This is a genomic window from Ideonella margarita (assembly GCF_038066635.1).
Classification (GTDB): Bacteria; Pseudomonadota; Gammaproteobacteria; order Burkholderiales; family Burkholderiaceae_C; genus Ideonella; species Ideonella margarita.
In genome coordinates this window covers 224,760-339,416 of sequence record NZ_JBBUTI010000004.1, presented here as the reverse complement: position 1 = coordinate 339,416, position 114,657 = coordinate 224,760, and the positions used below count along the sequence as shown (strand labels likewise).

Here is a 114,657-nt window from a genome sequence, read left to right as displayed (position 1 = left end):
CAGACAAAGCACAGCGTGCAGCTGAAGATGAAGCCGATCGTGGTGATCAAGGCCGCATTGGCCAGAATGCCCACGGAGACCCAGACAAAGCCAGGCCAGTCGGCGCTCTCCGCGCCTGACGGCTCTTCCATGTTGCGATAGCCGCCGGTGCGGGCCTCCCACAACAGGCCAGCGCCGCACACCAGCAGTGCAGCACCCACCACCAGGGGCAGAAAGTTGGGGCCGACACCGGCATAGCCGGCGTCTGACGACAACTGCAACGCCCCCGCGAGGATCAGGCCACCGACACCCAGGGTGCCGGCGCCCAGCAAAGTCTGAGGACTGCGCATCAGATCATCCCGGACTTGACCATGATGGCGCGCAGGCTGGCGAATTCGGAATCGACGAACGATTCGAATTCAGCGCCGGTCTGCAGGGCTGGGGTCCAGCCATTGCGCTCCAGGGCTTCGGCCCAGGCCTTCGACTTGGTGGCCTTGACGATCATGTCGATCAGGGCCTTGCGCTGCTCAGGCGTGATGCCGGCGGCAGCGTACACACCGCGCCAGTTGCCGATCACGACATTGATGCCCTGCTCCTTCAGCGTCGGCACGTTGATGCCCTTCAGGCGGGCGTCGGAGGTGACCCCGATCGCGCGCATCTTGCCGGACTCGATGTAGGCCTGGAACTCGCTGTAGCCGCTGCCGCCGATGGTGACATTGCCACCCAGGATGGCGGCAGTGGCCTCACCACCCCCACGGAAGGGCACGTAGTTGATCTTCGAGGCATCGACGCCGGCTTCACGGGCGATCATGGCTGCCGCGATGTGCTCGGTGGAGCCGCGCGAGCCGCCACCCCACTTGACGCTGCCCGGGTCCTTCTTGAGCTGGTCGACCACGTCCTTCATGGTTTTCAGGGGCGATTCGGCGGGCAGCACGAACACGTTGTACTCGCTGGTCAGGCGCGCCAGCGGCGTGGCCTGCGACAGGCTGACCGGCGGCTTGCCGGTGATGATGCCGCCCAGCATGACGGCGCCCATCACCATCAGCGCATTGCCGTCGCCCTTGTTGGCATTGACGAACTGCGCCAGGCCCAGTGCACCAGCGGCACCGCCCTTGTTGTCGTAGCTGACCGAAGACGCCACGCCCGCGTCTTGCAGGGCCTTGCCCAGCGCGCGGCCGGTCGTGTCCCAACCGCCACCGGGGTTGGCAGGGATCATCATCTTCAGGTTGGCGGCCGCCTGGGCCGACAGGGGCAAGGCACCGCCAGCGGCCAGTGCGGCCATGGCTTTGAGGAAGGTGTCACGACGCATGGGGTCTCCTGATGTTAGGAATGGGACTGAGCGATGCTCGCTGTCGAGCCTGTCAGGTGCCTGTCGAAGACATGAGGGAAATCCCCTGCCCCGCCATGCGCTATGGTGACGGGGTGATGAAGGTATTGCTGATTGAAGACGACCCGGCGATGCAGGCCACCCTGCAGCGCACGCTGGAGCGCCGTGGCATGCAGGTGGTGTGCTGCGGGGATGGTGGCCGCGCGCTTGATCGCTGGCAGGCCACCCTGCCCGACATCGTGCTGCTCGACCTCAGCCTGCCCGGCCGCGACGGACTGCAGGTGCTGGAGGACGCGCGTGCCGCCGGGCTGGTCACGCCGGTGATGATCCTCACCGCACGCGGCACGATCGGCGACCGCATCATCGGCCTGAACACCGGCGCCGACGACTACCTGCCCAAGCCGTTTGATCTCGACGAGCTGGAAGCACGGATCCGCGCGATGAGCCGCCGCCTGCCCGCCGCCGCCCTGCGCGAAACCAACCCGCTGCAGACCCGCACACCCAGCTTCTGCGGCCTGCAGGTCGACCCCGAAAGTGGCGCCGTGTACCTGCGTCAGGAGGCAATGGAGCTGGCCCCGCGGGAGGCAGCGATGCTGCGCGCCCTGCTCCAGCGGCCGGGCCATGCAGTGACGAAGGAGCGCCTGTTCGACGCGATCTTTCCGGGCCAGACGGAAGTGCAGCTGGAGGCCGTGGAAGTAGTGGCCTACCGCCTTCGCAAACGCATGACCGGCACGGGCGTGGCCCTGGTCACCTTGCGCGGCCTGGGCTACCTGCTGCGTGCGGACCCGGGTAATCAGGGCAACGGCACAGGCAACGGCGCAGGCAGCGGCAATGACACGCCCGCCGGACCGACCACCGGACGCAGCGCTTGAACATGTGGCGCTGGTCCCGATCGTTTTCGCTGCGCGGCCGGCTGCTGCGGGGCTTGCTGCTGCCGGTCATCGCCGTGGTGGCGCTGAATTCGGCCGTGCTCTACCGTCAGGCCTTGCGAGCCGCCGACACCGCCTACGACCGCACCCTGCTGGCCACGGCCAAGTCGATCGGCGACCTGCTTGAAGTGACCGAGCTGGACGGCAAGACCCGGGTCAAGTCGACGATGTTGTACTCGGCCCTGGAGCCCTTCGAGGCCGACAACCGCAGCCGGCTGTACTACAAGGTCACCGGCTTCGACGGGGAAATGGTGTCGGGCTTCTCGGCGCTGCCGGCCTGGAAGGGCAAGCTGCCTTTGCGCGGCCCCTACGCTGCGCTGGTTGATTTCTACGACGCCGAGTACCAGGGCCAGCCCATCCGCATGGCCGTGCTGCTTCAGCCCGTCACCTGGAGCACGGGCCAGGGCATGGCCGTGGTGCAGGTGGCCGAAACCCTGGAGCTGCGCGAAACGCTCGCCCGCAGCCTGCTGATCGACACCATCTGGCGCCAAGCCGGGCTGGTGCTGATCATCGCCGCGGTGGTGGCCTTCGTGGTTCACCGGGCCACCCAACCCGTGCGGCGCATCAGCCACCAGCTGCGCTCACGCGCCGGAGGCGATCTCACCCCGATCGAGGCCGACGACGCGCCGCGCGAATTGCAGCAACTGGTGGCGGCCACCAACGACCTGATGCAGCGCCTGCGGGACCTGCTGGAGCACCAGAAGCGTTTCGTGCGCGACGCCTCGCACCAGCTGCGGACGCCGCTGGCGGTGCTGAAGGTGCAGGTGCAGTCGGCCCGCCGAGGTGATCTTGATGCGCCGTCCGCGCTGGCCGAGATCGATGAAACCGTGACCCGCGCTGCCACGCTGGCCAACCAGATGCTGGCGCTCGCCAAGGTCGACCAGATGCGCCAGCAAGACGACGCGCCGGTGCAGGACTGGGCCGAAGTTGCCCGCGCGATTGCGCTGGATGTGTCGCCGCTGATTGCCGATGCCGGCATCGATTTCGGCATCGACACCACCCCCGCTCCGGTGCGCAGCCACGACTGGGCGCTGCGGGAGCTGACCCGCAACCTGCTGCACAACGCGATCAAGCATTGCCCGCCCGGCAGCCGGCTGGATGTGCAGCTGGTGAACGATGGCCGATGGGCCGCGCTGACCATCAGCGACAGCGGACCGGGCATCGGCCAGGACCAGCGCGCCCGGCTGTTCCAGCCCTTCGCCGCCGGCGATTTGCGCAGCGGCTCGGGGCTGGGCCTGGCCATCTGCCACGACATCGTGATCCTGCTCGGCGGCCAGATCGAGCTGAACAACCGCGTGCAACAGGGCCGGATCGAGGGCCTGGACGCCGTGGTGCGCCTGCCGTTGACGGACAATCAGGCGCTGTGAACGAACCGAAACTCTGCGCCCACCCGGTCCGCCTGGACAAATGGCTCTGGGCCGCCCGATTTTTCAAGACCCGCGCCCTGGCGGTGGATGCCATCGGCAAGAACCGGGTGGAAGTGAACGGCCAGCCCGCCAAGCCGTCGAAAGACGTGCGCCTGGGCGACGAGCTCACGCTGCGTGAGCCCGGCATGCCGCCGCGCATCATCGAGGTGCTGGGCTTGAGCGAACTGCGTGGCCCGGCGCCGATCGCCCAGCAGCTCTACACCGACACCGCCGCCAGCCTGGCTGCCCGCGAACAAGCCAGAGAAGCACGGCGCCAGGGCGTTGAGCCCGCCCAGGCCATCGAGCACGGCCGCCCGACCAAGCGAGACCGGCGCCAGCTGGCCGATTGGCAGCGCTGGAGCGCCAGCGCCGACGAGTGATCGCGGCCGTTCGGCCAAATGCAGCTCTGCCCGCAACCCGGCCTGCGCCAAAAATTTTTCAAAAGGCCCTCTTGAATGTACGGGAACGATCCCCAGTTCCCGTGCATGCCGGCGTTTTGATCGCCTGACAAACACACCTGATTCACATGAGCCAGAACGACCCCACCCTCGACACCACGCCCGCCACCGACGCCGAAGGCCAGGCTGCGCCGGCTGCCGTTGCTGCTGAACCGACCCTGGAAGCCCGCGTGGCGGAGCTGGAAGCGAAGCTGGCTGAAGCCGGTGATGCCTTCCTGCGCGCCAAGGCCGAAGGCGAGAACATCCGCCGCCGCGCCGAAGACGAAATCAGCAAGGCCCGCAAGTTCGCGGTTGAATCTTTCGCCGACAGCATGCTGCCGGTGAAGGACAGCCTCGAAGCCGCCATCGCGATGCCCGACGCGCCGCTGGACAAGGTGCTGGAAGGCGTGCATGCCACGCTGCGCCAGCTGGCCCAGGCGCTGGAGCGCAACAAGGTGCTCGACATCAACCCGCCGGTGGGCACCAAGTTCGACCCGCATCAACACCAGGCCATCAGCATGGTGCCGGCTGACCAGGACGCCAACACCGTCGTGGCCGTGCTGCAAAAGGGTTACCTGATCGCCGACCGCGTGCTGCGTCCGGCCCTGGTGACGGTGGCCGCCCCGAAATAAGACCTGTGCATCAAGGGCTCTGGCCCTTGAAACACCCTCAAACATCCACATTTTCCGATCAACGGAACTTCCCTTCAGGAGAAAAGAACATGGGCAAGATCATTGGTATTGACCTGGGCACCACGAACTCGTGCGTGGCCATCATGGAAGGCAACTCGACCAAGGTGATCGAGAACGCCGAGGGCGCCCGCACGACCCCGTCGATCATCGCTTACCAGGAAGACGGCGAAGTGCTGGTCGGCGCCTCGGCCAAGCGGCAGGCCGTGACCAACCCGCGCAACACGCTGTACGCGGTGAAGCGCCTGATCGGCCGCAAGCTCACCGAGAAGGAAGTGCAGAAGGACATCAACCTGATGCCCTACACCATTGCCGCCGCTGACAACGGCGACGCCTGGGTGGAAGTGCGCGGCAAGAAGCTGGCGCCCCCGCAGGTCTCGGCTGAAGTGCTGCGCAAGATGAAGAAGACCGCCGAGGACTACCTCGGTGAAGAAGTGACCGAAGCCGTGATCACGGTGCCGGCCTACTTCAATGACGCCCAGCGTCAGGCCACCAAGGACGCCGGCCGCATCGCAGGCCTGGACGTCAAGCGCATCATCAACGAGCCGACCGCTGCAGCCCTGGCCTTCGGCCTGGACAAGCACGGCAAGGGTGATCGCAAGATCGCCGTGTATGACCTGGGCGGCGGCACGTTCGACGTCTCGATCATCGAAATCGCCGACGTGGACGGCGAGATGCAGTTCGAAGTGCTGTCGACCAACGGTGACACCTTCCTGGGCGGCGAAGACTTCGACCAGCGCATCATCGACTACATCATTGCCGAGTTCAAGAAGGAACAAGGCGTTGATCTGACCAAGGACGTGCTGGCTCTGCAGCGTCTGAAGGAAGCCGCTGAAAAGGCCAAGATCGAGCTGTCGTCCTCGTCGGCCACCGACGTGAACCTGCCCTACATCACGGCAGATGCCACCGGCCCGAAGCACCTGAACATCAAGCTGTCGCGCGCCAAGCTGGAAGCCCTGGTGGAAGAGCTGATCGAGCGCACCATCGCTCCTTGCGCCACCGCCATCAAGGATGCTGGCGTGAAGGTGTCGGACATTGACGACGTGATCCTGGTCGGCGGCATGTCGCGCATGCCCAAGGTGCAGGACAAGGTCAAGGAGTTCTTCGGCAAGGAGCCGCGCAAGGACGTCAACCCTGACGAAGCCGTCGCCGTGGGCGCCGCCATTCAAGGCCAGGTGCTGGGCGGCGACCGCAAGGACGTGCTGCTGCTGGACGTCACCCCGCTGAGCCTGGGCATCGAGACCCTGGGCGGCGTGATGACCAAGATGATCAAGAAGAACACCACCATCCCGACCAAGTTCGCACAGGTGTTCTCGACGGCCGACGACAACCAGCCGGCCGTGACCATCAAGGTGTACCAGGGCGAGCGTGAGCTGGCCGCGGGCAACAAGAGCCTGGGTGAGTTCAACCTGGAAGGCATTGCCCCCGCACCGCGTGGCCTGCCGCAGATCGAGGTGAGCTTCGACATCGACGCCAACGGCATCCTGCACGTCGGCGCCAAGGACAAGGCCACCGGCAAGGAAAACAAGATCACCATCAAGGCCAACTCGGGTCTGTCGGAAGACGAGATCCAGAAGATGGTGAAGGACGCCGAGCTGAACGCTGCGGAAGACGCCAAGAAGCTGGAGCTGGTGCAGGCCCGCAACCAGGCTGACGGCATGATCCACTCGGTCAAGAAGAGCCTGGCTGAGCATGGTGACAAGCTCGAAGCCAGCGAGAAGGAAGCCATCGAAGCCGCCCTGAAGGACGCTGAGGAAGCGCTGAAGGGCGAGGACAAGGCGGCCATCGACGCCAAGACCGAAGCCCTGATGACCGCCAGCCAGAAGCTGGGCGAGAAGGTCTATGCCGAACAGCAGGCTGCACAAGCCGCTGCCGGCGCGTCGGCAGGTGCTGAAGCCGGTGCCGGTGCAGAATCGGCCAAGCCGGCTGACGACAACGTGGTTGACGCCGAGTTCAAGGAAGTCAAGAAGTGATCTGCCGATATCCCGGCGTGCGCTCCGGCGCCGCCGCGATATCTCGCCGCGTTCGAGGTGCCAGGCCTGCCCTGACCCTCCACGCGGCGGTTTTGTTTCACGAGTTCGAGACCTGCAATGGCAAAGCGTGACTTTTACGAGATCCTGGGTGTGGCCAAGACCGCAACCGAGGAAGAGATCAAGAAGGCCTATCGCAAGCTGGCCATGAAGTTCCACCCTGACCGCAATCAGGGTGAGGGCGCCAAGGAAGCCGAAGAGAAGTTCAAGGAGGCCAAGGAGGCCTACGAGATGCTCTCGGACGGCCAGAAACGTGCCGCCTACGACCAGTATGGCCATGCCGGCGTTGACCCGAACATGGGTGGCGGACGCGGCGGCCCGGGCGGCGAAGGCTTCGGCGGCGGCTTTGCCGAGGCCTTCGGCGACATCTTCGGCGACATCTTCGGTGGCCAGGGTGGCGGCGGACGTCGTGGTGGTGGCCAGCAGGTGTACCGCGGCAACGACCTCAGCTATGCGATGGAAATCACGCTGGAGGAAGCGGCCTTCGGCAAAGACAGCCAGATCCGCATCCCGAGCTGGGACAACTGCGATACCTGTGGCGGCACGGGTGCCAAGCCCGGCACCAAAGCCAAGACCTGCGGCACCTGCAATGGCGCCGGCACGGTGCACATGCGCCAGGGCTTCTTCAGCGTGCAGCAGACCTGCCCGCACTGCCAGGGCACCGGCAAGATCATTCCAGAGCCCTGCACCAGCTGCAACGGCGCCGGCAAGATCAAGCGCCAGAAGACCCTGGAGGTGAAGATCCCGGCCGGCATCAACGAAGGCATGCGCATTCGTTCAGCCGGCAATGGCGAGCCCGGCACGAATGGCGGCCCGGCGGGTGACCTCTACATCGAGATCCGGATCAAGCAGCACGACATCTTCGAGCGTGACGGCGACGACCTGCACTGCACCGTGCCGATCGGCTTGACCACGGCTGCGCTCGGTGGCGCCATCGAGGTGCCGACGCTGAACAGCAAGGTCGAGATCGAGCTGCCCGACGGCACCCAGCACGGCAAGACCTTCCGCCTGCGCGGCAAGGGCATCAAGGGCATCCGCTCGTCCTACCCGGGCGATCTGTACTGCCACGTGACGGTGGAAACGCCGGTCAAGCTCACCGAACACCAGCGCAAGCTGATGAAGGAGCTGGATGAATCCTTCCGCAAGGGCGGCGAAAAGCATTCACCGAATGCCAAGAGCTGGACCGACCGGGTGAAGGATTTGTTCAAGTAATTCAGCCCCCCAGGCTGACAGGGCCCGCGCGGACACCGTCCTCGCGGGCCCTTTTCATTGCTGGGCACAGGCCGTGTGCTCAAGTCTGGTGCGCTGTGGACGAAAACCCGACATGTACTCTCACTGCCGGACGTTGACTATCACTAGCCAGCCCTGCTGAAACCGCCATGGCCACCTTGCCCAATTTTGCGACGCTGACCGCGCTGATCATCGATGACATGTCGGTGCAGCAAACCACGCTGCGCGGGCAATTGAGCTCGCTCGGCATCGGCAAGGTGGATGCGTCGACCACCGCTGAGGACGCGATCCGGATGATCCGCAGCAGGCCCTACAACCTGATCCTCTGCGACTACAACCTGAACGCCCGCACGGACGGCCAGCAGCTGCTGGAGCACCTGCGCGACCAGAACCTGCTGGCGGCCGACGCCCTGTTCTTCATGGTCACGGCCGAAGGCGCCTATGCCTCGGTGGCCGCCGCCAACGAGCACAAGCCCGACGCCTACCTGCTCAAGCCGATCACCGCCACCGACATCGGTGAGCGCCTGCGCAGCCAGCTGGAGCGCCGCCAGGCCCTGCTGCCGATCCTCGCCAAGCTGCAGAAGAAGGACTGGGCCGGTGCCGTGGCCTGCTGCGACGAGCTCATCGCCCGGCGCGACCGCTGGCTGATGCAGGCCCTGCAGTACAAGGGCCAGACCCTGCTGCAGATGGGCCGCCATGAAGATGCCAAGACCTGCTTCTACGCGGCCCTGGACGAGCGCCCCGATCTGGTGTGGGCGCGCCTGGGCCTGGCGCGGGCCCACAAGGCCGCCGGCAAATTTGCCGACGCCCGCCAGATCGCGACGGAACTGATCGAATCGCCGGAAGGTGACAAGCTCGTGGCCGCCTATGACGTGATCGCTGAATCCATGGAGGCCGAAGGCGACGCTCACGGCGCCATGTGGGTGCTGCGCGATGCCGCCACGGTGGTGCCATCGGCTCGACGCCACCGCCTGCTGGGCGAAAGCGCCTACCGCAATGGCGATCTGGAAACGGCCAAGGACAGCTTCCAGAAGGTCACCAAGCTGACCAAGTCGTCGATCACGGCGCAGACCCAGGACATGCTGTGGCTGGGCCAGACGCTGGTCGACCGGGGCGAATACAACGAAGCCGTCAATTTGATGAATGACGGCGTCAAGCTGAACCGCCAGGACCCGGCCTTCGAGGCGGTGTCACTGGCCATCAAGGCACAGGCACAACTGCGTGGCGGCCAGGAACAAGCCGCAAAGGCGACGCTGGAGCGTGCCCGCAGTGGCTTGCGCAAAGCCAAGGCCGACTTCGGCACCGTGGCGCTCGCCAAGGCCGAGTTGCTCGACGGCAATGAAGCAGCCGGCCTGGCCCTGATGGAACAAGCCATCAGCGCCGACCATGAGAACACCCGTTTGCAGCAACTGATCGGCAATGCGCTGCGGGACACCGGGCACGAAGACAAGGTGCAGTCGCTGATTGAGGCCGCGGCCGCCGGGCTGGAAACACGCGTCAAGGAAGCCAAGAGCCTGTTCCGCGACAGCAAGATCGACGAAGCCCTCTCGGCCATTGAATCAGCGGTGGCCGACTACCCTGAAAACACCGGTGTGCTGCTGCAGGCGGCCCAGATGAACTGCCTGTCGCTGCGCCTGAAGAAGCAACTGAATTCAGCGGTGGTGGAGCGCGTGCGGCTGTACCTGGCGCGTCTCGAAACCCTGATGCCCGCCAACGACCGCGTGACCCAGATGCAGCGCTATTACCGCGACACCGTGGCCACCTTGAACGCAGAGAACAAGGCTGCAGGTCTGGCCGCCTGAGCGCTGACCTGAACGCCCGGCCGCACCCCATGAACCCGACCCTCACGGCGCTGGTGCTGCATGACCTGAAGAATGCGCTGGGCAGCCTGGAAGAGCAGCTCAGCCGCCTGCGTGTGTTGCCCAATGCCGAGGATGCCGGCACGGCCCATCACCAGTGTCAGGAGTTGCGCCTGCGCTTCGTCCAATGGCTGACCGTGGAAGCGGGCGAGCTGAACGACGCCCAGGGGCTGCCGGTGTGGTGCGAGGACGAGTCGCCCGAGGAATTGCTGCAAGCCGCAGCTGACCGCGCCAAGGCGATGCGCCCGGACCTGCCAGCGCCGCTGGTGCACCACGACGCCGGTCCGATACCAGCCTGCTGGTACTTCGACCGCCGGCTGGTCAGCATGGCGCTGGATGCAGCCATTCACAACGCGCAGCGCTTCGCCCGGAAACAAGTGTGGCTGCGCAGCTGGAGCGACGCCGGCGCCCTGCACCTGGCGGTTGACGATGACGGCCCCGGTCTGCAGGAGAGCAACGGGCAGAGCACCGGCCTGGGGCTGACGCTGTGTGCCTCCGTGGCCAAGGCCCATCGCCGCGGCCAACGCACCGGCACGGCCACTGCCCAGACCAGGCCCGAAGGCGGCACACGCTTTGAATTGACGCTGCCCTGAACTGGCGCCTCAGAAGAGGCTGGCCTGCTGCGGCGCGCCCGTATCAGAGGCGGTTGCGGCCGTTCCAGCTCGCATCGGCGGCTGAAATTGCCCGAGGTCCAGCTCGACACGCTGGCGCACCAAGCCAAACCGCGCCGCGGCCTTTCTGAACCGCTGGCGAATCAGATCCGCCCAGATCCCCTGCCCGGTCATCCGGCTGCCGAATTGGGCATCGTTGTCCTTGCCGCCCCGCATGTCGCGTACCCGGGCCATCACCCGCCTTGCACGGTCGGGAAAATGCGTTTCCAGCCAGTGCTGGAACAGCGGGTTGACCTCCCAGGGCAACCGCAGCACCACGCAGAACGCCGAGGTGGCACCGGCCTGGGCAGCCGCCTCAAGGATGCGCTCCAGCTCGGGCTCGTTGATGAACGGGATGATGGGCGACACGTTCACCCCCACCGGAATGCCTGCGTCGCTCAAGGTGCGGATGGTGCGCAGCCGACGCTCTGGCGCTGCTGCGCGGGGCTCCAGGATGCGGGCCAGCGCAGGGTCCAGCGTGGTGATCGACACATAGGCTGCCGCCAGTTGCCGCGCGGCCATCGGCGCGAGCAGGTCGATGTCGCGCTCGATGCCCGACGATTTGGTGATCACGGAAAACAGATGGCTGCATTCGCTGAGCACCTCCACCACCGAGCGCGTGATGCGCAACTTGCGCTCCACCGGCTGGTAGGCATCGGTGATCGAACCCACGTTCAGCAGGGCCGGCTGATAGCCACGGCGGGAGAACGCCACACGCAGCTGTTCGGCCGCATTCACCTTGGCGACGATGCGGGTCTCGAAATCCAGCCCGGGCGACAGGTTGAGGTAGCTGTGGGTGGGCCGTGCGTAGCAATAAATGCAGCCATGCTCACAGCCGCGATACGGATTCACCGACAGATCAAAGCTGATGTCCGGTGAATCGTTGCTGCTCAGGATGCGCTTGACGCGCTCCTCGATGATCTGGGTGGGCTGCCCCGCAGGCTGCTCATCGACGGCTTGCTCGAGCGAGCCCCAGCCGTCGTCAATGGCCTCACGCTGATCAAGCGCGAAGCGCGTCGCGATCGCCCAACCGGTTCCCCTGCCTCTGAGCATGGGCGGCTGCGGCAGGGTCGCCGCGCAAGGTGGTTCAGGGTGGTCATCAACAGGCATACTGTATTTTCATACAGCACACCTGTGGAGGCAAGATCAGTATTCGCTGCCGTACGAGACGTCGGGAGCGAGGTTGTCGAACCGGGTCTGCTGCTTCAGGAACGCGAGGTGCAATGAGCCGACCGGGCCGTTACGCTGCTTGCCGATGATGATTTCCGCGGTGCCCGGCACCTTGGAATCTTCGCGGTTGTAGTAGTCGTCGCGGTAGATGAACATGATCACGTCCGCATCCTGCTCGATGGCGCCCGACTCCCGCAGGTCAGACATCATTGGCCGCTTGTCGGTACGGGTTTCAACCGACCGGTTCAACTGCGACAAGGCAATCACCGGGCAGTTCAACTCCTTGGCCAGCGCTTTCAGGCCCCGGGAAATTTCCGAAATCTCGGTCGCCCGGTTTTCGCCGCTGCTGGAATTGCTGCCGCTCATCAGCTGCAGGTAGTCGATGACGATCAGGCCGAGCTTGCCGCATTGGCGGGCCTGGCGCCGCGCCCGGGCGCGCAACTCGGCCGGGTTCAAGGCAGGGGTTTCATCGATGAAGATCGACGACTTCGACAGCTTGTCGACGGCCTCGGTCAGGCGGCCCCAGTCTTCATCGCGCAGGCGGCCGGTACGCAGGCCGGACTGGTCAATCCGCCCCAGTGAACCCACCAGACGAAGCGCCAGCTGCGCCGCGCCCATTTCCATGGAGAACACCACCACGGGCAGGCCTTCGGCCACGGCGACGTTCTCGGCAATGTTCAACGCGAAGGCGGTTTTGCCCATCGACGGCCGCGCTGCCAGGATGATGAGGTCACCGCCCTGCAAGCCGGCGGTCATGCGGTCAAGCTCGAAGAAGCCGGTGCGCACACCCGTGACGTCTTCAGCGCCGTTTTCAGCCAGCTCGGTCACCCGGTCGATCAGCTGCATCACCAGGTTGTCCATGCTCTGGAAACCCTGCTTGGTGCGCTGCCCTTCTTCGCCAATCTTGAAGATCTTGCCTTCGGCTTCGTCCAGGATCTGCGTGACCTGCTTGCCCAGCGGATTGAAGGCCTGCGTCGCGATCTCGTCGCTTGCGGCAATCAGCTTGCGCAGGATGGCGCGCTCGCGAACGATCTCGGCATAGCGGCGAAGGTTGGCCGCGCTAGGCACGCTCTGCGCCAGGCCGTTGAGGTAACCCAGACCACCGCACTCTTCGGCCTTGCCCAGCATCTGCAACTGCTCGAACACCGTGATGACGTCGGCCGGCTTGCTGGCGCTGATCAGCGCGCCAATGGCGGCGAAGATCGTCTTGTGCTCGTAGCGGTAGAAGTCGTCGTCCTTGAGCACATCGGCGGCCCGGTCCCACGCGCCGTTGTCGAGCATCAAGCCGCCCAGCACGCTTTGCTCGGCCTCGACGGAATGCGGCGGCACGCGCAGCTTCGCGATTTCGGGGTCACGCGGGGCGGACTGCGGGTCGAAGGAATCGAAGATCGTGGACATCGTCAGATGATACGTTCAGGCCTGAGGGGGCGCTGTGGACAAAGCTGTGGACAGCCTGGGGAACTTCAGTGCAGAAGTAGACGCAGCAGGTGCTGCGGAAGTTGGCCCCGGAAATGAAAAAGGGCCGGTTCGAAAACCGGCCCCTTCAAACGTGCGGTGAACCGCCGTCAGGATCACTCGACAGCAGCGATGACCTTGACGGTGATTTCAACCACCACGTCGGTGTGAGCAGCGACGCTCACCGGGTGTTCGCCAACAGCCTTCAGCGGGCCATTCGGCATGCGCACTTGCGCCTTGGCGATCTGGAAGCCAGCCTTGACCAGGCCTTCGGCCACGTCATGGTTGGTGACCGAACCGAACAGGCGGCCGTCAACGCCAGCCTTCTGGCTGACAACCACGGTCAGGCCGGTCAGCTTTTCGCCGACAGCTTGAGCAGCGGCCAGCTTCTCGGCGGCAACCTTTTCCAATTCAGCGCGGCGAGCTTCGAATTCCTTGATGGCCGCATCGGTGGCACGACGAGCGCGCTTCGACGGGATCAGGAAATTGCGAGCGTAGCCGTCCTTGACCTTGACGATATCGCCCAGGTTGCCCAGGTTTGCAACCTTGTCCAGCAGGATGATTTGCATGGTGTTGTCTCCTTAGACGCGGTGCTGGTCGCTGTACGGCAGCATGGCCAGGAAGCGCGAACGCTTGATGGCGTTGGTCAGCTGACGCTGGAAGAAAGCGCGGGTGCCGGTCAGGCGGGCCGGCGTGATCTTGCCGTTTTCGCCGATGAAGTCACGCAGCAGGTCCACGTCCTTGTAGTCGATCGACTCGACGCCAGTGACGGTGAAGCGGCAGAACTTCTTGCGACGGAACAGCAGCGATTGCTGGTTGCGCTTGGGACGACGGTCCTTGGAAAAACGGCTCTTTGGAGGGGGCATGATGGCCTCGGTAAATTTCTATCCGGATTGGGAAACAGGTTCGGGTTGGTCAGGCGACTTCAGTGACGTGAAACACGATGCCTTTGCCGTTGCGCGTGGCGGCGAGAAAACCAGCCATTTCGACTGGCACTCCCAGTGCCACGGACTGCAAACGCGAGGTGATTCCCCCGATGCCAACCGCTCTGATTTCCATGGAAACCTTGCGGGGCTGACCGTCTTCACTGACCGTGGATTCATGCATCAGTTGCAGATCCAGGGCCGGTATGCCGGCCGGGGTGTAACGCAGTGCGCTTTTTTCGATCAGCTTGGCAGCAAGAACCAGACGGTTCATGAACAACACCTCGACTGATCAGACAACCCTGTGCGAACTCAGGCGGCAGTGTCCTGCGCAGCCTTGCGAGCTTCTTCCTTTTCAACCGACTTCATCATCACGGACGGGCCGGTCACGGCGGCGTCTTGCTTGACAGTCAGGTGACGCAGCACGGCGTCGTTGAAGCGGAAGCCGGTCTCGAGTTCAGCCAGAACTTCGTTCGAGCACTCGATGTTCAGGCACAGGTAATGTGCCTTCGCGAGCTTCTGGATCATGTAGGCCAGCTGACGGCGGCCCCAGTCTTCCACTCGGGTGACCTTGCCACCACCGGTGGTGACGAGGCTCTTGTAACGCTCCAGCATGGCCGGAACCTGTTCGCTCTGATCCGGATGGATCAGCAGCACGATCTCATAGTGACGCATGAAAACTCCTTTTGGGTTCCATTGGAGGAAGTCGCCCTGCGCGTCAAGGCTGGTACGACAAGGGAAAGCCGATCATCATAGCACAAGGGGCCGGCATGTGCCGGCCCCTTGTATGCGTGAACGGCTGTGGGCCGCTTACTTCTGGCTGGCCAGACGCTTCCAGGTCTCGATCACCGAGTCCGGGTTCAGCGAGATCGACACGATGCCTTCCTGCGCCAGCCAGTCGGCGAAGTCAGGATGGTCGCTCGGGCCTTGGCCGCAGATGCCGACGTACTTGCCCGTGCCGCGGCAGGCCGCGATGGCGCGCGAGATCATCGCCTTGACGGCCGGATCACGCTCGTCGAAGTCATCCGCCAGCTGCTCCAGGCCGGAGTCACGGTCCAGGCCCAGCGTCAGCTGCGTCAGGTCATTCGAGCCGATCGACATGCCGTCGAAATGCTCCAGGAACTGCTCGGCCAGGATGGCGTTGCTCGGCACTTCGCACATCATGATCAGACGCAGGCCGTCTTGCCCGCGCTTCAAGCCACGGTCGGCCAGCAACTCGCCGACGCGCGAGGCCTGGCGAACCGTACGCACGAACGGCACCATGATCTCGACGTTGGTCAGGCCCATGTCGTTGCGCACGCGCTTGAGCGCCTCGCACTCCATGCCGAACGCATCGGTGAACTCGCCGCTGATGTAGCGCGAGGCACCGCGGAAACCCAGCATCGGATTCTCTTCGTCCGGCTCGTAGCGCGAACCACCGATCAGCTTCTTGTACTCGTTCGACTTGAAGTCGGACAGGCGCACGATCACCGGCTTGGGCCAGAAGGCCGCGGCGATGGTGGCCACACCTTCGGCCAGCTTGTCGACGTAGAAGGCACGTGGCGAAGCGTGTCCGCGCGCCACCGATTCAACCGCCTTCTTCAGGTCAGGCTCGACGTTTGGATAGTCGAGGATGGCCTTCGGGTGCACGCCGATGTTGTTGTTGATGATGAATTCCAGGCGGGCCAGGCCCACGCCGGAATTCGGCATCTGCGCGAAGTTGAACGCCAGCTGCGGGTTGCCGACGTTCATCATGATCTTGACCGGGCAGTACGGCAGCTCACCGCGGGCCACTTCGCTGACTTCGGTTTCCAGCAGGCCGTCATAGACGTAGCCGGTGTCACCTTCCGAGCACACCACGGTGACGAGCGCGCCGTCGGCCAGGGTTTCGGTGGCGTCACCGCAGCCCACGACCGCCGGAATGCCCAGCTCGCGGGCGATGATGGCCGCGTGGCAGGTACGACCGCCCCGGTTGGTGACGATGGCGCTGGCGCGCTTCATCACCGGCTCCCAGTTGGGGTCGGTCATGTCGGTGACCAGCACATCACCCGGCTGCACGCGATCCATCTCGGCGATCGAGCTGACCAGACGAACCGGGCCCGTGCCGATCTTCTGGCCGATGGCGCGGCCCTCGGCCAGCACCGTGCTCTGGCCCTTCAGCTTGTAACGGTGCTCGACCTGGCCCTCGGCCTGGCTGCGCACGGTTTCAGGCCGGGCTTGCAGGATGTAGAGCTGACCGTCAACGCCGTCCTTGCCCCACTCGATGTCCATCGGGCGGCCGTAATGCTTTTCGATGATCAGCGCGTAACGGGCCAGCTCGGTCACGTCGGCATCGTTCAGCGAATAGCGGTTGCGCAGCTCCGGCGGCGTATCCACCGTCTTGACCAGCTTGCCGGTGGCCAGGCGCTCTTCGTCGCTGCTGAATTCCATGCGGATCAGCTTCGAGCCCAGGCCGCGGCGGATCACCGCCAGCTTGCCCGCTTCGAGTGCCGGCTTGTGCACGTAGAACTCGTCAGGATTGACGGCGCCCTGCACCACCGTTTCACCCAGGCCGTAGCTGGAGGTGATGAACACCACGTCCTTGAAGCCGGATTCGGTATCGATGGTGAACATCACGCCAGCCGAGCCGACGTCAGAGCGCACCATGCGCTGCACGCCGGCCGACAAGGCCACGTCGGCATGGGCAAAGCCCTTGTGGACGCGGTAGCTGATCGCGCGGTCGTTGTAGAGAGAGGCGAACACCTCCTTCATCTTGTGCAGCACGTCTTCGATGCCGTGCACGTTCAGGAAGGTTTCCTGCTGGCCGGCGAACGAGGCGTCGGGCAGGTCTTCGGCGGTGGCCGACGAGCGCACGGCCCAGCTGGCGTCAGGCGAGCCCGCCACGACACGGTCGAACTCGGCGCGGACGGCCGCTTCGAAGTCAGCCGGAAACGGCGCGTCGATCACCCATTGGCGAATCTGGGCACCGGCTTCGGCCAGCGCGCGCACATCGTCGGTGTCGAGGGCGTCCAGGCGGGCGTTGATCTTCGCGGTCAGGTCGCCGTGGTTGAGGAACTCACGGAAAGCGTGGGCCGTGGTGGCGAAACCACCCGGCACCCGCACGCCGGTGGCGGCGAGCTGGCTGATCATTTCACCGAGGCTGGCGTTTTTACCGCCCACGACCTCGACGTCGGTCATTCTCAGCTGTTCAAACGGTACGACCAGGGCGGTCGCCATGAAGGTTGCAGACATGCGGAAGCTCCTTGATAACAAAAAACTTGTGTCGCCATCCACACGCCCATGGCAGGAGCCCGCACTGCAGTGCGTTGGAGTTCTTGGTAGGAACTGCAGGGGCTCATGACTGTCATCGGTGCCGCCGGTTACAGGCCGGGTACAGCAAAAGGATGCGAGATGACGCCATTCTACGGATGGAATGCCTATCATGGCTGAACCTAGGCTGAAACCTCTTCGTGCATTCATGCCCAACCGCACCGTGTTTTATGTGTCCGACGGCACCGGCATCACCGCCGAAACCTTCGGCAATTCCATCCTCGCTCAGTTCACCGCCAAGCCCCGGCATGTGCGACGCCCCTTCATCGACACGATGGAGAAGGCAGCCCACGTGGTGTCTGAGATCAACGCCACCGGCGAGGCCGAAGGCAAACGCCCGATCGTGTTCATCACGCTGGCCAATGACGATGTCCGGTCGATCCTGACGTCCGATCATTGCAAAGGCATGGTGATGGACATGTTCAAGGCCTTCGTCGAGCCGCTTGAACACGAGTTCGGCATGAAGTCCAACCACCGGGTCGGGCGCTTCTCTGACGCCGCGAAGAGCCAGGAATACAACGACCGCATCGAGGCGATCAATTTTTCGCTGGCGCACGATGACGGGCAATCCGCCAAGAACCTGCAGGCCGCCGACGTGATCCTGGTGGGCGTGAGCCGCAGCGGCAAGACGCCGACCTCGCTCTATCTGGCCATGCAGCACGGCATCAAGGCGGCGAACTATCCGCTGATTCCGGAAGACTTCGAGCGCGACCATCTGCCCTCCTCACTCGCACCGCACAAGCGCAAGTGTTTCGGGCTGACGATCGACCCCGATCGCCTGAGCCAGATCCGCAATGAGCGCCGCCCGGGCAGCAAGTACGCCGCGATCGAGAACTGCCGCTACGAGGTGAACGCCGCCGAGCAGATGATGAAGCGCAGCAGCATCGCGTGGCTGAGTTCGACCCACAAGTCGATCGAGGAAATCGCCACCACGATCCTGCGCGACATCCGCCCGGACCGGCTCATCTACTGAGCCAGAGGGGCGTTTCAGCCCCGGGTGGCGAAGAGGCAGATGGCGGCCGCGGCAGCCACGTTCAGTGACTCTTCTCCGCCAGGCTGGGGAATGCTGACGGTGTGGGCGCAGCGCGCCATCAGGGCCTCATCAACGCCCTGCCCCTCATGACCCAGCACCCAGGCGCAGGGCACTGGCAGTTGCGCCTCGCCCAGCACCAGGCCGGCGTGCGAGCTGGTGGCCAGCAGCGGCACGGTCAGGCCCGCCAGATCATCGGCCTGCAGCCCTTCCACCAGACGCATGGCGAAGTGCGCGCCCATGCCGGCGCGCAGCACCTTGGGTGACCAGAGCGCCGCCGTGCCCTTGATGGCCAGCACCTGCCGCACGCCAAACGCCGCTGCGCTGCGAAGAATGCTGCCGACATTGCCGGCATCCTGCAGTCGGTCGAGCACGAGGGTGGCGACGTCTGGCGCAATGGCCGGCGATTCGCCCAGGTTCATCAGCGCGCAGATGCGCGGCGGTGATTCCAGGGTGGTCAGGCCACGCATCAAAGCCTCGGGCACCTGCACCACTCGGCGTGCGTGATCGGCCCAGACGCGCCAATCCACCCGTGAGGCCCAGGCGGTGTCGGTCACCACCAGCGTGTCCAGCGCGCAGCCCCGCTGTAGTGCGGCGCTCACCAGATGATCACCCTCCAGCCACACCTGACCCGCCTTGCGATAGGCCGCGGGCTCGCCGGCCAGCTTGCGGATGCGCTGCAGCAGCGGGTTGTCCTTGGACGTGATCAATTCAGCGGTCATCAGACGCCCCCATCAACAAGGCCTGGCGAACCGGCCCGAAAGTTTGTCTGTGCACGGCAGCAGCACCGTGCGCGCGCAGGGCCGCCAGGTGCTCAGCCGTTGGATAGCCCTTGTGGGTGGCGAAGCCGTACTGCGGATGGGCCTGGTGCATGGCCTCACACAGGCGGTCGCGGTGCACCTTGGCCAGGATGGATGCAGCCGAAATGGCCTGCACCTTGGAGTCGCCCTTGACGATCGCCTCCGCCGGCACCTTCAGCACCGGCAGACGATTGCCGTCGACCAGCACCTTGGCGGGCAGCAGCCGCAAGCCTTCCACCGCCCGCTTCATGGCCAGCATCGTGGCATGCAGGATGTTGTATCGATCGATCTCTTCAACGGTGGCCTCGGCGATGCAGAAACACAGCGCCTTGGCGTGGATCTCGTCGAACAGCAGGTCGCGCTTGCGCGCGGTCAGCGTCTTTGAATCTTTCAGTCCCTGGATCGGGTGCAGGTCATCCAGGATGACGGCGGCAGCCACGACCGGGCCCGCCAGCGGGCCACGGCCGGCCTCGTCCACCCCGGCCATCAAGCCGTTCACTTCAAAGTGCAGTGGCATCTGTTCAACGGGCGAGAATTTTCGCGATGGCATCACTGGCTTTGCGCGCGGTGTCCTGGCGCAGGGTCTGGTGCAGTCGAAGGAAGGTCTGCTGCAGCGCTTCGCGGCGCGGTGCGTCGTCGAGCCAGGCCAGACCGGCCGACGCAATGGCGTCTGGCGTGGCGGCGTCCTGGATGAGCTCGGGCACGACAAAGTCGCGCAGCAGAATGTTGGGCAAGCCGTGCCAAGGCAACAGCGCCTTGCCACGCATGTAGCGGTAATTCAGCCAATGCATCGCATAAACGATGACCATGGGGCGCTTGTAAAGCGCGGCCTCCAGCGTGGCGGTGCCGCTGGCGATCAGCGTCAGGTCGCAGGCCGCCAGCACTTCGTGCGAGCGCCCGTCCACCAGCGTGACCTTCAGACCGGGCGCATGGGCAGCCAGCATCGGCTCAAGCAAGGGTCGCAAGCCCGGCACCACGGGAATGACGAAGGTCAGCTCCGGGCGACGCTGATGCATCAAGGCGGCGGCGGCCAGCAGGCGCGGCGCGATGTGGCGAATCTCGCTGCGCCGGCTGCCGGGCAGCAGCGCCACCACCGTGGCGGCCTCATCCAGATTCAGCGCCAAACGCGCGGCTGCCTGCGGCACCTCGAGCGACACACGATCGGCCACCGGGTGGCCCACGAAGGTGGCCGCCACACCGTGCTGCGCAAGCAACGCCGGCTCATGCGGGAACAAGCACAGCACGTGGTCAGCGGCCGCGGCCAGCTTCTTCACCCGGTCGGGGCGCCAGGCCCAGATCGACGGGCACACGAAGTGCACAGTCTTCACGCCGGCCGCTTTCAGGCTGGTTTCGAGGCCGAAGTTGAAATCCGGGGCATCCACGCCGATGAACAGGTCCGGCGGGTCGGCCAACAGGCGATCACGCAGGGCGCGCCGGATGGCCAGCAACTCACGCAGGTGCAGCAAGGCATCGACGTAGCCGAAGACCGACAGCTTCTCGCTCGGCCACCAGGCCTTGAAGCCCTGCGCCTGCATCTTCGGGCCGCCAATGCCAGCGGCGCTCAAGCCGGGCCAGCGCGCCTGCAAACCTTGCAGCAACAGGCTGGCCAGCATGTCGCCGGAAGCTTCGCCAGCCACCAGCCCCAGGCGGGGAGCCGGGGGCATCTCCGCCGGAGACGAATTCATTTCAGCGGACGATGCCGCGCTTGGCGCTGGCAATGAAATCGAGCATCACCTGCACATCACCTGCAGCTTCCGGCACCTCCGCCGACAGCGCTGCGATGGCCGACACGGATTGCTCCAGCGTCAGGCCCGACCGGTACAGCAGCTTGTGCATCTGGCGCACCACGCGGATGCGATCGTCGCTGAAACCGCGGCGGCGCAAGCCGGTCAGGTTGACCGCTCGGGCAGTCAGCGGGTTGCCGTCAACCGTCATGAAGGGCGGCACGTCCTGGGACACATGCCCCTGGAAGCCGATCATCGCGTGGGCACCGATCTTCACGAACTGGTGCACGCCGCTCAGGCCGCCAATCACCGCCCAGTCACCCACATGCACATGGCCTGCGAGCGTGGCGTTGTTGGCCAGCACGGTGTGGTCACCCAGGCGTACATCGTGAGCGATGTGCACGTAGGCCATGATCCAGTTGTCCGAGCCGATGCGGGTGATGCCCTCTTCCTTCATCGTGCCCAGGTTCAGGGTGCAGAACTCGCGCACGGTGTTGCGGTCGCCAATCACCAGCTGGGTCGGCTCGCCGGCATAGCTCATGTCCTGAGACACGGCGCCGATCGAGCTGAACTGGAAGAAATGGTTCTGCTCGCCGATGGTGGTTCGGCCCTCGACCACGCAATGCGGGCCGATGACCGTGCCGGCGCCAACGCGCACATGCGGCCCGACGATGCTGTAGGCACCCACGGCCACCGTGCTGTCGAGCTCGGCGGCCGGGTCAATCAGGGCGGTGGGATGGATCAAACCCATGCGCAGCCCCTTGATCAGCTGATCTTGCGCATCGTGCACATCAGCTCGGCCTCGGCGGCGAGTTCGCCGTCCACGGTCGCGCGGGCGCTGTATTTGTGGATGCCGGCCTTGACCCGCAGGATGGTCGCTTCGATGACCAGCTGGTCACCCGGCTCGACCGGGCGCTTGAAACGCGCACCGTCGATGCCTGCGAAATAGACCACCGTGTCGTCGCCCGGGTCGGTATCGGCCGAGGCGAAGGACAGCAGTGCGGCGGCCTGGGCCATCGCTTCCAGGATGAGCACACCCGGCATCACCGGACGGTGCGGGAAGTGACCGGTGAAGAACGGCTCATTGAAGGTGACGTTCTTCAGCGCCTGGATGCGCACGTTCTTTTCCAACTCCTGCACGCGGTCCACCAGCAGCAGCGGGTAGCGGTGGGGCAGGCGTTTGAGGATCTGGTGGATGTCCATGATCATGGTGTTATTTTCTTTTCCAGTGCGCGCAGGCGGGTTCTCAAGGTATGCAACTGACGCAGCGTGGCTGCGTTCTTTTCCCAGCTGCCATTGTCATCGATCGGAAACACGCCGCTGTACTGACCCGGCTTGAGGATCGAGCTCATGACGACGCTGGCCGCCGAGATATGGACGTTGTCACCGATCTCGAGGTGGCCAAGGATCATGGCCGCGCCACCGAAGGTGCAGCCGGCGCCGATGCGTGCGCTGCCTGCCACCCCGACGCAGCCGGCCATGGCAGTGTTGGCGCCGATGCGCACGTTGTGGGCAATCTGGATCAGGTTGTCGAGCTTCACGCCGTCAGACAGCACGGTGTCGTCGAGCGCACCGCGGTCGATGCAGGTATTGGCGCCCACATCAACGTCGTCACCGATCACCACGGTACCCAGTTGTTCGATCTTTTCCCAGCGGCCCTCGAATGGCGCAAAGCCGAAACCGTCCGCCCCGATCACCGCGCCGCTGTGGATGGTGCCGCGGGCGCCGATCCGGCAGTCATGGCCGAAGGCGACGCGCGAGGCGATGCGGGTGGCTGAGCCAACGACGGCATCAGAGCCCACCTCGGTGTGCGAACCGATGACCACGTGTTCACCGATGACGACGCGGTCACCGATCACGGCGAAGGCACCCACGGTGGCGGTGGGGTGGATGACCACGCCCTGCCCGATCACGGCGCTGCCATGCACGCCCACGGCGTCAGACTGGCGCTTGCGGGCCAGCCACCAGCGTGTCAGGCGGGCGTAGTAGAGGTAGGGATCGGGGGTGACGATGGCGCTGGCGCCTTCGGGCACCAGCGGCAGCATGTCGGCCCGAACCAGCACGCAACCCGCGCGGGTGGCCTGCAGCAGCGGCTTGAAACGCGCCTGCGCAAGAAAGCTCAGGCTGGTTTCGTCGGCTGATTCGAGTGAGGCAATGCGGGTGATGACGCGCTGGTCATCACCATGAAGCTCGCCGCCCAACCCACTGACGATGTCAGCCAGGCGGACCGGAGCGGTCGCGCCCGGGGTCATGGTCATGGCTCGCGGCGTGCGTTCACTTGCCGGCGTTGAGCGCGTCGATCACCTTCTTGGTGATGTCCACGCGCGGGCCGGCAAACACGACTTCCTGCAGGATCAGGTCGTACTTTTCCTGCTCGAAGATCTGCTTGATGACGCGGCTGGCGCGCTCGGTCACGGCAGCGAGTTCTTCGTTCTTGCGCTGGTTCAGGTCTTCGACCAGTTCACGGCGCTTGCGTTCGAAGTCACGTTGCTGCTCGCCCAGGTCGCGCTGGCGACGGCTGCGTTCGGCCTCGGCCAGCGTGGGGCCGTCCTTCTCGAGCTTTTCGAGGGCGGTACGCAGCTTGTTGCCGGTGTCGTTCAATTCGCCTTCACGCTTCTTGAACTCGGCTTCCAGCTTCGCCTGGGCCGCCTTGGCCGGCGTCGCTTCGCGCAGCACGCGCTCGCCATTCACGTAGCCGATCTTCAACTCTTGCGCCGACGCGCCCAGAGCGAAGGACACCGCAGCCGCAGCGGCAAAAAACTTCAGGAGCTTGGTCATCATCAAAAGGCCGTTCCGATCTGAAACTGGAATCGTTGGATTTTATCGCCCTGGAACGCCCGCAAAGGAGCGCCATAGCTCATCTTCAAGGGTCCAACGGGCGAGAGCCAACTCAGGCCGACACCCGCAGAGGCGCGAATGTCGGAAAGATTGCCCGACCGGCCGCGTTCGCGGTCAGCCGTGGTCACGCTGACGCTGCTGTCACGCCAGACATTGCCGGCATCGGCGAAGGCGAACAGACGCAGCGACTTGTCATTGCCGGAGCCCGGCACGGGCACGTACAACTCGGCATTGAGGTTCAAGCGCCTCGTGCCACCGTTGTAGGAGCCGGTAACGTCGGTCGCGCCGAGCGAGTTCTGCTCGAACACGCGGACAGAACCCAGGCCACCGCCGTAGAAGTTCTTGAACACCGGGTACGGCTTGTTGAACAGGCCATAGCCCAGGCCCAGTTCGCCATTGATGCCCAGCGTGTAGCGACCGTTGAACAGCGGGAAGTACTGCTGGTACTGCGCATTCACGCGGGCGTACGTCATGTCGCCGAACACGCTCATGTCGGTGTTGATGCGCTGATAACGGCCACGCATCGGTGAGATCGGGTTGTCACGCTCTTCGCGCGCCCAACCCACCGTCAGCGGGAACGCCACGCTGTTGTTGCCGAAGATCGACACGTGGTTCAGGTAGCTCAGCGGCACACCTGAGGAGGTACCGATGCGCATCTGTTCCGCACCGACACCGAAGAACACCGTGTCGACTTCCGTGAACGGCACACCGAAACGGATGGACGCGCCCGGCGTTGCCAGGCTGAACACATTGCCGATGGCGTTCACTGGCTTGGAGGTGCGGTAATAGACCTCGACCGCACGCGACACGCCGTCTTCGGTGAAGTACGGGTCGACGGTGCTGACCTGCAGGGCGCGCTGCAGGCGGCTGGTATTGACTTCGATGCCCAGGTAGTTGCCCGTGCCGAAGACGTTTTCCTTCTTGATCGCGGCGCTGAGCGACACGCGGTCAGCGCTGGAAAAACCAGCCGTCAGCAGCAAGCTGCCCGTGGGCTTCTCGGTGACGTTCAGTGTCAGGTCGACCTGGTCAGGCGAGCCCGGCACTTCATTGGTGTCCACCGCCACGTCGCTGAAGAAGCCCAGACGCTCGACGCGGTCGCGCGAGAGCTTGATCTTCTGGCCGTCGTACCAGGCCGATTCGAACTGACGGAATTCGCGGCGGATGACTTCGTCGCGGGTGATGGTGTTGCCTGCGATGTTGACGCGGCGCACGTTGATGCGTTGGCCCGGCGCGCTTTGCAGCACCAGCACCACTTGCCCGGTCTTGCGATCGAGCTCGGTGCGCGGCTCAACCTTGGCGAAGGCGTAGCCGTAAGCGGCATACAGGTCGCTGAACAGGCGGGTCGTGGCGGTCACGTCATCGCCGCGGTACGGCTGACCTGGCTCGACGCGGACCCGGTTGCGGAAGTCGTTCTCGCGGCCGAGGTAGTCGCCTTCCAGGCGCACCGAGGTGACCACGTAAGGCTGACCTTCTTCGATGGTGACAGCGACGTCGATGCTCTGCTTGTCCGGCGAGATCGTCACCTGCGTCGACTTGATGTCGAACTCCAGGTAGCCGCGGTTCAGGTAGAACGAGCGGATCTTCTCGATATCGGCATTGAGCTTGGTGCGGGCGTAACGGTCGGTCTTGGTGTACCAGGTCAGCCAGCCCGGCGTGGTCAGGTCCATCAGCTCCAGCAAGGTCGACTCGGAGAACGCCTTGGCACCCGAGATCTTGATGTCACGCAGCTTGGCAACCGAGCCTTCAGTCACGGTGAAGGTGACGTCGACGCGGTTGCGCTCAACCGGGGTGGCCGTGGTCACCACCTCAGCACCGTACAGGCTGCGGCTCAGGTACTGGCGCTTGATTTCCTGCTCGGCACGGTCGATCACGGCCTTGTCGAAAGGCTGACCTTCGGCGATGCCGCTGTCCTTCAAGGCCTTCGAGAGTTGATCCTTGTCGAACTCCTTCAAACCACTGAAGTTCACCGAGGCGATGAAGGAGCGCTCATCAACGACGATCACGACGACCTTGCCGTCGAGGTCGATGCGGACGTCCTTGAACAGGCCGGTTGCGAACAGAGCCCGCAGGGCGGCAGCGCCCTTGTCGTCGGTGTAGGCGTCACCCACGCGGAACGGCAGGGCACCAAAGACACTGCCGGGGTCGCCGCGCTGCAAGCCTTCGATGCGGATGTCACCGATGGTGAACGGCTCCACGGCGAAAGCAGGCTGGGACAGGCTGGCCACAGCCATCACGACACACGCGGGAATCGGGCGCATCAGGCTCGGGAAAGAGGGGTTTGGCATCGGAAGAGAATCACTGCAGGCCCAACTGGCGGGCCACGTCATTGGATAGGGCAATGGACATCATGAGCAGCAGCACAAATGCGCCACCACGTTGCAGCCACTTGAGCCACACGTCCGAGACCGGCCGGCCGGTCACCCCCTCGAACAGATAATACATGAGGTGCCCACCGTCCAGCATGGGCAACGGCAGCAGGTTGAGCACACCCAGGCTGACACTCACAGCAGCCAGAAAGTTCAGATAGTCGGCGAGACCTCGTTGCGCGGTCTCGCCGGCAGCGTCGGCGATGGTCAATGGACCGCTGAGGTTCTTGATGGACGCCTGACCGATCAACATGCGGCCGAGCGTCTTCAAGCTCAGCGACGCGGTGTCGACCATGCGCGTCCAGCCGCGCTCCAGGCCATCGATCAGCCCGCGCTGGACTGTGACCATCGCGACGGCGCCACCCACACCGGCGTCAATGCGCCCGAGCGTCTGGCCGCCTTCCGTGACCGCACGCGGCGTGACCGACACCTCGAGGCGCTGGCCATGTCGCTCCACCAGCCACGTCGTTGTTCGTCCGGCGGCGCCACGCACACGGTCGATCAGGCTCTGGGCATCAGCGACGACGGCGCCGTCGATCGACAGCACGCGGTCACCGCGCAGCAGGCCGGCCTTGGCGGCCGGGCCCGCCGTCTTGACATCATTCAGTACCGGGTCACGGTAGACCCCCGTCAAGCCGATGCGCTGCATCGTTGGCAAGTCGATTTCGCTGCCCACGGGCAAGCGGTCCAGCGGCAGCACCACCTGCCGCGGGTGCGGGCCGTCCAGCTGCAGGCGCAGCGCCTGCCGGGCCAGCACGGCCTCGCTGAGTTGCCAGCGCCAATCCACCAGCGTGTCGATGTCTTCCCAGGCCTGATCGCCGATCGACACCGCGCGGACCAGATCGCCCGCCTGCACCCCGGCATCAGCCGCCATGCTGCCCACCACGGGCGAGGACATCAAGGCACGTGGCTCGGTGACGCCCGCCCACTGCGCGGCGGCGTAGACGAAGATAGCCAGGAGCAGGTTGGCCAAGGGGCCTGCCGACACGATGGCCACGCGCTGGCGCAAGGGCTTGCGGTCGAACGCCAGGCTCAACTCTTCCGGCGCCACCCGCCCCTCGCGGCTGTCGAGCATGCGGACGTAGCCACCCAGCGGCAAGGCACACAAGGTGAACTCGGGCGAGGTGGCGGTCGCAGGGCGGCGCCAGAGCACCTTGCCGAAGCCCACCGAAAACCGCAACACCTTCACACCACACCAGCGCGCCACCTTGTAATGGCCGTACTCGTGAATCACGACCAACGTACCGATGGTCACCAGGAATGCAAGCAGTTTGATGAGCATGGGTGGCTCAGCGAGCGATACGGGCAATCAGCGCGCGGGCATGCTGCCGCGCGCGGTCATCGAGTTCCAGCAGAGCCTCGACCGGCGCGCTGACATCCAGCCCCGGCACCACCTGCTCCAGCGCGTCGGCGTTCACCGCGTTGATCTGGTCAAAGCCGATCTGGCCCGACAGGAACGACGCCACCGCTTCTTCGTTGGCGGCATTCAAGATCGCGGTGCTGCCATGCGCCGACTTCAGCGCATCCCAGGCCAGGAAAAATCCGGGGAAGCGTGCACGCTCCGGCGCCTCGAACGTCAGCGCCTTGAGCGACAGGAAATCCAGCGTCGATGCGCCCGAAGTAATCCGCTCGGGGAACGACAAGCCATAAGCGATCGGCACCCGCATGTCGGGCGTGCCGAGTTGCGCGAGCACCGACTGATCGCGGCACACCACCATCGAGTGGATGATGCTTTGCGGATGGATCACCACCTTGATGTCGTCGGGCTGCAGGTCAAACAGCCAGCGCGCCTCGATCACCTCGAGGGCCTTGTTCATCATGGTGGCGGAGTCGACCGAAATCTTGCGGCCCATGACCCAGTTCGGATGCGCGCAGGCATCGTCGGGCGTGACTGCAGCCAGCGTCGCCGGATCGCGTTGGCGGAAAGGGCCACCCGAGGCGGTCAGCACGATGTGGTCAATGCGCGCAGCCCAGGTGCTGCGGTCTTCGGGCAGGCACTGGAAGATGGCGGAGTGTTCGCTGTCGATGGGCAGCAGCGTGGCACCGCCCTCCTCCACCGCCGACATGAACTTGGCGCCGCCCACCACCAGGGCTTCCTTGTTGGCCAGCAGCAGGCGCTTGCCGGCACGTGCCGCCGCCATGCAGGGCAACAGGCCGGCTGCGCCCACGATCGCGGCCATGACCACGTCCACATCGGGGTGCGAAGCCAGGTCCACCAGCGCCTGCGGGCCGGACAGCACTTCGGTGGCCGAGCCGGCCTCCTTCACCAGGCGGCGCAACTCGGCCGCAGCCGACGGCTCCGACATCGCAGCGAAGCGGGGCTTCCACTGCAGCACCTGTGCCAGCATGTCCGGCACGCGCTGGTGGCTGGTCAGCGCGAACACCTGGAAACGATCAGGGTGGCGAGCCACCACATCCAGCGTGTTCGTGCCGATGGAGCCGGTGGATCCGAGAATGCAAATCGACTGCTGGCGCATGGTGGCGGCTTCAGGTTGGAGAGTCAGGCGATTGACGCCAGGGCCATCACGGCGGGCAGCGCGGGCAACAAGGCATCCACGCGGTCAAGCACACCGCCGTGGCCGGGCAGCAGATGGCTGGAGTCCTTCGCACCAACGGCGCGCTTGGCCAGCGACTCGACCAGGTCACCCATCACGCTGAGCGTGCACAGGAAGATCAAGCCCACCACAAACCCGCCCCAGCCCAGCTGGCGCAGCACATGGAACACGCTGCCAGCCGAGCCAAACACCGCCGTCTCGTAGTTCAGCCAGATCAGGCCGAGCAGCAGGACGCCGCACATGCCCGACCAGACGCCTTCCCAGCTCTTGCCCGGGCTGATGGCCGGCGCCAGCTTGCGCTTGCCGAACGTACGCCCGCCAAAATAGGCGGCCACGTCAGCCATCCAGACCACGCAGAACGCGGACAGGATGAAATTCAATCCGCGAGCCTTGGCGGCCGCGAGCGCCAGCCAGGCCACGCACAACACGACCGTGCCGAGCACCACCCGCGCCGGTCGCGACAACGCCGGCCAGGCCGCAGGGCCTGCACGGAGTGCCATGGCACCGCCCAGCACCCAGCACGCGGTGGCGAGCCACCACAGTGCCGCGGGCGGTGAAGCGGCCCAGCCCACCTGCCAAGCCACCGCGCAGACCACGGCCACCAGGCCGCCAAGGGCGAGCGAAGGCAGTTGAGCGATGCCGTTCAGACGCCCCCACTCCCAGCCGGCGGCGCCAATCATCACCAGGGTCAGCAGGGCAAATGGCCAGACGGCGGCAGCCAGCAGCGCAGGCAGCAGCAGCGCCAACAACACCAGCGCCGTGATCACACGAGGAATCAGCATCGAGGGGTCAGGCGGGCGCCTGGTCCGAAGTGGTTTTGACGCCGCCAAAGCGGCGGTCGCGACTGGCGAAGACCCCGAAGGCGCGATCAATTTCGTCGCCATCAAAATCAGGCCAGAGGCAGTCGGTGAAGTAGAACTCCGAGTACGCCACTTGCCACAGCAGGAAGTTGCTGATCCGGACTTCACCACCCGTGCGGATGAGCAGGTCGGGGTCGGGGGCATGCGCCATCGACATGTGCTGCGACAGTGCGGCCTCGGTGAGGGCCTCCGGCGCGAGGCCTGATCGCATCACCTGCTGGCACGCCTGCAGGATGTCCCACCGACCGCCGTAATTGAAGGCCACCGTGAGCGTCAGGCCGGTGTTGGCTGCGGTGCTCGACTCGGCCTCAGCCCAGGCATTGCGCACCGACTCGGAGACCACACTGCGATCGCCCGCGATGACAATCCGGATGCCTTGTGATGCCAGCCGCTTCAGGTACTTGGCCACGCCGACCAGCACCAGGTTCATCAGACCGGAGACTTCCTCTTCGGGCCGTTTCCAGTTCTCGGACGAGAACGCGTAGAGCGTCAGGTAATCGACACCACGCTTCTGGCAATGGTCGATCACCTTGATGACCGTCTCCATGCCGAACTTGTGGCCGATGACACGCGGCATGAACCGCTTGCGTGCCCAGCGGCCGTTGCCGTCCATGACGATGGCAACGTGCCGCGGCACAGCCGGATCACGTGCCGCGGACACGCCCGTTGAATCGTTCAAGCTCATGGGCCTCAGACGGCCAGGATCTCGGCTTCCTTGCCCTGCACCAGCTTGTCGATTTCGGCAATGGTGCGGTCGGTCAACTTCTGGACTTCATCCTGGCTGCGACGCTCGTCGTCTTCGGTGGCCAGCTTGTCCTTGACGAGCTTCTTGACGAGTTCGTTGGCATCACGGCGCACGTTGCGCACGGCAATCCGCGCGTCTTCACCGGCGTTGCGCACGACCTTGGTCAGGTCCTTGCGGCGCTCTTCGGTCAAGGCAGGCATAGGCACGCGGATCAGGTCACCCTGCGACGACGGGTTAAGGCCCAGGTCGGATTCGCGGATGGCCTTTTCGATCTTGGCGCCCATGGGCTTTTCCCAGGGCTGGACGCTGATGGTGCGCGAGTCCAGCAGGCTGACGTTCGCCACCTGGCTGATGGGCACCATCGAGCCGTAGTACTCGACCTGCACATGGTCGAGGATGCCGGGGTGGGCGCGGCCGGTCCGGATCTTCTGCAGTTCGGTCTTGAAGGACTCGATCGAGCGGGCCATCTTGGCCTCGGCGTTCTTCTTGATTTCAGCGGTCGTCATGGCAGATCTCCAGAGTCGGTCAGACGTGCACCAGCGTGCCTTCGTCCTCGCCCAAGACCACGCGCTTCAGCGCACCCGGCTTGAAGATCGAGAACACCTTGATGGGCAGCTTCTGGTCACGGCACAGGGCGAACGCGGTCGCGTCGAGCACCTGCAGGTTTTGAGCAATCGCATCGTCGAAACTGATGCTCGTGTAGCGGGTCGCGGTGGGATCCTTCTTGGGATCGGCGGTGTAGACACCGTCCACCTTGGTGGCCTTGAGAACCACCTGCGCACCGATTTCCGCGCCGCGCAGGGCAGCAGCGGTGTCGGTGGTGAAGAAGGGGTTGCCGGTGCCTGCGGCAAACACGACGACCTTGCCTTCTTCCAGATATTGCAGCGCCTTCGGGCGCACGTAGGGCTCTACCACCTGGTCGATGGCGATGGCCGACATGACACGGGCGGTCATGCCTTCCTGGCGCATGGTGTCTGCCAGCGCCAGCGAGTTCATCACCGTGGCCAGCATGCCCATGTAGTCGGCGGTGGCCCGGTCCATGCCGACCGAGCCGCCAGCGACACCACGGAAGATGTTGCCGCCACCGATCACCACAGCGACTTCACAGCCAAGCTGGGTAACCTCCTGCACTTCCCTGACCATCCGGACGATGGTGGCCCGGTTGATGCCGTAGGCATCGTCGCCCATCAGGGCTTCACCGGAAAGTTTGAGCAGGATGCGTTTGTACGCCGGCATGCGGATTCCCCCGTGGGTGTGGATCTTTTGAATCAGTAACAGTGTACGCGGCCACCCCGGTAAGGGCAGCCGCGCACGTCAGGCCGAACGCTCAGGCGCCCTTGGCGGCAGCCACTTGGGCAGCCACTTCAGCAGCGAAGTCGTCAACCTTCTTCTCGATGCCTTCACCGACCACGTACAGGGTGAAACCCTTCACGTCGGTCGAAGCAGCCTTGAGCATCTGCTCAACGGTCAGCTTGTCGTTCTTCACGAACGACTGGTTGAACAGCGAGACTTCCTTCAGGAACTTCTGCACCGAGCCTTCAACCATCTTGGCGACGATTTCGGCCGGCTTGCCCGATTCAGCAGCCTTCTCGGCAGCGATCTTGCGTTCCTTCTCCACCAGTTCGGCAGGCACGTCGGCTTGCGACAGCGAGACCGGCTTCATGGCGGCGACGTGCATGGCAACGTCCTTGGCAGCCACTTCGTCACCGGTGAACTCGACGACCACGCCGATGCGGGTGCCGTGCAGGTAGCTGGCCAGGTTGCCGCCGTTGGACCAACGCTTGAAGCGACGGAACGACATGTTCTCGCCGATCTTGCCGATCAGGCCCTTGCGCACGTCTTCCAGGGTCGGGCCGAAGCTGTCTTGCTCGTACGGCAGGGCGCCGAGGGCCTCGACGTCAGCCGGACCGTGAGCAGCGATCAGCTCGGCAGCAGCCTTGGCCAGAGCCAGGAAGCTGTCGTTCTTGGTCACGAAGTCGGTTTCGCAGTTGACTTCGATCATGGCGCCGGTGGTGCCATTCACGGCTGCGGCGATGACGCCTTCAGCGGTCACGCGGGAAGCGGCCTTGCCAGCCTTGCTGCCCAGCTTGACACGCAGGATTTCTTCGGCGCGGGCCATGTCGCCCTCAGCCTCGGTCAGTGCCTTCTTGCACTCCATCATCGGCGCGTCGGTCTTGCCACGCAGTTCGGCGACCATGCCGGCGGTGATTGCTGCCATTTTCAATTTCTCCGTTGCTAGAACAGCCCACCCGGGTGGGCCGTCGTGAGTTCCGCAAATCGCATCAGGGGTGTGAAAAAGGGGCCATGAAAGCCCCTGTTTCACGTGCGCTCAAAGGCGCAACGATCAGGCTTGTTCGTTGACTTCAACGAACTCGTCGCCGTCAGCCGCCACGGCTTGCACCAGGTCGGCGCCGGCGTTGGCCTTGCCTTCCAGGACAGCGTCAGCAACTGCCTTGGCGTACAGCGCCACGGCCTTGGCCGAGTCGTCGTTGCCAGGGATGATGTAGTCCACGCCTTCAGGCGAGTGGTTGGTGTCAACCACGCCGATCACCGGGATGCCCAGCTTCTTGGCTTCGGCCACGGCGATCTTGTGGAAACCCACGTCGATCACGAACATGGCGTCCGGCAGGGCAGCCATGTCCTGGATGCCGCCGATGTCCTTCTCGAGCTTGGCCAGCTCACGGTCGAACATCAGGGCTTCCTTCTTGATGCGCAGCTCGGCGCCGGCATCCTTCTGGGCTTGCATGTCCTTCAGCTTCTTCAGCGAACCCTTGACCGTCTTGAAGTTGGTCAGCATGCCGCCCAGCCAACGCTGGTCAACATAGGGCATGCCGGCGCGCTGGGCTTCCAGGGCGACGACTTCGCGAGCTTGACGCTTGGTGCCAACGATCAGGATCGTGCCGCGCTTGGAAGCAAGCTGGCGCACGAACTTCATCGCTTCCTCGAACTTGGGCAGCGTCTTTTCGAGGTTGATGATGTGAATCTTGTTGCGATGGCCGTAGATATACGGGGCCATCTTGGGATTCCAGAAGCGGGTTTGGTGACCAAAGTGGACGCCGGCTTCCAGCATCTCGCGCATTGAAACGGACATAGTTACTCCGAAGGTTAAGTCTAGAATTCCGGCTTGAATCGCGGGCCTTTTACCTCTGTAAACAGGCACCTGCGACACCTTTTGTAGCCGGGTTCGCGAAATTCGGAACCCTCCGCCGCGGCACATCCGACACCCAATGTGTCGAGCAGGCCGCAGGCTCGAAGGCCCCGGTTCTCTGAATGCCGCGGGCGCTCGAAGCTGACTCTCAACTTCTCTTCACCACATGGCTGTCCAGATAAACCCGCGGAGTATAGCATCCCGAGAAGCCTCCGGCATCGACGGCGCACTGGCCGAACTTGGCAAGCCCGGTGACGGCCACGTCTTTGCCGCTATCCAGGCCGCCCTGGACACCGCCCGCGGCAGCGCCGCCGGAACGTTCCTGAGAACCTTCGATGCCGCCGCGCTGGCGCAAGCCCGTGAGTCGGAGGCGCGCCGCAAGGCCGGGGCGCCGACCCGACTGCTGGAGGGCATCGCGGTCTCCGTCAAGGATCTGTTCGATGTGAGCGCCCAGCCGGCGACCGGGGGCTCGGTGGTTCTGCACGGCGACAAGTCCGCAACGACGGGCCTGGCTGCGCCGCTGACGGAAGACGCCCCGGCCGTGGCACGGCTTCGCGCTGCCGGCGCCTGCCTCATCGGCCACACCGGAATGACCGAATTCGCGTTCTCTGGCGTGGGCCTGAACCCGCACCACGGCACACCGCCCAACCCGGTGACGACCTTGCTGGACAGCACACCCCGCATCCCCGGCGGCTCCACCAGCGGAGGCGCGGCGTCGGTGGCCATTGGCGCGGCCTGGGCGGCGCTGGGGTCTGACACCGGCGGCTCCATCCGCATCCCAGCCGCGCTGATGGGCCTGGTCGGATTCAAGAGCAGCCAGTTCCTGACGCCGCTGGCCGGGGCCATTCCCCTCTCATCCACCCTGGACACCGCCTGCGCCATCACCACCTGCGTCCGGGACGCCATGCGCCTGCACGCGGTGCTGTCGAACGCGGTGCTGCCCGACAACCCGCCGCCACAGCACCTATCGCGCCCCGCGCGGCTGGCCGTGCCCCGGCAGGTGATGCTGGACGACCTCGAGCCCGCCGTGGCGGCGGCGTTCGAGCGCGCCCTCGCCTGCGCCCGCAGCGCCGGCATGCAGGTGATCGAGATCGACCTGCCGGAGCTGACCGAACTGGCCGCCCTGCAGGCCCAGGGCGGCTTCAGTGCGGCGGAAAGCTGGGCCTGGCACCGGCCGCTGCTGGAGGCCCAAGGCAGCGCCTATGATCCGAGAGTGGCCGTGCGCATCCGTCGCGGGGCGACAATGCTGGCTGCCGATTACATCCAATTGCATCAGCAGCGGCGTGACTGGATCCAGCGCGTGCAACAACGCCTGTCCGAGTTTGACGCTGCCCTCAGTCCCACCGTCCCCATGACAGCACCGCCACTGGCGCCGCTTCAAGTCGACGACTCCCTGTTCTTCCTGACGAACGCAGCACTGCTGCGAAACCCCTCCGTGGTAAACATGTTTGATGGCTGCGCCCTGTCGCTGCCTTGCCAGCTTCCCGGCGAACTGCCGGTCGGTCTGATGGTCTGGGCCCCCAACGGGCACGACGACACCGTTCTTCAACTCGGCCTGCAGCTTGAAGCAGCCCTGTCTCACCACAAGGCCAGCTGACCATGCGCGTTGCCCTGATCGGCGCCGGCATCAACGGCGTCACGACCGCGTACGAGCTCGCCCTGGATGGCCATGAGGTCACCGTCTACGAGCAGCGCGGCAGCATCGCCGCCCAAGCCAGTTTTGCGCAGGCCGGCCTGATGGCCCCCGGCCACCTGCAACCCCTCGCCGCCCCCAGCCTGACCGGCGCGCTGCTGAACCCGCTGCTGCGCAGGCCCGCCACTCTGGAGCGCTTGTGCTCGGTGCACCCGGGGCTGCTGCCCTGGCTCTGGCGCTGGTGGCGCGCCAACCGCGCGCCGGGTCGCCTGGCCAGCCTGCGTCAGCTCCACAGCCTGGTGCACTACAGCCAGACCCGGCTCCACCAGCTCGACCACGACCTGGGCCTGGAGCACGAACACAGCCAGGGCCATCTCGTATTGCTGCGCAGCAAGCGGGAACGACAGCAGGCTGAAGCATCAATGGCGGTGCTGCACGAACTGGGCGAGCGCGCCGATCTGCTGGATCCTGCCCAGGCGCAGCTGATCGAACCTGCCCTGCAGGCCGGCGACCAGCTGATTGGCGCCCTGCACCTGCCGGGCGACGAAGTGGTGAATGGTCGACAGTTCGCCCACCGGTTGAAGGACGAGGCACGGCGCCTGGGTGTGCAGTTCCATTTCCACCACGACGTGATCAGCGTGGTGGCGGGCACGCAGCCTCTCGTGATGGCGCAGGCGCGCGACGACATGCTGGAATCGCAACCGAACGACGAGCTGCGCAGCAACCCGCCGTCGACCGTGTTGCAAGCAGAGGGTGCACAAAGCTTTGATGCCGTGATCATCTGCGCCGGCCAGGGCGCGGCCAATCTGCTGAAGCCGCTCGGCGTGCGGCTCAATACGCAGCTGGTGCACGGCTACTCGATCACCGCCCCGCTGCACCTGCCTGAGGCCAGTCCCGATCCGGGCCCGCGGAGTGCACTGACCGACGAGCGCCACCAGGTGAGCATCACCCGGCTGGGTCACCGGGTTCGGGTGGCGGGCGGCTACGAGGTGGGCGGCCGCGACAAGGCCTGGCGCCAGGGCAGCGTAGACACGCTCTACCGGGTGCTGGACGACTGGTTCCCCGGCGCGGCGCGCACCTCACGCGCCACGGAATGGCGCGGCACCCGCGTGATGACGCCCGACGGCCTGCCGGTACTGGGCGCCAGTGGTGCCCCGGGCATCTGGCTCAACCTCGCCCATGGCCAGCACGGCTGGGCGGAAGCCTGCGGCGCGGCGCGCATCCTGGCCGACCAGATCACCGGGCGTTCGGGCGCCATCGACGTAGCGCAACTCGGCGCCCAGCGGTTCCGATAAGCTCAGGGGCATGAGCCCCCTTCCCTGCGCCCAGAGCGGCGCCACCGTGCCGAACGTCGCCGCTTCGATCGGCCGCATCACGCGGCTGGACGGCTCCAGTGGGGCGGCGCTGTACAGCAACGCGTCAGCCAGGGTCGTGGAGAGCCTGGCGCTCGCAGCCTCGCCACCCTTTGCCTTGATGCAGCGCGCCGGCCTGGCGGTGGCGCGCCTTGGCCAAGCCCTGGCGCCACACGGAAGACGCGCCTGGATCGCCGTCGGCCCTGGCAACAACGGTGGCGACGGACTGGTGGCGGCGGCAGCCCTGAGGCAAGCCGGCTGGCACGTGCAAATCACCACCTGCGGCGCGGGCACCAACCGCCCACCAGACGCCCTGCGGGCCTGGCAGCTGTGGCAAGACGGCGGGGGTGGCGCTACCGAGCTGGCGGATGTGGAGCAAGCAGAACTGGCAATCGATGCCCTGCTCGGCCTGGGCCAACACCGCGCACCCGAAGGCGAGATGGCGGCATGCGTGGCCCGGTTGAACGACTTTCAGCGTGCTGGCGTACCCGTGCTGGCGGTGGACCAACCGACCGGCCTGCTGGGCGACACCGGCCAACCCCTGGGCCACAGCGTGGTGGTGGCCACCCATACCCTGGCGCTGCTGACGGCGCGACCCGGCTTGTTCACCGGCGACGGGCGTGATCTGGCCGGCCACATCTGGCTGGCGGACCTGGCTTGCGACCCCAGCGCGACGCCCCCTTCCGCCACCTTGTCGAGTGCAGACGACGCCAGGCGCGGCCTGCCCATGAGACAACACCAACAACACAAAGGCAGCTTTGGTGATCTCTGGGTGCTGGGCGGTGCCCGCGGCATGGGCGGCGCAGCCCATCTGGCCAGCCGTGCGGCGCTGGCCGCCGGCGCCGGCCGTGTCTACGTCAGCGAACTCGGGGCCGATGGCCAGGCGCCGGCAGACCCCTGCTGGCCCGAACTGATGCAGCGCGATGCCCACGCCTGGTGTGCACCCGGCGTGCTGGAACGCATCACCCTGGTGTGCGGCTGTGGCGGTGGAGAGGCCGTTGCCGCCGAGTTGCCTGCCGCCATCGCGCGCGCAGCCCGACTGGTGCTGGACGCTGACGGCTTGAACGCCGTGGCGGCCGACCCGACTCTGATGCGGGCCCTGGCTGCCCGCCGCGATCAGGCCTTGAGCACGGTGCTGACACCGCACCCGCTGGAAGCTGCGCGCCTGCTGGGTTGCAGCACCGCCGAGGTTCAGGCCGACCGCCTTGCGGCGGCGCAAACCCTGGCCCACAAGACACAGGCCGTGGTGGTGTTGAAAGGGTCCGGCACCATCGTCGCCAGCCCTGACAACGTCCCCGCTATCAACCCCACCGGCAACGCCCGATTGGCAACACCGGGCAGCGGCGACGTGCTGGCGGGCTGGCTTGGCGGCCTCTGGTCGAGCCAAGCCGCGCCGCCCACGGCTTCAGCACATCAAACTGCACGTCAAGCCGCCCTGAGCGCTGTCTGGCTGCATGGTCGGGCGGCTGAGGTGGCGCCGGGCGACCCGGGACTGCCACTGCCGGCACACGAACTCATCCAGGCGTTGCAACGCGCGTCCCACCTCACGCGGCAGAGCGCGCGTTGAGCGCTTGAGCCGCTTGAGTTCGTGGTCAGCGCCGGGTGCGCGACTTCGCCGTCTTGCTCGCCTTGGCTGCCTTGCCAGCGCCGGTGGACGATGATGAACCCCGCGGCGCGGCACCCGAACTGCGCGCCGATCGAGCCGCCTTGGCAGCCCGCTTGACCGCACGGTCATGCGCCTCGACATCGGCCAGTTGCTCCGTGGCCGAACTGGCGACGCGGGGCGCACGTTCAGCCCCACGAGCGCCCGGCTTGCCCTTGACCGGCGAGCCTGGGCGCTCGGTTTCGGCGCCCTCATGCACCAGCCGGAAATCGATCTTCCGGCCGTCCAGGTCAACCCGGCTCACCTGAACCCGCACGCGAGAGCCCACGACATAGCGCACGCCGGTGCGCTCACCACGCAGCTCCTGACGCAGCTCGTCGAACCGGTAGTACTCGCCACCGAGTTCGGTGATGTGCACCAGGCCGTCCACATACAGGGCGTCCAGCGTCACGAACAGGCCGAAGCCCGCAACGGCACTGACCGTGCCCGCGAACTCCTCCCCCAGATGCTCACGCATGTAGCGGCACTTGAGCCACGCTTCCACGTCGCGTGAGGCCTCATCGGCGCGTCGCTCATTCGCGCTGCAATGCGCGCCGGCCAACTCCCAGCGCTCCATCTCGGTAACCGCGGCCTTCGCAGGCTTGCCGCCCGCGCCCTTGCGGGGCTTGGGCGCAGCCAGCTCACCGGTCGACAGCTTGTAGTGGCGCGCCTGCAGGATCGCCTTGATCACACGGTGCACCAGCAGGTCCGGGTAACGCCGGATCGGGCTGGTGAAGTGCGTGTAAGCAGCGTACGACAAGCCAAAGTGACCGCTGTTCGCCGGCGTGTAGATGGCTTGCTGCATCGAGCGCAGCAGCATCGTGTGGATCTGCTGCGCGTCGGGCCGATCTTTCGTGGCCGCGGCAATGGCCTGGAATTCGGCAGGCTTCGGGTCGTCGCTCACAGACAGCCCCAAGCCCAGTGCCTTCAGGTAGTTCTGAAGGGTCAGCCGCTTCTCGGGCGTCGGGCCTTCATGCACGCGGAAGAGCGACGCATGCTCAGCCCCGGCAATGAAGTCGGCGGCGCAGACGTTGGCCGCCAGCATCGCCTCTTCGATGAGGCGATGCGCATCGTTGCGGGTGCGCGGCACGATCTTCTCGATGCGGCCGTTGTCGTCGCAGACGATCTGCGTCTCGGTGGTTTCGAAGTCGATGGCACCGCGCCGGGCACGGGCCTTCAACAACGCCCGGAACACCTCGTGCAGGTGGAGCAGGTGGGGCATCAAGACGCTGCGCCGCGCCGCTTCAGGCCCCCGAGTGTTGGACAGCGCCGCCGCCACTTCCGTGTAGGTCAGACGCGCGTGTGAATTGATGACGGCCGGGTAAAACTGGTAGGCCGTCGTCTGGCCGTCGCTGTCAATCAGCATGTCGCAGACCATCGACAGGCGCGGCACGTCCGGGTTCAACGAGCACAGGCCGTTGGACAGCTTCTCGGGCAGCATCGGAATGACGCGCCGAGGGAAATACACCGAGGTCGCACGCTCGAATGCATCCTTGTCGAGCGCCTCACCCGGCTTCACGTAGTGGCTGACGTCAGCGATCGCCACCAACAGGCGCCAGCCAGTTTGCGCGTTCTTGCCTCGGCCGCTCGACCACGGTTCGCAATACACCGCGTCATCGAAATCTCGCGCGTCTTCGCCGTCGATGGTCACCAGCGGCACGTCGGTCAAGTCGATGCGCTGTTTCAGGTCAGCAGCGCGCAGCTTGTCCGGCAGGCTGGCGGCCTGGGCCAGCGTCTCGGGTGAGAAGCGGTGCGGCACTTCGTACTTGCGCACCGCGATCTCGATTTCCATCCCCGGATCGTCGATCTCGCCCAGCACCTCGGACACACGCCCGACCGGCTGCGAATACATCGACGGCGGCTCGGTCAACTCCACCGCCACCACCTGCCCCGCCTGGGCATTGGCCACCGCATTCTTGGGAATCAGGATGTCCTGGCCGAAGCGCCGGTCTTCGGGCGCCACCAGCCAGATGCCGCCTTCCTGCAACAAGCGGCCGATGATGGGCGTCTTGCGGCGTTCCAGGATTTCAACCACCCTGCCCTCGGGCCGGCCCTTGCGGTCGGCCCGGACGATGCGCACACGCACGCGATCGCGGTGCAGCACGGTGCGCATTTCCTGGGGTGCCAGGTAGACGGAGGCTTCGCCGTCGTCACGGTGCACAAACCCGTGCCCGTCGCGATGGCCGAACACCGTGCCATCAATTTCACTCATGAGCGCACCACCCAACACGGGGGCGCTTGCAATCTTCTTGGTTTTGATGATATAGTCCTATCTTTCGCTGCAACACGAAAAGACTTCGATACGAAGCAATTAGGTTGTAGCAGCGATTAAGCCCAGGTGGCGGAATTGGTAGACGCACTAGTTTCAGGTACTAGCGGGTAACTCCGTGGAGGTTCGAGTCCTCTCCTGGGCACCAAGAATAACCAAAAGATAGATGTTTCGAGCAAGGCCAGCATGAAAATGCTGGCCTTTTTGTTTTGGTGCGACGAATCTCCTCCATCGCCCAGGACCGTCGCCAAACTGTCGCGAATCCATGCCGCTGGCGTGCTGCCGCCACCGAGCAAGCGACCCGAGCAGACGAAAAAAAGCCCGCACTCGGCGGGCTTCCTGCAGCCTGAGCCAGACGGCTCGGCAAACTCGGCATCAGACCGACAACTTCTTCGCCAGGCCATCCGGGCGCAGGTTGTCGTACTCTTCGAACGGCTGGTGGATCCACGGGCTGGTGGCCAGCATTTCCACGTAATAGTCCGGGGTGTAGGTCGACACCGACTTGGTCCAGATCACCGCCGAGCGCAGCTCGGTGATGGAAGGCAGGCCGCGCAGACGCTCCACCACGGCCTTCAGGGTCACGCCCGAGTCGGCCAGGTCATCCACCAGCAGCACGCGGCCAGCCAACTCACCCTTGGGCAGGGTGATGTACTTGGCCATGTCGAGGCGGCCCTGGATGGTGCCAGCTTCCGCACGGTAGGAGCTCGTCGACATGATGCCCAGGGGCTTGTCGAACACGCGCGACAGCACGTCGCCGGGGCGCATGCCACCACGCGCCAGGCACAGGATCTGATCGAACTCCCAACCCGAGGCGTGCACCTTCAGGGCCAGACGCTCGGTCAGCAGGTGGTACTCGTCCCAGGACACATACAGGTGCTTGCCATCATCGGTCAGCATGCTTACTCCCAACTACCCAATTCAGTGAATGCAAAACGCGGCGCTCAGGCCGTGTACGGATGACGCAGCAGGATCGTGTGATCACGGTCCGGGCCGGTCGACACCATGTCGATCGGCGCGCCGATGAATTCCTGAACCCGCTCGAGATAACGACGGGCGTTCAGCGGCAATTTGTCCCACTCGGTGATGCCGAAGGTGCTGCCTTCCCAACCCGGGAAGGTTTCATAGATGGGCACGCAGGCGTCGATCTCGTCACCATCCAGCGGCAGGATGTCCAGCACCTGGTCACCCAGTTGGTAGCCGGTGCACACCTTGATTTCGGTGAGGCCGTCCAGCACGTCCAGCTTGGTCAGGCACAGGCCCGAGATGCCGTTGATGATGATCGAGCGCTTCAGCGCTGCAGCATCAAGCCAGCCACAACGACGGGCACGGCCGGTGACGGTGCCACGCTCCTGGCCAACGGTCGACAGGTGATAGCCGACCGTGTCGGGCACTTCCCAATCGAGCTCGGTCGGGAACGGGCCCGAACCAACACGCGTGGTGTAGGCCTTGGTGATGCCCAGGATGTAATGCAGCATGCCCGGGCCAACGCCGGAGCCTGCAGCGGCATTGCCGGCCACGCAGTTGCTGGAGGTGACGTACGGGTAGGTGCCGTGGTCGATGTCCAGCAGCGTGCCCTGGGCACCTTCGAACAGGATGTTGGCGCCCGACTGGTGGGCCTTGTGGATGCGGTAACCCACGTCAGCCATCATCGGCCGCAGCACTTCAGCCATCTTCATCGCCTGATCGAAGATCGGCTGGAATTCCAGCGGCGTGGCCTTCAGGTAGCCGCTCAGCGCGAAGTTGTGCAGGTCGAGCAGTTCACGCAGTTTCTTGGCAAAGCGCTCCGGGTGCTTCAGGTCTTGCACGCGCAAGGCACGGCGGGCAACCTTGTCTTCGTAGGCCGGGCCGATGCCCTTGCCGGTCGTGCCGATCTTGCCGGCGCCGCTGGTTTCACGCAGGGCTTCACGGGCCTTGTCGACCTCGACGTGGAACGGCAGGATCAGCGGGCAGGACTCGCTGATGAACAGGCGCGAACGCACGTCCAGGCCGGCCTTTTCCAGGCGCTCGATTTCCGACAGCAGGTGCGTCGGATCGACCACCACACCGTTGCCGATGTAGCAGGCCACGCCGTCGCGCATGATGCCCGAGGGGATCAGTTGCAGCGCGGTCTTGACGCCCTTGATCACCAGCGTATGGCCCGCGTTGTGGCCGCCCTGGAAACGGACGACACCCGACGCGTGATCCGTCAGCCAGTCGACGACCTTGCCCTTGCCTTCGTCACCCCATTGGGTGCCGACGACCACGACGTTGCGCCCACGCGCGATGTTGTTGCCTTCTTGCATGTCGTTCTCGAGTTTTCGAAAGTAATGGGTTGGCGACGGGAGGGGCACGCTCAGAGGGCGTGCAACACCCATTGCCCGTCAATGGCGACCAGTTCACGGTCGCAGGCAAATTCCTGGGTTTCCTGCTCGTGGCCCGGCAGGATGCAGACCACGGTCTCGCCAGCGTCGCGCAAACGACGGATGGCAGCACGCAGGCCGGCATCTTCAGACCACGGTGCCCGCACAGCCGTGCGCTGGGCGCCGATGGCCACGGAGCCGGTCAGACCCTTCAAGTCAAGGCTGAAGCCAACGGCAGGACGGTTGCGGCCGAACACCGCACCCACTTCATCGTACCGGCCACCACGCGCCAGGGTGTCGGTGCTGCCTTCGCCGTAGATGGCGAAGCGAACGCCGCTGTAATAGGCATAACCGCTCATGTCCGAGAGGTCGAAACCCAGCCGCACTTCAGGGTGCGACACACGAAGATGCGTGGCCAGCCACTGCAGGTCGTCGAGCGCGGCAGCGATGGGGGCACGTGCCGGCAGGCGGCGGCGAGCCTCAGCAAGCACTTCCTCGCCGCCGTACAGGTCGAGCAAGGCGCTCAAGCCGTCGCGGGTATCAGCCGGGCACTTGGCGGCGATGTCACGCACCGTGCTGCCGTCCTTGGCCGTGAGCGCGGCCACCAGATCGGTCAACGCAGCGGCGTCCAGCGGCACACCACCCAGCACCGATCGGACGATGCGCGCATCGCCGAGGTCGAGGGTGAGCTGACGCACACCAGCCGCTTGCAGGCCATCCAGCGCGAGCGTCTGGATTTCGAGTTCCGCTTCCAGGCCAGCATGACCGAAGATTTCGGCGCCGAACTGGAGTGGCTCACGGGTGGCGTGCAGGCCGGATGGGCGGGTGTGCAGCACCGGGCCGCAGTAGCAGAGCCGCGTCACACCCGTGCGGTTCAGCAGGTGGGCGTCGATGCGGGCAGCTTGTGGCGTGGTGTCGGCACGAACACCCAGCGTGCGACCGCTGAGTTGATCAACCAGTTTGAAGGTCTTGAGATCCAGCTCCCGACCGGTACCCGAGAGCAGAGACTCCAGGTGTTCCAGCAACGGGGGCATGACCAGCTCAAAGCCGTAACCACGCGCCAGATCAAGCCATTGGCGGCGAAGTTCTTCGATGCGTCGTGCCTCAGCGGGCAGGACATCGGCAATGTGCTCTGGCAGCAGCCAAGCAGACGACATGAAAATGAACCGCGGTTAAAACGGGCATTGTACAGGCCATGTCGCCTGCTGGCTCACAGAGACAGTGCGGCGCACATGGCGCCGCATCGAGACTTACTTCTTGCCGGCGGGGGAGCCCGCCGAGCTGCCACCACGCATGGCCTTGAAGAAGTCGGAGCTCGGGTCCACCACCATCACGTCGCTCTTCTTGCTGAAGCTCGTGCGATAGGCTTCCAGGCTGCGGTAGAACTGCGCGAACTGCGGGTCACGGCCGAACGCTTCGGCGTACAGCGCAGACGCCTTGGCATCGCCCTCGCCCTTGACCTTCTGGGCGTCGCGGTAGGCCTCGGCCATGATGACCTCGCGCTGGCGGTCAGCATCGGCGCGGATCTTTTCGCCCTCGGCCTGGCCAGTGGAGCGCAGCTCGTTGGCCACCTGCTCACGCTCGGACTTCATGCGGCGGTACACGGCATCGGTGATGCTGGCAACAAAGTCGACACGCTTGATGCGCACGTCGATGATTTCGATACCGAACGACTTGGCTTCTTCAGCCAGGCGCACCTGCACGTCGTGCATCACCTTCTCGCGCTCGGCCGACAGCACGCCGCCCACCGTGCGCTTGGTGATTTCCTCGTTGAACGCAGCCTGCACCACGGGGCTCAGGCGGTTCTCCAGGTTGCGCATGTCGGTGCCGTTGTTGCGGATGAACTGGCGCGGCTCCGTGATGCGCCACTTCACCAGCCAGTCGATCACCAGGCTCTTCTTTTCAGCGGTGAAGACCGGACGGGTCTCCGGGCTGTCCATCGTCTGGATGCGGCGATCCAGGAACACGACGTTCTGGAACGGCGGGGGCAGCTTGAACTTCAGGCCCGGCTCGGTGATGACTTCCTTGATTTCGCCCAGGGCGTACACCACCGCCACCTGGCGCTGGTCAACCACGAACAAGGTGGACGCGGCCACCAGCAGGGCCGCAATCACGCCGCCCAGCACCAATGCAATTCGATTCATGATGAAAACTCCTGGCGGCTGTTCAACGGCTCTCGCGATCGCGGCTGCGCGCACCATCGCGTGAGCGAGGGTCGGCGGCTGCGGGCTCGGCGGCTGCGGGGGCGGCTGGCGTGGGCGCTGCCGTCGCCGGCATGGCCACGCCAGAGTTGGCGCCGGTTTGCTGCATCAGCTTGTCGAGCGGCAGGTACAACAGGTTCGAGCCGCTGCGGCTGTCCACCATCACCTTGCTGACGTTCGAATACACCTCACGCATCGTGTCGATGTAGAGGCGGTCGCGGGTCACGCCCGGAGCCTTCTGGTACTCGTTGTAGACAGAAGTGAAGCGCTGGGCATCACCTTCAGCCACCGACACCACGCGCGACTTGTGACCTTCAGCCTCTTCGCGCAGGCGCGAAGCCGTGCCCTGGGCCTTCGGAATCACGTCGCTGGCGTAGGCCTGACCTTCGTTCTTGAAACGGTCGCGGTCAGCGCCGGCCTTCACGGCATCGTCAAACGACGCCTGCACCTGCTCGGGCACCTGCACGTTCTGCAGATTGACGTTCGAGATCGTCACGCCAGCCTTCAAGCGGTCGAGCTGCGTCTGGATCGACTTGACCAGGTCAGCGGCAATGGCGTCGCGGCGCTCATAGAGCACCGAATCCACCTTGCTGCGGCCGACGATTTCGCGCACGGCCGATTCGCTGGCCTGCACCACGGCGTCATCGGTGCCACGGTTCTCGAAGAGGAACGCGCGCGCATCCTTCAGGCGGTATTGCACCGTGAAGCGGATGTCGACGATGTTCTCGTCCTGGGTCAGCATCGACGAGTCGCGCAGGCCGGTGGCCTGGCCGATGGTGTTGCGACCCACCTCGACCGAGCGCAACTGCGTCACGGCCACGGTTTCGTGCTGCTGGATCGGGTACGGCATGCGCCACTGGATGCCGGCATCCACCGTGGCGGAATACTTGCCGAAGGTGGTGATGACGGCCTGGTGGCCTTCCTGCACGATGAACACGCCGCTGCCGGCCCAGATCAACGCCACCACGCCGGCAATCAGGCCAACGCCCACGCCGGCACTCTTCATGTCGGGCTGGAAGTTGTCAGGGCCGCGCGGCGGTGTGCCACCGTCCTTGCCACCGTTGCCGCCGCCCAGCAAACCCGACAGCTTGCGATTGAAGTCGCGCCAGAGTTCGTCGAGGTCAGGGGGGCCGTCGTTGCGGCCGTTGTTCAGAACCACCGTGGCGCCGCGAACGCGTGCCCAGGATCCCTGCAGGAGGGCCGCTGCAGCGGCACCCAGTTCACTCAAACGAACCGGGATAGGCGCAGACCGTGAGGATGTAGAGGGCATGGTCAAACCGGAAAGTGTTCAGGGGGATTCAGGTCAGGCCGCCCGAAAAGGGAACGGGACTGCCATCAGGTAATGTGGAGACGACTCCACTATTTATCAAGTCCAGCCGCGCCGCATGCTCGGCAATCACCTGCCGAAGCACGTCCAGGCCTTCGCCGGTCAAAGCCGACACAAACACCCGCGTGACACGCAGGTTCGGACCGATTTCGATCTCGTCGCGCAGGGCATGCGGGCGCTGCGATGGATCGAGCATGTCGAGCTTGTTGAACACCAGCACCTGCGGCACGGTGTCGGCATCGATTTCCTCGAGCACGCGCTCAACCTCGGCGCGCTGCTCCAGCAGCACCGGGCTCGCGCTGTCGACCACATGCAGCAGCAGGTCGGCATCCGCCGCTTCCTGCAGCGTGGCGCGGAACGCCTCCACCAGCTTGTGCGGCAGATCGCGGATGAAACCCACGGTGTCCGACAGCGACACCGCCCTGCCCGCTTCACCCAGGTAAAGCGAGCGCGTGGTGGTGTCGAGCGTGGCGAACAACTGGTTCGCGGCGTAGGCACGGGCCTTCACCAGCGCATTGAACAGCGTCGATTTGCCGGCATTGGTGTAACCCACCAGCGACACGCGGAAGGTACCGCTGCGCTCACGCGCCTTGCGCTGGGTGCCTCGCTGGCGCTTGACCTTGTCGAGACGGATCTTCACCGCCTTGATGCGGTCGCCGATCATTCGACGGTCCAGTTCGATCTGGGCTTCGCCAGGGCCGCCCCGCACACCGGTACCGCCCTGCTGGCGCTCCAGGTGGCTCCAGCGACGCACGAGGCGGGTGGAGAGGTATTGCAGGCGAGCCAGCTCAACCTGCAGCTTGCCCTCATGGCTCTGGGCCCGGGCAGCGAAAATTTCGAGGATGAGCGCGGTGCGGTCAGACACCGCCACACCGATGTGCTGCTCAAGATTGCGCTGCTGGGCTGGCGACAGGGCCTGATCGAAGATCACGCCGTGCGCGCCATGGGCTTGCACCAGCATCTTGATCTCGTCGGCCTTGCCGGAGCCCACGAACAAAGCGGCGTCGGGCGCCTTGCGCTTGCAGACCACCTTGGCAACCGTCACATCACCGGCCGATTCAGCCAGCAGCGACAACTCATCCAGGGTGGGATCAAAAGAGGAACCTGGACCGAGATCCACACCGACCAGCACTGCTCGTGCCGCCTGTTGGTCCGACGGCACGTTGGTTTGATTCACAGCGCTCAAAGGGGGTTCAGCCAGGCTGACCGGCCAGGAAGGCCGGCGTCATGGGGCGCGTTCAGGCGCCGTCGGCTGATTCAGCCGGATGGAAATTGACCGCGCGGCCAGGGACCACGGTGGAAATCGCATGCTTGTAAACCATCTGGGTGACGGTATTGCGCAGCAGCACGACGTACTGGTCGAAAGACTCGATATGACCCTGAAGTTTGATGCCGTTGACGAGGTAAATCGACACCGGCACATGCTCCTTGCGAAGGAGGTTCAGGAAGGGGTCTTGTAGGAGTTGCCCTTTGTTGCTCACGATATGCTCCGTGTTGGAAGAGGAGAAGATTGGCACGTTAACACACGCCTGATGCCTGCAAATTCGCAGGGACAGGGTTATGTGTCAGTTTTCGAGGAAAGGGTTCCGCGCACTCTTGAATTCAATTCTCAGAGGCGTTCCGACCAGCCGGAAATGCTCGCGGAAACGGGCTTCAAGGTATCGCTTGTAGACCTCGGTCACATGCTCCAGGGCGTTGCCGTGGATGATGATGATCGGTGGGTTCATGCCGCCCTGGTGGGCGTAGCGCAGCTTCGGGCGCGACGTGCCGCCCCGCTTGGGCGCCTGGTGTTCCACGGCCTCATGCAGCAGACGCGTCAGCACCGGGGTGGGCATCTTGCAGGTGGCGGAGGCATGGGCAGCCGCGATGGCGTCCCACAGCGGGCCCAGGCCCTGGCGCTTCAGCGCCGAGATGTGCAGCACCGGTGCGAACTTCAGGAAAGCCAGACGTTGCTCGATCGAGCGCTCCAGCATCTGGCGCTGGTAGCTGTCGATCACGTCCCACTTGTTGATGGCGATCACCACCGCACGACCCGAGTCGAGCACGTAGCCGGCGATGTGCGCGTCCTGGTCGCTCACGCCGATGGTGGCGTCCACCAGCAGCACCACCACGTTGGCGTCGGCCACGGCCTGCAGGGTCTTGACCACCGAGAATTTCTCGATCGCCTCGAAGACCTTGCCCTTGCGGCGCAAACCAGCGGTGTCGATCAGCTCGAACTTCTGGCCGTTGCGCTCCAGCGGCACCGTGATGGCGTCGCGGGTGGTGCCGGGCATGTCGAAGGCGATCAGACGCTCTTCACCCAGCCAGGTGTTGATCAGGGTCGACTTGCCCACGTTCGGTCGGCCAGCAACGGCCAGACGGATGGGCTTGTCTTCGGCCGAGATCTCTTCCTCTTCGTCTTCCGGAAAATCTTCCAGCGCCGCTTCCAGCAGACTGCGGATGCCCTGCCCGTGCGCCGACGAAATCGGGTGCGGATTGCCGAGGCCCAGTTCCCAGAACTCGCCCAGAAGGGGCGAATCGACCATGCCCTCGGCCTTGTTCACGGTCAGGATGACGCGCTTGTTGGCCTGGCGCAGGAACCGCGCGATGTCGGCGTCCTGGGCAGACAAGCCGCTGCGCACGTCCGTGACGAACACGACGATGTCGGCTTCGGCCACGGCCTGCTTGGTCTGCTTGGCCATTTCCTTGACGATGCCGGTCGAGCTGTCAGGCTCGAAACCGCCGGTGTCAATGACGATGAACTCCCGGGTGCCCAGCCGACCATCGCCGTAGTGGCGATCGCGGGTCAGGCCGGCATAGTCAGCCACGATGGCATCGCGGCTTTTGGTCAGCCGGTTGAACAGGGTCGACTTGCCCACATTGGGACGGCCGACGAGGGCAATGACGGGTTTCAAAGAAGGGCCTTGGAAATCTGCAGAATCAAAAACGGGCGATCACTCGGGCCGGAAGGCGAACAGACCGCCCTTGGCCGTGACCACCAACAAGGTGGTGTCAAGCACCACGGGCGTTCCCACCACGGCCGAGCCGTCGGTGGGCAGGCGCAATTGCGTCTGGCCCGCATCGCGGCCCAGGAAATGCACTTCGCCTTCAAAGTCACCGACCACCAGGGTCTTGCCCAGCGAGACAGGGCCGCTCAGGCCGCGGTTGAGGAAGCGCTCGGTCGTCCAGAGCACTTCACCGGTGCTGCGGCGGCGGCCGCTCAGGCGGTCGCTGGCGTCGGCGCTGAAGACGAAGTCGGCGTCACCGCCCACGGCCTGCAAACCACCGCCATTGACGGACCACTTCAGCTGGCCGCGCTCGGCGTCCACGCAACCCAGTGCGTTCTGGAAGGCGCGCATGCACAGCACCGAACCAGCACGGGTCACCGGGCCCACCAGGTCAGCCAGACGCTCCACCTCGTTGCTGCCGCGCGGCGTCACCACCGGCACTTCCCAGCGCACCGTGCCCTTGAGCGGGTCAACACCAACCAGGCGATTGCCCTGACCAGCGACCAGGGTGTCCTTGTATGCCGTCAACACGCCTGCCTGGGCGAGCGTCAGGGCGTCGCCGGGGCGCTTGAGCGTCCACAGGCGTCGGCCGTCCAGCACATCGAAGGCGTGAACGACACGGTCGACACCCAGCACGAACACGCGCTCACCCGCCACCAGCGGGGCGGTCACGACACGGCTGTCGACGCGCGCGCGCCAGACTTCGGCGCCCTTGTCCAGCACCACCACCTCACCGTCGCGGGTCACGACGGCAGCGTAGCGGCCGTCGCTGCCCACACCGGCGCTCAAACGGGCGCCGACGTCGGCACGCCACGCTTCGCGGCCAGTTGCGGCGTCCACCGCCACAACGGTGCCGGCATCCGACGCAGCAAAGAACTGGCCCTGACGTGCGGCCACGTTCAGCGGGAAGCTGACGTTGCCGATGTTCAGCTGCCAGACCTGCTTGCCAGCGATCTGGGCCGTCACGGTTTCCAGCGGGGCGGGCTTGGCCTTGTCGGCGGCACAGCCGCCCAGCCACAGGGTGGCGGCGGTCACGCCCAAGGCGAGCCAGCCAGGGAATCGGGAACGCGTGCTGTTCATCATTGGGCTCCAGCCGACGCGGCGGCTTCCGGTGCAGCGGCGCGGGCGGTGAGCTTGGCTTCAATCACCCGGCGATAGTCCTGCTTCTCGTCCATGGCCTTGTAGGCCGCCTGCCAGGCCGTCACGGCCTCGGCCGCCTTGCCCTGCGCCAGCAACACGTCGCCACGGCGATCGTCGGCCAGTGCGGCAAAGGCCGGCTGGGTCACGCCTGCGAGTTGCTTCAGTGCCTCGTCGTAGGCCTTCTTGTCGATCAGCAGACCGGCCAGACGGAGGCGAGCCAGCGCCTTGTAGTCGTCATTGGCAGCGTTGTCGGCCAACCAGCCCAGGCTGGCGGCAGCAGCATCGGCCTGGCCCTTGTCCGCCTGCAGCTTGGCGGCGATCAGACCGGCTTGCTGGGTGTAGGTGGTGCGGGCAAAGCGCTCTTTCAGGTCACCGAAGACGCGACCAGCGCGGTCGGCATCACCGGCGGCCACGGCGTTGTCGAGCTCCTCGAACATGGCGCTGGCCTTGGCACCCTGCTCGCGCTGGTACCAATTCCAACCATTCCAGGCAGCAAAGGCGGCCAGGATCAGTGTCAGCGTCCAGGTGATCAGGTTGCCATGTTGCTGCCAGAAAGCCTTCAGCTCATCCAGTTGCTCTTGTTCCTGAAGATCGAGATTGGTTGCCATGAAACATGGCCCGCAGGCGCGGGCGAGAAAAAAATGCGGGCCCGGCCAGCTGCCGGGTGAAGCGGGGATTATGCGTTGCCGCGCAGGCTCTGTGCCCAGCCAGTCACATCGGCCAGGGGCTCCAGCCGTTGGCCGATGGCCGCGTCGCGCAGCGACTTCACGGCCACCATGCCTTGCGCCAGCTCGTCACCACCGAATACCAGTGCAAAGCGGGCGCCACTGGCGTCTGCCTTCTTGAACTGTGATTTGAAGCTGCCCTGCCCGTCCTTGCCACCGGCATGCATCTGCACCGACACCCCTGCGGCGCGCAAGGCCTCGATCACGGCAATGGCGGTGCCCAGGGCTGATGCATCCGGCAGCACGGCGTACACATCAGGCACCGGCAGCGGCACTTCGATGCCGGCATCGTCGATCAGGGCCAGCACGCGCTCGATGCCCAGGCCCCAGCCCACGGCCGGCGCAGCCTTGCCACCGATCTGCTCGATCAGGCCGTCGTAGCGGCCACCGCCGCACACGGTGCCTTGCGAGCCGAGTCGGTCGGTCACCCACTCGAACACGGTGAGGTTGTAGTAGTCCATGCCGCGCACCAGGCGCGGATTCAGCGTGTAGGGCTGGCCCACGGCATCCAGGGCTGCACGCACGGCCGCCAGGTGAGCGAGCGACGCCTCACCGAGGTAGTCCATCAGCTTGGGCGCGGCTTCCACCAACGCCTGCATCGCCGGGTTCTTGGTGTCGAGAATGCGCAGCGGGTTGCTGTGCAGACGGCGACGTGCCTCTTCGTCAAGCTGGTCCTGGTGCGCTTCAAAATAGCTGATCAGGGCCGCACGGTGGGCCTGACGCTCGGCCGGCTGGCCCAGGCTGTTCAGCTCCAGGCGCACATCGGTCAGGCCGAGGTCACGAAGCAGGCTGCGCGCCATCAGGATGACTTCCGCATCCACATCGGGGCCGGCAAAGCCCAGCGCTTCAACGCCCACCTGGTGGAACTGGCGGTAGCGGCCCTTCTGCGGGCGCTCGTGGCGGAACATCTGGCCGATGTAGTAGAGGCGCTTGCCGCCGTCGTACAGCATCGAGTGTTCAGCCACGGCACGCACCACACCAGCGGTGCCTTCCGGGCGCAGCGTCAGCGGATCGCCGTTGAGCTTGTCCTCGAACGAGTACATCTCTTTCTCGACGATGTCCGTCACCTCGCCCAGGCCGCGCACGAACAAGGGCGTGTGCTCGACGATCGGGGTGCGGATGTTCTGGTAGGCGTAGCGGCGCATCAGTGCGCGCACCACGTCTTCGAACCATTCCCAGCGCGCCGACACCGGCGGCAGGATGTCGTTCATGCCTTTGACGGCCTTCACTTGTTCACTCATGTCAGGGGGACGGGCACGCGGCCCAGTCAGCAGGAATGTCAGAAAAAATTGCGGCCGCACAGTCGGCGGCCACAGGACAGGCGGGTGCCTTCACGCACCAGCCTCGCAGGCAGATCAGTGGGCGGCCGTGGCAGCCCCGTAACGGCGTTCGATGTAGTTCTCGACCACCGTCTGGAATTCCTGGGCGATGCCATCGCCGCGCAACGTCATGGCCTTTTCGCCGTCGATGAACACCGGCGCGGCCGGCGCCTCGCCAGTGCCCGGCAGGCTGATGCCGATGTCGGCATGCTTGCTCTCGCCCGGGCCGTTGACGATGCAGCCCATCACGGCCACCTTCATCTCTTCGACGCCCGGGTACTTGGCACGCCAGACCGGCATCTGGGCCCGCAGGAAGTCATCGATCTGCTTGGCCAGTTCCTGGAAGGTGGTGCTGGTGGTGCGGCCGCAACCCGGGCACGCGGTCACGCTCGGGTTGAAGCTGCGCAAACCCAGCGATTGCAGGATCTCGAGCGCGACCACCACCTCTTGCGTGCGGGCCTCACCGGGCTGGGGCGTCAGCGACACACGGATAGTGTCGCCAATGCCCTGCTGCTGCAGGATCGACAGTGCCGTGGCCGAAGCCACCGTGCCCTTGGTGCCCATGCCGGCTTCGGTCAGGCCCAGGTGCAGCGCGTAATCACAGCGCTGTGCCAGTGCCTGGTACACGGCGATCAGGTCTTGAACGCCGCTGACCTTGCAGCTGATGATGATCTGGTTGGCATCCAGGCCGATGTCACGCGCAGCTTGTGCCGACTGCAGCGCCGACTGGATCAGCGCTTCGTACATCACCTGCTTGGCGTCCCAGGGCTGGGCGCGCTGCGAGTTGATGTCCATCATGCTGGCCAGCAGTTCCTGGTCGAGGCTGCCCCAGTTCACGCCGATGCGCACCGCCTTGTCGTAGCGGCAAGCCGCCTCGATCATCTGGGCGAACTGTCGGTCGCGCTTCTCGCCCTTGCCCACGTTACCCGGGTTGATGCGGTACTTGGACAGCGCCTGCGCGCAATCCGGGTGCTCGGTCAGCAGGCGGTGGCCGTTGTAATGGAAGTCACCCACCAGCGGCACATCGATGCCCATCCGGTCGAGTTGCTCACGGATGTGCGGCACGGCAGCCGCAGCTTCCGGGGTGTTGACCGTGATGCGGACCATCTCGGAGCCGGCAATCGCGAGCTCCTTCACCTGGATGGCCGTGCCGATGACATCGACCGTGTCGGTGTTGGTCATCGACTGCACGCGCACCGGTGCGTCACCACCCACCGTGACCACGCGCTGGCCCCACACCACACGCGCCTGGCGGCTGCGGCGCGGCGCCGGAAACGCCACGGGAATGGGCTGGTCAGACTCGATGATGACGGTGTTTTCAGGCTGGCTCATGGGGTTCACTTGAGTTCGACGCGCGCCACGTTGTCACGCGTCCAGGTTGCCAGATCAACGGCTTGGCCACGCCAGCGCAACTGGGTGGCACCGGCGTTGCCGATCTTGACACGCAAAGGCAATGCCCCGTCCAGCTGGACGGCCTCTCCGGCCGCCAGGGTACGACCCAGCATCACACGGCCCGTGGCATCCTGAACCTCGACCCAAGACGCCGAAGTGGCCGAGAGCGCGACGGTGCCCACGTCAGCGCCTGCTACTGCGGCGGGCAGCGAAGCGGGGGTCGTGGAGGGGGTGGTCGATGCAGACGGCACAGGCGGCACGGGCGCCGGTGGCGCCACCGAAACGGCAGAGGTTGCAGCACCCACAGGCGCACTGGCGGGCACGCTGGCCGCGGTACCAGAAACAGCCGGTACAGCCGAGGCCGGCATCGGCGCCGTCGGTGCCGGCACCAGCACGGGCTCGCTGTCAGCATCGGCCGAAGAGGCCGCAGCACTGGCCGCCACCGGCTTGGACAGCCACGCCGCCACACCGAAGCCGGGCGGTGCAAACCACATCAGGGCGGCGCCCACCAGCAAGATGGCCACCAGCGCCACGGCGCCCTTGCTGGCCTTGAGCCAGTCCAGGCGATCAACATGGCCGTTGTGTTCGCGGAATGGCGCGTTCAGGCCACCATTGACGCGGTCCAGCGTGCGCTGCTCCACGCTGGGCAGTGCAGCCAGCACAGGTTCAGCGTCGATCTTGAGCGCACGGCAGGCCGCCAAAGCAAGCGCACGAACAAATGCCGTGCCCTGCAGGTCGTCGTACTGGTCAGCCTCCAGGGCCTCCAGCTTGCGCGGGGCCACCTTGAGCTGGGTCGCGAGAGCGGCCACATGCCAGCCCTGGGCCTGCCTGGCGGCACGCAGCAGACTGCCAGCGGTGGTGGCCGTGCCAGCGGGTGCTGGAGAGGATGCGGGTGCGGGCGCGCCCGGCTCCTGCGAATCAGTCATCAAAACGGCCCTTTTGATACAACAAGGCTTCTGGCGCCTGCGGGAATCGATTGGTCAACTGCACGCCAAGTGCGCGCACCTGCGCAGGCTGCCCCATCTTGTTCTCGATGCGGATGGCCAGCCACAAGGTTTGCGCGTTGAGGTATTCCTCGGCCGCATTCACGCGGCGGATGTAGAAGCGGGCGCGCTCGTATTCGCCGCGCTGGTAAAGCACCTCGGACAGACTCACCGCCGCCGCCGGGTTGCCGGCGTCCAGCTCATAGGCGCGGCTCAGCGTGCGTTCAGCCTCTGGCCACTGTGCGTTGCGGGCCTGGCAGTGGCCACGCGCCATCAGGCTGCGCTGGGTTTCGCGGTAGGCGGGCAAAGCCAGCACGCGCTCGAAGGTGGCGTCGGCCTCTGCATAACGGCGTTGCTGGCACTGGAACCAGGCCATGTTGTGCATCGCGTCGCCGTCACGCGGGTTCAGCTGCAGCGCGCGCTTGAAGCTTTCTTCGGCCAGCGCCGGCTCTTCCATGGCGCCGTAAATCAGGCCACGCAGGTTGAAGGCATCCGACAGGTCGGACCTGGCCTGGAGCGCAAGCTTCACCTCGTCGAGGGCAGTGTTGTACTGGCCGCGGCTGAAGTAGGCGGAGGCCAGTTCCAGGCGCACCCGGGCGCGGCGGTCGAGGTCGGTCTGGTCAGACGCGGTCTGCACCTGGTTCAGTTCGGACCTTGCAGGGCCTGCGCAACCACTCAGACTGCCTGCGGCCAACAGCAGCAAGGCCACCATCGGCCCGCACACGACTTGCACCAGACGACGGTTGTGCATCAGCTTGTCCCTGGGGGCGCTCAGACCGCTGCCCCGTTGTTGGTGTCGGGCGCGGCGGCCACGACGGGAATCGGCAAGCGCTTCATGCGCTCGCCCACCCGGGTGCGGTCCTGAACTTCACCAGCCAATTGGCCGCAGGCTGCGTCGATGTCGTCACCCCGGGTCTTGCGGACGGTGGTGATGACACCGCCGTCCTGCAGCACCTTGGCAAAGGCGGTCACGCGGTCGCGAGGCGAACGCGTCAACCCCGATGCGGGGAACGGATTGAATGGAATGAGGTTGAACTTGCAAGGCACGCGGTTCGCACCGCGGCCGTTCACCAGGGCCAGCAACTCGCGCGCATGCTCATCGCTGTCATTCACGCCGTCGAGCATGCAGTACTCGAAGGTGATGAAGTCGCGCGGGGCGCTTTCGAGGTAGCGCTGGCACGCGGCCATCAGCTCAACCAAGGGGTACTTGCGGTTCAGCGGCACGAGGTTGTCGCGCAGCGGGTCGTTCGGTGCATGCAGCGACACCGCCAGCGCCACCGGCAAATCAACCCGCAGGCGGTCCATCATCGGCACCACACCAGAGGTAGACACGGTCACGCGGCGGCGCGACAGGCCATAGCCGTGGTCATCGAGCATCACCCGCAGCGCCGGCACCAGAGCGCCGTAGTTCTGCAGGGGCTCGCCCATGCCCATCATCACCACGTTGGTGATGACGCGCTCGCCGGCACCGTTGCCGAGCCGAGCCCGCAATTGGTGCTCGGCCATCCAGAGCTGGGCCAGGATTTCACCCGTGCCCAGGTTGCGCGAGAAGCCCTGATGCCCGGTCGAGCAAAAGCGGCAGCCCACGGCACAACCAGCCTGGGACGACACGCACAAGGTGCCTCGGTCGTCCTCAGGAATGAATACGGTTTCGACCGCGTCACCGCCCCCCACATCGAACAGCCACTTGATCGTGCCGTCGCTGGAGACGTGTTCGGTCAGGACCTTCAACGGGCGGATCTCGGCCACGCCTGCGAGCTTGTCGCGCAGCGATCGGGCCAGATCGGTCATGGCTGTGAAATCAGCCGCGCCGCGTTGGTGGATCCAGCGGAAAAGCTGGGTGGCGCGGAAGCGCTTTTCACCCAACCCCTCGCAATAGGCGGTCAGGCCCTCGAGATCGAAGTCAAGCAGATTGACCTTGGTCATCGTCGTGGAAGCCTGTACCGCCGAGTCCATCACTTGCGATCAGCGAGCGTAGACGTTCAGGCCAGCGAAGAAGAACGCGATTTCGACGGCAGCGGTTTCAGCAGCGTCGGAGCCGTGCACGGCGTTGGCGTCGATCGAGTCAGCGAAGTCAGCGCGGATGGTGCCGGCTTCAGCCTTCTTCGGGTCGGTGGCGCCCATCAGGTCGCGGTTCTTCAGGATGGCGCCTTCGCCTTCCAGCACCTGGATCATCACCGGGCCGGAGATCATGAAGTCAACCAGGTCCTTGAAGAAAGGACGGGCCTTGTGCACGCCGTAGAACTGCTCGGCTTCAGCGCGCGACAGTTGCACCAGCTTGGCAGCGACGATCTTCAGGCCAGCGCCTTCGAAGCGAGCGTAGATCTGGCCGATGACGTTCTTGGCAACGGCGTCGGGCTTGATGATGGAGAGGGTGCGTTCGATGGCCATGGTGTTTTCCTTGTGAATGAACTCGAAATGGGAGCGAATCGAGCAAAGCCTTGAATTTTAGCCTTGCCCGATGAACCTTTTTTGATCAGCGGCCGCCGCGACGGCCGCCGCGACCTTGCAATTTGCGTGTAAACGCATCGGCGCCGATGTAACCGACGGCCGTTTGCATCGGATCGGGCTGGCGTTGGTTGCCGCCACCGCCGCCGTTGCCGGCACCCTTGCCGCCGCGCGGACCGCCCTTGCCGCCGCCACCGCCGCCATTGCCGCGGGGGTTCTGCACGAAACGCTTGTCGTACGTTTGTTGCAGCGGGTTCGGGATCGGGCCGTTCTCGAAGTCGTCATCGCGCACCGGGCCACGATCGCGCTGCTGCACGGCACGGCGGTCATAGGTTTGCTGCAACGGATTCGGGATGTAGCTGGGGTCACCAGGCTCGCGCGGCAGGCCTTCGACGCGCTCACGGTCACCACGGTCACGGCCGCGCTTGTTGTTGCGGCCGCCGTCGTCACGGCGCTGCTCAGGACGCTGCTCCTGGCGCGGGCCTTGACCGCCGCCCTGAGGACCTGCGCCTTGACGCTTGCCTTGCTGACCGCGGGCGTCCTTGCCACCACGCTGATCCTGACGGCCTCGGGCCTCACGCGGGCCGTCCTGGCGCTGACCATCGCCGCGACGCTCGGCGCCACGGTCCGAGCCACGCTCACCGCGATCACCGCGATCGTTGCGCTCTCCACGGTCGCCACGGTCTTCACCACGCGGCGCCTGGACATTGCCGGTCATCAGGCGAAGTGCCTTGACTTCCGCTTCGCCGAGGTCCACCCACACACCGCGCTTCAGACCACGCGGCAGCACCACGCAGCCATAACGGATGCGGATCAGGCGGCTGACGGTCAGGCCCACGGCGTCGAAAAGCTTGCGCACTTCACGATTGCGGCCTTCGGTGATGACCACGCGATACCAGTGGTTCACGCCTTCACCGCCACCGTCTTCGATGGCCTTGAATGCAGCCTGCTGGCCTTCGATCTCGACACCGGCGAGCAAGCGTTCCTTGGCTTCCTTTTCCAGGGTGCCAAGCACGCGCACGGCGTACTCACGCTCCACGCCGAAACGCGGGTGCATCAGGCGGTTGGCCAGGTCACCCGAGGTGGTGAACAGCAGCAGGCCTTCGGTGTTGATGTCGAGGCGACCCACCGACTGCCACTTGCCTTGTTGCAGGCGCGGCAGCTTGCGGAACACGGTGGGGCGTTGCTGGGGGTCGTCCAGCGTCACCACTTCGCCGACAGGCTTGTGGTACGCGATGATGCGCGGCGGCGGCGGGGCGATGCGCACGCGCACCGGCTTGCCGTCGATGGCCACGCGGTCACCGAAGGAAATGCGCATGCCGGTATGGGCGACTTCGTCGTTCACCGACACGCGACCTTCTTCGATCATGCGTTCCATGTCGCGGCGCGAACCGATGCCGGATTGCGCCAGCACCTTGTGCAGCTTGGGGGCGTCCGCATCGGGCAGCAACACGCGCTTGTCGGCGCCCTCTTCGACCTCGTCGATCACTTCATCGGCAACCAGCGGCTCACCGTCGAATTCGCCGGCCAGCACGCTGGCGAACAACTCGCCGGTGTCAGGCACTTCGATCGGCACCACCGGCGCACCACGGGAACCGCCTTCGGCACGTTCACCGCGCTCAGCACCATCAGGACGCTCACCGCGCTCAGCACCTGCCTCGACGCCACCTTCAACACCACCCTCGGCACCGTCACCCCGGCCGCCACGGCGACCACGGCGGCGGTTGCGGCTGCGGCGGCCTTCGCCGTCGGCAGCTTCACCAGCGGCTTCACCGGTCGCTTCACCGGAAGCAGCGTCACGCTCACCGCGCTCGGTCTGCCCAGCATCCACGGCAGTTTGCGATTCGCCAGCACCAGCATCAGCCGATACAGCCTCACGCACCACCACCACGGCGGGCGCCTCAGTCGGCGCCACAGGCGCTGACGCCTCGACACCCTCTGGCGCGGCCTCGGCCGGCTTGGCGCGCGGCTTGCGGGGCGCGCGGGCCGGCTTGGCCGGCGCGGCGTCAGCGGCAACCGGCTCACCAGCCGCAGGAGCACCCGCTTCGCTGTTCACGTCGTTGTTCACGTCACCGCCCACATCGGCCACCACCTTGCGGGTGCGCGTGCGCTTCTTGGGTGCGGCCGCATCGGCAGCACCTTCGGCAGAGGCCGGCAAGTCGGCGGAATCAGGGGCGTCAGAGTGTTCGGTCATCATGTTTGGGGCGGGGAATTCGATTCAGGCTGCTCGTCAATGTCGGCAGCGGGGAGCGGCGGCACGGCAACGTCAACGCCAGCCTCCAGGGTTTCAGGGGCCACCTCGGCCACAGGCGCTGCATCAGCAATCACCTCGGCATCGGCGCCACGGGCCAAAGGCATGTCCGCCTCCGGCTCAGCATCAGTCAAAGGCTCGACCACATCGAGCGGCAAGCTGGCCTGGTCGCCCAGCAGCTCCACCTGGCCGGCTGCATTGGCCAGCGCAACGGCGTTGGGCAGGCCATCCAGCAGCGGCAGGCTGTCGAGGCTGGACAGCCCCAGGTCATCCAGGAACTGCCGGGTCGTGGCATACAGGGCCGGCCGGCCCGGCGCGTCACGGTGACCGATCACCTCGATCCAGTTCCGGTCTTCCAGTTGCTTCATGATCTGGCTGGACACCACCACACCACGAATGTCTTCAATATCACCGCGGGTGACCGGTTGCCGGTAGGCAATGATCGCCAGCGTTTCCATCACGGCGCGTGAATAACGCGGCGGCTTTTCCGGATTCAGCCGATCGAGGTATTCACGCATCTCCGGCTTGCTCTGGAAACGCCAGCCTGAGGCCAGCGAAACCAATTCAACACCCCGACCCTGCCAATCCCGGCCCAATTCATCGAGCAAGGTGCGCAACGTGTCCGCGCCAAGCTGGTCGGCAAACAGCACGCGCATGTCGCGCAACGGCAGGGGCTGGGCGGCGCAAATCAGCGCCGTTTCCAGAACGCGCTTGGCATCCTGAGTATTCATGGGCCTTGTGTACAGGGCCGCGCTGTTGCCGCGGCGGGCTTGTAGCCGAGCTCTTTGGCGCACCCATCAAGAACGGCACATGCCATTGGTTCCTGAATTGCGCGCCGCGCTTGTCTCAATCTGGGCTGGACTTCGGGGCTGCAGAGGCGGCAAACACCGGGCACATCTTGGTGGCGGGCGATTTTGGCGACGTTCTGCTACCTGGACAGCCACCGCTCTTGGCGGTGAAAGACAACCGTCGAGGCCTGAGGCCCACGCGTTGCCACTGTCAACTTGGAATGCAATTGTACGCTGTTCCGGCAAACAGGGGTGAACAGGCCCCTGCCTGCCGCGTCAGTCTGGCACCACACTGCCCCAGGCAGCGGCCATGTCCGGGGGCAACCCGGCCTCGAACGACAGCTCTTCTCGGGTGATCGGATGGGCCAGCGACAGGCGCATGGCGTGCAAGGCCTGACGCTGCATGCCCAGTGCGGGCTTGCCGCCATAGACCGCATCGGCCACCAGCGGATGCCCCTCCTGCTGCAGATGCACCCGGATCTGGTGGGTGCGGCCGGTATGCAGCACACACTCGATGGCACAAATGCCGTCGGCGTAGGCGACCGGGTACACATCGGTCTTCGCGGCCTTGCCACTGCCCACCACCGCCATGCGGATGCGCGCCGACGGGTCTCGCCCGATGGGCGCATCCACGGTGAACATGTCGTCACCCACATCGCCATGCACCAGCGCGCGGTAGCGGCGGTGAATGTCGCGCTGGGCCATGTCGCGCACCAGTGTCGTCACGGCCTGCAGGCTGCGGCCCACCACCATCAAGCCGGAGGTGTCCTTGTCCAGCCGGTGCACGATGCCGGCACGCGGCAGCTGCGCAGCGCTTGAGTCACGGTGCAGCAGGCCGTTCAGCAAGGTGCCGGACCAATTGCCGGCAGCCGGATGCACCACCAGCCCGGCGGGCTTGTTCACCACCAGGATGTGAGCATCCTCATAGACCACATCCAGCGGAATGTCCTCGGGGCGAAAGGCCAGACTTTCAGCAGGCAGCACCAGCGTCACCGCCAATTTCTGCCCCGCCTTGACCTTGCGGGACGATTGCGATGCCACCACGCCGTTCAAGGTGACATGCCCGCCCTCGACCAGGCTTTGCAGATGGTTGCGCGAAAACTCGCCCGCCAGCGTGGTCAGGGCCTTGTCCAGGCGCTGGCCATGCAGCTGCATGCTCACGGCCACCGACCGTGTTTCGTGTTCAGACTCGAGCTCGGCATCGTCGTTGCCCTCAGTCACTTCAGGCATCGATGTGCCACTCATATAATCCTTCGAGTTTCAGCAGCCCAACCGTGGCGCATCCAGCACCACGGGCTCACCAGACCCATGACCCAATCCCTGTTTTCGCGCCGTGTGACGCGATTTGCCTTGGCCGCCTTGGTAGCCACCTTGGCAGCCTGCGGTACGTCTCCGAAAGACGAAGAACTGATGAAGGGGTCGGCCGAGAAATTGTATGCAGATGCCAAGGAAGAAATGGCCGGCGGCAATTGGGCAGGTGCAATCAAGTCGCTGGAGCGTGTCGAAGGCCGCGCTGGCGGCACCTTGCTGGCCCAGCAATCGCAGCTGGATCTGGCTTACGCCTACTGGAAGTCTGGCGAAAAGGCGCAGGCCCTGTCCACGCTGGACCGCTTCATCAAGTTCAACCCGTCCAGCTCGGCGCTGGACTACGCGCTGTACCTGCGCGGCCTGGTGAACTACAACGATGACCTGGGCTTGCTGGGCTTCCTGTCCCGCCAGAGCATGTCCGAGCGTGACCAGCAGGCATCGCGCGAAGCCCACCAGTCGTTCAAGCAGCTGGTTGAGCAGTTCCCGGACTCGAAGTACGCCGCAGACGCCCGTCCGCGCATGGACTTCATCGTCAACGCGCTGGCCGACTATGAAGTGCATGTGGCCCGCTACTACCTGACCCGTGGTGCCTGGATTGCCGCCGCAAACCGCGCGCAGGCCGCCGTCACCACCTACCCGCAAGCCCCGGCCTCGGAAGAAGCGCTCTACATCATGACCCAGGCCTACGACCGCCTTGGCCTGACCCAGCTGCGCGATGACGCCAGCCGCGTCATGAAGGGCAACTTCCCGGACAGCGCCTTCCTGACCGGCAAGACCCAGGCGGCTGACAAGCCCTGGTGGCAGCTCTGGTGATCCACTGAGCTTGGCACGGCGTTCGCCGCCCTGCCCCAACAGACACTGCAATGCCCGCATCACGCGGGCATTTTCATTTCAGCTGGCCAGGCCGCGCAGCCACGACAAGGCCTGCTCGCCGGTGTCCAGCGGCGTCATCGGCGGCAAGGACTGCATGAGCCGGGCGCCGTAGCGGGCCTGGTGCAGACGGGTATCGCAGATCACCAGCAAGCCCTTGTCGGTTTCGGTGCGAATCAAGCGCCCAGCCCCTTGCTTCAAGGCGATCGCCGCCTCTGCCACGAAGTAGTCGTTGAAGGCATCACGCCCTTGTGACTTCAACTGACGCACCCGCGCCTCGACCAACGGGTCATTCGGCGGCGGGAACGGCAGCTTGTCGATCACCACGCACTGCAAGGCGTCGCCAGGCACGTCGATGCCTTCCCAGAAGCTGTGCGAGCCGACCAGCACGCTGCCGCCTTGCTGAAAGCGGTTGAGCAACGTGCGTTTGGCGGCTGTGCCCTGCACCAGCACCTCCAGCGGCTTGTCCAGGGCCTTCAACTCAGCCACCAGGGCGTCGGCCACGATGCGCAGTGCGCGCAGGGTGGTGGTGAGCACGAAGGTGCGTCCGCCCAAGGCCGCCGCGCAGTGCGCCGAGGCCCGGCCCACCATCACCGGGTGCTGCTCTTCATTCGGGGCCGGGAACCGCGGCGGCACATACACCCGCGCATGCTCCTCGTACCGGAACGGGCTGCCCACCCGCAGCTTGCGGGCGTCATCCAGGCCAGCGGCTTCACAGAACCAGGTCAGGCCCTCGTCGTCCCCCAGCGTGGCCGAGGTGAACACCCAGGCGCGGGCGGCACTGGCGCGTTGCTCACCCATCATGGCGCGGATGTCGAGCGGCGACTCGATCAGGCGGGCCTGGTTGGGCGTGAGGTCGATCCAGCGCACACGCTCTTCAGCCGTTTCCAGCTGGAAGCGCGCGCATTGCGCCGCCAATTCACGTGCGCGGGTTTGCAGCCGCGCCAGGTCGGGGGAGGCTTCGGCCACGCCTTCCAGCGCGGCTTCAGCGAGGTGCAGCTTCTCGCCGAGCGTTTCCAGCGAAGTCTGCAGCAGGGGGTTGCGCACGGCCTCGTCCCAGCGGCGCTTCTGGATGCCGCGCACCTCGCGCTGATCACCGGCAGCCGCCAGCCGCAGCTCGCGGGCGGCCAGCTCGCAGCCGGCGCTCAGCTCTTGCCAGGGCTTGAGGCCGCGGGCGTATTGCAAACCTGCGGCCACCATGTCGCGGGAGAAGTCCATCACCTGGCCCGTGCCGATGGCCTGCCCCAGAAACTGGACGCCCGCCTCCACCATCTGGTGGGCCTCGTCGAACACCGCCACGTCCACCGAGGGCAAGAGCTCCGCCACGCCGCTGTCGCGCAGGGCCAGATCGGCGAAAAACAGATGGTGATTGACGACGACGATGTCGGCCGCCATGGCGTCGCGGCGGGCGCGCATCACATGGCAGTTGTGGAACTCAGGGCACTCGCTGCCCAGGCAGTTGTCGCGGGTGGACGTGACCAGCGGGATCACGTCCGAGCGTTCATCGAGCCCGTCGATCTCGCTCATGTCGCCGCTGGCGGTCGAATGCGCCCAGGTTTCGATGCGCGACAGCGCGCGCACAGCCATGCGGTCGGCCAGCGTGGCGCCCTCGCGGGCCTGGGTCAGCCGATGGCGGCAGAGGTAGCTCGACCGCCCCTTGAGCAAGGCCACGGTGGCGGGCAGCTTCAAGGCGTCGCGCAGGCGCGGCAGGTCGCGGTAGAACAGCTGGTCCTGCAGGTTCTTGGTGGCCGTGCTGACCAGCGTGCGACGGCCGGACAACAGCACCGGCACGAGGTAGGCGAAGGTCTTGCCGACGCCGGTGCCGGCTTCGGTCACCAGTGCGGCGCGGTCATCGATGGCCTGGGCCACCGCCTCGGCCATGGTGATCTGCACATCGCGCGGCGAGTAGCCGGTATCGGCCGAGCCCAGCGGCCCACCCTGGGCAAAGGCGAGCGCTACCGCATGGGCCAATGCTTCATCATCGGCACGCAGGGAATCTGTATCGGTCATGGGCTCTCAGGCAGGCTCGGGAGGTTCCAGCGACCGCTCAAGGCGGGCAATCTGGTCGCGCAACAGCAAACGGCGCTTTTTCAGGCGACGCAGCGTCAGCTCATCCGGCGGTGCCAGAGGATCGATGCGGTCAACAAGGTGATCCAGGTCAGCGTGTTCAATGCGCAACTCGATGAGCCGCCGCTGAGGCGAATGCAGGTTGGCGGGCGCTGAAGGATCGTCGGTCACGGTGATGACAGTTTATATTGCGCACCATGAGCATCGTCACCCAGGGATTCCGAATCACCGCCGCCACCGGCCTGCACAAGGGCGATCGCGCCTACCAGCAAGACCAGGTGGAAATCATCGCGCATCCGCGTGTCCAGGGCTGCGCCCTCGCGATGGTGGCGGACGGCATGGGTGGCAAGAGCGGTGGCCGCACCGCGGCCGACCAGGTGGTGATGACCGCGCGCCAGGTGTTTGACCGCTTCACCCCCGCCACCGACGACGCCGCCACGATGCTGCGTCAACTCGTGGTTGAGGCCCACCTGATGATCAAGCTCACGGCCATCACCGCCGATGAGGAACCGCACAGCACGCTGGCGGCCTTCCTGGTGATGCCCGACCGCACCGGCTACACCGTGCACGCGGGTGACTCGCGGGTCTACCATTTCCGCGGCCCTGAGCTGGTGCGTCGCACGATCGACCACTCGTACGTGCAGCGCCTGATCGACGAGGGCAAGATCACCGAAGCGCAGGCCAACACCCACCCGCAGAGCAACCTGCTCACGGGCTGCCTGGGCACCCAGCAAGACCCGCCGGTGGCCCTGGACCACATCGAGTATCTGGAAGCCGGCGACACGCTGCTGGCCTGCTCGGACGGCCTGTGGCACTACCTGAGCCCGAAAGAGCTGGGCGCCATCGTGCACGCCCTGCCCCCGCGTGAAGCCAGCGAAATGCTGATCAGCAAGGCGCGCCAGCGTGCGCGCGGCACGGGCGACAACCTGTCGCTTGCGCTGGTGCGGTTTGAAGCGCTGAAGTAAGCGCTGGAACAAGCGCTGAAACCAGCGCCGCCCCGACACGGCCGGGGCGACGGCAAGCCGCCTCAGGTGAGCGAGGTGTCGACGTCCCGCCGCTCCAGCGCGAGAAATTCGGCCGACTGCATCTCGGTCAGCCGCGACACGGTGCGCGGGAACTCGTGCGACATCGGACCCTCGGTGTAGAGCGCCTCAGGGGCCACCTCCGCCGACATGATCAGCTTGACCCGACGGTCATAAAGCACGTCCACCAGCCAGGTGAAGCGTCGGGCTTCAGACGCCAGGCGCGGCGGCATCTGCGGCACCCCAGACAACATCAACGTATGGAACTGGGTGGCCAGCTCCAGATAGTCGTTCTGCGAGCGCGGGCCGCCGCACAACGTCTGGAAGTCGAACCACACCACGCCACCGGCACGGCGACGGGCCTTGAGCTCACGGTGCTCGATGTGCAGCACCGGCGATTCATCACGCGTCTCGGCCAGACCCTCGAAGGCCGCGGTCATCGCGGCATCAGCGGCTGCGTCCAGGGGCGTGTGATAAAGCTGCACCTGCTCCATCGTGCGGCGCCGGTAGTCATTGCCAGCGTCCACGTTCAGCACCTCCATCTTGTCCTTGAGCAGCTCGATGGCCGGCAGAATGCGGTCGCGGTGCAGCCCGTTGGGGTACAACCCGTCCGGGTGGAAATTCGAGGTCGTGACGATGGACACGCGGTTGTCGAACAGCGACTCCAGCAGGCGGTGCAGGATCATCGCGTCGGTCACGTCCGCCACGTGGAATTCGTCGAAGCAGATCAGGCGGTAGCGACGCGCAATGCGCTGCCCCAGCTCCTGCAGGGGATTCTGCCGGCCCTTCAGGTCTTGCAGTTCGCGGTGCACCTCGCGCATGAACTCATGGAAGTGCAGACGCGTCTTGCGCTTCAGCGGCACGGACTGGAAAAAGCAGTCCATCAGGAAGCTCTTGCCGCGCCCCACCCCGCCATACATGTACACGCCCCGCGGAATCGGCGGGCGAACCAGCATCTTGGTCAGCGCGTTGCCGCGACGTGCCTTGTACGCCAGCCACTCGTTTTCACACCGCTCCAGCGCGTCGATTGCGCGCAGTTGGGCCTCGTCGGGGACGTAGCCACGCTCGTCGAGCATGGACTGATACAGCTGGCGAACACTCATGGCACCGATTGTCCTCAGAATGGAAAAAGCCCGCACGCCTGGGGCCAGGCGGCGGGCTGGCTGATCGGGCTTGTCAGCCCTCCGATCAGAAGTTCAGCGTGCGCTTGTCAACGGCCAGGGCAGCTTCCTTGGTCGCTTCCGACAAGGACGGGTGCGCATGGCAGATGCGTGCGATGTCTTCGGCCGAAGCCTTGAACTCCATCGCCACCACGGCTTCGGAGATCAGCTCCGAGGCCATCGGGCCGATGATGTGCACGCCCAGGATCTCGTCGGTCTTGGCGTCAGCCAGGAACTTCACGAAACCGGTGGTGTCGCCCAGCGCACGGGCCCGGCCATTGGCCAGAAACGGGAACTGACCAGCCTTGTAGGCCACGCCGTCTGCCTTGAGCTGCTGCTCGGTGCGGCCGACCCACGCGATTTCCGGGCTGGTGTAGATGACCCAGGGAATCGTGTTGAAGTTGACGTGACCATGCTGACCGGCAATGCGCTCGGCCACGGCAACGCCCTCTTCCTCGGCCTTGTGCGCCAGCATCGGGCCACGCACCACGTCACCCACCGCCCAGACGTTGGGCAGGTTGGTCTGGCAGTCGGCATTGACCACGATGGCGCCGCGCTCGTCGAGCTGCAGGCCCACGGCTTCGGTGTTCAGACCGATGGTGTTGGGCACGCGGCCGATCGAGACGATCAGCTTGTCAACGGCCAACTCCTGGGCTTCACCCTTGGCGTTGGCGTACGACACGGTCACGCCCTTCTTGGTCGACTTGACGTCGCTGATCTTCACGCCGAGCTCGATCTTCAGACCTTGCTTGGTGAAGCACTTGAAGGCTTCCTTGGCAACGCCTTCATCGACGGCGCCGAGGAAGGTCGGCAGACCTTCGAGCACGGTCACTTCCGAGCCGAGGCGACGCCAGACCGAGCCCATTTCCAGGCCGATCACGCCGGAGCCGATGACACCCAGCTTCTTCGGCACAGCGCCGATGCGCAGGGCACCGTCGTTCGAGAGGATGTTCTCCTCGTCGAAGGCTGCGCCCGGCAGCTGGCGGGCGTTGGAGCCCGTGGCGATGATGACGTGCTTGGCCGTCAGCACTTCCTCGGCAGCGCCAGCCACCTTGACCTCATAGAGGCCGTCCTTGGCTGCAACGAAGGAGCCGCGGCCGTGAAAGAAGCTGACCTTGTTCTTCTTGAACAGGTAAAGGATGCCGTCGTTGTTCTGCTTCACGACGGTGTCCTTGCGGGCCACCATCTTCGCCACGTCCATCGTCACCGTGCCGGTGGAGATGCCGTGCTCGGCGAAGTGGTGGTTGGCATGGTCGAAGTGCTCGCTGGATTGCAGCAGCGCCTTCGACGGGATGCAACCCACGTTCGTGCAAGTGCCGCCCGGTGCGGGGCCGCCCTTGTCGTTCTTCCACTCGTCGATGCAGGCGGTGTTGAAGCCCAGCTGCGCTGCGCGGATGGCAGCGATGTAGCCACCGGGGCCGCCGCCGATCACGACGACGTCAAATTGTTTGGACATGCAGTTTCCTTTGACCGTCAGATGTCGAACAGCAGACGGGCCGGATCTTCCAGCGCTTCCTTCATGGCCACCAGACCCAGCACGGCTTCACGGCCGTCGATGATGCGGTGGTCATACGACATGGCGAGGTAGTTGATCGGGCGAACCACGACCTGACCGTTCTCGACCACGGCGCGGTCCTTGGTGGCGTGAACGCCCAGGATGGCCGACTGAGGCGGGTTGATGATCGGGGTCGACAGCATCGAGCCGAAGGTGCCGCCGTTCGAGATCGAGAACGTGCCACCGGTCAGCTCTTCGATGCCCAGCTTGCCGTCCTTGGCCTTCTGGCCGAACTCGGAGATCTTCTTCTCGATTTCAGCGAAGGTCAGCTGATCCGCATTGCGGATGATCGGCACGACCAGGCCACGCGGCGAGCCGACAGCGATACCGATGTCGAAGAAGCCGTGGTAGACGATGTCGTTGCCGTCGACCGACGCGTTCAGCACCGGGTACTTCTTCAGGGCGTGAACGGCAGCCTTGACGAAGAAGCTCATGAAGCCCAGCTTGACGCCGTGTTCCTTCTCGAACTTGTCCTGGAACTTCTTGCGCATCTCCATCACCGGCGCCATGTTCACTTCGTTGAACGTGGTCAGGATGGCGTTGGTCGATTGCGACTGCACCAGACGCTCGGCGACGCGGGCACGCAGACGCGACATCGGCACGCGCTGTTCCGGACGATCACCCAGGTTCTGTGCAGCAGGTGCAGCCACGGCCGGCAGCGGCTTGGCAACGGCCGGGTTCACCGGAGCAGCCACAGGGGCAGCCGGCTTGGCGGCGCCAGCAGCCACGGCACCCAGCACGTCACCCTTGGTGACGCGGCCGTCCTTGCCCGTGCCAGCCACAGCCGACACGGCCAGGCCGTTGTCAGCCAGCAGCTTGGCGGCGGCAGGCATCGCCACGCCCGACTTGTCAGCCGAGGCAGCCACCGGAGCAGCGGCGGCCACAGCCGGCGCAGCGGCGGCAGCAGCCGGAGCAGCAGCGCCGGCCTTGCCTTCGGTGTCGATCTGCGCGATGACCTGGTCGCTCACGACCGTGCCACCGTCGGCCACCACGAGGGCAGCCATCACGCCAGCGGCAGGCGCCGGCACTTCGAGCACGACCTTGTCGGTCTCGATCTCGATCAGGATTTCATCGATCGCCACGGCTTCACCGGGCTTCTTCTTCCAGGTCAGCAGGGTGGCTTCAGCCACGGATTCCGACAGCTGGGGGACTTTGACTTCTACGATTGCCATGATGTGTATTTGTCTCGATGCGTTGAACATCGGAGCTTGGCGCCTGTCCTGCGGCCGGCCAGCGCCTGGAAGGCGCCGCGCCGGACCGCGGGGTTAATGCGGCACCTTGAGCGTCCGCATTAACTTACTTGGAGAGGATGAAGCCCTTGAGCTTGGCGAAGGCCTGGTCCAGCAGCGCCTTCTGCTGTTCCTGATGCAGGTGGGCATAACCCACTGCCGGCGATGCCGAGGCCGGACGGCCGGCATAACCCAGCTTCTGGCCGTCGAGCATGTTCTCGTGCACATAGTGCTGCACGAAGAACCAGGCGCCCTGGTTTTGCGGCTCGTCCTGGCACCACACGATGTCGGCGGCGTTCGGGTACTTCTTCAGCTCGGCAGCAAAGGCCTTGTGCGGGAACGGATAGAGCTGCTCGACGCGGATGATGGCCACGTCGTGCGACTTCTTCTCTTCGCGCTTCTTCACCAGGTCGTAATAGACCTTGCCCGAGCAAGCGATCACGCGCTTGACCTTGCTGGCGTCGATGTCGGCGTTCAGCTCGCCGATCACGGTGCGGAACTCGCCCTTCGTGAACTCGGACAGCGACGAGGTCGCGTCCTTGTTACGCAGCAGCGACTTCGGCGTCATGATGATCAGCGGCTTGCGGAACTGACGCACCATCTGGCGACGCAGCAAGTGGAAGATCTGGCTGGCGGTGGTCGGCTGAACCACTTGCATGTTGTTGTCGGCGGACAACTGCATGAAGCGCTCCAGGCGGGCCGAGCTGTGCTCCGGGCCCTGGCCTTCGTAGCCGTGCGGCAGCATCAGCACGAGACCGTTGGCACGGCCCCACTTCACTTCACCCGAGGCGATGAACTGGTCGATCACGACCTGTGCGCCGTTGACGAAGTCGCCGAACTGGCCTTCCCAGATCGTCAGCGTGTTGGGCTCGGAGCCGGCGTAGCCGTACTCGAAGCCCAGCACCGCTTCTTCCGACAGGATCGAGTCGATGACGACGTACGGAGCCTGGTTCTCGGCGATGTTCTGTAGAGGGATGTAGGTGCCCTCGTCGAACTTCTCGCGGTTCTGGTCGTGCAGGACAGCATGACGGTGCACGAACGTGCCACGGCCGCAGTCTTCGCCCGACAGGCGCACCGGGTAACCCGAAGCCACCAGCGACGCGTAAGCCAGGTGTTCACCCATGCCCCAGTCGACGTTGATCTCGCCACGGCCCATGGCCGCGCGGTCAGCGATCACCTTCTGCACCAGCGGATGCGGCTTGAAGTCAGCCGGGATCGTGGTGATGCGCTCGGCGAGTCGCTTGATTTCCGACAGCGGCAGCGCGGTGTCGGCAGAGTCCGTCCACTTCTTGCCCAGGAACGGCGCCCAATCAACGGCGTACTTGCTCTTGAAGTTGGTCAGCACCGGGTCCACGGTGTGACGGCCTTCGTCCATGGCGGCGCGGTAGGCCTTGACCATCTCGTCCGGACCTTCCGGCGGCAGCACACCTTGCGCGACCAGCTTGTCACCGAACAGCTTGCGCGTGCCCGGGTGCTTGGCGATGGTCTTGTACATCAGCGGCTGCGTCAGCGCCGGGGTGTCCTGCTCGTTGTGACCCAGCTTGCGGAAGCAGATGATGTCAACGACGATGTCCTTCTTGAACTGCTGGCGATAGTCCATGGCCAGCTGGGTGCACCAGACAACGGCATCCGGATCATCGGCGTTCACGTGCAGCACCGGTGCCTCGATCATCTTGACGACGTCGGTGCAGTACAGCGTGGAGCGGGTGTCGCGCGGGTCGGAGGTGGTGAAACCGATCTGGTTGTTGATGACCAGATGCACCGTGCCGCCCGTGTAATAACCACGGGTCTGGGCCAGTGCCAGGGTTTCCATGATGACGCCCTGGCCTGCAAAGGCCGCGTCACCGTGCACCAGGATCGGCAGCACCTGGTCGCCGGTCTTGTCGCCACGGCGGTCCATGCGCGCCTTGACGGAGCCTTCAACCACCGGGTTGACGATTTCCAGGTGCGACGGGTTGAACGACAGCGACAGGTGGACCGGGCCGCCAGCCGTGCTGACGTCGCTGGAGAAACCTTGGTGGTACTTCACGTCGCCGGCCGGCAGGTCTTCAGGCGCGGTGTGGTCGAACTCGGCGAACAGGTCCTTGGGCATCTTGCCCAGGGTGTTCACCAGCACGTTCAGACGGCCGCGGTGGGCCATGCCGATGACGATTTCCTGGACGCCCTTTTCACCGGCGCGCTGCACCAGCTCGTCCATCGAGGCGATGAAGCTTTCGCCGCCTTCCAGCGAGAAACGCTTCTGGCCGACGTACTTGGTGTGCAGGTAACGCTCAAGGCCTTCAGCGGCGGTCAGGCGATCAAGGATGTGCTTGCGCTTGGCCGGCGTGAAGGTGGGCTTGCTGCGCGCACTTTCCAGGCGCTCTTGCCACCAGCGCTTTTCGGTCGGGTCCGTGCAGTGCATGAACTCGGCGCCGACGGAGCCGCAATACGTTTCACGCAGGGCCTGCATGATTTCGCGCAGGCTCATGTTTTCAGCCTTGCTGAAATACGTGTTGGCCGCGCTGAAAGGGATGTCCATGTCGGACTCGGTCAGGTCGTAGAACGACGGCTCGAGTTCCGGAATCTTGGGGCGCTCGGTGCGCTTGAGCGGGTCCAGATCGGCCCAGCGCGAACCCAGGAAGCGGTAGGCAGCGATCAGCGACTGCACATGCACCTGCTTGCGGGCAACGGCGAGGTCGGTGGACGAAGCCTTGACCGTGAACGCGTTCGACTTCGCACGCTGTGCAAAGGATTCGATCACGGGAGCGTGCGGCACGTCGCGGCTGTCAGAGCCGTCGGTGGCGGGCACGTTCTGCAGCGCGTCAAAGTAGGCGCGCCAGTTGTCGGGCACGGAGCCCGGATTGTCGAGGTAGGCCTCGTACATTTCTTCGACGTACGGGGCGTTGCCACCGAACAGGTACGAATTCGACCTGTGTTGCTGCATCATATTTCGCTCACCTTTTGCTCCGGTTTCCAGAGCTCCGATGGGTTGAACAACCTTCCGCGGCCCGGCTCTACCGGTAGGCGGATTGCGACCCGCCTTGCTGCTTGTCTCGAAAACCAGCAAGGGGACACAGAAGGAACTAAATCATCACGACCGGCACTGTAGCACCGTTGTAACCGGTCCGCGTGCGTGGAATTACGCGCCTTCTACCCGTTTGCTTTCCTTACAAGCCGGGAAATCCCCGATCAGAATCATCGGGATGCCTACGAGCCACGGGGCCACACGCAGCCCCATCGTGATCCATCTGCATGACGCGGCGCCTGCCAAACCCCGGCCGGGCGAGCCCTGCAACGGGTGCGGCGTGTGCTGTGCGGCAGAGCCCTGCCCCATGGGCGCACTGGTCAGCGGCAAGCTGCACGGTCGATGCCGGGCACTGCACTGGGATGAGCCGCTGCACCTGTACCGATGCGGCATGGTGAGCCAGCCGGCCACCATGCTGCCGTGGTTGCCGAGTTGGTGTGCAGGCGCGGTGTCGCGGCTGGCGCGTCGCTGGATCAGCGCAGCCAGCGGCTGTGATGCCTGGCTGGAGCCAGAGCGCAAGGCGTAAAAAAGCCCACCGGGTGGGCGGGCTGGTGGGGCCAGCGCCGCAGACAGCGGCGCGTTGACCAATGCAGATCGTCAGAGCCTCAAAGCTTCAGGCGCGCGCGGGCGGCGTCGTATTCGCGCTTGAGCTTGGCGACCAGTTCGCCAGCCGGCAGCACCTGATCGATCGCGCCAATGCCCTGGCCGCAGCCCCAGATGTCTTTCCATGCCTTCTTGGCATCACCGCCGAAGTTCATGGCCGACGGATCGCTCTCTGGCAGGTTGTCTGGGTCCAGGCCAGCCGCCAGAATCGACGGCTTCAGGTAGTTGCCGTGCACGCCGGTGAACAGGTTGCTGTAGACGATGTCATCGCTGTTGCCGTCGACGATGGCCTGCTTGTAGCCTTCCACGGCGCGCGCTTCTTCGGTGGCGATGAAGGCCGAGCCGATGTAGGCGAAGTCAGCACCCATGGCTTGTGCCGCCAGCACCGCGCCGCCGGAGGCGATCGAGCCCGACAGCGCCAGGGGGCCGTCGAACCACTGACGGATTTCCTGGATCAGGGCGAACGGGCTCTTCGTGCCCGCATGGCCGCCAGCACCGGCCGCTACGGCGATCAGGCCGTCAGCGCCCTTTTCAATCGCCTTGTGGGCAAAGGCGTTGTTGATGATGTCGTGCATCACCACGCCGCCCCAGGCGTGCACCGCCTCGTTCACATCGACCCGGGCGCCGAGCGACGTGATGACGATGGGCACCTTGTACTTCGCGCAGACTTCCAGGTCGTGCTCGAGCCGGTCATTGCTCTTGTGCACGATCTGGTTGATGGCGAACGGCGCAGCCGGACGATCAGGATGTGCGGCGTTGTGGGCAGCCAGGCCCTCGGTGATTTCAGCCAGCCAGTCGTCGAGCTGCGCAGCCGGACGCGCGTTGAGCGCCGGCATCGAGCCCACGACGCCCGCGATGCACTGGGCAATCACGAGCTTAGGGTTGGAAATGATGAACAGCGGCGAGCCGATGATCGGCAGCGGCAGGTTTGCAAGTGCGCCAGGCAAAGCCATCAGAAAGCCTCCAGAGCCATGTCAGTGACGCCAGCGGCGCCGTCCACCACGCTGTCGCGCAGACCAGGCACGCGGGTCAGGATGTGATCCGCATAGAACCGGGCCGTGGTGATCTTCGCGGCCATGAATTCCACATCGTCACCTGCGGCCAGGCGGTCTTCCGCCGCCAGCAAGGCGCGGCCCAGCTGCCAGCCCGCCATCAGGTTGCCGGCCAGCATCAGGTAGTTCACGCTGCCTGCGAACACGGCGTTCGGATCGCTGCGGGTCTGGCCAGCCACGAAGTCGACGACCTCGATGAAGGCCGTGCGCGCGGCGGTCAGTCGCTTGGCCACGGCCAGCGAGGCCACGCTGCCACGTGCGACGAGCGCCTGCTCGGTCTGTTCGATCTGACCGGCGATGGCCTTGGCAGTGGCGCCACCATCACGCGAAGTCTTGCGGCCGACCAGGTCATTCGCCTGGATGGCCGTGGTGCCTTCATAGATGGTCAGGATCTTGGCGTCACGGTAGTGCTGCGCAGCACCGGTTTCCTCGATGAAGCCCATGCCGCCGTGCACCTGGACGCCCAGCGAAGTGACTTCCAGGCTCATCTCGGTGGAGTAGCCCTTGATCAGCGGCACCATGAATTCGTAGAACGCCTGGTTCTGCTTGCGCGTCTCGGCATCCGGGTGCGCGTGCGAGGCGTCGTAGGCGGCGGCGGCCACCAGCGACATCGCACGGCAACCTTCGGTCAACGAGCGCATCGTCATCAGCATGCGACGCACATCCGGGTGATGGATGATCGGCGCGGCGCCGGGCAGCGAGCCATCCACCGGGCGCGACTGCACACGGTCACGGGCGTACTGCACGGCGCGCTGGTAAGCGCGGTCAGCCACGGCCACACCCTGCAGGCCGACGCCGTAACGGGCCGCGTTCATCATGATGAACATGTACTCGAGGCCGCGGTTTTCCTGGCCCACCAGCGTGCCGATGGCGCCGCCGTTGTCGCCGTACTGCAGCACGGCGGTCGGGCTGGCCTTGATGCCCATCTTGTGCTCGATGCTCACGCAGTGCACGTCGTTGCGCTCACCCAGCGAGCCATCGGCGTTCACCAGGAACTTCGGCACGATGAACAGCGAAATGCCCTTCACGCCTTCCGGTGCGCCGGTCACGCGGGCCAGCACCAGATGGACGATGTTCTCGGCCATGTCGTGCTCACCCCAGGTGATGTAGATCTTGGTGCCGAAGATCTTGTAAGTGCCGTCCGGCTGCGGCTCGGCGCGCGAACGCACCATCGACAAGTCCGAGCCGGCCTGCGGTTCGGTCAGGTTCATCGTGCCGGTCCAGGTGCCGTCGATCATCTTCGGGATGAAGGTGGCACGCTGCTCGTCGGTGCCGGCGGTCAGCAGCGCTTCAATGGCGCCGTCCGTCAGCAGCGGGCACAGCGCGAAGCTGGTGTTCGCTGCATTGACCATCTCAATGCACGCCGCATGGATCAGCTTGGGCAGGCCCTGGCCACCAAAGTCGGTCGGGTGGTGCAAACCTTGCCAGCCACCGGCGGAGAACTGCTGGAAAGCCTCCTTGAAACCGGGGGTGGCGCTGACCTTGCCGTCCTTGAAGGACGACGGATTGATGTCGCCTTCCCAGTTCAGGGGCGCAATCACTTCCTCGTTGAGGCGAGCGCACTCTTCGAGCACGGCTTGCGCGGTGTCAAAGCCGGCGTCTTCCAGGCCGGGCAGCTGGGCCACGGCGTCGATGTTCGCGAGTTCCTTCATCGCGAACAACATGTCCTTCACAGGAGCACGGTAGGTCATGGATTTGTCTCCAGGGCAAAAAAGAGGGCGCCTCGTCGGGCGCCCTGCTGAGTGTTCGCAGCACCCGGAGGTGCCGCATCAGGCGCGTCAGATCAAAGAGCGCTGATCAGCTCGGGCACAGCCACGAACAGGTCGGCTTCGAGGCCGTAGTCGGCCACGCTGAAGATCGGAGCTTCCGGGTCCTTGTTGATCGCGACGATCACCTTGGAGTCCTTCATGCCAGCCAGATGCTGGATGGCGCCCGAGATGCCGCAGGCCACATACAGGCCGGGGGCGACGATCTTGCCGGTCTGGCCAACCTGCCAGTCGTTCGGCGCGTAGCCAGCATCCACCGCGGCGCGGCTGGCGCCGAGTGCAGCACCCAGCTTGTCAGCCAGGGGCGTCAGCACTTCATTGAACTTGTCGCTCGAGCCCAGCGCGCGGCCACCCGACACGATGATCTTGGCTGCGGTCAGCTCAGGACGATCGCTCTTGGTGACTTCGCGGCCCACGAAGCTGGCCTTGCCGTTGCCGGCCACCGTGGCGACAGCCTCAACAGCTGCCGAGCCACCCGTTGCGGCCGGATCAAAACCTGTGGTGCGCACCGTGATGACCTTGACCGCATCGGCGCTCTGCACCGTAGCGATGGCGTTGCCGGCATACACAGGTCGGTCGAACGTGTCAGCCGAGATCACCTTGATGATGTCGCTGATCTGCGCCACGTCCAGCTTCGCTGCGACGCGGGGCGCCACGTTCTTGCCGCTGGCCGTCGCCGGGAACAGGATGTGGCTGTAGCCGGAGGCCAGGGCCAGCACCTGGGCCGCGACGTTCTCGGCCAGGCTTTCGCCCAGACCCACGTCGTCGGCGTGCAGCACCTTTGCCACGCCAGCCACCTGAGCGGCAGCCGCAGCAGCGGCACCGGCGTTGTGACCAGCGACCAGCACGTGGATGTCGCCACCGATGGCGGCAGCGGCCGTCACGGTGTTGAGGGTCGCGCCCTTCAGGGACGCGTTGTCGTGTTCAGCAATGACGAGGATGGCCATGTCAGATCACCTTGGCTTCGTTCTTCAGCTTGGCCACCAGAGCGGCCACATCGGCAACCTTCACGCCGGCGCCACGCTTGGGCGGCTCCGACACGGTCAGCGTCTTGATGCGCGGGGTCACGTCAACGCCGAGGTCTTCCGGCTTGACCGTTTCCAGCGGCTTCTTCTTGGCCTTCATGATGTTCGGCAGCGTCACGTAACGCGGCTCGTTCAGGCGCAGGTCGGTCGTGATGACTGCGGGCAGCGACACCTTCAGCGTCTCCAGGCCGCCGTCCACTTCACGGGTCACGGTGGCGACGCCGTCGGCGACTTCCACCTTGGAGGCGAAGGTAGCCTGAGGCAGATCAGCCAGGGCGGCCAGCATCTGACCGGTCTGGTTGCAGTCATCGTCGATGGCCTGCTTGCCCAGGATGATCAGACCCGGCTGTTCCTTGTCGACCAGGGCCTTCAGCAGCTTGGCGACGGCCAGCGGCTGGAGTTCCACATCGGTCTCGACCAGGATGGCGCGATCAGCACCAATGGCCATCGCCGTGCGCAGGGTTTCCTGGCACTGTGCAACACCGCAAGACACGGCGATGACTTCAGTGACGGCACCCTTTTCCTTGAGACGAACAGCCTCTTCGACGGCGATTTCGTCGAAGGGGTTCATGCTCATCTTGACGTTGGCGATGTCCACCCCCGTGCCGTCAGACTTCACGCGAACTTTCACGTTGTAGTCGACGACGCGCTTGACGGGTACCAGTACCTTCATATCGCGTTGCTCCTGTCGGATCTGTCGGTTTAATTGACGTTTACGTAAACTGCCGGATTCTAGTGGCTAGGTCGTGTGTTGCGGCCATGACTGCAACCACGAGCATCGGCGCGAGCCTGTTGGGCCCTGCCGCAGCATAAATCGAACGGTCGTGCTATTTTAAGCATGCAAGCCTGGAAATCACAAGCCACACCCCCACTAAAAGTGATGGCAGGCACCCGGGCGAGTAGACTCGCCGCCGAGATGAATGACACCCCCCACTCCGCACCATTGATCGGCATCTTTGACTCGGGCGTCGGTGGCCTGTCGGTGTTGCACGCCCTGCGGCAGGCACACCCCACCTTGCCGATTCTGTACGTCGCGGACTCAGCCTACGCACCTTATGGTGATCGAGATCCGGAACATGTGCGCACCCGGTCACTGATCGTGGCCCGGCATCTGGTGGATCAAGGCGCCCGCATGCTGGTGGTGGCCTGCAACACGGCCACCGCGATGGCGATCGACAGCCTGCGGGAGCAATTTCCTCACCTGCCGCTGGTGGGCGTTGAGCCCGGCGTGAAGCCGGCGGCCCTGCAGAGCCGCAACAAGCGAATCGCAGTGATGGCAACGCCAGGCACGCTGGCGAGTGCCCGTTATGCCAGCCTGGTGGAGCGGCACGCCCCGGACTGCCTGGTGCTGCCGCAGCCGTGCCCCGGTCTGGCCGCCGCCATCGAGCGCGGTGACGAAGGCCGAGCAGAAACGCTGCGATTGCTGGACAGGTTCTGCGCACCGATTGCAGCCGCCGAGGTGGACACGGTGGTACTGGGATGCACCCACTATCCGTTCGTGCGCGACCAGATTGCTTTGCGACTGCCCGCCGGCGTGGAGTTGCTGGAAACCGGGCCTGCGGTGGCGCGACAGGTGATGAAGTTGGGCGCTGGGGCAAGCGGCCCGGGCATGCCGGCGCATTGGGCTGATCTGCCCGCTGGGCGGGTGGTGCTGCAGTCCACCGGGGACCCGGCGGTACTGGAGCGTCTGGCCCATGACGGCCTCGGGCTGAACCTGCAGGCAGAGCGCGTGCAGCTGGATGGCGCCCTGGTGCCCGGAACCGGGTTCGAACCGGTATGCCCGATTAAGGGCGGCGGATTTTAAGTCCGCTGCGTCTGCCTGTTTCGCCATCCGGGCGGGCACGGCGGCGCTGATTATCGCCACCTGAAAACACAAAGGGCCGCAGTCTTCACTGCAGCCCTTTGATTTTTCTGGAGCGGGAAACGAGACTCGAACTCGCGACCTCAACCTTGGCAAGGTTGCGCTCTACCAACTGAGCTATTCCCGCATGGAAGACGGTTTCCGCTTTCGCGGACCTGTCGACCACCAAGCACCAGTGAAGGTGATTGGTTGAACCTGGAGCGGGAAACGAGACTCGAACTCGCGACCTCAACCTTGGCAAGGTTGCGCTCTACCAACTGAGCTATTCCCGCAGGATCTGGCAAACAGCGACTTGCGTTTGGTGCGCAAGCGGCTTCAATACTTGGAGCGGGAAACGAGACTCGAACTCGCGACCTCAACCTTGGCAAGGTTGCGCTCTACCAACTGAGCTATTCCCGCATTGTTCTCTTGAATGTTTGGAGGCGCGATCCAGAGTCGAACTGGACTAGACGGATTTGCAATCCGTTGCATAACCGCTTTGCTATCGCGCCGCACGCATTCAAAAGTGTGTATCCGGAAGTGCCTGCCTGATAAAAAAAGGAAGCTGAAGCTTCCCTTTGGGATATCTGGAGCGGGAAACGAGACTCGAACTCGCGACCTCAACCTTGGCAAGGTTGCGCTCTACCAACTGAGCTATTCCCGCATGGCTCCTTACGGAACACTTCCCTGCTCTCGCGCTTGGTGTCGCTCAGGGCTTGAAGCTGTTTAAAGCGTCTTGCCCCGTAACAAGGAAGCTCGCATTATAGGGCGATTTTCATCGTTTTGACCAGCCCCCTGAATTTTTTCAAAGTGACTGGCCAAACCCTCAATGCGTGATGGCGTCTCCGCCCGGCACGGCACCCTTCACCGGCTCGGCAGCGGCGCCGGTCGCGGCCACAGCAGCTGCTGAAGCAACGGGCTCTTCGTCAGGCAAGGGCTGCGGCATCTTCTCCAGAGCCACTTCCAGCACCTTGTCGATCCAGCGCACCGGCACGATCTCGAGCTGGCTCTTGACGTTGTCCGGGATGTCCTGGAGGTCCTTGACGTTGTCTTCCGGAATCATCACCAGCTTGATGCCGCCACGAGCGGCCGCCAGCAACTTCTCCTTCAGGCCACCGATGGCCGTCACCTCACCACGCAGGGTGATTTCACCCGTCATCGCCACGTGGGCCTTGACGGGGATGCCGGTCAGCGCGGACACGAAGGCCGTCGTCATCGCAGCGCCAGCGCTCGGACCATCCTTCGGCGTTGCGCCATCGGGCACGTGGATGTGCACGTCGCGCTTCTCGAAGAGCTCGTCCTTGATGCCCAGGCGACGTGCGCGGCTGCGCACCACCGTGCGTGCAGCTTCGACCGACTCCTTCATCACGTCGCCCAGCGAGCCGGTGCGGATGATGTTGCCCTTGCCGGGCATCGACGTCGCTTCGATGGTCAGCAGATCGCCACCCACTTCCGTCCACGCCAGACCGACCACCTGACCGACCTGGTTGGTCTTCTCGGCGCGACCGAAGTCGTACTTGCGAACACCCAGGAAGTCATTGAGGTTGTCCTCGGTGACCACCACCTTGCCGGTGTAAGTCTTCAGCAGCAGGCCCTTGACCACCTTGCGGCAGATCTTCGAGACCTCGCGTTCCAGCGAACGTACGCCAGCTTCACGGGTGTAGTAGCGGATGATGCCGCGGATAGCCGACTCGGTGACTTCCATCTCGGCGTCCTTGACGCCGTTGTTCTTGGCCTGCTTGGGCAGCAGATACTTCTGCGCGATGTGCAGCTTTTCGTCTTCGGTGTAACCCGCCAGACGAATCACTTCCATCCGGTCCAGCAAGGCCGGCGGGATGTTCATCGAGTTCGAAGTTGCCACGAACATCACGTCGGACAGATCGAAATCCAGCTCGATGTAATGGTCGCCGAAGGTGTGGTTCTGCTCGGGGTCGAGCACTTCCAGCAGCGCCGAAGACGGATCACCACGGAAATCCATGCCGAGCTTGTCGATTTCGTCGAGCAGGAACAGCGGATTGCGGGTGCCGACCTTCGACAGGCTCTGCAGCACCTTGCCCGGCATCGAGCCGATGTAGGTGCGGCGGTGCCCGCGGATCTCGGCTTCGTCACGCACGCCGCCCAGGGCCATGCGCACGAACTTGCGGCCCGTGGCGCGCGCCACCGACTGACCCAGCGAGGTCTTGCCGACACCCGGAGGGCCGACCAGGCACAGGATCGGCGCCTTGACCTTCTCGACGCGTTGTTGCACCGCGAGGTACTCAAGGATGCGGTCCTTGACCTTGTCGAGGCCGTAGTGGTCCTCGTTCAGCACATCCTCGGCGTTGCCCAGGTCGTGCTTGATCTTGGTCTTCTTGGCCCACGGCAAGTTGATGATCGTGTCCAGGTAGTTGCGCACCACCGTAGCTTCGGCCGACATCGGCGACATCAGCTTGAGCTTCTTCAGCTCGGCATCTGCCTTCTTGCGCGCTTCCTTGGGCATGCGGGCAGCGGTGATCTTCTTCTCGAGTTCCTCGAGATCAGCACCCTCTTCGCCGTCGCCAAGTTCCTTCTGGATCGCCTTGACCTGCTCGTTCAGGTAGTACTCGCGCTGGCTCTTTTCCATCTGGCGCTTGACGCGGCCACGGATGCGCTTTTCAACCTGGAGGATGTCGACTTCATGCTCGAGCAGCTCCAGCAGCTTTTCCAGCCGCTTGGCCACGTCGATCAGGTCGAGCACGGACTGCTTGGCTTCCAGCTTCAGCGGCAGGTGCGCTGCGATGGTGTCGGCCAGGCGGCCCGGATCGTCGATGCCGGCGATCGAGGTGAGGATCTCCGGAGGGATCTTCTTGTTCAGCTTGACGTACTGGTCGAACTGCTGCGTCACGGCGCGGCGCAGGGCCTCGACTTCAGACGACGGCTCGCCAGCCGGAGCGAACGGCAGCACCTCAGACACAAAATGCTCACCGCTGTCGGTGATGCTGACCGTGTTGGCGCGTTGAACGCCCTCGACCAGCACCTTCACGGTGCCGTCGGGCAGCTTCAGCATCTGGAGGATGCTGGAGATGCAACCGGTCTCGAACATGTCGTCAGCGCGGGGCTCGTCCTTGCCGGCAGCCTTCTGGGCCACCAGCATGATCTGACGGCCGGATTCCATCGCCGCCTCAAGCGCCTTGATGGACTTCGGGCGGCCGACGAACAGCGGAATGACCATGTGGGGGAACACGACCACGTCGCGCAGCGGCAGCAGCGGCAGCGTGATGGGTTCCGGGGGGAGGATGGGATGTCCTGACATGGGATGCCTCACTTTCTCGAACTCACATGGGGTCCGAGTTGTTGATTGCAAGGAACCGGGCGCAAGAGCGCAACCGGCTGGTGGACAACTGACGGAATCAGGCGCTGGCCTTGGCCTGCTCGCGGTAGACGAGCAGCGGCTTGCCGCCTTCTTCGATGATGTGCTCGTCGACGACCACCTTGGCCACACCGTCCAGCGTCGGCAATTCGTACATGGTGTCGATCAGGGCCTGCTCGATGATCGAGCGCAGGCCACGGGCCCCCGTCTTGCGCGCCAAAGCCTTGCGGGCAATGGCAGCCAGGGCGGAAGGCCTGATTTCCAGTTCCACGCCGTCCATGCCGAACAGCTTCTGGTATTGCTTCAGCAGCGCGTTCTTGGGCTCGACCAGGATCTGGACCAGCGCGTCTTCGGTGAGCTCACCCAGGGTGGCCACCACAGGCAGACGACCCACCAGCTCCGGGATCAGGCCAAAACGCACCAGATCTTCCGGCTCGGCGTTGCGGAAGACTTCCGACACGCGCTTCTCGGTCTTGCTGTGCACGGTGGCACCAAAACCGATGCCCGACTTCTCGGTGCGGTTCTGGATGACCTTCTCCAGGCCGTCAAACGCGCCACCACAGATGAACAGGATGTTCGTGGTGTCGATCTGCAGGAAGTCCTGGTTCGGATGCTTGCGGCCACCTTGCGGCGGCACCGATGCCATCGTGCCTTCCACCAGCTTCAGCAGCGCCTGCTGCACGCCCTCGCCCGACACATCACGCGTGATGGAGGGGTTGTCGGACTTGCGGGTGATCTTGTCGATTTCGTCGATGTAGACGATGCCGCGCTGGGCACGGTCGACGTCGTAATTGCAGTTCTGCAGCAGCTTCTGGATGATGTTCTCGACGTCTTCACCCACGTAACCGGCTTCGGTCAGGGTGGTGGCGTCGGCGATCACGAACGGCACGTTCAGCAGGCGGGCCAGCGTCTGCGCCAGCAGCGTCTTGCCCGAACCGGTGGGGCCGATCAGCAGGATGTTGCTCTTAGAGAGTTCGACCTCTTCCTTGGAGCCACCCATGTGCTTGAGGCGCTTGTAGTGGTTGTAGACCGCCACCGCCAGCGTGCGCTTGGCGGCTTCCTGTCCGATCACGTATTGATCGAGGCTGGCCTTGATCTCGGTCGGCACAGGCAGGTCGGACTTCGCGGGCTTGGCGGCCGCACCTTCCGCGGGAACTTCGTCGCGAATGATGTCGTTGCACAACTCGATGCATTCATCGCAGATGAAGACCGACGGCCCAGCGATGAGCTTCTTGACCTCGTGCTGGCTCTTTCCGCAGAAAGAGCAGTAGAGGACTTTTTCGCCGGAGGCGCCTTTCTTGTCGGGCATGTGTGTCAGAGCCTGGGCTGTTCAATGAGAAGCTGTCGTGAATGATAGACCAACTGGGCACCCTGCCCGGCCAAGCCGTCATTCAAGGGAAACAGGCGGTGAGTGCCAAGGTGCACAGTCACCGCCCTGGGCATCAACCGCGCTTGTCCAGCACCTGGTCGATGAGGCCGTAGGACTGCGCCTCGGCGGCCGACATGTAGTAGTCGCGCTCGGTGTCGGCCTGGATCTTCTCCAGCGGCTGGCCTGAACGCTCCGCGAGGATGCGGTTCAGCTGCTCACGGGTCTTGAGGATTTCACGGGCGTGAATCTCGATGTCCGTGGCTTGACCCTGCGTGCCGCCCAGCGGCTGGTGGATCATGATCTTGCTGTTGGGCAGTGCGAAGCGCTTGCCCTTGGCACCAGCGGACAGCAGGAACGCGCCCATGCTGGCGGCCATGCCCATGCACATGGTCGAGACATCCGGCTTGATGAACTGCATCGTGTCGAAGATCGACATGCCCGCGCTGACGCTGCCGCCCGGCGAGTTGATGTAGAACGAAATGTCCTTGTCCGGGTTTTCGCTTTCCAGGAACAGCAGCTGCGCCACCACCAGATTGGCGCTCTGGTCATTGACAGGGCCGACCAGGAAAATGATGCGCTCGCGCAGCAGGCGTGAATAGATGTCATACGCGCGCTCGCCGCGGCCTGACTGTTCGATCACCATCGGCACCATGCCGAGGGCTTGAGTTTCCAGTGCGCTCATGGAGGTCCTTCCCAGGTAACTTGAAAGCAATTTGCTGCAGCCATTATGTCGCTGCTGCAAATCCGGTGAATCGACGAAAAAAAGCCCGGCCAATGGCACGGGCGTTTTTTTCAGCCGCCACGCCACACGGGCAAATGGCAGCAGGAGCCATTCAAGCTCAAGCCGTCATCAGTTCGTCGAACGGCAGGGTCTTGTCGACGATCTTGGCAGCGCCGAGCACGAACTCGGTGACGTTGTTTTCGATCACGACAGCTTCGACTTCAGCCATGCGCTGACGGTCCGACAGGTACCAACGCACCACTTCAGCCGGCTTCTCGTAGCTCTGCGCCATCTCTTCGATGTGCGCTTGCAGCTGCTCAGGCTTGGCTTGCAGGTTGTTGGCACGCACCAGCTCGGCAACGACCAGGCCCAGGCGCACGCGCTTTTCAGCTTGCGGCTGGAAGATCTCGGCAGGGATCGGCGCCTTTTCAGCGTCCTTCACACCGCGCTGCTTCAGGTCGGCGCGAGCGCCTTCCACCAGACGCTCGACTTCGTTGTCGATCAGGGCCTTCGGCAGGTCCAGCTCGGCTACCTTCACCAAGGCTTCCATCACGGCACCCTTGTTGCGCGCCAGCACGCGGAACTTGACTTCGCGTTCCAGGTTCTTCTTGACGTCAGCGCGCAGGCCGTCGACGGTGCCTTCGGCGATGCCGAGGGACTGCGCGAACTCGGCGTTCACTTCCGGCAGGTTCTGCGATTCGATCTTCTTCATGGTGACGAGGAAGTCGGCTTCCTTGCCGGCCACGTCAGCACCGTGATAGTCGGCCGGGAATTGCAGCGGGAAGGTCTTCGACTCGCCCACCTTCATGCCGCGGACGGCGGAATCGAACTGCTCCAGCATCTGGCCTTCACCGACCAGGAACTGGAAACCTTCGGCCTTGCCGCCGGCGAAGGGTTCGCCGTCGATCTTGCCTTCGAAGTCGATCGTCACGCGGTCGCCGGCTTCAGCGCCTTCGGCGGCAGCGCGCTGCGCGAAGGTGCGACGCTGCTTGCGCAGGATCTCGACGGTCTTGTCGATGGCGGCAGCGTCGACGTCAGCGGCAACGCGCTCGACTTCGGCACCGGCCAGATCACCGATCTTGACTTCCGGGTACACCTCGAAGGTGGCATCGAAGGCCATCTGGCCTTCCGGTGCTTCGTCCTTCTGCGTGATGTTGGGCGTGCCGGCGACGCGCAGTTGCGCTTCGTTGGCGGCCTGTGCGAAGGCCTGGCCCAGCTTGTCGTTCATCACTTCGTACTGGACCGCGTAGCCATGGCGCTGGGCCACGACCGACATCGGCACCTTGCCCGGACGGAAGCCGTCGGCCTTGACCGTGCGGGACAGCTTCTTCAGGCGGGACTCGACTTCCGAGTTGATCTCGGTGGCCGCCAGCGTCAGCGTGATGCGGCGTTCGAGCTTTTCGAGGATTTCAACGTTGACTGCCATGATGCGAACTCTGCTGTTGCGTTTGCTGATTTGAGAATGTCGGCTGGTGCGCGGGGCCGGACTCGAACCGGCACGCCCGTGAAGGCGTCAGGACCTAAACCTGGTGCGTCTACCAATTTCGCCACCCGCGCAAGGCCGCCCCTCTTCTGGCTGATCCACAAAAGACCAGACAGGGCCGAGGCAACGCCCTTGAACTGCTTAGACCGACTGAAATGGCGCCTGTCAGCCATCAGCTGACACACGCCCGGCGAACCGGTAAACCGCGTATTCTATCGGGACACGCGGCAACTACCCGCCGCGCGCCTCGAAAACTTGCGTGTTCAGGCCTGGCTCGCGGGTTTATCCGGGGCTTGGCGCACCCTGAACCAGGCGGCGTACATGGCCGGCAGCGCCAGCAAGGTCAGCACGGTGGCCACGATCAGGCCGCCCATGATGGCCACGGCCATCGGCCCCCAGAAGGCACTGCGCGAGAGCGGGATCATCGCCAGCACGGCCGCGGCAGCCGTCAGCACGATCGGGCGGAAGCGGCGCACGGCCGACTCCACGATGGCCTCCCAGTCAGGCACGCCACGTCGGCGGTCCTGTTCGATCTGGTCGATCAGGATCACCGAGTTGCGCATGATCATGCCCACCAGCGCGATGAAGCCGAGCAGCGCCACGAAACCGAAGGGGCGGTTCAGCAGCAGCAGCGCACCCGCCACGCCGGCGATGCCCAGCGGCGCGGTCAGCACCACCAGCATGGCCCGCGAGAAGCTCTGCAGCTGCAGCATCAGCAGCGTCAGCATGATGAAGCCCATGATGGGCAAACCGGCCGCGATGGAGCCACTGCCCTTCGAGCTTTCCGCCACGGCGCCGGCCACTTCAATGTGCATGCCGTCGGGCATGCGCTTCTGCATGGCTTGCAGCTCGGGCCAGATTTCAGCGGTCACGGTGGCGCCCTGCACGCCTTCCACCACATCGCCCTGAACCGTCATGGCGTATTGCCGGCCTTCGCGCCAGAGCACGCCCGGTTCCCAGTCAAACCCGATCTTGGCAATCTGGGTCAGGGGAATGGACTTGCCGGAGCTGGTGGGCACGTAGGCGTTGCCGATGTCGGAAATGCTGTCGCGCTCGTCCTTGGGCTGGCGCAGCACGATGTCGATCAGTCGATCACCTTCGCGGTACTGGCCGATGGTGCTGCCGCTCAGCAGCACCTTGCCTGCCTGGGCAATGGACTGGCTGGACACGCCCAGCGCCCGGGCCTTGTCTTGATCAATCTCCAGCTTCAAGGCCTTGACGCGCTCGTTCCAGTTGTCGTTGACACCCCGCATGCGCGGATTGGCGCGCAGCACCGCCTTGGCTTCTTCACCCCAGGCGCGCACGGCGGCCATGTCGGCCCCCACCACGCGGAACTGCACCGGATACGGCACCGGCGGGCCATTCGGCAGCAGCTTGATGCGGCCACGAACCTCCGGGAACTCGCTGGCCAGCAACTCCGGCAGACGTTGGCGCAATTCCTCGCGCTGCTTCAGATCAGTCGGCAGCAGGATGAACTGGCTCACATTGGCCTGCGGAAACACCTGGTCCAGCGGCAGGTAGAAGCGCGGCACGCCGCTGCCCACCCAGGTCGTGACGCTGGCCATGCCCGGCTCGGCCGACATGCGCTTCTCGAAGCGCTTGGCCACTGCCTCGCTTTGCTGGATGGTGGCGCCTTCAGGCAACCACAGGTCGACCAGAATTTCAGGGCGGCTGGAATCGGGGAAGAACTGCTGCTGCACACGGCCCATGCCGACGATGCCCAGCGCGAAGATCAGCAAGGTGGCGCCGATGGTGATCCAGCGGTGGGCCACGCACCAGTTCACGGTGGCCCGGAAGCGCGCGTAAAACGGCGTGTCGAACAGCTCGTGCGCCTCGCCCTCGGCGTGCGTGCGGGTCTTCAGCAGCCAGGCGCCCAGGTAGGGCACGAAGTACACCGACACCACCCAGGAGATGACCAGCGCGGCGGCCGTCACCGCAAAGATCGCGAAGGTGTATTCACCCACCGAGCTCTTGGCCATGCCGATCGGCAGAAAGCCAGCTGCGGTGATCAGCGTGCCCGTCAGCATCGGCATCGAGGTGGCTTCGTAGGCGTAGGTGGCCGCATGCATGCGGTCGTAGCCCTCTTCGAGCTTGCGCACCATCATCTCGACCGCAATGATGGCGTCGTCCACCAGCAAACCAAGCGCGATGATCAGCGAGCCCAGCGAGATCTTGTGCAGCCCCACGCCCCAATAGAACATGGTGATGAAGGTGATGGCCAGCACCAGCGGGATGGTGATGCCCACCACCAGGCCCGGCCAGATGTCGATGCGCAGCGGCTTGAAATGCAGGCCCAGGCTGATGAAGCTCACGGCCAGCACGATGACCACCGCCTCGATCAGCACGCCCACGAACTCACCGATGGAGCGGCTGACCGCCTTGGGCTGATCCTGGATCTGCGACAGCTCGATGCCCACCGGCAGCTCGGCCTTCAGGCCGTCGGTCGTCGCCGTCAGTGCCTTGCCCAGGGCGATGATGTCGCCGCCCTTCGCCATGGAGACACCCAGCGCGATGACCTGCTTGCCCTGGTGACGCACCATCACCGTGGGCGGGTCAACGTAGTCGCGGCGGATCTGGGCGATGTCGCCCAGGCGCAAGGACGACGCTGCCCCCGTGGCCGGATTCACGGCGCGAATCGGCAGCAGACGCAGCTGCTCGATGGACTGGAACTGGCCGCCCACGCGCACCTGCAGGTTCTGGGTATCGGCATTCAGCACGCCCGCCCCTTCCACTGCGTTCTGGGCGCCGATCTGCGCGATCACCTGGGTCATGTCGATGCCCAGCTGGGCCAGACGCCGTTGCGAGATCTCGACAAACAACTTCTCGGCTTGCACGCCGAACAACTCGACCTTGGCCACCGAGGGCACACGCAGCAATCGGCCACGCACGATTTCGGCCTGCACCCGCAGGTCTTCCGGCGAAAAACCGTCTGCCGACAGCGCGTAGATAGAGCCGTACACGTCGCCGAAATCGTCATTGAAGACCGGGCCGATCACCCCTGCCGGCAGGCTGGAGCGCATGTCGCCGATCTTCTTGCGAACCTGGTACCAGACGGCGGTCACTTCGTTGCCCGGCGTCGAGTCCTTCAGCTGCACGATCGTCAGCGATTCGCCCGGCTTGGTGTAGCTGCGCAGCACGTCGCTGTGCGGCACTTCCTGCAGCGAGCGCTCGATCTTGTCGGTCACCTGCTCGGCCATCTGCTGGGCCGTGGCACCGGGCCAGAAAGCCTGCACCACCATGGCCCGGAAGGTGAACGGCGGATCCTCATCCTGCCCGAGCTGGAAGTAGGCCACCATGCCCAGCAGCATCAGCGCCACCATCAGGTAGCGCGTCAGCGGGGCATGCTCCAGCGCCCAGCGCGAGATATTGAATTTGCTGGGCTGCACGTCGTCGTGTTGGTTCATGTCGGGCTTTCCCACCACGTTGATCAGCGCGCTGCCGAAGCAGGCTTGGCGGCGGAAGCCGGCAGGGCCGCAACCGCAGCCTGGCCCGGCTCAACGAAACGGCGCACCTTCTGCCCAGGCACCAGCACGTGCGTACCGGCCACCACCACCTCATCACCGGCCTTCACGCCAGACGCGATGACGACCGTGTTGCCATCGGCCGTGGCCACGGCGACCGGCTGCTGCCGCACCGTCATGGCGGCGCCGTCCAGCATCCACACAGCCGACTTGCCCTGCGCTTCAACAACCGCCGGCAACGGCAGGCGGATGGTGTCGGCCTGCGCCGGCCCCGACAGCAGCACCGTGGCCGTCTGGCCCAGGCGCACATCCACGGCGCCGATGTCGGCCTTCACGAGGAAGGTACGGGTGGCACTGTCGGCAGCTGCAGCCACCTCACGCACCGTGATGGGCGTGGTGTCGTTGCTCTCCCACAGACGCAGGCGCACTGCACCGCGCTTGCCGATCAGGGCGCGCAGCGCGGATGCGCGGTGCTCCGGCACCGAAAATACGGCGTCGCGAGGGCCGTCCAGCGCCAGGCGCACCACCGGGGTGCCGGCCGCCAGCACCTGGCCCGGCTCAGCCTCAACAGCCGTGACCACGCCGCCAGCGTCAGCCGTCAGGCTCGCATACCCCGCCTGGTTCACCTGCACGCCTGCCTGGGCACGCGCCTGGTCCAGCTGGGCCTTGGCCGCCTTGAGCGCTGCGTCGCGCTGGTCCATGGCCGCCGCGCCGATGAAGCCTTGCTGCTTCAGCTCGAGCGAGCGCTTGTGGTCAGCGGCAGACTGGTCGTAGGCCGACTGCGCGGCTGCCACTGCCGCACGGGCGGCGTCCTGGCCCAGCTTCAGGTCGGTCGGGTCGAGCTGCGCCAGCACTTGCCCACCGCGCACCACATCACCAACATTCACCGGGCGGCTCAACATCTTGCCGCCCACACGGAACGACAGGCGCGCCTCGGTGCGGGCCTTGATTTCAGCGGCAAAACTCTGCTCGCTGCTGCTGACAGCACCGCCAACCACTTGCGTGCGCACGGCGCGAACAGGCTCGGGCGGCGGCTCGTGGCGCGAACATCCGGTCAGGGTCCAGACGGTGGCGCAGGCAAGGGCAAGGGCGAGGCGTGGCTTGTTCATGGCGGTCTTGGGCATCTGCGTGGCAAGGCATCAGCATGGCGGTCTCGGCGAGCGCCTTACTGACTGACTGGTCAGTAATGTAGTTTTTCATCAAGGGGGCGTCAATGACCTGCTCAAGCACCGCGCAGCGCGCGTGACCGAGGCGCCACTGGCACCGTGCACAATCGGTGCGGTGAGCATCGAGCATTACGAAAACTTCCCCGTCGCGTCCTGGCTGTGCCCACCGGCATTGCGCCCACCGATCACCGCGATCTATCACTTCGCCCGCACCGCAGACGACATCGCCGATGAAGGCGACGCCAGCGCCGATCAGCGGCTGGCCGACCTGAGGCTCTACCAACAGTGCCTGCATGCCGCCGACCGCGACGAGCTGCCAACCATGCGCTGGCCAGGCGTGTTTGCCGCACTGCAGGCGCAGATCCGCCAGTGGCAATTGCCGCTGCCGCTGCTGGACGCGCTGCTGAGCGCCTTCATGCAGGACACCGCCAACCCGGTGCACGACGACCAGGCCAGTCTGCTCGACTACTGCAGCCGGTCGGCCAACCCGGTGGGTCGCCTGTTGCTGCACCTCTACGGCATCAATGATGCGGTGGCGCTGCGCCGCTCAGATGCCATCTGCAGCGCCCTGCAGCTGATCAACTTCTGGCAGGACATCCAGGTCGATCTGTCGCGCGGGCGTTGTTACCTCACCCGGCAAGACCTGGCGGCCCACGGCCTGCCTGCGCCGGAGGAGCTGATGCAGGCACGCCAACTGCAAGGCAGCGCTGCCAGCCGTGCGCTGGTGAAGGCGCTGGTGGAACAAGCCCGGGCCCTGATGCTGGAAGGCGCGCCCCTGGTGCACCAGTTGCACGGCCGCGTGGCGTGGGAATTGCGCCTCGTCGTGCAGGGTGGCCTTCGGATTCTTGAGAAAATCGAACACATGAATTTTTCGACCTTTGAGCGCCGCCCCACCGTGGGCGCGGCAGATGTGCCGCTGATGCTGTGGCGCGCTGCCCGGATGCCCGCACGATGAGCCCCGAGCAATACGTGCAAGACAAGGCGGCCGCCAGCGGCTCGTCGTTCTATTACGCCTTCATGTTCCTGCCGGCCCCCCGGCGCGCAGCCATCACGGCGTTCTATGCGTTCTGCCGGGAAGTCGACGACGTGGTCGACGAGGTGCAGGACTTGCAGGTGGCTGCCACCAAGCTGGCCTGGTGGCGCAAGGAAGTCGCGCAGTCGTTTGGTGGCCAGGCCACCCACCCGGTGATGAAGGCCTTGATGCCCTGGACCAAGGAGTTCGGCATCGAGCAACGCCACCTCAATGCGGTGATCGAAGGCTGCCAGACCGACCTCGAACAAACCCGGTTTCTCGACTTCCCCGGCTTGCAGCGCTACTGCCATCTGGTGGCTGGTGAAGTGGGCGAAGTGGCCTGCAACATCTTCGGCCGCACCGAGAGCGGCACCCTCGCCTACGCCCACAAGCTCGGGCTGGCCATGCAGCTGACCAACATCATCCGGGACGTGGGTGACGATGCCCGCCGGGGCCGCATCTACCTGCCGGTCAATGAGTTGCAGCAGTTCGACGTGAAGGCGCACGAGATCCTCAAGCGCGAATCGCCCTGGGGCTACAGCGAGCGCTTCCAGGCCTTGATGGCCTTCCAGGCCCAGCGGGCCCACCAGTTGTACGACGAAGCGTTTGCGCTGCTGCCTGATGCCGACCGTGAAGCCCAGAAGCCCGGCTTGATGATGGCCAACATCTACCGCACGCTGCTGCGCGAGATCGAATCACAGCAGTTCCAGGTCTTGCACCAACGCACCTCGCTCACGCCGATCCGCAAGCTCTGGATCGCGGTGCGCACCTACTGGCGCGGCCGGTGAACCAGACGCGGGCCGGCGCAGCACCGCGTGTGGCGGTGGTGGGGGCCGGGTGGTCGGGTCTGGCCGCAGCGGTAGAGGCCACCCAGCGCGGGGCGCAGGTCACGGTGTTCGAGATGGGCCAGCGGGCGGGCGGCCGGGCCACCTCGTCGCTGCACCAGAAAAGCCTGTGGCTGGACAACGGCCAGCACATCCTGATCGGCGCCTACCGCGACACCCTGCGCCTCATGGCGCAGGTCGGCGTGAACGAGCGTGATGGCCTGGTGCGTTTGCCGCTCTGCCTGGCCTACCCGTCGGGCGACGGCCTGAAATTGACGCGCGGCCCCGCCCTGCCGGCCTTTCTGTGGGCGGTGCTGAATTGGCAGGGCATGCCCTGGCCAGCGCGGTGGAGCCTGCTGCGCATGGCCACCGGCTGGCAATTGAGGGGCTTTCGCTGCGCGCCGTCGCTGACCGTGGCGCAGCTATGCCAGAGCGCGCATCCGCGGATCTGGCAGGACCTGATCGAGCCGCTGTGCGTCGCCGCACTCAACACGCCGGCTGATCAGGCCAGCGCTCAGGTCTTGCTCACGGTGTTGAAAGACGCCCTCTTCGGCCCGGCAGGCTCGGCCGATCTGCTGCTGCCCAAGCTGCCGCTGGCGCAACTGCTGCCTGAACCCGCCCTGCGCTGGCTGCAAGACAAGGGCGCGGTGCTGCACACGGGCCGACGCGTGCAGCAATTGACGGCCAACCTCGGGCACAACGCAGGATGGCTGGTCGACGGCGAACCTTTTGACCGCGTGGTGCTGGCCTGCAGCGCTGCCGAAGCCGCCCGATTGACGGCGGATATCCATCCCGCATGGTCAGGCGGGGCTGCCGCGATGCGGTATCAGCCCATCATCACCGTCTGGCTGCGCGGCCCGACCAATGGCTGGCCGCAAGCGATGATGGCCCTGCGCGCCGGCGACGATGCGCCCGCACAGTTCGGCTTCGATCTGGCGCAACTCGGCGGAGAGGCCGGCTTGTACGCGCTGGTGGTGAGTGGCGCAGCCAGCTGGGTCGACCAAGGCGCGCAAGCCGCGGCAGAAGCCGTGCAACGTCAAATGGCTGCGGCGTTTGTGAACGATGCGGCCTGGTCGACAGAGCGCACCGAGGTGCTGGCCGTGCGCACCGAAAAGCGCGCGACCTTTGCCTGCACGCCTGGCCTGGACCGACCCGACATGCTGATTTCTGCGGGCTTGGTTGCCGCTGGTGATTACCTGGCAGGGCCCTACCCCGCCACGCTGGAAGGCGCCGTGAGGTCCGGGATGGCCGCAGCGCGCAGCCTTTGAAGCGTCTGCAATCGTTGTCGTTGGCTTCGTTTTGGCCGCCACATGGCCACAAGTCATTTCGCCATGCAAAAATAGAATGAACTGAGATCGGCGATACCCATGACCAAGAAGGACTCACAAACCCCCAGCATCCAGGTGCTGGCGCGTGCCTTTTCACTGCTCGACGTGCTGGCAGCCCATCAAGATCCAGTGCCGCTCAAAGACCTCAGTGAACGCACCGGGCTGCACCCGTCCACGGCCCACCGCATCCTGAACGACCTGGCGGCAGGCCGCTATGTTGATCGCCCCGAGGCCGGCAGTTACCGCCTGGGCATGCGCCTGCTGGAATTGGGCAACCTGGTGAAGGCACGTCTGGATGTGCGCGACGCGGCCATCGGCCCGATGCGCGAGTTGCACAAGCTGACCCACCAGCCGGTAAATCTCTCGGTCCGGCAAGGCGATGAAATCGTCTACATCGAGCGCACGTACAGCGAGCGATCAGGCATGCAGGTGGTGCGTGCCGTGGGCGGACGGGCGCCGCTGCACCTCACCTCCGTCGGCAAGCTATTCCTGGCCTATGACGATCCTCAACGGGTGCGCGCCTACGCCACCCGCACCGGCCTGACGGGACACACCCGCAACAGCCTGACCGACCTGCCCTCGCTCGAGCGCGAACTGGCCCAGGTTCGACGCCAGGCCGCTGCGCGCGACGACGAAGAGCTGGAGCTGGGCGTGCGCTGCATGGCCGCCGGCATCTTCGACGACCAGGGCAAACTGATTGCCGGCCTGTCGATTTCGTCGCCTGCCGACCGTCTGGAAGAGGCCTGGATGGAGCGGGTCAAGGCCACAGCGGCAAGCATCTCGGCGTCTCTGGGGCACCAGGGGCAAACGCCCTGAGCCGACGCGCCGACAAGCGCGGCGTGCCATGAAAAAAGGCAACCCGAGGGTTGCCTTTTTCACGTCCGCAGACAGCTGGTGTCAGCCGGCTACGCGTGCAGCCACCACGGCAGGCGGCGTCGTCAAAGCGCCCACCGGCGTGACCGGGTTGGAGATCAGCCACTTGCGGATGCGCTCGGCATCACCGATGCGCGAATACTTGCCAGCCGAATCCAGCAGCACCAGGATGAGCTTGCGGCCCGCCAGGCGCGCCTGCATGACCAGGCACTGACCAGCCTCGCTGATGTAGCCGGTCTTCTGCAGGCCGATGTCCCACTCCGGGCTCTTCACCAGACGGTTGGTGGTGTGGTACTGCAGCTGACGCGAACCCACCGACACCTGGTACTCCGGCGACGTGGACAACTCGCGGATCAGGGGCACGGTGTAGGCCGTCTTCACCAGTGCCGCCAGGTCACGGGCGCTCGATTGGTTTTGGCTCGACAGGCCGGTCGGCTCGACATAGCGCGTGTCGTGCATGCTCAAGGCACGGGCCTTGGCATTCATGGCGTTCACGAAGGTGGCCAGGCCGCCCGGATAGTTGCGGCCCAGGGCATTGGCTGCGCGGTTCTCGGACGACATCAGCGCCAGGTGCAGCATTTCACCGCGGGTGAGCTGCGTGCCCACCTGCAGGCGTGAGGAGCTGCCCTTTTCGGTGTCCACATCGTCCTGGGTGATCGACAGCACATCATCCAGCGACTGGTGCGCCTCGGTGATGACCAGCGCCGTCATCAGCTTGGTGATGGAGGCAATCGGCAACACGGCTTGCGAGTTCTTGCTCAGCAGAATCTCGTTGGTGTCCTGGTCGAGCACGAAAGCCACGCTGGACTTCAGGGCCAGCGGATCAGCCGTGCCGTGCAGGCCGTACATCTGACCGAACGAGCTGCGGGCGGGTTCAGCCACGGCACGAACGGCCGGCTTGCGCACCACCGAGCGGGTGCTCACGGCCACAGGCTTGCGCGCAACGGCGGTCTTGCCGGACTTGGCCGGAGCCTTCGCAACCTTCGACACAGGCGCGGCAGCGGCCTTCTGGCGGGTGTTTTTGGGGGCGGCAGCTGAGGCAGCTTCGACCGCAGACAGGCACATCGTGCAGGTCAGCACGAAAGCCCAGGCGGCACGCATTCCAGTTTTATTCATTTGCAACAGCTTTCGTCGCTCCAACAACGTTGGCCCGAGTCTATTGGAAACGAAAAAGACATGCAAGATCAAAAACTTGCATGTCTTTCCTCAAGTGGGCAGAGGGTTAGCCCTGCCCTTCCAGAGACGGGTCTTCAGCCTTGGGCGGCTACCCGGTCAACGTTGCCGTGGAGCTTGTTCAGCGCCGACAGGTAAGCCTTGGCTGACGCGATGACGATATCAGGGTCGGCGCCAACGCCGTTCACCACCCGGCCACCATGCTGCAGCCGAACCGTCACCTCGCCCTGCGATTCTGTGCTTCCGGACGTGATGGCATTGACGGAATACAGCAGCATTTCGGCGCCACTTTGCACCTGGGATTCGATCGCCTTCAAGCTCGCATCCACCGGGCCGTTGCCATCGCTCTCGGTGGTGAACTCGCTGGCACCCACGGAGAACGTCACCCGGGCATGCGGACGCTCACCCGTTTCCGAACGCTGCGACAGCGACAGGAAGCGGAAATGCTCCTGCTCGGCCGAGACGCTTTCATCACCCACCAGCGCGATGATGTCTTCGTCGAAGATCTCGCTCTTGCGGTCGGCCAGGTCCTTGAAGCGCGCAAACGCTGCATTGACTTCAGCCTCCGACGCCAGCGACACGCCCAGTTCCTGCAAGCGCTGCTTGAACGCATTGCGGCCCGACAGCTTGCCCAGCACGATCTTGTTGGCCGACCAGCCCACGTCTTCCGCGCGCATGATCTCGTAGGTGTCACGGGCCTTCAGCACGCCGTCCTGGTGAATGCCGGACGCGTGGGCGAAGGCGTTCGCCCCCACCACGGCCTTGTTCGGCTGCACCACGAAACCGGTGGTCTGGCTCACCATGCGCGAAGCCGGCACGATCTGGGTCGCATCGATGCCCACGTCCAGGCCGAAATAGTCGCGGCGGGTGCGCAGGGCCATCACCACTTCTTCAAGTGCGCAATTGCCGGCACGCTCGCCAAGGCCGTTGATCGTGCATTCGATCTGGCGGGCGCCGCCGATCTTCACACCGGCCAGCGAGTTGGCAACCGCCATGCCCAGGTCGTTGTGGCAGTGCACGCTCCAGATGGCCTTGTCGGAGTTCGGCACGCGCTCACGCAGGGTGCGGATGAAATCGCCATACAACTCTGGAATGGCGTAACCCACCGTGTCCGGAATGTTCAGGGTCGTGGCACCTTCATCGATCACGGCTTCGAGCACGCGGCAGAGGAAGTCGACATCCGAGCGGTAGCCGTCTTCCGGCGAGAACTCGATATCGCCGCACAGGTTGCGGGCGAAGCGCACCGATTGGCGAGCCTGCTCCAGCACCTGGTCCGGCGTCATGCGCAGCTTCTTCTCCATGTGCAGGGCACTGGTGGCGATGAAGGTGTGGATACGCGCCTGTGCGGCGCCCTTGAGCGCTTCGGCAGCACGGGCGATGTCGCGGTCATTGGCACGGGCCAGCGAGCACACGGTGGATTCACGGATGTTGTCGGCGATCAGCTTGACCGCTTCGAAATCGCCGTTGGACGAGGCCGCAAAACCGGCTTCGATCACGTCCACGCGCAGTCGCTCCAGTTGGCGAGCGATGCGCAGCTTTTCATCGCGCGTCATGGAGGCGCCGGGCGACTGTTCGCCGTCGCGCAAGGTGGTGTCGAAAATGATCAGCTTGTCGGCCATGTGCTTCTTTCGTTTGGCTGCAAAAACAAAAACGGCCCGCTGCTGTACGCAATGCGGGCCGTTGATCGGAGGAAACTTGCTCGGGACCAGCCCGGCGATGTTCAGGTGCGTGCGATCACTCAGCCCAGGTGGAACCTAGGGCCGCAATTAGCGACAGAGTGGTGCGGGCGTGCGAGAACATGCTTTTAATGTAGCACAAGTTCAGTGCAAATTTCAGTGCAAACCGCGCTCGTCGGGCTCGTCAGTCGACGTGGCAATCACGCTCACCGGGCGACCCTTCATGCGTCGCCACACGTACACGCCGTAGCCGGACAAGCCGTAGATGCAGAACAGGCCGAACAGCATGCCGGGCACGTGCAGATTGATCACCGCAATACCCAGTGCAATCAGCACGATCACGGCAAACGGCACCGTGCGCTTGAGGCTCACGTCCTTGAAGCTGTAGAACGGCACGTTGGTGACCATGGTCAATCCGGCATACAGCGCGAATGCAAAAGCCACCCACGGCCAGACCGGCAGCGCGTACACATCCTTCAAGCCGGCGTCGTCAGCCACCCAGATGAAGCCGACCAGCATCGCCGCAGCGGCCGGGCTGGGCATGCCCTGGAAGAAGCGCTTGTCGACGATGCCGATGTTGGTGTTGAAGCGCGCCAGCCGCAGGGCGGCACAGGCGCAGTACACGAATGCGGCAATCCAGCCCGCCTTGCCCAGGCCCTTCAAGGCCCACTCATAAATGATGAGCGCAGGCGCGGCACCGAAGCTGACCATGTCGGACAGGCTGTCCATCTGCTCGCCGAACGCGCTCTGGGTGTTGGTCATGCGGGCCACGCGGCCGTCCAGACTGTCCAGCACCATCGCGCAGAAGACGCCGATGGCGGCCTGCTCGAAACGGCCGTTCATCGCCATGACGATGGCATAGAAGCCGCCGAACAACGCTGCCAACGTGAACAGATTGGGCAGGATGTAGATGCCCTTGCGGCGCGGCCGCGGGGTGGCCACCACTTCCAGCTCGTTGTCGTCGTCAGGAATTTCGGGTTCGTTGCTGCTCATGGACCAGGATGGGTTCGATCGATGCGGCGAGGATACCTCACCGCATCAAGTAAAAAGCCGCCCGGAGGCGGCTTGAGGTCAGACCGGACAAGCCGGCTTGATCAGTTGCGGGTCTTGTCGACCAGCTTGTTGGCCTTGATCCAGGGCATCATTTCGCGCAGCTTGGCGCCGACGACTTCGATCTGGTGCTCTTCGGTCAGGCGACGGCGGGAAATCAGGGTCGGGGCGCCGGCCTTGTTTTCCAGGATGAAGGACTTGGCGTATTCGCCGGTCTGGATGTCCTTCAGGCACTGCCGCATGGCCTTCTTGGTCTCGGCCGTCACGACGCGCGGGCCGGTGACGTACTCGCCGTATTCGGCGTTGTTCGAGATCGAGTAGTTCATGTTGGCGATGCCGCCTTCATAGATCAGGTCGACGATCAGCTTCAGCTCGTGCAGGCACTCGAAGTACGCCATTTCAGGGGCGTAGCCAGCTTCCACCAGCGTTTCGAAGCCGGCCTTGATCAGCTCGACGGCGCCGCCGCACAGCACGGCTTGTTCGCCGAACAGGTCGGTTTCGGTTTCTTCGCGGAAGTTGGTTTCGATGATGCCAGCCTTGCCGCCGCCGTTGGCAGACGCGTAGCTCAGAGCCAGATCACGGGCCTTGCCGGTCTTGTCCTGGTAGATGGCGATCAGGTGGGGCACGCCGCCACCTTGGCGGTAGGTGCCGCGCACGGTGTGGCCAGGGGCCTTCGGAGCCACCATCCAGACGTCCAGGTCAGCGCGCGGCACGACTTGGCCGTAATGCACGTTGAAGCCGTGGGCGAACACGAGCGAAGCGCCGGCCTTGATGTTCGGCTCGACTTCGTTCTTGTAGACGTCGGCGATCTGCTCGTCAGGCAGCAGGATCATGACCACGTCGGCGGCCTTCACGGCGTCGGCGATTTCAGCGACCTTCAGGCCAGCACCTTCAGCCTTGGCCCACGATGCGCCGTTCTTGCGCAGACCGACCGTCACCTTGACGCCCGAATCGTTCAGGTTCTGGGCGTGGGCGTGGCCTTGCGAGCCGTAGCCGATGATGGTGACGTTCTTGCCCTTGATCAGGGAGAGGTCGGCGTCCTTGTCGTAATAAACCTTCATGATTCTTTCTCTCTTCAACGAAACTGGAATGTGCGGGATGAGTGAGGGTGACCGGTGAACGGTCAGACGCGCAAGATGCGCTCGCCGCGCCCGATCCCGCTGGAGCCGGTGCGCACGGTTTCAAGAATGGCGGTGCGGTCGATGCCTTCGATGAAGGCATCAAGTTTGCCGGCATCGCCAGTCAATTCGATGGTGTAGCTCTTCTCGGTCACGTCGATGATGCGACCGCGGAAGATGTCGGCCATGCGCTTCATTTCTTCGCGCTCCTTGCCGACGGCCCGGACCTTGATCAGCATCAGCTCACGCTCGGTGAACTGGCCTTCCGTCAGGTCGACGACCTTGACCACATCGACCAGGCGGTTCAAGTGCTTGGTGATCTGCTCGATCACGTCGTCAGAGCCGGTGGTGACGATGGTCATGCGCGACAGCGACGGGTCTTCCGTCGGTGCCACAGTGAGGCTTTCAATGTTGTAGCCGCGGGCCGAAAACAAGCCCACCACGCGCGACAGTGCACCGGGCTCGTTTTCGAGCAGCACGGCAATGATGTGTCTCATGGATATCTCCTGGGATGGCTCTTCGACCCAGTGGCGGTAACCACTGCACCTTGACCACCCCGTGTTAACCAGGGAATCAAATGACCAGGGCTGTGAGGGTGTCCGGCCTGCAGCTGCTGGCGTCGCGGTAACGACGCCGGCCCTGCAGACCTTCAACGATCACAGATCCTCTGATCCCAGCAGCATCTCGGAGATGCCCTTGCCTGCCTTGACCATCGGCCAGACGTTTTCCGTCTGATCGGTGCGCACGTCGAGGAACACGGTGCGGTCCTTGATGCGAATCATCTCGCGCAGGGCCGGCTCCACCTCGGACGGCTTCTCGATCTTCAAGCCGATGTGGCCATAGGCCTCGGCCAGCTTGACGAAGTCAGGCAGCGCGTCCATGTAGCTGTGCGAGTAGCGGCCCTGGTAATCCAGTTCCTGCCACTGGCGCACCATGCCCAGGTAGCGGTTGTTCAGGGCAATCACCTTCACCGGCGTCTTGTATTGCTGGCAGGTCGAGAGCTCCTGGATGTTCATCTGGATCGAGCCTTCGCCGGTGATGCAGAACACGTCTGCGTCCGGCTTGGCCAGCTTGATGCCCATCGCATACGGCAGGCCCACGCCCATCGTGCCCAGGCCGCCGGAGTTGATCCAGCGACGCGGCTCTTCAAAGCGGTAGTACTGCGCGGCCCACATCTGGTGCTGACCCACGTCGGAGGTGACGTAGGCGTCGGTGCCGCGGGTCATTTCCCACAGCGTCTCGACCACCTGTTGCGGCTTGATTACGTCCGGGCTGAGCTTGAACTTCAGGCAGTCGCGCTTGCGCCACTCGTTGACCTGGCTCCACCACTGGGAGATCACGGCCGAATCCGGCTTGGCTTGCGCCTCGCGGACCTGGGAGATCATCTCCTGCAGCACATCCTTCACGTCGCCGACGATCGGAATGTCGACCTTCACGCGCTTGGAGATGGAGGACGGGTCGATGTCGATGTGGATGATCTTGCGCTCAACCGATGCGAAGTGCTTCGGGTTGCCGATCACGCGGTCATCAAAACGGGCGCCCACCGCCAGCAGGACGTCGCAGTTCTGCATCGTCATGTTGGCTTCGTAGGTGCCGTGCATGCCCAGCATGCCCAGGAACTTCGGGTCAGACGCCGCCGTGGCGCCCAGGCCCATCAGCGTATTGGTGACCGGGAAGCCCAGCATGTCGCACAGCTCGCGCAGCTCTGCCGTGGCGTTGCCGAGGATCACGCCGCCGCCGGTGTAGATGTACGGGCGCTTGGCGCCCAGCAGCAGCTGCACGGCCTTGCGGATCTGGCCGCCGTGGCCCTTCTTCACCGGGTTGTACGAGCGCATCTCGACATGGTCCGGGTAATGGTAGGGCGCGGTCTTCAGCGAGACATCCTTCGGGATGTCGACCACGACCGGACCGGGACGACCGGTGCGGGCAATGTGGAAAGCCTTCTTGAGCGTGCTGGCCAGGTCGCGAACATCCTTCACCAGGAAGTTGTGCTTGACGATCGGGCGGGTGATGCCGACGGTGTCGCACTCCTGGAAGGCATCAAGGCCGATGGCCGGCGTTGGCACCTGCCCGGTGATGATCACCATCGGGATGGAGTCCATGTACGCGGTGGCGATGCCGGTCACGGCATTCGTGACACCCGGGCCGGACGTGACCAGCGCCACACCGACATCGCCGGTGGCACGGGCGTAGCCGTCAGCGGCATGCACGGCGGCTTGCTCATGGCGGACGAGCACGTGCTGGATGGTTTCCTGCTCGTACAGCGCGTCGTAGATGTAGAGCACCGAGCCACCCGGGTAACCCCAGATGTACTTGACGTTCTCGGCCTGCAGGCAGCGCACGAGAATCTGGGAGCCGTTGGGCTCCTTGGCGGTGGCGTGGGAATTGGTTTGCGGCTGCGCCGTGGCGGCGCGTCTGGAATCCGCGGCAGACATGTCCATTTTCGAACCTCTGTGAATTTCTCTGACGAAAAACCTTCGGTGCCCCTTCTCGCGCCCTCGTGAGGCGGAATCGGAACCTGCGCGATCAACAACTGCCGACACCCGCGGTCGGGGCGGCCTTAAGATCAACTCGCTAATTGTGCGAAGCAGCATTATTGCATTCTTATGGGCGCTTTTCGTTCCCTTGTGGTGCACGGTGACATAATCCGGCGCGTTTCCCGTCGAGCGCATCACGCCTCGCCCACCCCTTGGCCACCGACAAAGAACTCTCCGACTTCCTCAAGAGCGTCGAAAAGCGCGCCTTCAAGCGCACCGTGTACACGGTGCGTGATGAAGACGCCGCGCTTGACATCGTTCAGGACGCGATGATCCGGCTGGCCGAGAAGTACGCCGACCGCCCTGCGGCGGAGCTGCCACTGGTGTTCCAGCGCATCCTGTCGAACGCCACGATGGACTGGTTCCGCCGCCAGAAGGTGCGCCGGGGCGTCATGCAGAACATGTCGGAGTTCGAAGGCAGCGACGAGGACGGCGACTTCGATCTGCTCGAGATGCTTGAAACCATCGAGGGCAGCATGGGCGCGGAGAGCGCCGCCGACACCGTCGGCAGGGAACAGATATTGCTTTTGATCGAATCCGAGATCGCCCAGCTGCCAGGACGTCAACGGGAAGCCTTCCTGATGCGTTACTGGGAGGAAATGGACGTCGCGGAGACGGCCGCCGCCATGGGTTGCTCGGAAGGCAGTGTGAAAACGCACTGCTCCCGCGCGGTCCATGCGCTTGCCAAAGCATTGAAAGCCAAGGGAATCACACCATGACGCAACTCAAGACCTTCTCCAGCTCGGTGGACGCCAGCGGCATTGAAGCGCGCTTTGGCTTGCGAATGGCCGCCATGCTCAACGAGCAGGCCGATCGCACCCCTCACGACATCTCTGAGCGTCTGCGTGTCGCCCGCGAGCAGGCGATTGCCCGCGCACGCACCAGCCGCCAGCTCGCCGCTGCACCAGCCACCGCCACGCAGCGCCTGGGCCGCGCCGGAAATGCCCTGATGCTGGGCGGCGGCAACCCCTGGTTCAACCGCCTGGCCTCTGCGCTGCCGCTGCTGCTGCTGGTGGTGGGCCTGATGGTGATTGACGAGTTGCATGATCGTCAGCAAATTCAAGCTGCTGCCGAGGTTGACGTGGCCTTGCTGGGTGACGAATTGCCCCCAGATGCCTACCGTGACGCTGGTTTTGTCGAATTCCTCAAATCGCGGGAGTAAGGTGGTCGCTGTGTTCCGTTCCTGGCGTTTTGCCCTGACTTCGCTGGCCCTGACAGGCCTGGTGAGTGTCGTTTCGCCTGCATTCGCCCAGACGCCGGATCCCACCTGGCAAGCCGTGCCCCCCGCGAGCCAGAAGGTGCTGGCACCGCTGGCCAAGGACTGGCCACAGCTGACGCCCGACAGCCGCCGCAAGTGGCTGGAAATCGCCCAGCGCTACCCCAACCTGCCGGCTGACCAGCAACAGCGCATGCAAGAGCGCATGTCCGCCTGGGCGCGCATGACCCCGGCCGAGCGCGGCCAGGCCCGCGTCAATTTCCAGCAGACCCAGCAGCGCCCCGCCACAGACCGCCAGGCGCAATGGGAAGCCTACCGTTCCCTGCCGCCCGCTGAAAAGGCCGAGCTGGCTGCACGCGCGCAGCCAGAAACGCCTGCCAAGCCTCCGGCCACCGGCACGCGCGCGCTCCGCAACGCGCCCTTGGACGCGCAAGCGCCGAAGCAGAACATCGTCGGCGCCGGTGCGCCCCTCGCCACCGGGCCGAAGCCTGTTGCTCCGACGCTGGTGCAAGGCAACCCTGGCGCCACCACATCGCTGGTCACTGCCAAGCCCATGCCGCCAGCGCACCAGCCCGCCGGCATGCCGAAGATCTCGGCCGGCTCCGGCATGGTCGACAAGGCGACGCTGCTGCCGAAGGGTGGTCCTCAAGCCGCCGGTACGCCGAACCTGAAGCCTGCCAGCGCCAAGCCTTCGCCCGTGCCGACGCTCCCCGCCTTGCCGGTGGCGCCGACCGTCCCGGACGCCGCTGCAGCCACGTCGGCTTCCTCGGTCGCACCGTGATGGAAGCGACTGCAGACAGCCCGGCGACGGCGCCGGTGACCACCGTTGCGCCAGCCTTGATGCGCCGCCTCGCCGCCTTCATCTACGAAGGCGTGCTGCTGTTCGGCGTCCTGATGATCGCCGGCTACCTGTATTCCAGTCTGACCCAGATGCGCCATGCGCTGCACGGCACCTTGGGGCTGCAGATGTTCCTGTTCGTCGTGCTGGCGGTGTACTTCACCTGGTTCTGGTCGCGTGGCGGCCAAACCGTGGCCATGAAGGCCTGGGACATCCGCGTGGTCGACGTCCACGGCAACGCCATCAGCCAACCCCGTGCACTCGCCCGGTACGTGCTGTCCTGGATCTGGTTCGTGCCCGCGCTGCTGACCGCCTGGGTGGCCGACCTGCATTCGGGTGCAGCCGTGTTCGGCCTGATGGCCACGGGCATCGTCGCCTATGCCCTGCTGACCCGGCTGCATCCGCAGCGCCAGTACTGGCACGACGCCGTCTGCGGCACCCGCCTGGTGACCTGGCGCCCTGCCCCGCCCGCACGCAAGTCGTGAAGGCGGTCGGGGCTGGCACAATCCAGCCCCGATGAAGAGCAATCCACACAAGGGCCGAACCGGCCTGAACCGCATCATTCACGCCGCCGGCTACTCCATGGCCGGCTTGAAGGCGGCCTACAACGGTGAAAGCGCGTTCCGCCAGGAAACCTGGCTGGCCGTCGTGCTGGTGCCGCTGGCGTTCTGGGTAGGTCAGACCTGGATCGAAGTCGCGCTGCTGGCCGGTTCGGTGCTGATCGTGATGATCGTCGAGCTGCTCAACTCTGCCATCGAAGCCGCCATCGACCGCATCGGCTTCGAGATGCACGACCTGTCGGCCCGTGCGAAAGACATCGCCAGCGCCGCCGTGCTGCTGTCGCTCACCTTGTGCGCCGGCATCTGGGGTGCGGCTCTGTGGCACAGGTTCCTGCCATGAGCACACCGTTCACTCTCTGCGTCTACTGCGGCTCACGGCACGGCACCGACCCGGCCTTCACCGCGGCAGCCCGCGCCGTTGGCCAGCTGATCGGCGAGCGTGGCTGGCGCCTGGTGTATGGCGGCGGCAATGTGGGTCTGATGGGCGAAGTGGCAGACGCCACGCTGGCCGCAGGTGGGCAGGTGATCGGCGTGATCCCCGAGCTGCTGCTGCAGAAGGAAGTGGGCCATCGGCAACTGACCGAGCTGGAGGTGGTTCAGACCATGCACCAGCGCAAGCAGCGCATGGCTGAGCTGGCGGATGCCTTCGTGGCGCTGCCCGGCGGCATCGGCACCTTTGAAGAACTCTTCGAGGTCTGGACCTGGCGGCACATCGGCTATCACGACCAGCCGATCGGACTGCTCAACACCAGCGGCTTCTATGACCCGCTGCTGACCTTCATGAAGCACACGCTGGCTTCAGGCTTCATCGACGGCGAGCAGCAGCGCATGCTGACGGTCGATGCCGAACCGGCGCGCTTGCTGAGCGAGTTGGCCGCGCAAAGCAAAAACGCCACCCAGTCCGACGATTTCCGTCGCATCTAGGCAGCGTTTTGTTCCGGTGGCCGCTCGGGCCAGCCGGAGTCTTCAGCCGGCTCACAGTGCCGGCTGCAGCGGTATCAGACCGCGGATTCGTCGGTCTCGCCAGTGCGGATGCGCACCACCTGCTCCACCGGCGTCACGAAGATCTTGCCGTCACCGATCTTGCCGGTCTTGGCGGCCTTCACGATGGCTTCGATCGAGCGCTCGACGTCACCGTCCTTGACGACTACTTCGACCTTCACCTTGGGCAGGAAGTCGACGACGTACTCGGCGCCGCGGTACAACTCGGTGTGGCCCTTTTGGCGACCAAAACCCTTGACCTCGGTCACCGTCAGGCCGGACACGCCCACATCGGCAAGCGCCTCACGCACTTCCTCGAGCTTGAAAGGTTTGATGATGGCGGTGATCTGCTTCATGGGGTGCTCCGTCGGGGTTCAGGGAAATGAATGCGTTTGTGCCGGATTTAAGCACGGAACTTTGAGGTGATCGGGTATCGCCAATCACGCCCGAAAGCCCGGTGGGTGATGCGGATGCCGATGGGCGCCTGGCGCCGCTTGTACTCATTGATCTTGATGAGGCGCGTGACGCGCTCCACGTCGGCCCGGGCAAATCCGGCGGCCACGAGGTCCTCGATGCTGCGGTCATCTTCCATGTAGCCCGACAGGATGGCGTCGAGCACTTCATAGGCCGGCAGGCTGTCCTGGTCCTTCTGGTCGGGGCGCAATTCCGCCGAAGGCGGACGGGTGATGATGCGCTCAGGGATCACCGGGCCGATGCTGCCGTCGGCACGCACCGTGGGCTGGCGGTTCTTCCATTCACACAGGCGGTAGACCAGGCTCTTGGCCACGTCCTTGATCACCGCAAAGCCGCCCGCCATGTCACCGTACAGCGTGCAATAGCCCGTGGCCATTTCGCTCTTGTTGCCGGTGGTCAGCACGATGTCGCCGGTCTTGTTTGACAGGGCCATCAGCAGCGTGCCGCGCACGCGGGCCTGGATGTTCTCCTCCGTCGTGTCTTCCGCCAGGCCTGCAAACTGGCTGGCAAGCGCACCCTTGAAGGCATCAAACATCGGGGTGATGCCGATCTCGTCGTAGCGCACGCCCAGGCGCTCGGCCATGTCGCGGGCATCGAGCCACGAAATGTCGGCGGTGTATGGCGACGGCATCATCACCGTGCGGACCTTGTCAGCGCCCAGCGCATCAACGGCAATTGCCAGCACCAGGGCGGAATCCACCCCCCCCGACAAGCCGATGATGGCGCCGGGGAAACCGTTCTTGCCGAGGTAGTCACGCACACCCAGCACCAGGGCGGACCAGACCTGCGCTTCGGGCTCGGGAATGGCTTGCACCACACCATGCACGGCCCCGCCTGCAGTAACGCTCAGCGCGAGCAAGTCTGGCTCGAAGCTCGCGGCCCGTGCCTGCACCACACCCTGGGCATCGACCGCGAACGACGCGCCGTCAAACACGACCTCATCCTGGCCACCCACCAGGTGGGCATAGAGCACCGGCACACCCAGCGATGCAGCCCGGCGCGACATGCGCGCTTCGCGCTCGCCATGTTTGTCGACATGGAAGGGCGAGGCATTCAGGACACACAGCACCTGCGCACCGGCCTCACACGCCGCTTGGGCGGGCTCTTCGAACCAGGCGTCTTCGCAGATCAAGAGGCCGAACTTCAGGCCCTCAACCTCGAACACCACCGGCCCATGGCCGGCATCGCGGCCAGAGGCGAAGTAGCGCCGCTCATCAAACACCTGGTAGTTTGGCAACTCGCGCTTGTGATAAGTCGCGAGCACCTTGCCCCCTGCCAGCACCGAGGCTGAATTGAAGCGCTGCGGCAGGGACAAGGACTTCGACCTAACATCGGCCGCATGCTCCCACCGCGTCGGATGTCCCACCACCACATGCAGGCCGTCGCAGGTCGCCAGATCGGCCGCGAGGGCCTTCAAGGCGTCATCGCAGGCGCTCATGAACGCCGGCCTCAGCAGCAGGTCTTCGGGGGGGTAGCCGGTCAGGGCCAATTCGGGCGCCAGCACCAGGCGTGCGCCTCGGGCGTGGGCGGCACGGGCAGCGTCGGCAATCAGCCGGACGTTGCCGGGCAAATCGCCCACCGTGGCATTGATCTGGGCCAGTGCGACTGGCACGGTAACCGGGCTTGACATGAAGCACACCGTAGACGAAGCGGCTGATTATCTCATCGGGGTGCATGCCGACCCGGGCAGTGTGGACGCTGTGGCGTGGGACGCACTGCTGGCCGCGCAGAGCGAGCCGACGCCGTTCATGCGGCATGCCTATCTGGCCGCGATGCACGCCTCCGGCAGTGCCACCGAGGCCACGGGCTGGCTGCCGCAATTCATCACCGTGCACCACCGCGAGCAACTGCTCTGCGCCACCGTGGCCTGGCAAAAAACCCATTCCTACGGCGAGTACGTGTTCGACTGGGCCTGGGCCGATGCCTACCAGCGCCACGGCCTGGCCTACTACCCCAAGCTGCTGAGCGCCGTGCCCTTCACCCCGGTGCCAGGCAGCCGCCTGCTGGCGGTGGACGACGCCGCCCGCCGCCTGATGCTTGAAGCGCTGGTGGCGCTGGCGCGGCAGGCCGGTTTGTCATCGGTGCACCTGCTGTTCCCGAGCCCGGAAGATGCGCAGGTCGCCCGCGAAGCAGGCTGGCTGATGCGCCAGGGCGTTCAGTTCCATTGGCAGCAAAGGGCCGAGCAGCCCTGGACCGACTTCCCCGACTACCTCGCCAGCCTGCAGCGCGAGAAGCGCAAGAAGATCCAGCAGGAGCGGCGCAAGGTGGGCGAGGCCGGCGTGCGTTTCGAGGTGTTCGAGGGCCGGCAGATCACGTCCGACCTGTGGGACTACTTCCACCATTGCTACACCCTGACCTACGCCGCGCACCATTCCACGCCCTACCTCAGCCGCGCCTTCTTCGAGCAGATGGCAGCGCAGATGCCCGAGCACTGGGTGATGTTCGTCGCCCTGCGGGGCGATGAGCGCGTGGCCGTGTCACTGGTGGGCATCGACCGCGAACGCGGCACGGCCTGGGGCCGCTACTGGGGTTGTACCGAGCACATCCCCTGCCTGCATTTCGAGGCTTGTTATTACCAGCCGCTGCAGTGGTGCATCACCGAGGGCCTGAGCCGCTTTGAAGGCGGCGCCCAGGGCGAGCACAAGATGGCGCGCGGACTGCTGCCGGTTCCCACCGCCTCAGCCCACTGGTTGGCTCATCCGCAATTCGCGCGTGCGGTGGAAGAGTTCCTGCAGCGCGAAGGGGCCGGGGTTGAGGCCTGGATGGACGAGCTGCGCGAGCGCAACCCGTTCAAGCCAGGCCCCGAGGCCTCGATCACTGGCCCTTGAAATCACCCGCCACGCCCAGCACCAGCTGGGTCGGCTGGATGTACTTGCGCCAGGCCGCGCTGGCCTGCTCGGCGGTGACGGCGGCGATCGCCTTGTCCACCGTTTCCGACACCGCGTAGCTGCGGTTCAGGTACAGGTTGTTGGCCAGGCCACCGGCCAGATTGCCGTCTTGCGCGCGGCCCAGACGGCGGAAGTTCAACAGGCCGTTACGCGCCTGCTCCACCTCACTGGCGGTGAAACCGTCTTTCACCGAACGAGCAAGCTCTTCCTGGAAAGCGGCTTCCACCTTGGCGCGGTTGCCCGGCGCATAGATCGCCCCGGCGCTCCAGCGGCTGTTGGCTTCGAGCGAATTCCAGGTGATGCGGCTACCCACGCCGTAGCTCAGGCCCTCGCCTTCGCGAATGCGCTTCCACAGGCGTGAGTTGCCGCCACTGCCAAAGGCGAAGTCCGCCACCATCAAGGCGGCCTGGTCAGGCGACAGGTCCTTGATCGGCAGCGCCAGCGAGGCCGACATCACGGCGTTCTGCTTGTCCGGCGTCTCGAACACCAGGCGCACCGGCGGCACGTTCACCAGCGGGTCAGGCACGCGCTGCACAGCCTGCGGGGCACGCCAACCAGCCAAGGCCTTGGCCACAGCCGCCTCAACAGCCGCATCGTCCATCGCACCCACGGCGGCGAACTCAGCCTGTGCGGCACCGAGGAAGCGCTGGTGGAAGCTGCGCACGTCCGCCACGCTCACGCGCTTCAGGTCTTCCACCTGCTCGTCGAAGCCACGGACGTGGCGCACATCACCACGCGGATACGGGCTGCGATGGCGCTCAAGCGCGTCACCCAGGATCGCGCCGGGCTCCTTGCGCATTGCCTCGATGTTGGTCAGCTGGGCCTGGCGCAGCTCGTTCAACACGCTGTCGGGGAAGGTCGGCTGGCGCAGCATCTCGCCGACCAGCGCCACCACCTCGGGCAAGTTGGCCTTGGTGGTGGTGATGCGCACATTGACCTTCGTGGCATTGCCACTGAAGCCGACTTCCGCCTTCAACGCCGTCAGGCGGTCTTGCAGTTGCTGACGGTCCAGGCGCGCGGTGCCCTTGTCGAGCAAGCCGATCATCAGATCAGCCGCGGCTTCGGTGCCACGCAGCGACGGCTCGTCGCCCATGTGCAGAGCCATCGTGGCTTCCACCATGTCGCCACGCGAGCCCTTGGCCAGCAGCGCCAGCTTGAGGCCGGGTGCGGGCTCGGCGGTGCGGGTGCGCTTGACGATGTTGGCAGGCGTGGCTTCAAACGCCTCCACCGCAGCCAGGGTGGTCACCGGCTTGAAGTCTTTCAGCTGGGTGGCCGCATCAACCACCTGCGGCGCCGGGGCGCGCACGGGCTTCTCAGTCGGCTCGTAGATGGCCAGAGTGCGGTTGTCACGCAGCAGGCGCTGGGTGGCCACGCGGTTCACGTCGGCCACGGTGACAGCCTTCACGCGATCGCGCTGCAGGAAGTACAGGCGCCAGTCGCCCAGGGCCACGGTCTCCGACAAGGCCACGCCCACGGTCTCGGGGTTCGAGAACTGCTGGTTCCAGTCGGTCAGCCAGCGTGCGCGGGCCCGCTCCAGCTCTTCCGCGGTGATCGGGTTCGCGGCAACACCCTCCAGCGTGGCCAGCAACTCCTGGCGTGCGGCATCCGTCGACTGGCCCGGCGCAAGCTGGGTGCCGAACAGCAGGAAACCCGGATCAAACAACTGCGCACCGAAGGCGAACACCGCCGATGCCTTGCCGGTTTCCACGAGCCGCTTGTGCAGACGGCCCGCCGGGGCCTCGGCCATCACGCGCTCCAGCAGCTGCAGGGGCGCACTGTCGGGGTGGGCGCCGGGCGTGACGTGATACGCGCTGTAGATCAAGGGCACACCACCCTGGCGGCGCAGCGTGACGCTGCGGTCACCGTCCTGCACGGGGTCGAGGGTGTAGAGCGTTGGCAGCACGCGCTTGGGTTTGGGCAGCTTGCCGAAGTCCTGCATCACCCAGGCCATCACCTTGGCCACGTCGAACTTGCCGCTGACGATCAGCGTGGCGTTGTCCGGCTGGTAGTACGTCCGGTAGAAGGCCTGCAGCCGGGCGATATCGACGTTTTCAACGTCGGTGCGCGCACCGATCGTCGTCTTGCCGTAGTTGTGCCACTGGTACATCGTGGCCGTGGTCTTGTCGAACAACACGCCGCCCGGGTCGTTCTCGCCCATTTCCATCTCGTTGCGGACCACCGTCATCTCGGTGTCGAGGTCCTTGCGGGCGATGAAGCTGTTGATCATCGCGTCCGCGTGCCAGCTGAGGAACCAGCGCAGGTTGTCCTCATTGGCCGTGAAGCTGGCGAAGTAGTTGGTGCGGTCCAGCCAGGTGCTGCCATTGGCCCGCAGCCCGCGGCGGCTGAATTCAGCCCAGACCTTCGGGTTCGACGGCGTGCCCTTGAACAGCAGGTGTTCCAGCAGGTGGGCCATGCCGGTCTCACCATAGTTCTCATGCCTTGAGCCCACCCGGTACGTCAGGTTGACGGTGGTGGTGGGCTTGCTGTCATCAGGCGCCAGCAACACTTGCAAACCATTGGGCAGCCGGTACTCGGTGATGCCTTCAACGGTGTGCACCGCGGCGGGTGGCTTGGCCGCAGGTGCGGTCGCGGCGATCGAGGACGTCGCCAGGGGGCTCAACGCCACGAGGCACAACAGCCAGGCTTCGGGCTGGCGCAGGGTCTTCAACATGGTCTCTCCCGTGAACAGGTTCTTCACAGAACTGACGGATGGACACAAGTTCCCCACGCAGAAATGACAACGCCGCCCGAGGGCGGCGGTGCGGGGACCGGGTCTGGCCGCAGTTCCGGCGGTTCTTCCGAACCTCCAAAACCAACGATACCCGATCCGTTGTCGCTTTACTTGCCAGCCTGGAAGTTCTTCAGGCCATCAAGAATTTCCTGCTTGGCAGACTCCGGGCCTTCCCAGCCCGTGACCTTGACCCACTTGCCGGCTTCCAGGTCCTTGTAGTGCTCGAAGAAATGCTGGATGGCCTTCAGGCGCATCTGGTTGATGTCTTCCGGCTTTTGCCAGTGGGTGTAGATCGGCAGCACCTTGTCGATCGGCACGGCCAGCAGCTTGGCGTCCACGCCCGCTTCGTCTTCCATCTTCAGCACGCCGATCGGACGGCAGGTCACGACCACACCCGGGGTCAGTGCGTACGGGGTGATGACGAGCACGTCGACCGGGTCGCCGTCGTCCGACAGGGTTTGCGGGATGTAGCCGTAGTTGCACGGGTAGTGCATGGCCGTGGTCATGAAGCGGTCGACGAACAGCGCGCCGGACTCCTTGTCCACTTCATACTTGATCGGGTCCGCGTTCATCGGGATTTCGATGATCACGTTGAACTGTTCAGGCGCCTTGGCGCCGGCGGGCACGTTGTTCAGACTCATGGTTGTCTCGGGTTGAGCGGTTGGTCAGGAAAAGTACGGATTGGTATGTATTCTAAAGACAGCGCTTGCCCTGCCCTGACAAGCGCCCACGGGTAGACCCGCGCTGGAAAACACCATGATGGTGCGACAGGTGTTGCAAATAGCATGATCCGGCGACCCGGGAGAGCCCGAAGCAGGCCCCGAAATACCTGGGCGCAGATCATCCACAGGTCTGTGAGCGGAAGGAGACACCTTGATGTCAACGAGCTTTGCGCTGTATGCGGCGCTGGTGTGCGGCCTGATCGCCGTCATCTACGGGTTTGTTCAACGACGATGGATCCTGGCGCAAGACGCCGGCAACGCCCGCATGCAGGAGATTGCGGGCGCCATCCAGCAAGGGGCCGCCGCTTACCTGGCCCGCCAGTACCGCACCATCGCCATCGTCGGCGTGGTGCTCACCGTCCTGATCGCCACGTTCCTTGACGGCACCACCGCCGCGGGCTTCGTGCTCGGCGCGTTTTTGTCAGGGGCCTGCGGCTTCATCGGCATGAACGTGTCGGTGCGGGCGAACGTGCGCACCGCGCAGGCCGCCACCAAGGGCATGGCCGCCGCACTTGATGTCGCCTTCAAGGGCGGCGCCATCACCGGCATGCTGGTGGTGGGCCTGGGCTTGCTCGGCGTCGGCATCTTCACCCTGTTCATCACCGGCAACGGCAACATCACCCCCGACAAGAGCCTGTCGACGGTGCTGAAACCCCTGCTTGGTCTGGCCTTCGGCTCCTCGCTGATTTCCATCTTCGCCCGGCTGGGCGGTGGCATCTTCACCAAGGGCGCCGATGTGGGCGCTGACCTGGTGGGCAAGGTGGAAGCCGGCATCCCGGAGGACGACCCGCGCAACCCGGCCGTCATTGCCGACAACGTGGGTGACAACGTGGGCGACTGCGCCGGCATGGCCGCCGACCTGTTCGAGACCTACGCCGTCACGCTCATCGCCACCATGGCCCTGGGCGCGCTGATGGTGACGGCCGCACCGGGCGCCGCCATCGTCTACCCGCTGCTGCTGGGCGGCGTGTCCATCATTGCCTCCATCATCGGTTGCGGCGCCGTCAAGGCCACGCCCGGCATGAAGAACGTGATGCCCGCGCTGTACAAGGGCCTGATCGTGGCCGGTGTGCTGTCGCTGGTGTTTTTTGTCGGCGTGACCAAGCTGGTGATGCCTGACGACGCCCTCGGCGCCAACACCCAGATGCGCCTGCTGGGCGCGTGCGTGGTGGGCCTGCTGCTGACCGCCGGCATGGTCTGGATCACCGAGTACTACACGGGCACCAACTTCAAGCCGGTGCAGCACGTGGCGCAGGCCTCCACCACGGGGCATGGCACCAACATCATTGCCGGCCTCGGTGTGTCGATGCGCTCCACGGCCTGGCCGGTGGTGTTCGTGTGTCTGGCCATCGTGGGCGCTTTCCAGCTGGCAGGCCTCTATGGCATTGCGATTGCGGCCACCGCCATGTTGAGCATGGCCGGCATCGTGGTGGCCCTGGATGCCTACGGGCCGATCACCGACAACGCAGGTGGCATCGCCGAGATGGCCGAGTTGCCGGCCAGCGTTCGCGACATCACCGACCCGCTGGACGCGGTAGGCAACACCACCAAGGCCGTCACCAAGGGTTATGCCATCGGCTCAGCCGGCCTGGCCGCGCTGGTGCTGTTCGCTGACTACACCCACGCGCTTGAAGCCCGAGGCATGCACGTGAGCTTCGACTTGTCGAACCACATGGTCATCGTCGGCCTGTTCATCGGTGGCCTGATTCCCTACCTGTTCGGCGCCATGGCGATGGAGGCGGTGGGCCGCGCCGCCGGTGCGGTGGTCGAGGAAGTGCGCCGCCAGTTCCGCGACATCCCCGGCATCATGGAAGGCACGGGCAAGCCGGAATATGGCCGCGCGGTCGACATGTTGACGGGCGCCGCCATCAAGGAAATGGTGATTCCTTCCCTGCTGCCCGTGGTGGCACCGGTGGTGGTCGGCCTGCTGCTGGGGCCGGCGGCCCTGGGTGGCCTGCTGATGGGCACCATCGTGACCGGGTTGTTCGTCGCCATCTCGATGTGCACCGGCGGCGGCGCCTGGGACAACGCCAAGAAATACATCGAAGACGGCCACCACGGCGGCAAGGGCAGCGAGGCCCACAAGGCGGCCGTCACGGGCGACACGGTGGGCGACCCCTACAAGGACACCGCCGGCCCGGCCATCAATCCGCTGATCAAGATCATCAACATCGTGGCGCTGCTGATCGTGCCGTTGCTGCCGATCTGAATGCAACGCCCTGCGATTTAGTCGGGCAATCAACGGGCCCTCGGGCCCGTTGTTCGTTCCCGCCGATCATGAACAGTTGAACCACCCACAGGAGACAAGATGATCACGTTGAACGTCAACGGCAAACCGATGTCGGTGAATGCCGAACCTGACACCCCGCTGCTGTGGGTGCTGCGCGAAGACC

At 65.0% G+C, this 114,657-nt stretch carries 99 protein-coding genes, 8 tRNA genes and 1 pseudogene (2 of these 108 running past the window's edge); 30 read left to right on the top strand and 78 right to left on the bottom strand.

Going from position 1 to position 114,657, the window contains the following annotated elements:
* Positions 1-329: the 5' portion of a tripartite tricarboxylate transporter TctB family protein gene (locus AACH00_RS06970; RefSeq protein WP_341398357.1), read on the bottom strand. Its footprint begins 166 nt before the window's first position; 329 of the gene's 495 nt are visible here — the first part of the coding sequence; the start codon lies at positions 327-329; its stop codon lies off the left edge, out of view.
* Positions 329-1,288, bottom strand: a complete 960-nt coding sequence (locus AACH00_RS06965) for a Bug family tripartite tricarboxylate transporter substrate binding protein (RefSeq protein WP_341398356.1) — start codon at positions 1,286-1,288, stop codon at positions 329-331. Before AACH00_RS06965 ends, AACH00_RS06970 begins: the two co-directional genes overlap by 1 nt.
* A gap of 116 nt (positions 1,289-1,404) precedes the next feature.
* On the opposite strand from AACH00_RS06965, the gene AACH00_RS06960 reads away from it, so the two are divergent.
* From AACH00_RS06960 to AACH00_RS06925, 8 genes are all read left to right on the top strand, one after another.
* Positions 1,405-2,178 (top strand): response regulator transcription factor, encoded by a 774-nt coding sequence (locus tag AACH00_RS06960; RefSeq protein WP_341398355.1) that lies wholly within the window; start codon positions 1,405-1,407, stop codon positions 2,176-2,178.
* A 2-nt stretch (positions 2,179-2,180) separates the two neighbouring features.
* The gene (locus AACH00_RS06955) at positions 2,181-3,602 is read left to right on the top strand and encodes a sensor histidine kinase (protein ID WP_341398354.1); all 1,422 of its coding nucleotides are present in this window, start codon (positions 2,181-2,183) and stop codon (positions 3,600-3,602) included.
* Positions 3,599-4,021 carry an RNA-binding S4 domain-containing protein gene (locus tag AACH00_RS06950; RefSeq protein WP_341398353.1) on the top strand — a complete coding sequence of 141 codons (423 nt, stop codon included), beginning with the start codon at positions 3,599-3,601 and terminating at the stop codon, positions 4,019-4,021. Before AACH00_RS06955 ends, AACH00_RS06950 begins: the two co-directional genes overlap by 4 nt.
* Before the next feature lie 146 nt (positions 4,022-4,167).
* Complete coding sequence (gene grpE / locus AACH00_RS06945) at positions 4,168-4,710, top strand: nucleotide exchange factor GrpE (protein ID WP_341398352.1); 543 nt, start codon at positions 4,168-4,170, stop codon at positions 4,708-4,710.
* Positions 4,711-4,799: 89 nt separating this feature from the next.
* Complete coding sequence (dnaK, locus tag AACH00_RS06940) at positions 4,800-6,740, top strand: molecular chaperone DnaK (protein WP_341398351.1); 1,941 nt, start codon at positions 4,800-4,802, stop codon at positions 6,738-6,740.
* Positions 6,741-6,857: 117 nt separating this feature from the next.
* Positions 6,858-8,009 carry a molecular chaperone DnaJ gene (gene dnaJ / locus AACH00_RS06935; protein WP_300459119.1) on the top strand — a complete coding sequence of 384 codons (1,152 nt, stop codon included), beginning with the start codon at positions 6,858-6,860 and terminating at the stop codon, positions 8,007-8,009.
* A 167-nt stretch (positions 8,010-8,176) separates the two neighbouring features.
* Positions 8,177-9,829 (top strand): response regulator, encoded by a 1,653-nt coding sequence (locus AACH00_RS06930; protein WP_341398350.1) that lies wholly within the window; start codon positions 8,177-8,179, stop codon positions 9,827-9,829.
* A 29-nt stretch (positions 9,830-9,858) separates the two neighbouring features.
* Positions 9,859-10,479 carry a sensor histidine kinase gene (locus AACH00_RS06925; RefSeq protein WP_341398349.1) on the top strand — a complete coding sequence of 207 codons (621 nt, stop codon included), beginning with the start codon at positions 9,859-9,861 and terminating at the stop codon, positions 10,477-10,479.
* 9 nt (positions 10,480-10,488) lie between these two features.
* Here the strand turns inward: AACH00_RS06925 and AACH00_RS06920 are convergent, their stop codons facing one another.
* The 7 genes from AACH00_RS06920 to ppsA form a co-directional block, all read right to left on the bottom strand.
* Entirely contained in the window at positions 10,489-11,589 is a 1,101-nt protein-coding gene (locus AACH00_RS06920; RefSeq protein ID WP_341398348.1) for a PA0069 family radical SAM protein, read from the bottom strand.
* Between the two features lie 93 nt (positions 11,590-11,682).
* Positions 11,683-13,104, bottom strand: a complete 1,422-nt coding sequence (gene dnaB, locus AACH00_RS06915) for a replicative DNA helicase (RefSeq protein WP_341398347.1) — start codon at positions 13,102-13,104, stop codon at positions 11,683-11,685.
* 173 nt (positions 13,105-13,277) lie between these two features.
* Positions 13,278-13,730 (bottom strand): 50S ribosomal protein L9, encoded by a 453-nt coding sequence (gene rplI / locus AACH00_RS06910; RefSeq protein WP_341398346.1) that lies wholly within the window; start codon positions 13,728-13,730, stop codon positions 13,278-13,280.
* A 12-nt stretch (positions 13,731-13,742) separates the two neighbouring features.
* Positions 13,743-14,027, bottom strand: coding sequence for a 30S ribosomal protein S18 (gene rpsR, locus AACH00_RS06905; RefSeq protein WP_341398345.1), 285 nt, complete (start codon positions 14,025-14,027; stop codon positions 13,743-13,745).
* A 49-nt stretch (positions 14,028-14,076) separates the two neighbouring features.
* Positions 14,077-14,358: a primosomal replication protein N gene (gene priB / locus AACH00_RS06900; RefSeq protein ID WP_341398344.1), complete on the bottom strand. Its 282-nt coding sequence runs from the start codon at positions 14,356-14,358 to the stop codon at positions 14,077-14,079.
* Between the two features lie 38 nt (positions 14,359-14,396).
* Entirely contained in the window at positions 14,397-14,759 is a 363-nt protein-coding gene (gene rpsF / locus AACH00_RS06895; protein WP_341398343.1) for a 30S ribosomal protein S6, read from the bottom strand.
* A 135-nt stretch (positions 14,760-14,894) separates the two neighbouring features.
* Entirely contained in the window at positions 14,895-17,294 is a 2,400-nt protein-coding gene (gene ppsA, locus AACH00_RS06890; RefSeq protein ID WP_341398342.1) for a phosphoenolpyruvate synthase, read from the bottom strand.
* A 226-nt stretch (positions 17,295-17,520) separates the two neighbouring features.
* Here ppsA and ppsR point away from each other — a divergent pair, with 226 nt between their 5' ends.
* Positions 17,521-18,345 (top strand): posphoenolpyruvate synthetase regulatory kinase/phosphorylase PpsR, encoded by an 825-nt coding sequence (ppsR, locus tag AACH00_RS06885; RefSeq protein WP_341398341.1) that lies wholly within the window; start codon positions 17,521-17,523, stop codon positions 18,343-18,345.
* A 14-nt stretch (positions 18,346-18,359) separates the two neighbouring features.
* Here the strand turns inward: ppsR and AACH00_RS06880 are convergent, their stop codons facing one another.
* The 16 genes from AACH00_RS06880 to rpsB all read right to left on the bottom strand — a co-directional run bounded on the left by AACH00_RS06880 (position 18,360) and on the right by rpsB (position 33,381).
* Positions 18,360-19,124: a TrmH family RNA methyltransferase gene (locus AACH00_RS06880; RefSeq protein ID WP_341398340.1), complete on the bottom strand. Its 765-nt coding sequence runs from the start codon at positions 19,122-19,124 to the stop codon at positions 18,360-18,362.
* Entirely contained in the window at positions 19,114-19,752 is a 639-nt protein-coding gene (gene rnhB, locus AACH00_RS06875; RefSeq protein WP_341398339.1) for a ribonuclease HII, read from the bottom strand. Before rnhB ends, AACH00_RS06880 begins: the two co-directional genes overlap by 11 nt.
* Entirely contained in the window at positions 19,724-20,866 is a 1,143-nt protein-coding gene (gene lpxB, locus AACH00_RS06870; protein WP_341398338.1) for a lipid-A-disaccharide synthase, read from the bottom strand. Before lpxB ends, rnhB begins: the two co-directional genes overlap by 29 nt.
* Positions 20,867-20,888: 22 nt before the next feature.
* A complete protein-coding gene (lpxA, locus tag AACH00_RS06865) occupies positions 20,889-21,677 on the bottom strand; it encodes an acyl-ACP--UDP-N-acetylglucosamine O-acyltransferase (RefSeq protein WP_341398337.1) in 789 nt (262 codons plus the stop codon).
* A 14-nt stretch (positions 21,678-21,691) separates the two neighbouring features.
* Positions 21,692-22,135 carry a 3-hydroxyacyl-ACP dehydratase FabZ gene (gene fabZ, locus AACH00_RS06860; protein ID WP_341398336.1) on the bottom strand — a complete coding sequence of 148 codons (444 nt, stop codon included), beginning with the start codon at positions 22,133-22,135 and terminating at the stop codon, positions 21,692-21,694.
* The gene (lpxD, locus tag AACH00_RS06855; protein ID WP_423221912.1) at positions 22,132-23,178 is read right to left on the bottom strand and encodes a UDP-3-O-(3-hydroxymyristoyl)glucosamine N-acyltransferase; all 1,047 of its coding nucleotides are present in this window, start codon (positions 23,176-23,178) and stop codon (positions 22,132-22,134) included. The genes fabZ and lpxD overlap by 4 nt, the downstream gene beginning before the upstream one ends.
* A gap of 22 nt (positions 23,179-23,200) precedes the next feature.
* Entirely contained in the window at positions 23,201-23,704 is a 504-nt protein-coding gene (locus AACH00_RS06850) for an OmpH/Skp family outer membrane protein (RefSeq protein ID WP_341398469.1), read from the bottom strand.
* 2 nt (positions 23,705-23,706) lie between these two features.
* Positions 23,707-26,049, bottom strand: a complete 2,343-nt coding sequence (gene bamA / locus AACH00_RS06845) for an outer membrane protein assembly factor BamA (RefSeq protein WP_341398334.1) — start codon at positions 26,047-26,049, stop codon at positions 23,707-23,709.
* A 10-nt stretch (positions 26,050-26,059) separates the two neighbouring features.
* Entirely contained in the window at positions 26,060-27,412 is a 1,353-nt protein-coding gene (gene rseP, locus AACH00_RS06840) for an RIP metalloprotease RseP (protein ID WP_341398333.1), read from the bottom strand.
* Between the two features lie 7 nt (positions 27,413-27,419).
* Complete coding sequence (gene ispC / locus AACH00_RS06835) at positions 27,420-28,607, bottom strand: 1-deoxy-D-xylulose-5-phosphate reductoisomerase (RefSeq protein ID WP_341398332.1); 1,188 nt, start codon at positions 28,605-28,607, stop codon at positions 27,420-27,422.
* Positions 28,608-28,630: 23 nt separating this feature from the next.
* Entirely contained in the window at positions 28,631-29,467 is an 837-nt protein-coding gene (locus AACH00_RS06830) for a phosphatidate cytidylyltransferase (protein WP_341398331.1), read from the bottom strand.
* 7 nt (positions 29,468-29,474) lie between these two features.
* Positions 29,475-30,230, bottom strand: a complete 756-nt coding sequence (gene uppS / locus AACH00_RS06825; RefSeq protein ID WP_341398330.1) for a polyprenyl diphosphate synthase — start codon at positions 30,228-30,230, stop codon at positions 29,475-29,477.
* A 5-nt stretch (positions 30,231-30,235) separates the two neighbouring features.
* Complete coding sequence (gene frr, locus AACH00_RS06820) at positions 30,236-30,796, bottom strand: ribosome recycling factor (RefSeq protein WP_341398329.1); 561 nt, start codon at positions 30,794-30,796, stop codon at positions 30,236-30,238.
* 19 nt (positions 30,797-30,815) lie between these two features.
* Complete coding sequence (gene pyrH, locus AACH00_RS06815) at positions 30,816-31,526, bottom strand: UMP kinase (protein ID WP_341398328.1); 711 nt, start codon at positions 31,524-31,526, stop codon at positions 30,816-30,818.
* Positions 31,527-31,617: 91 nt separating this feature from the next.
* Entirely contained in the window at positions 31,618-32,508 is an 891-nt protein-coding gene (tsf, locus tag AACH00_RS06810; RefSeq protein WP_341398327.1) for a translation elongation factor Ts, read from the bottom strand.
* 126 nt (positions 32,509-32,634) lie between these two features.
* Positions 32,635-33,381, bottom strand: coding sequence for a 30S ribosomal protein S2 (gene rpsB, locus AACH00_RS06805; RefSeq protein WP_341398326.1), 747 nt, complete (start codon positions 33,379-33,381; stop codon positions 32,635-32,637).
* 223 nt (positions 33,382-33,604) lie between these two features.
* On the opposite strand from rpsB, the gene AACH00_RS06800 reads away from it, so the two are divergent.
* Genes AACH00_RS06800 through AACH00_RS06790 form a run of 3 tightly spaced genes read left to right on the top strand, consistent with a single transcriptional unit; the run spans position 33,605 to position 37,990 of the window.
* Positions 33,605-35,035 (top strand): amidase, encoded by a 1,431-nt coding sequence (locus AACH00_RS06800; protein ID WP_341398325.1) that lies wholly within the window; start codon positions 33,605-33,607, stop codon positions 35,033-35,035.
* Positions 35,036-35,037: 2 nt separating this feature from the next.
* Positions 35,038-36,366: an FAD-dependent oxidoreductase gene (locus AACH00_RS06795; RefSeq protein ID WP_341398324.1), complete on the top strand. Its 1,329-nt coding sequence runs from the start codon at positions 35,038-35,040 to the stop codon at positions 36,364-36,366.
* A 10-nt stretch (positions 36,367-36,376) separates the two neighbouring features.
* Complete coding sequence (locus AACH00_RS06790; RefSeq protein WP_341398323.1) at positions 36,377-37,990, top strand: NAD(P)H-hydrate dehydratase; 1,614 nt, start codon at positions 36,377-36,379, stop codon at positions 37,988-37,990.
* A gap of 25 nt (positions 37,991-38,015) precedes the next feature.
* Here AACH00_RS06790 and rnr read toward each other — a convergent pair whose 3' ends face one another.
* Positions 38,016-40,277, bottom strand: a complete 2,262-nt coding sequence (rnr, locus tag AACH00_RS06785) for a ribonuclease R (RefSeq protein ID WP_341398322.1) — start codon at positions 40,275-40,277, stop codon at positions 38,016-38,018.
* Positions 40,278-40,397: 120 nt separating this feature from the next.
* Here rnr and AACH00_RS06780 point away from each other — a divergent pair.
* Positions 40,398-40,482, top strand: a tRNA-Leu gene (locus tag AACH00_RS06780).
* A gap of 227 nt (positions 40,483-40,709) precedes the next feature.
* On the opposite strand, the gene AACH00_RS06775 is transcribed toward AACH00_RS06780, so the two are convergent.
* The 19 genes from AACH00_RS06775 to AACH00_RS06685 all read right to left on the bottom strand — a co-directional run bounded on the left by AACH00_RS06775 (position 40,710) and on the right by AACH00_RS06685 (position 61,464).
* Positions 40,710-41,231, bottom strand: a complete 522-nt coding sequence (locus AACH00_RS06775) for a phosphoribosyltransferase (protein ID WP_341398321.1) — start codon at positions 41,229-41,231, stop codon at positions 40,710-40,712.
* 44 nt (positions 41,232-41,275) lie between these two features.
* A complete protein-coding gene (locus tag AACH00_RS06770; protein ID WP_341398320.1) occupies positions 41,276-42,616 on the bottom strand; it encodes an adenylosuccinate synthase in 1,341 nt (446 codons plus the stop codon).
* Positions 42,617-42,666: 50 nt separating this feature from the next.
* Positions 42,667-43,830 (bottom strand): ATP phosphoribosyltransferase regulatory subunit, encoded by a 1,164-nt coding sequence (locus tag AACH00_RS06765; RefSeq protein ID WP_341398319.1) that lies wholly within the window; start codon positions 43,828-43,830, stop codon positions 42,667-42,669.
* A 93-nt stretch (positions 43,831-43,923) separates the two neighbouring features.
* Entirely contained in the window at positions 43,924-44,817 is an 894-nt protein-coding gene (gene hflC / locus AACH00_RS06760; protein ID WP_341398318.1) for a protease modulator HflC, read from the bottom strand.
* A gap of 22 nt (positions 44,818-44,839) precedes the next feature.
* Positions 44,840-46,033, bottom strand: a complete 1,194-nt coding sequence (hflK, locus tag AACH00_RS06755; protein WP_423221904.1) for an FtsH protease activity modulator HflK — start codon at positions 46,031-46,033, stop codon at positions 44,840-44,842.
* Positions 46,034-46,172: 139 nt separating this feature from the next.
* On the bottom strand, positions 46,173-47,363 hold the full coding sequence (gene hflX, locus AACH00_RS06750; RefSeq protein ID WP_341398316.1) for a GTPase HflX: 1,191 nt from the start codon (positions 47,361-47,363) through the stop codon (positions 46,173-46,175).
* Between the two features lie 76 nt (positions 47,364-47,439).
* Positions 47,440-47,682, bottom strand: a complete 243-nt coding sequence (hfq, locus tag AACH00_RS06745; RefSeq protein WP_341398315.1) for an RNA chaperone Hfq — start codon at positions 47,680-47,682, stop codon at positions 47,440-47,442.
* 84 nt (positions 47,683-47,766) lie between these two features.
* Positions 47,767-49,095 (bottom strand): ribosome biogenesis GTPase Der, encoded by a 1,329-nt coding sequence (der, locus tag AACH00_RS06740; protein WP_341398314.1) that lies wholly within the window; start codon positions 49,093-49,095, stop codon positions 47,767-47,769.
* Between the two features lie 39 nt (positions 49,096-49,134).
* A complete protein-coding gene (bamB, locus tag AACH00_RS06735) occupies positions 49,135-50,268 on the bottom strand; it encodes an outer membrane protein assembly factor BamB (RefSeq protein ID WP_341398313.1) in 1,134 nt (377 codons plus the stop codon).
* Entirely contained in the window at positions 50,268-50,936 is a 669-nt protein-coding gene (locus tag AACH00_RS06730) for a YfgM family protein (RefSeq protein WP_341398312.1), read from the bottom strand. The genes bamB and AACH00_RS06730 overlap by 1 nt, the downstream gene beginning before the upstream one ends.
* A 68-nt stretch (positions 50,937-51,004) precedes the next feature.
* Positions 51,005-52,294, bottom strand: a complete 1,290-nt coding sequence (gene hisS, locus AACH00_RS06725; RefSeq protein ID WP_341398311.1) for a histidine--tRNA ligase — start codon at positions 52,292-52,294, stop codon at positions 51,005-51,007.
* Positions 52,295-52,408: 114 nt separating this feature from the next.
* Complete coding sequence (gene ispG / locus AACH00_RS06720; RefSeq protein ID WP_341398310.1) at positions 52,409-53,704, bottom strand: flavodoxin-dependent (E)-4-hydroxy-3-methylbut-2-enyl-diphosphate synthase; 1,296 nt, start codon at positions 53,702-53,704, stop codon at positions 52,409-52,411.
* A 5-nt stretch (positions 53,705-53,709) separates the two neighbouring features.
* Positions 53,710-54,690: a helix-turn-helix domain-containing protein gene (locus tag AACH00_RS06715; RefSeq protein ID WP_341398309.1), complete on the bottom strand. Its 981-nt coding sequence runs from the start codon at positions 54,688-54,690 to the stop codon at positions 53,710-53,712.
* A complete protein-coding gene (gene pilW, locus AACH00_RS06710) occupies positions 54,683-55,498 on the bottom strand; it encodes a type IV pilus biogenesis/stability protein PilW (RefSeq protein WP_341398308.1) in 816 nt (271 codons plus the stop codon). The genes AACH00_RS06715 and pilW overlap by 8 nt, the downstream gene beginning before the upstream one ends.
* A gap of 20 nt (positions 55,499-55,518) precedes the next feature.
* Positions 55,519-56,673: a dual-specificity RNA methyltransferase RlmN gene (gene rlmN / locus AACH00_RS06705; RefSeq protein ID WP_341398307.1), complete on the bottom strand. Its 1,155-nt coding sequence runs from the start codon at positions 56,671-56,673 to the stop codon at positions 55,519-55,521.
* A gap of 39 nt (positions 56,674-56,712) precedes the next feature.
* On the bottom strand, positions 56,713-57,138 hold the full coding sequence (ndk, locus tag AACH00_RS06700; RefSeq protein WP_341398306.1) for a nucleoside-diphosphate kinase: 426 nt from the start codon (positions 57,136-57,138) through the stop codon (positions 56,713-56,715).
* A gap of 85 nt (positions 57,139-57,223) precedes the next feature.
* The gene (locus tag AACH00_RS06695; RefSeq protein WP_341398305.1) at positions 57,224-59,392 is read right to left on the bottom strand and encodes a pseudouridine synthase; all 2,169 of its coding nucleotides are present in this window, start codon (positions 59,390-59,392) and stop codon (positions 57,224-57,226) included.
* Positions 59,389-60,177: an SMC-Scp complex subunit ScpB gene (gene scpB / locus AACH00_RS06690; RefSeq protein ID WP_341398304.1), complete on the bottom strand. Its 789-nt coding sequence runs from the start codon at positions 60,175-60,177 to the stop codon at positions 59,389-59,391. The genes AACH00_RS06695 and scpB overlap by 4 nt, the downstream gene beginning before the upstream one ends.
* A gap of 333 nt (positions 60,178-60,510) precedes the next feature.
* Positions 60,511-61,464 carry an RluA family pseudouridine synthase gene (locus tag AACH00_RS06685; RefSeq protein WP_341398303.1) on the bottom strand — a complete coding sequence of 318 codons (954 nt, stop codon included), beginning with the start codon at positions 61,462-61,464 and terminating at the stop codon, positions 60,511-60,513.
* A 78-nt stretch (positions 61,465-61,542) separates the two neighbouring features.
* On the opposite strand from AACH00_RS06685, the gene AACH00_RS06680 reads away from it, so the two are divergent.
* Entirely contained in the window at positions 61,543-62,355 is an 813-nt protein-coding gene (locus AACH00_RS06680) for an outer membrane protein assembly factor BamD (RefSeq protein ID WP_341398302.1), read from the top strand.
* A gap of 78 nt (positions 62,356-62,433) precedes the next feature.
* Here AACH00_RS06680 and yoaA read toward each other — a convergent pair whose 3' ends face one another.
* Entirely contained in the window at positions 62,434-64,422 is a 1,989-nt protein-coding gene (gene yoaA, locus AACH00_RS06675) for a DNA repair helicase YoaA (protein ID WP_341398301.1), read from the bottom strand.
* Between the two features lie 6 nt (positions 64,423-64,428).
* Positions 64,429-64,650 (bottom strand): DUF465 domain-containing protein, encoded by a 222-nt coding sequence (locus AACH00_RS06670; protein ID WP_341398300.1) that lies wholly within the window; start codon positions 64,648-64,650, stop codon positions 64,429-64,431.
* A gap of 26 nt (positions 64,651-64,676) precedes the next feature.
* On the opposite strand from AACH00_RS06670, the gene AACH00_RS06665 reads away from it, so the two are divergent.
* Positions 64,677-65,444: a PP2C family protein-serine/threonine phosphatase gene (locus AACH00_RS06665; protein ID WP_341398298.1), complete on the top strand. Its 768-nt coding sequence runs from the start codon at positions 64,677-64,679 to the stop codon at positions 65,442-65,444.
* Positions 65,445-65,506: 62 nt separating this feature from the next.
* On the opposite strand, the gene zapE is transcribed toward AACH00_RS06665, so the two are convergent.
* The 4 genes from zapE to AACH00_RS06645 all read right to left on the bottom strand — a co-directional run bounded on the left by zapE (position 65,507) and on the right by AACH00_RS06645 (position 72,371).
* Positions 65,507-66,604 carry a cell division protein ZapE gene (zapE, locus tag AACH00_RS06660; RefSeq protein ID WP_341398297.1) on the bottom strand — a complete coding sequence of 366 codons (1,098 nt, stop codon included), beginning with the start codon at positions 66,602-66,604 and terminating at the stop codon, positions 65,507-65,509.
* Between the two features lie 85 nt (positions 66,605-66,689).
* On the bottom strand, positions 66,690-68,117 hold the full coding sequence (gene lpdA, locus AACH00_RS06655) for a dihydrolipoyl dehydrogenase (RefSeq protein ID WP_341398296.1): 1,428 nt from the start codon (positions 68,115-68,117) through the stop codon (positions 66,690-66,692).
* A gap of 17 nt (positions 68,118-68,134) precedes the next feature.
* Positions 68,135-69,388, bottom strand: a complete 1,254-nt coding sequence (odhB, locus tag AACH00_RS06650) for a 2-oxoglutarate dehydrogenase complex dihydrolipoyllysine-residue succinyltransferase (RefSeq protein WP_341398295.1) — start codon at positions 69,386-69,388, stop codon at positions 68,135-68,137.
* 124 nt (positions 69,389-69,512) lie between these two features.
* Positions 69,513-72,371, bottom strand: a complete 2,859-nt coding sequence (locus tag AACH00_RS06645; RefSeq protein WP_341398294.1) for a 2-oxoglutarate dehydrogenase E1 component — start codon at positions 72,369-72,371, stop codon at positions 69,513-69,515.
* A 385-nt stretch (positions 72,372-72,756) separates the two neighbouring features.
* Between AACH00_RS06645 and AACH00_RS06640 the strand changes: the two genes are divergently transcribed.
* Positions 72,757-72,975 (top strand): hypothetical protein, encoded by a 219-nt coding sequence (locus AACH00_RS06640; RefSeq protein ID WP_341398293.1) that lies wholly within the window; start codon positions 72,757-72,759, stop codon positions 72,973-72,975.
* A gap of 79 nt (positions 72,976-73,054) precedes the next feature.
* Here the strand turns inward: AACH00_RS06640 and AACH00_RS06635 are convergent, their stop codons facing one another.
* The 4 genes from AACH00_RS06635 to AACH00_RS06620 form a co-directional block, all read right to left on the bottom strand.
* Complete coding sequence (locus AACH00_RS06635) at positions 73,055-74,008, bottom strand: NAD(P)H-dependent flavin oxidoreductase (RefSeq protein WP_341398468.1); 954 nt, start codon at positions 74,006-74,008, stop codon at positions 73,055-73,057.
* Positions 74,005-75,795 carry an acyl-CoA dehydrogenase gene (locus AACH00_RS06630; RefSeq protein WP_341398291.1) on the bottom strand — a complete coding sequence of 597 codons (1,791 nt, stop codon included), beginning with the start codon at positions 75,793-75,795 and terminating at the stop codon, positions 74,005-74,007. The genes AACH00_RS06635 and AACH00_RS06630 overlap by 4 nt, the downstream gene beginning before the upstream one ends.
* A 92-nt stretch (positions 75,796-75,887) precedes the next feature.
* Positions 75,888-76,817 carry an electron transfer flavoprotein subunit alpha/FixB family protein gene (locus AACH00_RS06625; RefSeq protein WP_341398290.1) on the bottom strand — a complete coding sequence of 310 codons (930 nt, stop codon included), beginning with the start codon at positions 76,815-76,817 and terminating at the stop codon, positions 75,888-75,890.
* A gap of 1 nt (position 76,818) precedes the next feature.
* On the bottom strand, positions 76,819-77,568 hold the full coding sequence (locus tag AACH00_RS06620; RefSeq protein ID WP_341398289.1) for an electron transfer flavoprotein subunit beta/FixA family protein: 750 nt from the start codon (positions 77,566-77,568) through the stop codon (positions 76,819-76,821).
* Between the two features lie 165 nt (positions 77,569-77,733).
* On the opposite strand from AACH00_RS06620, the pseudogene murI reads away from it, so the two are divergent.
* A pseudogene (murI, locus tag AACH00_RS06615) lies at positions 77,734-78,468 on the top strand (glutamate racemase); the annotation flags it as partial.
* A 175-nt stretch (positions 78,469-78,643) separates the two neighbouring features.
* On the opposite strand, the gene AACH00_RS06610 reads toward murI, so the two are convergent.
* The 13 genes from AACH00_RS06610 to AACH00_RS06550 all read right to left on the bottom strand — a co-directional run bounded on the left by AACH00_RS06610 (position 78,644) and on the right by AACH00_RS06550 (position 90,206).
* Positions 78,644-78,732 (bottom strand) — tRNA-Leu (locus AACH00_RS06610).
* A 75-nt stretch (positions 78,733-78,807) separates the two neighbouring features.
* A tRNA-Gly gene (locus tag AACH00_RS06605) sits at positions 78,808-78,883 on the bottom strand.
* A 69-nt stretch (positions 78,884-78,952) separates the two neighbouring features.
* A tRNA-Gly gene (locus tag AACH00_RS06600) sits at positions 78,953-79,028 on the bottom strand.
* Between the two features lie 51 nt (positions 79,029-79,079).
* Positions 79,080-79,155: transfer RNA gene (locus AACH00_RS06595), tRNA-Gly, on the bottom strand.
* A gap of 18 nt (positions 79,156-79,173) precedes the next feature.
* A tRNA-Cys gene (locus tag AACH00_RS06590) sits at positions 79,174-79,247 on the bottom strand.
* 76 nt (positions 79,248-79,323) lie between these two features.
* Positions 79,324-79,399, bottom strand: a tRNA-Gly gene (locus AACH00_RS06585).
* Between the two features lie 162 nt (positions 79,400-79,561).
* Complete coding sequence (gene lon / locus AACH00_RS06580) at positions 79,562-82,006, bottom strand: endopeptidase La (RefSeq protein WP_341398288.1); 2,445 nt, start codon at positions 82,004-82,006, stop codon at positions 79,562-79,564.
* A 97-nt stretch (positions 82,007-82,103) separates the two neighbouring features.
* Positions 82,104-83,372, bottom strand: coding sequence for an ATP-dependent Clp protease ATP-binding subunit ClpX (gene clpX / locus AACH00_RS06575; RefSeq protein WP_341398287.1), 1,269 nt, complete (start codon positions 83,370-83,372; stop codon positions 82,104-82,106).
* A gap of 133 nt (positions 83,373-83,505) precedes the next feature.
* Positions 83,506-84,114: an ATP-dependent Clp endopeptidase proteolytic subunit ClpP gene (gene clpP, locus AACH00_RS06570; protein WP_341398286.1), complete on the bottom strand. Its 609-nt coding sequence runs from the start codon at positions 84,112-84,114 to the stop codon at positions 83,506-83,508.
* Between the two features lie 157 nt (positions 84,115-84,271).
* A complete protein-coding gene (gene tig / locus AACH00_RS06565) occupies positions 84,272-85,579 on the bottom strand; it encodes a trigger factor (protein WP_341398285.1) in 1,308 nt (435 codons plus the stop codon).
* Between the two features lie 44 nt (positions 85,580-85,623).
* Positions 85,624-85,710, bottom strand: a tRNA-Leu gene (locus tag AACH00_RS06560).
* A gap of 189 nt (positions 85,711-85,899) precedes the next feature.
* The gene (locus AACH00_RS06555; RefSeq protein ID WP_341398284.1) at positions 85,900-89,040 is read right to left on the bottom strand and encodes an efflux RND transporter permease subunit; all 3,141 of its coding nucleotides are present in this window, start codon (positions 89,038-89,040) and stop codon (positions 85,900-85,902) included.
* A gap of 23 nt (positions 89,041-89,063) precedes the next feature.
* Positions 89,064-90,206: an efflux RND transporter periplasmic adaptor subunit gene (locus AACH00_RS06550; protein WP_341398283.1), complete on the bottom strand. Its 1,143-nt coding sequence runs from the start codon at positions 90,204-90,206 to the stop codon at positions 89,064-89,066.
* Positions 90,207-90,378: 172 nt separating this feature from the next.
* Between AACH00_RS06550 and hpnC the strand changes: the two genes are divergently transcribed.
* The 4 genes from hpnC (at position 90,379) to AACH00_RS06530 (ending at position 94,243) form a co-directional block, all read left to right on the top strand.
* A complete protein-coding gene (gene hpnC, locus AACH00_RS06545) occupies positions 90,379-91,218 on the top strand; it encodes a squalene synthase HpnC (RefSeq protein ID WP_341398282.1) in 840 nt (279 codons plus the stop codon).
* A complete protein-coding gene (gene hpnD / locus AACH00_RS06540; RefSeq protein ID WP_341398281.1) occupies positions 91,215-92,063 on the top strand; it encodes a presqualene diphosphate synthase HpnD in 849 nt (282 codons plus the stop codon). Before hpnC ends, hpnD begins: the two co-directional genes overlap by 4 nt.
* A complete protein-coding gene (gene hpnE / locus AACH00_RS06535) occupies positions 92,060-93,367 on the top strand; it encodes a hydroxysqualene dehydroxylase HpnE (RefSeq protein WP_341398280.1) in 1,308 nt (435 codons plus the stop codon). Before hpnD ends, hpnE begins: the two co-directional genes overlap by 4 nt.
* A 99-nt stretch (positions 93,368-93,466) precedes the next feature.
* Positions 93,467-94,243, top strand: a complete 777-nt coding sequence (locus AACH00_RS06530; RefSeq protein ID WP_341398278.1) for an IclR family transcriptional regulator — start codon at positions 93,467-93,469, stop codon at positions 94,241-94,243.
* A gap of 81 nt (positions 94,244-94,324) precedes the next feature.
* On the opposite strand, the gene pbpG is transcribed toward AACH00_RS06530, so the two are convergent.
* The 6 genes from pbpG to AACH00_RS06500 all read right to left on the bottom strand — a co-directional run bounded on the left by pbpG (position 94,325) and on the right by AACH00_RS06500 (position 101,758).
* Positions 94,325-95,401 (bottom strand): D-alanyl-D-alanine endopeptidase, encoded by a 1,077-nt coding sequence (gene pbpG / locus AACH00_RS06525; protein ID WP_341398277.1) that lies wholly within the window; start codon positions 95,399-95,401, stop codon positions 94,325-94,327.
* A gap of 149 nt (positions 95,402-95,550) precedes the next feature.
* Complete coding sequence (locus AACH00_RS06520) at positions 95,551-97,092, bottom strand: 2-isopropylmalate synthase (RefSeq protein ID WP_341398276.1); 1,542 nt, start codon at positions 97,090-97,092, stop codon at positions 95,551-95,553.
* 213 nt (positions 97,093-97,305) lie between these two features.
* Positions 97,306-98,142 (bottom strand): CDP-diacylglycerol--serine O-phosphatidyltransferase, encoded by an 837-nt coding sequence (gene pssA / locus AACH00_RS06515; protein WP_341398275.1) that lies wholly within the window; start codon positions 98,140-98,142, stop codon positions 97,306-97,308.
* A 101-nt stretch (positions 98,143-98,243) separates the two neighbouring features.
* On the bottom strand, positions 98,244-99,260 hold the full coding sequence (gene ilvC / locus AACH00_RS06510) for a ketol-acid reductoisomerase (protein WP_341398274.1): 1,017 nt from the start codon (positions 99,258-99,260) through the stop codon (positions 98,244-98,246).
* Positions 99,261-99,322: 62 nt separating this feature from the next.
* Positions 99,323-99,814: an acetolactate synthase small subunit gene (gene ilvN, locus AACH00_RS06505; RefSeq protein ID WP_341398273.1), complete on the bottom strand. Its 492-nt coding sequence runs from the start codon at positions 99,812-99,814 to the stop codon at positions 99,323-99,325.
* 159 nt (positions 99,815-99,973) lie between these two features.
* Entirely contained in the window at positions 99,974-101,758 is a 1,785-nt protein-coding gene (locus tag AACH00_RS06500) for an acetolactate synthase 3 catalytic subunit (RefSeq protein WP_341398272.1), read from the bottom strand.
* Between the two features lie 248 nt (positions 101,759-102,006).
* On the opposite strand from AACH00_RS06500, the gene AACH00_RS06495 reads away from it, so the two are divergent.
* The 6 genes from AACH00_RS06495 to AACH00_RS06470 are packed head-to-tail and all read left to right on the top strand — an operon-like array spanning position 102,007 to position 105,392.
* Entirely contained in the window at positions 102,007-102,573 is a 567-nt protein-coding gene (locus AACH00_RS06495) for an RNA polymerase sigma factor (RefSeq protein WP_341398271.1), read from the top strand.
* On the top strand, positions 102,570-103,016 hold the full coding sequence (locus AACH00_RS06490; protein ID WP_341398270.1) for a DUF3619 family protein: 447 nt from the start codon (positions 102,570-102,572) through the stop codon (positions 103,014-103,016). Before AACH00_RS06495 ends, AACH00_RS06490 begins: the two co-directional genes overlap by 4 nt.
* A gap of 10 nt (positions 103,017-103,026) precedes the next feature.
* A complete protein-coding gene (locus AACH00_RS06485) occupies positions 103,027-103,851 on the top strand; it encodes a DUF3106 domain-containing protein (RefSeq protein ID WP_341398269.1) in 825 nt (274 codons plus the stop codon).
* On the top strand, positions 103,851-104,393 hold the full coding sequence (locus tag AACH00_RS06480; protein WP_341398268.1) for an RDD family protein: 543 nt from the start codon (positions 103,851-103,853) through the stop codon (positions 104,391-104,393). Before AACH00_RS06485 ends, AACH00_RS06480 begins: the two co-directional genes overlap by 1 nt.
* A 31-nt stretch (positions 104,394-104,424) precedes the next feature.
* Complete coding sequence (locus tag AACH00_RS06475) at positions 104,425-104,808, top strand: diacylglycerol kinase (RefSeq protein WP_341398267.1); 384 nt, start codon at positions 104,425-104,427, stop codon at positions 104,806-104,808.
* Positions 104,805-105,392 (top strand): LOG family protein, encoded by a 588-nt coding sequence (locus tag AACH00_RS06470; RefSeq protein ID WP_341398266.1) that lies wholly within the window; start codon positions 104,805-104,807, stop codon positions 105,390-105,392. The genes AACH00_RS06475 and AACH00_RS06470 overlap by 4 nt, the downstream gene beginning before the upstream one ends.
* Before the next feature lie 74 nt (positions 105,393-105,466).
* On the opposite strand, the gene AACH00_RS06465 is transcribed toward AACH00_RS06470, so the two are convergent.
* Together AACH00_RS06465 and AACH00_RS06460 are read right to left on the bottom strand one after the other, a co-directional pair.
* On the bottom strand, positions 105,467-105,805 hold the full coding sequence (locus tag AACH00_RS06465; RefSeq protein WP_341398265.1) for a P-II family nitrogen regulator: 339 nt from the start codon (positions 105,803-105,805) through the stop codon (positions 105,467-105,469).
* Between the two features lie 47 nt (positions 105,806-105,852).
* Positions 105,853-107,553: an NAD+ synthase gene (locus tag AACH00_RS06460; protein ID WP_341398264.1), complete on the bottom strand. Its 1,701-nt coding sequence runs from the start codon at positions 107,551-107,553 to the stop codon at positions 105,853-105,855.
* On the opposite strand from AACH00_RS06460, the gene AACH00_RS06455 reads away from it, so the two are divergent.
* Positions 107,552-108,751, top strand: coding sequence for a GNAT family N-acetyltransferase (locus tag AACH00_RS06455; protein WP_341398263.1), 1,200 nt, complete (start codon positions 107,552-107,554; stop codon positions 108,749-108,751). The genes AACH00_RS06460 and AACH00_RS06455 overlap by 2 nt on opposite strands.
* Here the strand turns inward: AACH00_RS06455 and AACH00_RS06450 are convergent.
* Positions 108,738-111,482, bottom strand: a complete 2,745-nt coding sequence (locus AACH00_RS06450) for a M16 family metallopeptidase (protein ID WP_341398262.1) — start codon at positions 111,480-111,482, stop codon at positions 108,738-108,740. The two genes, AACH00_RS06455 and AACH00_RS06450, sit on opposite strands and share 14 nt — an antisense overlap.
* A gap of 167 nt (positions 111,483-111,649) precedes the next feature.
* Positions 111,650-112,183 carry an inorganic diphosphatase gene (gene ppa / locus AACH00_RS06445; protein WP_341398261.1) on the bottom strand — a complete coding sequence of 178 codons (534 nt, stop codon included), beginning with the start codon at positions 112,181-112,183 and terminating at the stop codon, positions 111,650-111,652.
* 235 nt (positions 112,184-112,418) lie between these two features.
* On the opposite strand from ppa, the gene AACH00_RS06440 reads away from it, so the two are divergent.
* Both AACH00_RS06440 and AACH00_RS06435 read left to right on the top strand, forming a co-directional pair.
* Positions 112,419-114,473, top strand: a complete 2,055-nt coding sequence (locus AACH00_RS06440; protein WP_341398260.1) for a sodium-translocating pyrophosphatase — start codon at positions 112,419-112,421, stop codon at positions 114,471-114,473.
* Positions 114,474-114,572: 99 nt separating this feature from the next.
* Positions 114,573-114,657, top strand: the 5' portion of a protein-coding gene (locus AACH00_RS06435) for a (2Fe-2S)-binding protein (protein WP_341398259.1). It continues 389 nt past the right edge of the window; only the first 85 of its 474 coding nucleotides appear in the window; its start codon is at positions 114,573-114,575; its stop codon lies beyond the right edge, outside the window.

What these genes read in the sequence shown, in the direction of transcription:
- AACH00_RS06965 (WP_341398356.1), bottom strand. Translation starts at nt 1,288, where the DNA reads ATGCGTCGTGACACCTTCCTCAAAGCCATGGCCGCACTGGCCGCTGGC.
- AACH00_RS06960 (WP_341398355.1), top strand. Translation starts at nt 1,405, where the DNA reads ATGAAGGTATTGCTGATTGAAGACGACCCGGCGATGCAGGCCACCCTG.
- AACH00_RS06955 (WP_341398354.1), top strand. Translation starts at nt 2,181, where the DNA reads ATGTGGCGCTGGTCCCGATCGTTTTCGCTGCGCGGCCGGCTGCTGCGG.
- grpE (WP_341398352.1), top strand. Translation starts at nt 4,168, where the DNA reads ATGAGCCAGAACGACCCCACCCTCGACACCACGCCCGCCACCGACGCC.
- dnaK (WP_341398351.1), top strand. Translation starts at nt 4,800, where the DNA reads ATGGGCAAGATCATTGGTATTGACCTGGGCACCACGAACTCGTGCGTG.
- dnaJ (WP_300459119.1), top strand. Translation starts at nt 6,858, where the DNA reads ATGGCAAAGCGTGACTTTTACGAGATCCTGGGTGTGGCCAAGACCGCA.
- AACH00_RS06930 (WP_341398350.1), top strand. Translation starts at nt 8,177, where the DNA reads ATGGCCACCTTGCCCAATTTTGCGACGCTGACCGCGCTGATCATCGAT.
- AACH00_RS06925 (WP_341398349.1), top strand. Translation starts at nt 9,859, where the DNA reads ATGAACCCGACCCTCACGGCGCTGGTGCTGCATGACCTGAAGAATGCG.
- AACH00_RS06920 (WP_341398348.1), bottom strand. Translation starts at nt 11,589, where the DNA reads ATGCTCAGAGGCAGGGGAACCGGTTGGGCGATCGCGACGCGCTTCGCG.
- dnaB (WP_341398347.1), bottom strand. Translation starts at nt 13,104, where the DNA reads ATGTCCACGATCTTCGATTCCTTCGACCCGCAGTCCGCCCCGCGTGAC.
- rplI (WP_341398346.1), bottom strand. Translation starts at nt 13,730, where the DNA reads ATGCAAATCATCCTGCTGGACAAGGTTGCAAACCTGGGCAACCTGGGC.
- rpsR (WP_341398345.1), bottom strand. Translation starts at nt 14,027, where the DNA reads ATGCCCCCTCCAAAGAGCCGTTTTTCCAAGGACCGTCGTCCCAAGCGC.
- priB (WP_341398344.1), bottom strand. Translation starts at nt 14,358, where the DNA reads ATGAACCGTCTGGTTCTTGCTGCCAAGCTGATCGAAAAAAGCGCACTG.
- rpsF (WP_341398343.1), bottom strand. Translation starts at nt 14,759, where the DNA reads ATGCGTCACTATGAGATCGTGCTGCTGATCCATCCGGATCAGAGCGAA.
- ppsA (WP_341398342.1), bottom strand. Translation starts at nt 17,294, where the DNA reads ATGTCTGCAACCTTCATGGCGACCGCCCTGGTCGTACCGTTTGAACAG.
- ppsR (WP_341398341.1), top strand. Translation starts at nt 17,521, where the DNA reads ATGCCCAACCGCACCGTGTTTTATGTGTCCGACGGCACCGGCATCACC.
- AACH00_RS06880 (WP_341398340.1), bottom strand. Translation starts at nt 19,124, where the DNA reads ATGACCGCTGAATTGATCACGTCCAAGGACAACCCGCTGCTGCAGCGC.
- rnhB (WP_341398339.1), bottom strand. Translation starts at nt 19,752, where the DNA reads ATGCCATCGCGAAAATTCTCGCCCGTTGAACAGATGCCACTGCACTTT.
- lpxB (WP_341398338.1), bottom strand. Translation starts at nt 20,866, where the DNA reads ATGCCCCCGGCTCCCCGCCTGGGGCTGGTGGCTGGCGAAGCTTCCGGC.
- lpxA (WP_341398337.1), bottom strand. Translation starts at nt 21,677, where the DNA reads ATGGGTTTGATCCATCCCACCGCCCTGATTGACCCGGCCGCCGAGCTC.
- fabZ (WP_341398336.1), bottom strand. Translation starts at nt 22,135, where the DNA reads ATGATCATGGACATCCACCAGATCCTCAAACGCCTGCCCCACCGCTAC.
- lpxD (WP_423221912.1), bottom strand. Translation starts at nt 23,178, where the DNA reads ATGACCCCGGGCGCGACCGCTCCGGTCCGCCTGGCTGACATCGTCAGT.
- AACH00_RS06850 (WP_341398469.1), bottom strand. Translation starts at nt 23,704, where the DNA reads ATGACCAAGCTCCTGAAGTTTTTTGCCGCTGCGGCTGCGGTGTCCTTC.
- bamA (WP_341398334.1), bottom strand. Translation starts at nt 26,049, where the DNA reads ATGCCAAACCCCTCTTTCCCGAGCCTGATGCGCCCGATTCCCGCGTGT.
- rseP (WP_341398333.1), bottom strand. Translation starts at nt 27,412, where the DNA reads ATGCTCATCAAACTGCTTGCATTCCTGGTGACCATCGGTACGTTGGTC.
- ispC (WP_341398332.1), bottom strand. Translation starts at nt 28,607, where the DNA reads ATGCGCCAGCAGTCGATTTGCATTCTCGGATCCACCGGCTCCATCGGC.
- AACH00_RS06830 (WP_341398331.1), bottom strand. Translation starts at nt 29,467, where the DNA reads ATGCTGATTCCTCGTGTGATCACGGCGCTGGTGTTGTTGGCGCTGCTG.
- uppS (WP_341398330.1), bottom strand. Translation starts at nt 30,230, where the DNA reads ATGAGCTTGAACGATTCAACGGGCGTGTCCGCGGCACGTGATCCGGCT.
- frr (WP_341398329.1), bottom strand. Translation starts at nt 30,796, where the DNA reads ATGACGACCGCTGAAATCAAGAAGAACGCCGAGGCCAAGATGGCCCGC.
- pyrH (WP_341398328.1), bottom strand. Translation starts at nt 31,526, where the DNA reads ATGCCGGCGTACAAACGCATCCTGCTCAAACTTTCCGGTGAAGCCCTG.
- tsf (WP_341398327.1), bottom strand. Translation starts at nt 32,508, where the DNA reads ATGGCAGCAATCACCGCCGGCATGGTCGCCGAACTGCGTGGCAAGACC.
- rpsB (WP_341398326.1), bottom strand. Translation starts at nt 33,381, where the DNA reads ATGTCCGTTTCAATGCGCGAGATGCTGGAAGCCGGCGTCCACTTTGGT.
- AACH00_RS06800 (WP_341398325.1), top strand. Translation starts at nt 33,605, where the DNA reads ATGGCTGTCCAGATAAACCCGCGGAGTATAGCATCCCGAGAAGCCTCC.
- AACH00_RS06795 (WP_341398324.1), top strand. Translation starts at nt 35,038, where the DNA reads ATGCGCGTTGCCCTGATCGGCGCCGGCATCAACGGCGTCACGACCGCG.
- AACH00_RS06790 (WP_341398323.1), top strand. Translation starts at nt 36,377, where the DNA reads ATGAGCCCCCTTCCCTGCGCCCAGAGCGGCGCCACCGTGCCGAACGTC.
- rnr (WP_341398322.1), bottom strand. Translation starts at nt 40,277, where the DNA reads ATGAGTGAAATTGATGGCACGGTGTTCGGCCATCGCGACGGGCACGGG.
- AACH00_RS06775 (WP_341398321.1), bottom strand. Translation starts at nt 41,231, where the DNA reads ATGCTGACCGATGATGGCAAGCACCTGTATGTGTCCTGGGACGAGTAC.
- AACH00_RS06770 (WP_341398320.1), bottom strand. Translation starts at nt 42,616, where the DNA reads ATGCAAGAAGGCAACAACATCGCGCGTGGGCGCAACGTCGTGGTCGTC.
- AACH00_RS06765 (WP_341398319.1), bottom strand. Translation starts at nt 43,830, where the DNA reads ATGTCGTCTGCTTGGCTGCTGCCAGAGCACATTGCCGATGTCCTGCCC.
- hflC (WP_341398318.1), bottom strand. Translation starts at nt 44,817, where the DNA reads ATGAATCGAATTGCATTGGTGCTGGGCGGCGTGATTGCGGCCCTGCTG.
- bamB (WP_341398313.1), bottom strand. Translation starts at nt 50,268, where the DNA reads ATGAACAGCACGCGTTCCCGATTCCCTGGCTGGCTCGCCTTGGGCGTG.
- AACH00_RS06730 (WP_341398312.1), bottom strand. Translation starts at nt 50,936, where the DNA reads ATGGCAACCAATCTCGATCTTCAGGAACAAGAGCAACTGGATGAGCTG.
- hisS (WP_341398311.1), bottom strand. Translation starts at nt 52,294, where the DNA reads ATGAGTGAACAAGTGAAGGCCGTCAAAGGCATGAACGACATCCTGCCG.
- ispG (WP_341398310.1), bottom strand. Translation starts at nt 53,704, where the DNA reads ATGAGCCAGCCTGAAAACACCGTCATCATCGAGTCTGACCAGCCCATT.
- AACH00_RS06715 (WP_341398309.1), bottom strand. Translation starts at nt 54,690, where the DNA reads ATGACTGATTCGCAGGAGCCGGGCGCGCCCGCACCCGCATCCTCTCCA.
- pilW (WP_341398308.1), bottom strand. Translation starts at nt 55,498, where the DNA reads ATGCACAACCGTCGTCTGGTGCAAGTCGTGTGCGGGCCGATGGTGGCC.
- rlmN (WP_341398307.1), bottom strand. Translation starts at nt 56,673, where the DNA reads ATGACCAAGGTCAATCTGCTTGACTTCGATCTCGAGGGCCTGACCGCC.
- ndk (WP_341398306.1), bottom strand. Translation starts at nt 57,138, where the DNA reads ATGGCCATCGAACGCACCCTCTCCATCATCAAGCCCGACGCCGTTGCC.
- AACH00_RS06695 (WP_341398305.1), bottom strand. Translation starts at nt 59,392, where the DNA reads ATGATGACCGAACACTCTGACGCCCCTGATTCCGCCGACTTGCCGGCC.
- scpB (WP_341398304.1), bottom strand. Translation starts at nt 60,177, where the DNA reads ATGAATACTCAGGATGCCAAGCGCGTTCTGGAAACGGCGCTGATTTGC.
- AACH00_RS06685 (WP_341398303.1), bottom strand. Translation starts at nt 61,464, where the DNA reads ATGCCTGAAGTGACTGAGGGCAACGACGATGCCGAGCTCGAGTCTGAA.
- AACH00_RS06680 (WP_341398302.1), top strand. Translation starts at nt 61,543, where the DNA reads ATGACCCAATCCCTGTTTTCGCGCCGTGTGACGCGATTTGCCTTGGCC.
- yoaA (WP_341398301.1), bottom strand. Translation starts at nt 64,422, where the DNA reads ATGACCGATACAGATTCCCTGCGTGCCGATGATGAAGCATTGGCCCAT.
- AACH00_RS06665 (WP_341398298.1), top strand. Translation starts at nt 64,677, where the DNA reads ATGAGCATCGTCACCCAGGGATTCCGAATCACCGCCGCCACCGGCCTG.
- zapE (WP_341398297.1), bottom strand. Translation starts at nt 66,604, where the DNA reads ATGAGTGTTCGCCAGCTGTATCAGTCCATGCTCGACGAGCGTGGCTAC.
- lpdA (WP_341398296.1), bottom strand. Translation starts at nt 68,117, where the DNA reads ATGTCCAAACAATTTGACGTCGTCGTGATCGGCGGCGGCCCCGGTGGC.
- odhB (WP_341398295.1), bottom strand. Translation starts at nt 69,388, where the DNA reads ATGGCAATCGTAGAAGTCAAAGTCCCCCAGCTGTCGGAATCCGTGGCT.
- AACH00_RS06645 (WP_341398294.1), bottom strand. Translation starts at nt 72,371, where the DNA reads ATGATGCAGCAACACAGGTCGAATTCGTACCTGTTCGGTGGCAACGCC.
- AACH00_RS06640 (WP_341398293.1), top strand. Translation starts at nt 72,757, where the DNA reads ATGGGCGCACTGGTCAGCGGCAAGCTGCACGGTCGATGCCGGGCACTG.
- AACH00_RS06630 (WP_341398291.1), bottom strand. Translation starts at nt 75,795, where the DNA reads ATGACCTACCGTGCTCCTGTGAAGGACATGTTGTTCGCGATGAAGGAA.
- AACH00_RS06625 (WP_341398290.1), bottom strand. Translation starts at nt 76,817, where the DNA reads ATGGCCATCCTCGTCATTGCTGAACACGACAACGCGTCCCTGAAGGGC.
- AACH00_RS06620 (WP_341398289.1), bottom strand. Translation starts at nt 77,568, where the DNA reads ATGAAGGTACTGGTACCCGTCAAGCGCGTCGTCGACTACAACGTGAAA.
- lon (WP_341398288.1), bottom strand. Translation starts at nt 82,006, where the DNA reads ATGTCAGGACATCCCATCCTCCCCCCGGAACCCATCACGCTGCCGCTG.
- clpX (WP_341398287.1), bottom strand. Translation starts at nt 83,372, where the DNA reads ATGCCCGACAAGAAAGGCGCCTCCGGCGAAAAAGTCCTCTACTGCTCT.
- clpP (WP_341398286.1), bottom strand. Translation starts at nt 84,114, where the DNA reads ATGAGCGCACTGGAAACTCAAGCCCTCGGCATGGTGCCGATGGTGATC.
- tig (WP_341398285.1), bottom strand. Translation starts at nt 85,579, where the DNA reads ATGGCAGTCAACGTTGAAATCCTCGAAAAGCTCGAACGCCGCATCACG.
- AACH00_RS06555 (WP_341398284.1), bottom strand. Translation starts at nt 89,040, where the DNA reads ATGAACCAACACGACGACGTGCAGCCCAGCAAATTCAATATCTCGCGC.
- AACH00_RS06550 (WP_341398283.1), bottom strand. Translation starts at nt 90,206, where the DNA reads ATGAACAAGCCACGCCTCGCCCTTGCCCTTGCCTGCGCCACCGTCTGG.
- hpnD (WP_341398281.1), top strand. Translation starts at nt 91,215, where the DNA reads ATGAGCCCCGAGCAATACGTGCAAGACAAGGCGGCCGCCAGCGGCTCG.
- AACH00_RS06530 (WP_341398278.1), top strand. Translation starts at nt 93,467, where the DNA reads ATGACCAAGAAGGACTCACAAACCCCCAGCATCCAGGTGCTGGCGCGT.
- pbpG (WP_341398277.1), bottom strand. Translation starts at nt 95,401, where the DNA reads ATGCGTGCCGCCTGGGCTTTCGTGCTGACCTGCACGATGTGCCTGTCT.
- AACH00_RS06520 (WP_341398276.1), bottom strand. Translation starts at nt 97,092, where the DNA reads ATGGCCGACAAGCTGATCATTTTCGACACCACCTTGCGCGACGGCGAA.
- pssA (WP_341398275.1), bottom strand. Translation starts at nt 98,142, where the DNA reads ATGAGCAGCAACGAACCCGAAATTCCTGACGACGACAACGAGCTGGAA.
- ilvC (WP_341398274.1), bottom strand. Translation starts at nt 99,260, where the DNA reads ATGAAGGTTTATTACGACAAGGACGCCGACCTCTCCCTGATCAAGGGC.
- ilvN (WP_341398273.1), bottom strand. Translation starts at nt 99,814, where the DNA reads ATGAGACACATCATTGCCGTGCTGCTCGAAAACGAGCCCGGTGCACTG.
- AACH00_RS06500 (WP_341398272.1), bottom strand. Translation starts at nt 101,758, where the DNA reads ATGGACATGTCTGCCGCGGATTCCAGACGCGCCGCCACGGCGCAGCCG.
- AACH00_RS06490 (WP_341398270.1), top strand. Translation starts at nt 102,570, where the DNA reads ATGACGCAACTCAAGACCTTCTCCAGCTCGGTGGACGCCAGCGGCATT.
- AACH00_RS06480 (WP_341398268.1), top strand. Translation starts at nt 103,851, where the DNA reads ATGGAAGCGACTGCAGACAGCCCGGCGACGGCGCCGGTGACCACCGTT.
- AACH00_RS06475 (WP_341398267.1), top strand. Translation starts at nt 104,425, where the DNA reads ATGAAGAGCAATCCACACAAGGGCCGAACCGGCCTGAACCGCATCATT.
- AACH00_RS06470 (WP_341398266.1), top strand. Translation starts at nt 104,805, where the DNA reads ATGAGCACACCGTTCACTCTCTGCGTCTACTGCGGCTCACGGCACGGC.
- AACH00_RS06465 (WP_341398265.1), bottom strand. Translation starts at nt 105,805, where the DNA reads ATGAAGCAGATCACCGCCATCATCAAACCTTTCAAGCTCGAGGAAGTG.
- AACH00_RS06455 (WP_341398263.1), top strand. Translation starts at nt 107,552, where the DNA reads ATGAAGCACACCGTAGACGAAGCGGCTGATTATCTCATCGGGGTGCAT.
- AACH00_RS06460 (WP_341398264.1), bottom strand. Translation starts at nt 107,553, where the DNA reads ATGTCAAGCCCGGTTACCGTGCCAGTCGCACTGGCCCAGATCAATGCC.
- AACH00_RS06450 (WP_341398262.1), bottom strand. Translation starts at nt 111,482, where the DNA reads ATGTTGAAGACCCTGCGCCAGCCCGAAGCCTGGCTGTTGTGCCTCGTG.
- ppa (WP_341398261.1), bottom strand. Translation starts at nt 112,183, where the DNA reads ATGAGTCTGAACAACGTGCCCGCCGGCGCCAAGGCGCCTGAACAGTTC.
- AACH00_RS06440 (WP_341398260.1), top strand. Translation starts at nt 112,419, where the DNA reads ATGTCAACGAGCTTTGCGCTGTATGCGGCGCTGGTGTGCGGCCTGATC.